The following is a 115,343-nucleotide window of genomic DNA, read 5'->3' as shown; positions in this document are numbered from 1 at the left end:
GCACTTCCTGAAGCAGTGCATCCGCAGCGCCCTTAGTGCGTTCGTCAGTGTCGATGCTTTGCAGGAACTGCGCGTAGCCGTGCAGCGCCGCCATCGCATTCTTGAATTCGTGCGCCAGACCGGCGGACATTTCACCCAGGCTCGCCAGGTTCTGCTTTAACGCGACCTGTTCACGCAATTGCGTGACTTCGGTGATGTCTGTGATCAAGCAAAGCGCGCCTTTCGAACCCGTGGCCGAAGGATCAATCGGCGCGACGGTGGCGCCCAGCCGCTTCGCTTGGGGTGAAGCGTTTGCCTCGATTTCTTCACGGCGAAAAATCTGACCGCTGCTGAGGCAGGCATCAACCAAATTCGCCAGCGCGGGCACGTCGCGGAAGATAGTTCGAAAGTGTTCGCCCTCGAGTTTCATGTTGCTGTCGAACAACACGTGCGCCGGCGAGTTTGCGACCGTCGCTTTCCCCGACAAGTCGAAGGCAATCAGACCCGTCGGCATGCTGGCGACGATCCGCTCGCTAAAAAGTTCGGCCGAATCCGCGCGCTGGCTCGCTTCCGCGGTCAGGCGCTCCAACTCCTGCTGTTGCGCCTGAAGTTGGGCGACGACGGACTGAAATGTTTCAAGCACGAACGCCGCTTCATTTTGCGTCTTGCCGGATCGCGCGACGGGCACGCGCTCGGCTTCGCTGATTAGTTGGTTGTAGGGGCGGAGAATTCCGCGCAGCAGCCACGCGATGGCTACCAGACTAATGAAGAGTGCGACGATAAAACTCGTAAGCAGGAACGGCTGGTAGACGCCCGCCACCTCAGGAGCGAAAGCGAAGACCGCGAAGATGAAGACCGCAGCCAGCAGCAACGCCGCCGCCAGGAGGGTGAGCGAAAGTTGCCGCCCGCTAATTCGCATGAGCTATCAAAACTGCGACGCGTACCATTCGATGATGCGATGACCGAAGAACAGGCAGAAGATGGCGCCAATGCCCAGGAAGATTCCGAACGGCAGCATCATCTGCATGTTGCGTCCGCGCTTGGCCATCATTGCGATGCCGGCGAAAGAGCCGGTAAAAACGCCGAAGAAGATTGTGAGCACCGCCAGGCGCCATCCAAGATAGGCGCCGACCATGAACATCATCTTGACGTCGCCGAGCCCCATCGCCTCAACCCCGCGCAGCTTCTCCCACAGAAATCCCATCAGCCAAAGCGAGCCGCCACCAACCAGCGCGCCGATACCGGCGCCAATCAGCGAGACGGCCCACACCGGAAGCTGCGGCATCCGCGCTAACAACCCCGGCAAATCATCGAACTGCTCGGGTCCGACGAGATAAGGCAGCGCAATGCGCGTCAGCACGGCGAAAATGATCCCGGGATAAGTGATCACGTTCGGCAGAATCATGTGCTCGGCGTCGATAAAGATCAGCGCGATAAGTGCTGCCACGAAAGCCAGATCGAATGGCAGCGCATACGAAATGCCGTCACGCAGGGCGACGGCAGCGAAGAGGAGCGCGGTCAACGCCTCGACGATTGGATAACGGACGGAAATGGGATTGCGGCACGAGCGGCAGCGGCCCCGCAGGATTAAGAAGCTCAGAATTGGAATGTTGTCGTACGCGCGCAGAGGCGTGCGACACGACGGGCACGCAGAATTCGGAAAGACTATCGATTGTTCAAGCGGGATCCGGTGAATGACGACGTTGAGGAAACTACCGATGATGGCGCCGAGAATGCCCGTGAACGCGGCCACGATTGGCAGCGGCACGTCCAGGACGTTCTCGATCGCCAACAGGCTCATTCGTCTGCGATTGTAACCCGACAGAGAAGCCCTGCCTACTGCTTTCTCTTTTTGCCCGTTACGAGAGCAATAAGGTAGGTGTCTGATGCACCAACTGTGATTGTTACAGATGGAAGTCAGCCCGACGGGCTGAAAGAGAGTAGCCGGGGTGAGCGCGCAGGGCGATACCCCCGGATCGAGTGCTTCTGTCACCCCTCATCGCGCCGATCCTGAAGGTCCAGGAGCAGCCGATGCTTCAGTGACGCATGACGCGCCGCAAACTTTGCGATCATCAGTCCCGCTGAGCCGTCGCGAAAACCGGATTTCAAGATGTAGCTGCGCACGAACGCTGACGGGCCGGCGACGGCGGCTTGCAGCGAAGACGTGCGCTTGCCATCGCGAAGCATCTGCTGCGCGCCAAGCGGCGCATAGCGCTCTTCAATCATCTGCTGATGATGGGCGGCGTCGCGCACTGTGTAGTGAAGCAAGTCCCCGGAAAGTGTTTCGACTCTGGACCCTGAGTTCATCGCGAAGGATTCGTGAATCAATCGGTCGCCCCAGCTTCCGTGCCGCCGATCAAAAAGGCGCAGTTGAAAATCCGGGTACCAGCCACCGCCGCGAATCCAGCGGCCCATATAAAACGTCCGCCGCGCGAGCCGATAGCCGTCTGCCCAAGCCGTCTGCGGCCGGCGGCGCAAAGCTGCAATTGATGATTCGAGTTCCGGCGAGACGCGCTCATCTGCATCGAGGCTTAGGACCCATTCGTGAGTGGCCGCATCAGTCGCGAATTGCTTCTGCTTCGCAAATCCGGGCCATTTGTTGAAGAGGACCCGCGCCCCGCAAGTGCGGGCGATTTCAGCGGTCGCATCGGTGGATTCGGAATCGACGACGACAATCTCGTCCGCCCAAGAAACCGATTCACAAGCGGCGTGAATATTTTCTTCTTCGTTGAAGGTGATGATGCAGGCGGAGATTTTCATTGCCAATTGCCGATTTACGATTGCCGATTAGTATACATTTCGCTAATCGGCAATCGACAATCTTCAATCGGCAATGTTGCTACTCCTTGGTAGGCTCAACCGTAATATTGTTGATGCGGAGCGTCGAGCCCGTCGCCCGCTGAAGATCCGCGAGCGCCTTGTTGTAATCAGTCTGCGCCTGGAGTTCGTTGGTTCGGGCGAAAGTCAGTTCGTTCTGCCGCGAGAGCAGCAGGAACGTGGTCGAGCGGCCGACTTCGTACAGTTTCTCTTCGCCGGCGAGCTGTTGCTCAGCGCTCTCTCTTGCCATTCGTGAAGTCAGGACGCGGCGACGTGCAGTGTCCACCGCCTGCGCCGCGTTGCGAACGTCCATCTCGATTGCCTGGTCCTGAGAACGGAACGAAGCCTCCAGCTGATCGCGTTGAATGCGCGCGCCGGCGAGATTTGCTTCCGCAGTTCGATTCTTGAACGGGAATGAAATCGTCACCCCAACCGTCAGGTTGCGCGTGTCGCCGCTGAACAAGTTGCGGATGTCCTTTCCGTAACCGCCGACGAGATTCGTCGGTGGCGGCGTACAGCGAGTGTTTGTGACCGGATCGCAGGGCGACCCGGCCAGACCGGTCAGCGCGAATGTGCCATTCAAATCGACTTGCGGCTTCGTCTGGTTTTTATAGAAGTCGATGTCGATCGAGTTAATTTCTTTCTGCAGGTTTAGCCGCCGAATCTCAGGCCGGTTTTTGTGCGCTTCATCGAGCGCGAGTTGCAGATTCACCGGCGACAAGTCGAGCACCGGGGTATCAGTCGGCGTAATCTGCGCGGTCCATTCGGGCGCGGCCGGGTCGCGCAGCATCAACTGCTTTAAAGAGTTCTCTGAGATAGAAACGTTTTGCGTGGCGGTGAAAAGTAGCGACTCGCGCAATGAAATGTCGGTCTGCACCTGTGCGCGATCGAGGGGAGCCTTCGCGCCGGCTTCAATCTGCGCTTCGATATTGCGCATGTTCTGCCGCGCGACGTTCAGACTCTCGAGCTGGTTCTGCTGATTGCGCAGCGCAAACACCAGGTTCCAGTAAGCGGCCTGCACCTGCGAAATAATCTGAATCGTTCGCTGCCGAAAATCAGAATCGGTTTGCTGAATGAACTTCTTCTGAATCTTGATCGAGCGGCGATTGAGATCGATGCTGCGATTTCGAAACAGCGGCTGGTTGAATTGCAGCGCCAGGTTCGACGAGTAGAAGGGACTTAGGGAGCTGAACGAATTATTTGTCGTCTGCCGCGAATTCGCGAAGCTCAGCGTGTAGTTGCCCCCGCCGCGCTCGAAATACTTAGTGACCTGCGGGCTGAAGTTGAAAATCGTCGTGGTCGTCGTACCGGCCGCGCCGCCGCCGCCGAGGCTGCTTTGCTGCGGCGTGATGTTATGAATTATCTGCGGCGTGATGCTGAACAGCGGATCGTACACACCGTACAGGCCGCGCAGTTGCGTCTCAGCAAAGCGAACGTCGTCGCGTGCGATTTCGATCTCGTTGTTGTTCTGCAGCGCCTTACGAATCGCATCGTTCAGCGAAAGGCTCAGGATGTTGCTGCTGATGATTCCCACCCGCGAGAGATCCGGCATCGGCAACAACGGCTGCGCCTGCTGCACCGGGAAATTCGGCTCGCGCGGATCAGGCAATGTCGGATCGAACGGCGTCGGAACTGGCGTCGGCTGCACGAGAACTCCCGGTGGCGACTGTGGCGAAATTGGTTGCGTTCCCGGCGGCGCATTCGGCGCGGGCGTCGGTAAAGGATCCTGCCCGGGCGGTTGCGTTGCAGGGTTAACCGGCGTCGGTCGCGGGGTCGGCGTTTGCGCAACCACGCTGCCTGCAGCCAGAACCCAAACTGTCAGCAACAGGGTTAACGTCGCGATGTTTGAAGAGACTTTCATTGGAGTGCTCCTGAACGAACTAGAACGAAACTTGAGACTTAAACCTGAAAACGCGTGACCGTACGCGATTCAAACACAGATCGGCCGCGAAAGGTCAAATTTCTACTACGTTAACAATTAACGAGCGGTTTCAAGAAGCTTAGGAACATGCGAGGAAGCTGAAAGAACCAACTGTCACAGCTGCGTGATTGGCCACGGGGTTTTGGCTGAGCCTTTCTTACATCTATAATCCCGGACTCGGCCCGCACGACGGGTCCACCTTATCTGAGGGTGAGAGAGGATAATTCGCTTGGCCATGAAAACATTTATAGCGTCGCTCCTGATTGTCGCCTGCTCCGCGCTCGCCGGGGTTACGGCCTACCAGGACAACAAACACTCGAAAGAGAAGGGGCAGGGGTCTGGGAATACTATGACGGCTGCCGAGGCGATGAGCGCCGGAGGCGGCCGCATCAAGCGCGGCGAGCCGATCGGTAAATCACCCGCAGTGGCTTTCGCCGACGTTTTGAAAGATCCGGCGAAATTCGCAGGCAAGCGCGTGATTATCGAGGGCGTCGTCGAGCGCGTTTGCAAAATGCAGGGCTGCTGGATGCAGATCGCGCCCAAGGCGGGAGCTGCGGGCGTTCGCGTCAGCTTTCTGGATCACAAATTCTTCGTCCCGAAAGATTCAGACGGTCTAAAATTCATGGCCGAGGGCGAATTCAGCGTCAAAGTCCTGAGCAAGGAGGAAGCCGACCACCTGGTCGAGGATGGCGCGAAAATAGCGCGGAACGCCGACGGCACCTCCGACGAAATCAGTTTCGTGGCCACAGGGGTTGAGCTTTGGAAGTGACCCACCAGTATATGTGAGGCTGCCCGTCTTCTTTAGGCTTCCGGCTTTGCCGGTTAAGCCCACCGCACTTCCAGTTCGAACTCCCGCCGACCTTCTCGCTACTTGCGACGCGCACGAGCGTGTCCGGAGCCATCCTCTAAGGCGTGATGAATAGTGAGTGCTGAGTGAAATCGCGCCGCGCGGCTCAGCTCAGACGCGGCGGAGATCAGATCCGGATCTATCTCATGAACTCCATCAAATGTTCGCGATGTGGAATGGTAAATTGGGCGACGACGCCCTTTTGCAAGCGGTGCGACACCATATTGCTTGATTCGGATAGTGTCGTTGAAACAAGCGAATCTTTTTCTGATACGGGTTACCCCAAGGGAGTTCTTCCCGGAGATGCCAAACCAGGCGATTCAATCAAACCTTGTCTCCACTGTGGCAATAAACTAGGGCTTAAAAAATGGGACAGTTGGAATGGGTTCCTCGTCCAGTGCCCACATTGTGGCGGATTACATGGCATGCGATGGAAGCTCGGGCGTATCGTGCTAGCAAGTCTTCTTTTCTACGGTCTCAGTTTCTTTTTTACAATGCGCCCAAAGAGAGCTGCGGTAGCGTTGTCATTGTTCGCTCTCTTGATTCTTGGCAACTATCTCCCTACTGACGATCAGATTCCAGATCTTGTGGAACTTGGAATTGGGATTCTTATCATTCTCGGTCCTTTGACCGTCAACGCAATTGCCTTTATCAGACACGAACGTGATCTAGCTGAGTCAATCCCGCCCGCTCAGGTTCGGCGCCGTTATATTAATGAGCTCGGCGACTGGGTTGATACGCTGGTGGATGATTGAAATCGCCGCCGCCGCGTCAACTCTAAACGTTCGGCGGCTCAAGATAATCATGAAGTCATTAGTCAACCTGATCCTTCTGCTTTTTCTTCCATCGCTGATGCTTTTGGGCGGGTGCAAGAACCAGAATTCGGCGAACATGCGGACCGCGGATACGCCGTATGCAAAGGTGTACGTCCAAAAATCAGGCCAGGTCACGCTTGACGGAAAAAATGTAACGCTCGAAGAACTCGATGAGGCGTTGGGAGCGTTGGCACGAAGACATGGCGTCGTCTTGTATTCGCGTGAAGCGCCTCACGAAGCCCAACCCCACCCCATCTTCAAGAACGTTATCGATATCGTTGCCAGGAACGAACTCCCTATCAGGCTTTGTGAAACCACTGATTGTTCGGATGCGCTGACGGCTGATGGGAAATTGCGCATCGAGAATTAACTTGTTATGGCCGCGTGCCCACTCTTTGAACCGGCGCCGAAAAGCAGAATGAAGGACGAGAGAGGATAAACCAATGAGATTGATTCCGCCTTCTTCCTTCACAATTTCTCCTTGCTCTAGCGCCGCCCGGTAAAACTCAAACGTTCACAATCGCTCCTCTAAGTCAGACCATGAAATGTCCTGGGCCTAAAGATCATTAGAAAGTGGCTGAGAGAATCTTAGTTCGGTGCTTTTCGAGACAAGTGAAACAGGCCAGCTTCAGAGGCTAACGCTCATATCTGTAGGAGAGGGGAATTGAATCAATGAACCTATATCTGATACGCCATGCCAAACCTGTACAAAACGGTAACGATCCCTCATTGTCGACCACCGGTCAGTCCCAGGCTGCTAAGCTCGGTAGCATGTTTGTGAGGCTTGGCATAACGCCCGACACGACCTCGATCTTGAGCAGCAACAAGAAACGGGCAGAGCGAACCGCTAATATCATCCTCAAGAGTCTGTGTCTGGCACAAAATCTACCGCCGACTGCAGCACGACCTATACGTCAATTGTCTTCTACAGTCAGTCTAACCTCAGTGTTCAATACCATGCGGACGGTTGTAGCAGATGAGCATCCCATGCACCTGTTCGTTGTTTGGCACTTTCCCATGATTGGAGAAGTATTCAAACAGCTGACGAATTCTAATCTGCCCTGGCCCGATGCTTATGGCGCAACTGCCCATCTCACAATTAGTGGTCAGTCGGTGGAGAATGGTTCGGGAACGTTTCAGTGGTTAGTCGTGCCGGAATTGCTTCCCTAGACAAGCCTTACACCTTCCGACGCAACACGCAGGGAATCGAACAACTATGGCGCGTTGGGTTGCTTGGGGTACCGACCTGAGCAAACTTTCCAAATACCTGGAGAGTATCGGCTCCCAACTTGACGACCATTACTCACACGTTCGCTATGTGCAGGATCTTGAAAATGAGTAAAGATACCGCCTAGCCATGCACAGCGTGGCAGCGACATGCGAGTGCAAGGCAAAATCACTGACTGGAACGATCTTCGCGGGTTCGGCTTTGTATCCCCGCTCGAACGCGCCGAACGCGTGTTCGTTCACATCTCGGCCTTCCCCAGCGGAAGTCGACGTCCGACGGACGGCGAGTTTGTCTCCTACACACTCGGCACCGATGAACGCGGCCGCCGCTGCGCAACATTAGTCACTTATGTCGTGAGCCGTCCGAAGCGGTTTGAAGCACAGACGCGATCGCGCGACCCGTATCTATTCGCAGGTTGTGTGGCCGCGGCGTTTCTCGGAGTTGTTGTGCTGCTGGCCGTGGTTGGACGCCTCTGGTGGCCGGTGGCGTTTGTCTACATCGTCATCAGCATCGCGACTTTCTTTACGTACAAGCACGACAAGTGGGCCGCACAGGTCGGCGCGAGGCGAACAAACGAGTGGACCCTGGTGATGTTGGGATTGATCGGGGGCTGGCCGGGCGCTCTCGTTGCGCGACACTGGTTCCGGCACAAAACTAGAAAGGTCGCCTTCCGCGTCGGATACTGGTTAAGCGTGGTGCTCAACGTCACTGGGGTGGCTTGGCTGATTGCTCAGTAGTGATGCACGATTGGCGCTTTGATAAATCATCGCGGTCGAACAAATCGTTTTGACGCGAGCGGCCGGATCGTAAAATCCAAGCGAAAAGGAGGAAGGCGAAAGGGTTGAACATATTCGCCGCGCCGGCCCCCAACTCAACCGTTATCCACCTTCTGAGTTTCTGTCATGCTCAAATTTGCTATTCCTGTCATGCATGCGAGCAGCTCGGCCGCGGCCGAAGAGTTTTACTGCGACCGTCTCGGTTTTACGCAAATTTTTGCCTATCGGCCGTTTGGTGGCGCGGATCCCTGTTACATGGGTCTGACGCGTGACAACGTTGAGGTCCATGTTTCCTCTTTTTCTGGTGATGGAGTGGCGGGCGGAGTAGTCTTTGTCGGGGTGGAAGATGTGGACGCCCTCCATGTGGAATTGAGGGCCAGGGGTGTCGTCATTGATCTCAAACCCACTGATCAAAGTTGGGGCAATCGCGAAATGTACGTCCATGATCCAGACGGCAACAGCATTCGGTTTGTGCATCGCGGTGGATGAGCAAAAATCGTTTGTCGTGCCGAGTTAATGATTTGGTTTAGACGGAGGATTCATGACGCGGAAGATATTCTTCGTGGTGCTCGTCGCAACCATCTGCGCCGCCACGGTGACCGCCCAGACGTCGAGTGGCCCTTCCAAAGGGACGTTGATCCTTACCGGCGGAGACCAGGAGACGGGCATCAAGGAATTCGTTGCTTTAGCCGGAGGACCCGACGCAAATATCGTTTACATCCCCACTGCAGCTTCGAGCCTGAGACTGCCTTCCGGCCTCATCTGGGAGTGGTTGCACACCGACACCCTGCCGGCAAACACGCCAGAGTTTAAGCAGGAACTCTGTAAGATGTTTGGCGTTAGAGACATCACGATCCTGCACACGCGCAACTCAAAGACCGCTGACTCTAAAGAATTCGTCGAGCCTCTGCGTAAAGCGCATGGCGTCTGGTTAAGCGGCGGCAATGCCGGCCGCTTGTCACAGGCTTATCTCGATACGCGGACGCAACGGGAAATTGAGGCTGTACTCGATCGCGGCGGTGTCGTCGGCGGCAACTCGGCGGGCGCAATTATCCAGGGCTCTTACACGATCAGAGGCAATCCGGACAAGCCGGTATTAATGGTCAAAGGGCGCGAGCGCGGGTTCGCCTTCTTAAAGAATGTCGCGGTCAACCCTCACCTTTCGGAAGCGATGCGCCAGAATGAGCTGGTGACCATCCTCGACCTTTACCCGAAACTTCTGGGGATCGGTATTGATGAGAAAGCGTGGATCAAAGTTACTGGCGACCGCTTTGAAGTCTTCGGTCGAGGACGTGTGGCTATCTACGACAACAAGAAATACGATCGGAACTGGTACTACTGGTTATCACCCGGAGATCAGTTTGATTTGCGAACGCGCACAGCACAGCGGCGTCCTCAGGCTCAATGATCTCAATCGGTGAACTGAAAAATGAGGGATTGACAGTCGCCGACAGATAGATTTACAAAACCAACCATGAAACAGACCGCCATGTCCCCAGGAGAACGTGAAGAACTGCTCCAGAGTTTAAAGGCCCGCTTTGAGAAGAATATGAAGCGCCATAAGGGTCTCGAATGGGCGAAAGTGCAGGCAAAGCTGGAAGCTAATTCGAAAAAACTGTGGTCACTTGGTGAAATGGAAAAAACCGGCGGTGAACCCGATGTGGTTGGCCGTGATAAAAAGACGGGCGAGTACATCTTTTTTGATTGTTCATCCGAAAGTCCTAAAGGCCGCCGAAGTATTTGTTACGACCGTGAAGCGCTCGAGGCACGGAAAGAACACAAACCAAAAGACAGCGCTATGAACATGGCCGCGGCTATGGGCATCGAGATTTTGACGGAGGACGAATATCGCGAGCTGCAGCAACTTGGAGACTTCGACACCAAGACATCGAGCTGGGTGAAGACACCTCCTGATATTAGAAAACTCGGCGGTGCGCTTTTTTGTGATAAACGCTACGACCATGTCTTCGTGTATCACAACGGCGCGGAATCTTACTATGGCGCCAGGGCGTTCCGTGGCTCAATCAGGGTCTAGGTCTTCAGCAGGGAAGGCGAGGTGACGATGGGTTCAATTCTAAACGAAAGTGACCGCGCGGAGATCGATCGCAGGATGCGGTCGCTTTCAGCATCGTCAACCAGACGATGGGGTAGCCTGGACGTGGTGGGCATGTTGAAGCATCTTCGCCTCTCGGCGAACATGGCCCTCGGCGAGCTGTCGATTCCTTCCGCAAACAAGCGCGTCTTCCAGAAGTTTCCCGTTAAGCACCTCATCCTCTACGTCGTTCCTTTTCCGAAAGGGGCACCGACCGCGCCTGAGTTGAAGCCCAGCGATGTGACGTCGTTTGAAGAGGAGCGTGCGGAACTGCTGAAGCTGTTAGAGCGAATCGGGACGGGCCCGTCGGAAGGTCTCGGGCCGGCACATCCGCTTTTTGGGCCACTGACCTGGCGCGAATGGGGCGTGGTCACCTACAAGCATGCGAGTCATCACTTGCGGCAGTTCGGGGCTTAGAGTATGAGGATTGAAAATTAGCCCTACTTCCTTACAAGTCGAGAGCACGACATGACAATTTCTAAACTGGTGATCGCTTACGCGTTACTCATTGTCCCTGTCACCGCAAATGCTCAGAGCGCTACCGGTCAATGTTGGGTTGACGCCTCGACCCGGGATAACCAGACGAGACAGGGAACTGGGATCACTCATTTGGGTAGCTTCAATCCATTAGTGTCTGACGGAACAACCTTCAAAACTTTTAGGCCCTATCAGAACCTGGTAGTGACTGCGGGCGTGGAATTTGAGGTGCACAAAGATTCGAAAGACGCCAGATTTCAGGAAGTTCGCCTCATGATCGCGGCAAGCACCAGCGAAGCTAAACCTATCTTTGGTTTGGTTGACAGTTCTGAAGCATCTACGGCCTTCAAAAAACGTTGGTATCTAACCGTGAGCAAGCGGATTGACGCTGGAAGCTTGGAATATACGTTCAGGTTAAGGTGTTGGGACAACGTTAAGTTTCCAAAGTAGCTTGATCATAAGCTTCAGGGCTTTTTCACTGGATCGATTGAGGCATCAGGCGAGTCCACCGCAAACCGAATGAATGCGCCGTAATCGAAAGTTACTCTTCCTCCCAAACCGAGTTCAGGATGTTTGTCAGCCCCGGTGCGTCCGTGGAGGTAGGTATTAATTTCTATACGCTGTGGCGTTAAGAATCCGAAGCGGCTATCAGAATAGTTAAGGTCATACCTGATAATGACGAGAGAACGGGTCAGGGAAGGATGTTCCATAAGCATTTCTCTCACTTCGCGCCTTATTTGCGCGGTCTCCGCGTCCAACCATAATCGCCCGCGGTAACGCGTCTCAGCGCCTTTTAAGTGAGATGGTAGTGATGACAGCTTCATCGCGAGGCCAGCATTGTACGAAACCTGTTTGTACTCAATCACAATCGCATCATGACCGCTAACCTGCTCACGACCGGCGAGCTTGAACTCAAAGGACCCGCGCGCGTTCTCATGCAGTGGTAGCCCCTGGTTAAGAGTGAAGCCGTAAAAACTATAGTTAAGATCGTACCTTCGGCTCTCGCGGGTAATCCGGTCGAGTTCTTTCTTAACCGAATCGGCTTTAGCTGACTTAGTCAGAAGACTTATCAATCTCTCTTCTCGCTTCTTGACAGCCACGCCGTCAACCGATTTCACGTCGCGATATTCGTACATTTTAGTCGGATCCAGTTGTGACTGATAGATGAACAGGTCAGAGGCTATCCGTCTTTGCTTTTTAAGTTTGCCTTTGTCGTCATAGTCCTCGACGTTTTGCTCCTCTTCAGCAGTGAGGTCTTTGAACCCGGTCATGTATTCCGTGATCCTTATGGCGGCCCGGCTGATGAGTTCATTCAACTCAGCCTGATCCCCACCGGGCTGTGGAGCTTGCTGAGCAAAGGATATACTTGCGCTCGTCAGCATGAGAAAGGCGAGCGAGCAGAGAACACGCTTGAGCATTGTGGGAGTGGGATAGAGTACGTGAAAAATCATAAGTACCTCGGAAATTTATAGCGCCGGCGCGCGATCTATCAACGACATTCACTCGGCCGCGGTTACGGAAATTTTCGCGCACAAGAATCCAATCACCGCGGAGACGGCAGGGAACGCGGAGGTAGCGCAGAGAGCTTTAAAACAGGGCGCCGCCAATTGAACAAAGGGCTGCATAAATAATAATGCTGCGACGGCTAATTCTTTCTCTTGTTCTTTTAACGAGTATTTCAGTTCCGCAGAGGGCGCAGCTTATTGCGCTAAGCTCTGCCGGCACTTATCAGTCCCTTCCAAGCACTTCGTTTGCTCAGAACGCGAGTCTTAATTCATCAGGCTTTGACCCCGCTTACAAATTAGAATTTCGTAACGCGGTTCAGGACAAGAACTTTTATCTGCTGAGCTTGTTTCAGAGAAACCCCGAAGTTGGAAAACTTCTGAGAAGAAACTTAGTCCTGAAAAGACTAACCATCCAGAAGATCCAGGCTTTAAGATTTGCCGCGAATTGCGACGACGTCGGTTGCTATGATCGGCAGTTTCGTTTGAATGGCCCAACAATCGAGCGGGTGGCAACCCAACTCAAAATCCTAAGCAGGCATCCTGAGTTCAGAAATCTCGTGCGGAAGGATATGCGTCCCTCAGGCGCGTTCATCAAATACAGCCAACAATCTGATTCAGACATGCTCGTTGCGGCGTGGAAAGATGCCGCGAATGGAATGAACCGTTTGCTGAGTGTCTATGGTCTGGGCAAGAACCCGTACTATAAAGACATCGATCGGGTTAGCTTTGATGTTTCGAGCGAAGAATACCGAGAACTTCTTAAGGCGAAGCTTGCCGAGATAAAGCTCGCCAGGGACTCGCTGTTCTTTGAACCCACGCTCAGTTTTGCTCTGAAACTTTTGGAAGCAAATCGGCGTGATGAAGCCGCGCGTTACGAACCACTTGAAGAAGGCGAAAACAAGGTCACGGTTCAAGATTTGAAAAACATCAGCTGGAGCAACTATCCGTATTCATTCATTTTAGTTCTGGGCTCTGGCCCGCCGGCCGGGCTCAATCTAAGTAAGATAGCGGCCAAAAGAGCGGATCAGGGTGCTCAACTGTTCCTCGAGCACAAGGCCCCGTTAATCATTTTGTCCGGTGGCCACGTCCACCCGATACAGACGCCTTATAACGAGTCGATTGAGATGAAAAAATACCTGATGGAAAAATTCAAAATACCTGAGAAGAGTATTTTGATCGACCCATATGCGCGCCATACAACAACGAATTTTCGGAACGCGGGACGCCTCGCATTTCGTTATGGAATACCGAATGAGCTAAAGGCCCTTGTCACTTCAAGCGAGGACCACATCGCAATCGTCACCAAGGACGGTTTTCGCATTCGTTGCTCGTCGGAACTAGGATATTTTCCGATGGAGTTTATTACCCGAGTTTCCCCGGTCGCCGCGGAGTTCAAGCCATCGGTTGCTTCACTGTTTTTTGATGCGAATGACCCGCTGGATCCATAGAGAAATGAAGATGGAGATCATCATGAAGTTGAAAACACGAGGATTAGTCACCCTGATTCTGACTGTGGCCATCGCCGGACAGGTCATATTTGTCCCCGCGTCAGGCGCGCGGGTCGCTGACGCCGGAGCTCAGTCATCCGATGCCGAACGGATAGCGCGATTGGAAACTCTTCTGGAGAATCTGCGACAGGAACTAAAAATACCGGCTTACTCCGCGGCGATTGTGAAAGATCAAAAGGTGCTCTGGGCGAAGGGATTCGGCTTTGCCGATCTGGAAAATAAAATTCCCGCGACCGAACATACCCCGTACCACCTCGCCTCGCTCACCAAGACGTTCGCTTCCACGATTCTGATGCAGCTAGTGCAGGACGGAAAAATCAAGCTGGACGATCCCGTTTCAAAATACGGCATTACTTTAGAGAGCGATGGAGTTATTAAAGTGCGGCACTTGCTGTCACACACTTCCGAGGGGAATCCCGGCGAGCAATATCGTTACAACGGAAATCGTTTCGCAGAATTAGACAAGGTGGTGCAGGGAGCTACGGGCAAGTCGTTTGGCGAACTTTTAATAGCCAACATTCTCGATCCCCTCGGCATGAACGAGACTGCGCCGAACGTGCCCCGGATCGTCGGCACTAAATCGCCTAACGCGGGTGCGGCAGCCGCAGAGGCTGAAGTGAAGACGGCCGTGATGGACATCATCTCAGGCTTCAATGCAGGCAACGTGGATCAAATCGAGCGTCGTCTCGCGCCTCAGAACAACCGCTTCCAGGGCGAAGGCGGATTCTTAACTTCTTTTATCGATTCGGCAGAGCTGCGAAGAGCGTTTCAAGCGGGTTTCAAAGTGAATCTTGAGATCAACAACCTCGAGACTGCCGTTTACGGCGACAGCGCGGTGGCTACGTTCTTTATGCGAGGAGTTGTTACGCCTCCAGGTGGGGCGCCACGCACGGAAGGCCCGTGGCGAAGCTCATATGTCTTGAACAAGCAAGATGGGACATGGAAGCTGATTCATTCTCACCAGTCCGCAATGAACCGCGGGATGATTACGGAAAAGCACCAGCAAAGATTCGATACGATTGTGAAGACACTGGCGCAACCGTATGCGCTCGATCGCGAATTTAAGACGACGAAGATCAGTTACCCGCAGGGGTTCAGCACTTCAGCCGGACTAATGTCCACAGTTCTGGATATGGCGAAGTATGACATCGCAATTGATCAGAATAAGTTCCTTACCAAAGAGACCCAGCAACTTGCTTTCACGCCCGCGACGTCAACTAAAGGCGAAATTCTTCCTTACGGTCTTGGGTGGTTCACGACGAACTACAAGGGGACGAAACTGCTTTGGCACTACGGATACTGGACCGGTAATTCATCGTTCATCTTGAAAGTGCCCGAGCGAAACTTAACGTTCATCATCATGGCTAACTCCGACAATCTCAGTCGACCGACAGACCTTGGTTCGGGTGACGCCCTCAGTTCCATCGTGGGCATGGCCTTCCTGAAGACTTTCGTCTTGCCTGAGAAATTCGGCGAGGCCATACCGGAAGTGAATTGGAACGCTCCCGTTTCAGAAATAAAAACTCAACTGAAATTAGTGGCGGGAAAACCATACGCTGATCTGTACAGCAAAGATCTGGTGACAAGGTTCCGGATTCATCAGAGCGTGGGACGCGCAACTGAGGCGGCGCAGTTGATGCGTATGTATGGTGAACTGTTTTCCAAGCCGATGCCTGAAGACCTGGCGAAGCTCCCGGTTATAGCGCAGATCGTACAAGTGCTGGACAACGAAGATAAGACGGTCGCGTTTAGTTTGCCGCGCAGTCAGGAGGTGCGTGTCTTCGCCATCGGGGAAGGCCAGGGTGGTCAGATGTTTGACTACGGATGGATCGAAAACACAGACAAAGGACTCCCCGTGTGGGAAATGCAAGAGCCTAAGACCTCGCACGCGGGCGGCGCCGGTAAAAATCGCAAAATGGATTTCGTAATTACTTTACCGGCCGGCAATTACAAATTGCGTTACAAAACTGATGAGTCGCACTCATTCGACCACTGGAATAGTCTGCCCCCGGATATTAACTTTTGGGGTATTGCCATCTACAAGAAATAAGCAGCGCCGGTACATCTTCCTTCGTCCGCTATCGTTCAGGGAATCTGGAACGGGGTCAGGCTTTCCCTGATCCAATCCCACATGCCTGAACCGCGGACGACTTTCCAAATTAAAGACCAGGCGTAGAAGTCTACCAATCAGAACATGAATTTAAAGGGTTCAAACCGTACTGCCGCGGCTGGAGAGATAGTATTTACGCCGGTCTTAACAATAGTCTGAGTTTCTCGCAGCCTCATGTCGTCGTTCCGTACTCGATATTGCTAGCCGCGATTGTCACTTGGAGTTCAACACTAAATCTAAATGTTGACATCCGATTACGATGGTCATATTGTGTCCCCCGCCTTCATCTCAGCCACCCTCTTGCCCCCAACAGAGGAGAGTCTTGTTTTGGCATTTCGGGTATCCAACTTCGAATTTCGTCGCGTTGGCGCTCGAACTAGACCGGGAGCATACCAAGGGACGCTTAACGCCTTTTCCTGAACAAAACCGGTACGTTCTCAATGCCTTAATCTCGCTATCCGACAGTATTGGTTGCTGTCTGATAACGGTCACAAGCCCGTATAGCTCACTTGAGCAAAGAGGGAGTGAAGGCAAAATCGCCCAAGGACACTTGAGGAAAAGGAGAGAATATGCCGATAAACGCAAGAGACCTGCAGGTAAAGCTGTCGAAGCGCCTGGCCAATTACAAAATTAAGGATGCGACCATAAAAGAAATTGCAGGCCGCGTGATGGTGGAGGGGATGACGATCACCAGATTCGATGTCTGCATCTATGGTATCTGCATCGATTACTACACCACTAAGCCGCCCAGACTGGATCCCTGGTTTGAAAAAGCGGGTCCCTCGCGCTGGGAAGTATTTCCCTACGGCATTATTGACTGGGACTACTGGCACGTTAAGGCCGATTTTAATGTCGACGAACTTGCCGATGCCCGGTTTGGTCGCTGATGCCGGCAGTCGCTACACGCTCGGAAATGCGGTCCGGCTTTTTGCCGGATCGCATTATCCATCTACATCCCACGCGGCTGTGTAACCTCGCGTGTCTCCACTGCTATTCCGAGTCGGGGCCAAAGGAAAAAGCTGCGCTGGATGTCGACTCGCTGCTCCGTGCGCTGCCCTTGCTCAAGGCCGAGGGCTATAACGTCATAAGTATCTCCGGTGGGGAGCCGCTGGTCTATGCGCCTTTGCTGCCTTTGGTTGATGAAGCCCACGCGAAAGGCTTCCGGGTCAATCTGATCACCAATGGTCTGTTCGCAGACAAGCGCATGGATGAGGTTTCGTCGCGAGTGGATGGAATAGCAATCAGTTTTGATGGACTCGCTCCGACCCACAACCGCTTACGTGGCCGCGCCGATGCTTTTGAACGTTCCTCGGCCGCGCTTGCACGTCTTGCTGATAGCGGGCGACCAGTCGCGGCTGCGATATCACTGACGCGAGACGCACTGCCCGATCTGCCCGACCTCGCCGAGCACCTGGTAGGCGTGGGTGCGAAGGCGTTACAAGTGCGACCGGTCGCACTCGCCGGACGCGCACGGACAATGCAAGACCTTTCTTCCTTCACCGCTACGGATGAATTGCGGATGTACTTGATTGTTTTAGCTTTGCAAGAGGAACTGGCAGATCAGGCGACGGTGCATTGCGATTTGGCTCCGGCGCGAGGCCTTTGGCAGCAACGCGATGCATATGCAGCGTTGCTCGCAATGTGCACTCGACCCGGAAGCGCGGAGGAAGAGCCGGAACGATTGCTGGCCGATTTGGTGAATCCTCTTGTCATCACCGAGAGCGGTACGCTCAAACCGATCGCTTACGACTTTAACCCATGCTTTGATGTGGCAGCGATCGAAACACTTTCAAGCGCACAACTGTCAGAGTACAAACGGCAGAGGTTGCCCGACTTCCGGATGCTGATCGGCGGGGCGCTCGCCCGGCTCGAAGGTGAGGAGGGACTGGTGGACTGGTTTGATTATTGCGCCCGCCTCAGCGAGAAAGTGCAAGCGACGACTGCAGCGCGACCCAATGGTAACGGCTAAGAAGCTCCGCACTCTTTGTCGTGGCGTATGGTTCGCAGAATCACGTATCAGCAACGAATGAAAAAAATCTATATTCAGCTTGCGGTGATGTGTTAGCTGTTAGCAAATTGAATTAAAAGGAGGTGATCGGGATGAGTTGTCGAACTTAGCCCTGTTCGCTGATTGTGACCCTCACACAACACTGACGGTTAATATTCAAAGAACCCCTGGAGGATAATTTAAATGAAACGGACTATCTCTCTTTATTTTGCGACCGCGCTACTTGCGCTCGTCGTAACCCCAACCGCCATCCTTGCCCAGAGTTTAGGTGATTCAAAAGTGGTCGCCCCGGTTCCATTGCCCGGCTATCCGGAGGGCATCGCCACGCGCGGTAACAGCTTCTACGTTTCCGGGCCCGCGACGTTTGGGTCGCCCCTCGGCTCAGCATATGTGTATGCCTACGATCTCAAGACGGGTGCGTTCGAAGCCAGCTATCCCATCACCATCACCAACCCATTCGCGGGAATGAGCGCTGCATCGTGCGCCGCCTTCGGACCCGACGGTAAGCTCTACGTGATCGAGCCTTTCGTCGGCGTGATCCGCATGGACCTTAATCCCGGTAACACGCAGTCTCTGTATGCGACGTTTCCTCCTCCAGCGGTTCCCGGGCAGTCCCTGCCCAACGACCTTGCGTTCGACAATGCCGGCAACCTCTACGTGACTGACTCGTTTGCGGCGGCGATTTACCGCATCCCGGCCGGAGGCGGCGCGGCAACGGTGTGGTTCACGGACTCACGTCTGGCGGGCGACCCTAACGTGCCCTTTGGCGTAAATGGCATTCGCATGGACGAGAACTATGACAATGTTTATGTGTCGGTGACTGCCGAGAACGGCACCCTGGACGGCGTGATCTACCGTCTGCCTCTGGCTGCCCCTACCGCGCTGAACCTGGACGAGTTTTATCGCTATCCGTTCTTCCCGACATTTCAACTCGCAGGCCCGGATGGGATCGCGTTCGGCAGATCAGGAAAATTGTATGTCGCCCTGGCGGGTACAAGCCAAATCTCCGTGCTACTTCCTGATGGTACAGAGGAAGCGCGTTACTCAGGGCCGGCCGACAACCCCGGCGGGACTCCGGATCCGATGCCCTGGACCAACCCGGCCAACATCGCTTTCGACAAACATACCGGTTCGTTGCTGGTGACCAACCATGCCAGCCTCGTGCCCTTCAATCCGACCCTGTTTTGCGTCTTCGACGTCTTCGTAGACGACAAGGCCCAGCCGCTGCCTTAATCGATCGAAAGAGTGATCGAAGCGCACGCCGATCGGCTCGCAAGCAATCCTCCCGCGCAGTTCCTTCATGGTTCTGCGCGGGAAGGATCTTCAGTTATTGATCGAGCGAGCGCCCGCCTTCGCGTGAGCAAAAGCGGTGAAGACTACTCGATGTGACAAGGCTAAGTCGGTATGGCATTGGCGGTGATCGAGCGTTGCTTGATTTGCAGCAAAGGTTGAATATAATCGCCGCGCCCGAGAGACCATGCTTCACTTGATCCGCAGTCGGTGCCGCCAGGTACCAAAAGGAGAATCATATGCCTGAAGACGACGAGAAACTTGGTCCACTCCCAATGCGCGTACAAGCAGCGCCGGGGTCCGAAGCAGAGTTTCGCCATTTCTGGGCTGCGCAGCGGCGCAGCGGCCACAGCCCTCGCCGAGAAGCGCTAGCGCCTGGCGTTACCGCTTCACCGAAGGATGATTTGATATTCCGCGGTGGCAAGACCCTTCCGCAGATGGGCTATCAAAACATCTATTTGGGGCGGGCCAAGGACTTCGCGTCCGGTGACATCGAGGCGATTGACGATGCGACCACGCGCGTGATGCGCGATGAACAACTCAAGGAGATCGTACAGCAATACTTCCCTGGCAAGCCAGTGTCCTATGACGTCGCTCCGTCGGTGATTCTGAATGAATCCAGGCCCAATGAGATGGGGGAGCGAGACGTTCAGAACAAGATTATCGACTTGTTTGATCGGAACCTCATTCTTGCCACCGACCATGACCGCACGATCTTCAATTTGATCCTTCCGCCCGACACAATTTTGACGCTTGACGGCTCGAGCTCTCGGGACGGGTTGGGTGGCTATCACGGCTCGGTCCATTTCAATCGCAACGGCCAGTCACGGACGCTTTACTACTCGGCGAACGTCTATTCCGCCATCCGCGCGGGCAAGCGGAATGGCATCCCGTTTTTCAGCAAGCCGTGGAAGAACGTGGTGTGCACGCTATACCACGAGTTGATCGAATCCCAGACAGATCCAGATGTCGGTGACGCCATTCGCCAGGGGGATGGACGCTTCGTTGGGTACAGCTCGAACCGGGGCATGGAAATCGGTGATCAACCCATCGCGGCTAACACTCTGGACCGGGTCTTCAAAGAAGTGCTCACGCATCCCGGCCCGAAACCAACACCGGTCCAATTCATGTATTCCAATGAAGTCCACGGCGCGGCAGGGCCGGATGAAAAACCGGCAGACGAATTGAAGATCGACGGGGCAGCGGTGCAGGGAAACATCAGCAACGGCGGCGAACGCGACCGTTATACGATCAAAGTGAATACTGCCGGCACGTACGCGATTGAAACCTCCGGCCCGACCGATACGTTCGTCAGTCTTTTCGGACCGAATAACGAGTCAATACTGATCGCGGAAGATGACGATAGCGGAGCGGGCAACCTGTCGCTGTTGACTCAGCAGCTATTACCTGGAAAATACTTCGTACGGGTTCGTCATTTTAGTCCTTCAAGTACGGGTCCCTACGGTATCGCTGTTCGAAAAGTCGCTAGCCCGTAAGCCGCGACCAACAAATCTTGGTATACGGTTCGCGGAAACAGCTAGGCCATTCGGTAAAGTCCTGACGCCAGACGTCTAAATCATCACAGTAACAGTTTGTTATAAAGTCACATGACCTTAGGGCGTATTAGTGCCATCCTTCGTTATCCGGTTAAGTCAATGGCAGGCGAAATGCTGGATGTTGCCAGTGTTGGTTGGCATGGCATTGAAGGCGATCGCCGGATGGCTTTTCGGCGACTCAATGACAAAAGTAATTTCCCCTGGCTGACCGCCAGCAAACTGCCGGAGTTGATTCTTTATAAGCCTTTCGGACTCGACGGCGACAACGCTGCACAACTTCCGACGCACGTTCGTACACCGGACGGAAAAGAGTACGAACTCGGAAGTGACGAACTACGCAAGGACATTTCTTCGCGCTATGGCAGCGATGTCGAATTAATGAATCTCAAGGCCGGCATTTTCGACGAAGCGTCGATTTCGGTAATCACGACGACCACCGTGCAATGCATCGAACGCGAATCAGGCCGGCAGCTCGACCTGCGCCGATTTCGCCCAAACGTCGTGATCGAAACCGACAGTGCTGAACCGTTTGCGGAAGACCGATGGGTGGGCCAGACACTGACTTTTGGTGAAGGTGACAACTCCGCCGCCGTCAAGATTTATATGAAGGATGAGCGATGCCGGATGGTGAACCTTGATCCGGACACAGCCGAGCGAGATGTTCAAGTGATGAGGACTGTTGTGCGGCTGAACAAGAACTACGCCGGCGGTTACGGTACGGTGGTCAGAGCGGGCGAGCTTCGTGTCGGTCAATCCGTGACCTTGGGAGAGTAAGTGTCCTCATTCGCCTTCGCTCTGTGTCTCTGTGAAAAGCTCCGTGTCTCTGTGGTAAGTCTCTGTTTAGACATTTTTACCGCGCGTCGCGGCTTTGTCCAAAAAGCCGAGTTAGCGAACAAACTCGTCGAGCTGCGTAGCAGCGGTCTTAGCTAAGCCCAAGGCGAGGCTTTGCGAGCCTTGGGAAACCATGCCCGTATAGACCAGCGGAGCCCGCGAAGGGGGCGACATCTTTGGAGTGTGGCGACTAGTCTGCGCACTCGAAAATTTGTCGCCGCTCCGCGGCTCCTACAAATTTTATTAACCATCGTAACCCAAGGCTCGCAAAACCTCGCCTTGGGCTTAAATACATCCGCTGCTTTGCAGCTTCGTTGAATATTGTCAGCCAGATCTGAAGTGATCAGCGATCAATCAAGCATTAGCGTCCTAAGACTTTTGGGCGACACTTGTTCAATCAGTAAACGAACACGCGCTTGACACTCAATGGCGCGCGCATTATCTTCCAATTTCTTTCTAAGTTCAGCCTCTTCAGTTCATCGTTAGGCAGCAAACCTGCGGCTGAAGTGTGCAAATCGCAAAGCTTCCGGAGGACAGGGAATGGCAGTTAAAGTTGGCATCAACGGGTTTGGACGCATCGGCCGCAACATCTTTCGCACGGCCCTGGGCGACAAAGACATCGACTTCGTCGCCGTCAACGACATCACCGATACAAAGACTTTGGCGCACCTGCTGAAATACGATTCAGTGCTCGGGAATCTCGAACATGACATCAAGGCGTCGGAAAAGGGAATCACCGTCGAAGGCGAAGAGTTCCAGGTGTTTTCCGAACGAGATCCTTCGTTGATTCCGTGGGAATCGGTTGGCGCTGAAATCGTCATTGAATCCACCGGACGCTTTACCAAAGCCGAAGACGCCAAGAAACACCTGCGCGGCAGCGTCAAGAAAGTGATTATCTCGGCGCCCGCGAAAAATGAAGACATCACAATCGTGCTCGGCGTGAACGAGGACAATTACGACCCGGCCGCGCACCATGTCATTTCCAACGCGTCGTGCACGACGAATTGCCTGGCGCCCGTCGCGAAGGTAATCCACGAAAAGTTCGGCATCCGCAACGCGCAGATGACCACGATTCACTCGTACACAAACGATCAGCAACTGCTCGACTTGCCGCACAGCGACTTAAGACGTGCGCGCGCTGCGGCGCTGAACATGATTCCGACTTCGACGGGGGCGGCGAAAGCGGTTGCGCTCGTATTGCCGGAACTAAAAGGCAAGTTTGATGGCATTAGTGTCCGCGTACCGACGCCGAACGTTTCGCTCGTGGACGTGGTTATCTCTGTCGAAAAGGAAACGACGACCGAAGAAGTGAACAAAGCGCTCAAGGACGCCGCGAACGAAGAGTTGGCCGGAATCTTGAGCTTCTCTGAAGAGCCGCTCGTGTCCTCAGACTTCAAACAGAATTCAAACTCCTCGATCGTCGATTCCGAATACACGAAAGTGATCGGTGGCAACATGATCAAGATCCTTTCCTGGTACGACAACGAGTGGGGTTACTCCTGCCGCGTGCGCGACCTGATCAAGTACATTGCTGGAAAAGGACTCTGAAGACCGTCCGTAGTCAGTTGCCAGTGGTTCAATGCGGTGCTTTGTACTTTGTGCTTCGTGCTTTGACCTCGTCGCGCAGCAGCCAACTTCAATCGAAAAGGTAATCTGGGAAACAAATCAAAGTACAAAGAACAAAGTAGAACACCTGACTACTGACAATGACTAAATTGTCCATCCGCGACCTCGACCTCAACGGCAAGCGCGTCTTCATCCGAGTCGATTTTAACGTCCCCATCAAAGACGGTAGGTGTGACGACGACACGCGCATTCGTGCGGCGTTACCCACCATCAACTACGCGATCGAACACGGCGCGCGCGTGATTCTCGCGTCGCACCTGGGCCGGCCCAAAGGTCAACGCGTCGATAAGTACAGCTTGCGGCCCGCGCACGAAAAACTTCAGGAACTGCTGGGAACGCCGTCAACCGAAGTCGCAATAGCCAGCCCAATCGGCTCCGAGAGTGGCAGCCGCTCAATCACTTTTGCGCCGGACTGCATCGGCGAAGAAGTCCGGAAAATGACCGAGCAAATGAAGGACGGCGACGTGCTGCTGCTCGAAAATCTTCGTTTCCATCCCGAAGAAGAAAAGAATGATGAAGCCTTCGCGAAAGAACTAGCCTCACTTTGCGATCTCTACGTCAATGATGCATTCGGCGCGGCGCATCGCGCGCACGCGTCCACGGCCGGTATCACAAAGTTCGTTGAGAAAGCGGCAGCTGGTCTGCTGATGGAAAAAGAACTTGAGTATCTAGGCCGCGTAATTGAGAATCCTGAGCATCCGTTCGCTGCGATCCTCGGTGGCGCAAAAGTCTCGGACAAAATTCCAGTAATTGACGCGCTTATCGGACGCAAAGTCGATCGGTTGTTAATTGGCGGCGCGATGGCTTACACGTTTTTAAAGGCTGAAGGCTTCACCGTCGGAAAGTCGCTCGTGGAAAATGATCAGCTTCACACTGCATCGGAGATCAAACAGCGATGCGAACAGTCTGGCGTGCAGCTGCTTCTGCCCACGGATCATCAAGTGGTCGACAGCTACGAGCCGGTGAAGGGAAGCGCGATTGTGGCGAAGACGATCCCGATTGAATTTACGAATGCGGGACACGCGGGCATGGACATCGGCGTGGAAACGGTGATGCACTTTTCGCAGGCTTTGAAAGATGCGACGACGATCATTTGGAACGGTCCGATGGGCGTCTTCGAAGAGCCGCCATTCGACCAGGGCACAATCGGAATCGCGCGCGCGGTCGCCGAAGCTGCGGATGGCGGCGCGATTGTGATTGTCGGCGGGGGTGACTCTGTCGCGGCGGTGACAAAAGCCGGCGTCGCCGATCGCATCACACACATTTCCACCGGCGGCGGAGCCACGCTGGAATTTCTTTCCGGAGACGAGCTGCCCGGCGTCAGTTCGCTGACTGATAAGTAGTGCCGTGATCGACGGCCCCGGCTCAAGCCAAAAGCCAAGTTTGTAAGTCTGCTAAAGAGCGAGGCGTAAACACATCGCCCGCATGTACTTTACTGGTAGCAGCGAATTCGAAACGTGTTCCGGTCGCGTTCGAGGCGGCTAATCTCGATTGTCGAAGTCCCGCGGGGACATATTTTCTCATCGTCCCACCAGTTTTGGCCACGTCCCGGCCTGTCGGACCAACGCACATGTGCGGCCGCGAAGTGGACCACGGTGCCATTATTCACCCTATCGAACAAGGGGTGGTTATACGGATCGGGCACTAAAATGTTAGGCCAGCCAATGTGCAACACGTCCCGTCTGTCAAAATCGAAGATCTCAGTCAACAACGTCGGTCGGATCAAAAACCGCTGATTGTTGCCATTGTGACAGGCGAATTGCTGCAGCCTTCTGCCCGCTTGTGTATCCCCCTCTTCGATATCCAGGCACAGAGTGGGGGCTAGTCTTGGGTGAATTTTGTATGACCCCGCACCAGTCGCTCTCAGCTCAAAGTGCTGATTAGTTTGCCCGTTGCAAGCGTAGAGCTGAAGACGCTCTCCTGAGGTTCGAGATCCCGAAGGCACATCAAGGCAACGCCGCCTCGCTTCGATGGTAAAAAATTGAGTATTGGAAACCGGTCGGGCGTAGAACCACATCGCTTCCTCAGACCGACACGGTTGTTGGACCACGCGCCAGATGCCGCGGCCGTGTTCTGAAACACTCATGCAAAGACCGCTGCTGACAACTCGCATGGATGAGCCGACGTTACCCGGGGTGACGTTGGCTTGCACATGGGGGACGTTGGCTTCCGCGTTTGAACCCCCAGCACAGAGAGACAGGAACATAACCAGTTTGAAGGCCCAGTGAGAATTGAATCGATTCATGGGAATCTCCTTTTTTAGTGAGGTTAAAAAGCCAGAAATGGGCCCCCTTTTGAATCAACATTAGTTCCTAAAGTTGATGACAAGAACACTGAATGTATTTCGTGAAGAGCGGTCTCTAATGGCTGGCTGCTTCGCCTGGCCCCCGGGCTTTGCTACTATCGAAACTCATTTTGACACTTAAACAATGCGTAAACCTGTCATTGCTGGAAACTGGAAGATGTACAAGACGGTCGCCGACTCAGTGGCGACGGCCGTCGCTTTGAAACCTTTGGTCGCTAACGCGAATCACTGTGAAGTGGTTATCGCGCCAGTGTTCCCGGCGTTGAAATCTGTCGCTGATCGTCTGGAGGGTTCGAACATTCGCGTCTCGGCGCAGAATTGTTCGACGGAACACAACGAAGGCGCCTTTACGGGTGAAGTAGCGGCCTTCATGGTGCGCGACGCCGGCTGCTCGCACGTGATTGTGGGCCATTCGGAACGTCGCCAATACTTTCTCGAGACGGATCAAATCGTCAGCAAGAAAGCCCAGGCCGGACTCGCCGCGGGCCTGACCGCGATCGTGTGTGTCGGCGAAACGCTCGATCAGCGCGATGCGGGCAAGGCTCTTGATGTGGTGAAAGAGCAGCTAACCGGCAGTTTGAGCGGGTTGACAGCCTCAGACCTCGACCGTATCATCGTTGCTTACGAACCTGTCTGGGCCATTGGTACTGGACGCACCGCGACGCCGGAGCAAGCGCAGGAAATGCACGCGTTTATCCGGCGCGTTTTTACGGAAGGACACTCGCCGGCCGCGGCGGAAAACCTGCGGATTTTGTACGGCGGATCAGTCAAACCGGACAACATCACGGGCTTGATGAAACAGCCTGATATTGATGGCGCCCTCGTCGGCGGTGCGAGTTTGAAGGCCGAGAGCTTCGCTGAGATTGTGAATTACCTAAAGTAGAATCGTGAATAGTTAATCGTAAATAGACGAACGCAGGGTAGGGCACTTCTATTTACCATTCACGATTTACGATTAACTAATTATGATCGCTTACGTTTTATACGGATTATTCATTCTGGCGTGCGTTGTTTTGATCCTCGTCATCTTGCTGCAACCAGGCAAGGCCGATGCGGGCGCATTGTTCACCAGCTCAGTTTCGAGCACGGCGTTCGGACCGCGCGGCACGGCAAGCTTGCTGGCAAAGATTACGATCGGCGCGGCGTCGGCCTTTATGCTGATTGCATTGATGCTTTCGCTGCCGTGGCTCACGGGCACGAGTTCGGTTTTGCAGTCCGGTGTAACGGATGCTCCCGTGACGACGCCGACGCCCGTAGCCTCGCCAACGACAGCGGCGCCGACCCCGACTCCGTTTTCAACTGTCATCACGCCTTCGCCGCAACCGAGCAAGTAGAACTCTGAACTCGATTCGGCGTTGCTGTTTGATAATCCTGCCTGAACGAGCCGAAGTGGCGGAACTGGTAGACGCGCACGTTTGAGGGGCGTGTGAGGTAACTCGTGGGGGTTCGAGTCCCCCCTTCGGCACCATCCTTTTCATGTTCCTTAGCAAAACCGCATCGTTTTAAAATTAGGGTCCTCTTAGTGCCCACTGTTGTCACCCTTTTCCTCGCAGTGATGTGCGAATAGTGTGTAAAGACCCAACGGTGCAACATGGAATGGCAGCTATGTCGCAGGCACACCTTTATCAGCTACAGTCGTCTTGTAGAGCTAATCATTAACGTTATTTCTGGTTTTGGAGTCCGGTTTGCCGCGAACGTACTCGACGCCGTTTCTTTCATAGATTCCAAAGTTCGGATGCTTACCGTCTTTAACTTCTCGGACGATAGTGCGACGAGCAATGTGGGAGCCACGTCCAGGTATTGTGTATGAGTCGTTCTCACCATTTTCACCGTCGTTGTTGCCTTTAATTGTGTCTGCCATGACTGCTCCTTTCGTTTGCAACTGAACTCTTTCACTTCTCACAGGCGATTCCATTACCGTCTCGGTCTAGCCCGTAGATGTCTGTTCCGATGACCCGGATAGGCCCTCGCACGTAAGCTGGTCCATTGCCGCCGCCGCCAGCGCAGTCAACGTCGCTGGCAATAGGAACGCAGGGAGAATAGTTGGGATCGCAATTAGAGGCCTTTTCACTTGCCTGATTCGACGATGACAACGCATCAGGACTACTTCGGGTCATGGGACTCGAAACCGTTGGCGGCCCTTTGCCTTGACGCTCGGTCTCAGACTTAGGGCCGTAGCAGCCGGCAGTTAGAAGGGAAAATAAAGCAAGAGCTAGAGGGACTGTCTTCATAACCCGCAAAAAAAGGGCTCGGAATTGTTGCTTTAATGCAAACTGCGCCAACTAACTAGCTCGTGTGGCAAGCGTTGCAGCAGTAGAAGCAACCATTACAGTGGCTGTAATACTCTTTCGCCTTCGTTACCGCGGGGCGGCAGCTAGAATACTCTCCCAAGTAGACTCGATTTTCAGACTCGGGAAAAAACGAACAGCGTGGAACGTGAACTTCATGATCCCCGTTAGTCTGAGCATTTTTGTTGACGTAGTATTTTTCCATCGCTAAACCTCCATCCCTTTCTCCCGGTCTTCAAGATATCGATGAATTTGTTCGCGCTAGAACAGAAGCACGCTAGGAAACTTGCAACTTCGCAAGTTGTAAGGTTAAACGTAACCGTGTTAAGGCGCGTCTACCCGATCGATCATAGAGGGCCTACCGGCCCGTGATAGAAGATGGCCTTCCGACTAACGGGCCCGTAGGAAATTAACTTCTATCTATCCGAGCCCAGCACACTCTTTGCAGAGCGGTCGGTCACCAGTACCCTCAACGCGGTTTTCTTTTTCGATGTTGTTTCCCGTGTTGCAGTCGGTGTCGTTGTGGTAAACATACGGGTCATTCGGAAGTTTCGAATGCCACGGACTGGTCTTAGCCATTAGAAATTTGGCCCTTCCTTAGATTTTCGAAAGTCTGACCAGTGACTATGGCGAAAAAGCCATAACGTTACAGTGGCGCCACGTTATTTCGTTTTCTTGACTTCCTGAAGACTCTTAGAAGGTGCTGGGAGTATTTGAGGCTTTTGCGCATTACGGCATCGAGTGAGTAGTCACTGAGGGTTGAAGTCACAGAGTTGAATTCGATTTATCGCCATTCCCCTTGCAAGACAAATGGGGCCCAATAATAGGGTGACGCCCATCGTTTGTCGCTCATCACGGACAATTGTGCAGCCCGAAGAGCCGCGGCGGGCGGCCGGCCTTCCTTTAACATCCCTTGATAAAATCGCACCATCAGTTCAGTCGTTGCGGAGTCGCTCACACCCCAAAGACTTACGACCACCCGTGGTGATCCGGCGTACATGAATCCGCGTGTTAGGCTCACAAGCCCCTCCCCTTTAATGTCTTTACCAATGCCGGTTTCGCACGCACTTAGAACCACCGCCTCGGCCGGAATCTTTAGATTGAAGATCTCATGCGCCAGCAAGAAGCCGTCTTGGGGTTCTCCACGTTCGTTCACCAGAGAGAAAACTAACCCGGACAATTCTGGGTGGACGCTGTTCAAAAGACCGTGGGTGGAAAGATGTACGTAGCGATACTGGGCCAGCTCGGCGCTGGTTGCCGCCTCCCGATTGGCGGTAAAGTCCAGCGCTAGTCGCCGCTCATTTTCGGGAACCATCGCCACGATCTGCTCTGCTTCTCGACGCGTACCGGGCAGACGAGGAATGTCCAATCCACTGGATAAACCTGTATCTTCCTTAGCTTTGATAAGCTGTCGGTCTTTTTTGCTTTCATTGCGCGGCGGTGGGCTCCTGTTTTTCTCTGTCTTAACGCGCTCATCGGTTTTCATAAACACTGGATCGGCCAGCACCGCGACAGTTTTAGGCGCCCGTTCACGTCCCGCGACTTCCTCTCGGATCACTGCCAGTGTTGAGGCGGAGGGCAGATTGACGATCTCGTGATCAGCTATCAAGTTTCTCGGCTCTGTGACAGTTCCTTTTTGATTCCCCCTGGTAGGGCCGTCGGTCCCCACCGGCAACGCGGCAAACGGAATAAAGTGGAGCGCGCCGTCAGCGACAACCACCAATCGCTTCTTGCCCGTGCGTCCCACTTCGGGAACGAGCACCATCCGGCTTAACGATGCGGCAGCCAGGGGGATGGCGGCGTCCGACCTACTGATTCGGACCGCCCGCTGTTCCTTCGTCTCACCTTTCACGTCTGCATTCCGTGCGTTCAAAAGATTGTAAAAGTGGGCGACAGCACTTTCAATATCAGAACGTTTGGCTAACTCGTGGCTGGTGATCGCGGCTGAAGTCACAACCCATACAAAGCTACGCTCCTCACCCAGCGCATACTCCAGCAAGACAGTCTCTTGATCCAGTACCTGCGTCTGAATCTCCCTTACAGTGAGCGGGCGCGGTTGCATCAGCGCAGCATACTGCGGGCTGTTTTGCCGGATCTCTGTTTCGACCTGCTGCAAATCCTTAATCAACGCCTGGATTTCTTCGGCGATCGCCTTGGCTTGTGCCTCTGAGTGCTTTTGCGACACCAAGCTCATTTGTGTTTGGGCTTTCGCGTTGAGCCGGCGCTGAGTCTCCTGTTCGCGCTGTAACAGTGCAGCATCAACGCCTTGGCGTATGTCGGCGTTTGCTTCGTTAAGCGTGTCAAGCAGGGAGCGCGCGCGCGCGCGTTCGGTCGCATGGAGTGCCTTTGCGTTGTAGCCGTCGTTTGGATGCTGCTTGTGCAGACGCATTAGCAGGTCGATGTAGAACTCGTAGTAATCCTGTGCGCCGGCGAAAAACGAGAGACGAAGCTCCGGATTAACTACTTTTGTTCGGATAGACTCGACATTCGCGATGGCAGACTCGATCGCTCTCAAAGAGGCGGCGAGATCTCCACGATCTCGTTCTCCGATAGCGATTTGCTTCAGTGTGAGTGATTCAGCATGGCGGTCACCAATGGCGCGATGGAGCGCAAGCGCCTGATCACAATAGATAAAACCCTTCTTATGATCACGAGCACTAATGTAGCTCATGCAAAGCCCGAAGAGCGCAACGCCCTCGCCGGGGCGATCATGCTCGGATTGAAAGAGAGGCAAAGCTTGCTCGTAATACGAAAGAGCTTTTTGAGTTTCGTGTTCAAAACTGTGGTCCAGGCCCAGCCCTAAAAGCGCAAGAGCCTGTCCGCGAGGAATGCGGAAGGCGCGCGACAATGACAAAAGTTGCTCAAGACCCTCTCGCGCCTTCTCCGGCTGATCCACTACATTCTGACCCATCAGCTTAAAGAGCGGGGCAAGTGCAGGCAGAGCAGTTGTGTCCCTCTCACGCGGCGCGGTGGAGCGGGAGATCGCGAGAACCTTGCTGTAATAAGTGATCAACTCCTCAGGTTTTCCCAGAAGCACATAAAGACTTCCGATCACAGTTAGCGCCATCGCTTCACCCTGCCGCTCGCCCGCGGTGTGAAAGAGCGCCAAAGCCTGGCCCAAATAGTCCAGCCCTTTCTCCATTTCGCCTAACTTGGTATGTATTAGCCCAAGATGAAGCAGGGTGCTGGCCTCCCCTTTCTGCTCGCCGGCAATTCGATAGAGGGGCAGCGACTCCATGTACTTTTCCATCGCCTTTTGATCTTGCCCGACCTGGCTGTAGGCGACGCCAATCATCGTCAACATAACAGCGTCGCCGACAGGCAGGTTAAGGGGGCGAAGCGCTACTCGTGCCGATTCGAACTTTTCAATGGCTTTTGTTAGAGATGCCGGCGAGCCTGCGGCGAACAGATGCAACCCCTCGTTCGCTAGTCGGATAAAAGCATTTTCAGGGGTCTCTTTCGTCGGTTGTGCTGACGGTGTGCCGAGTAACAGAAAGAAAGTTACCAATAGAAAAAGGTATCGGAAAGGAATTGAGCAGTTCGGGGTGAGTGACCTGCTGGGAGATGGTGGACTCATGGCAAATTTCCTCAGCACAAAGGATCTTTTCTTTGCGCCCGATGGTGAGTTGGATTCACATCGCCCGTATGGTTCTGCGAAAGGGGCGGACTCTTAGATCAACCTCCAGACTCGGTGCTTTTCAAGTTTTCGAGGCCGGAATTTCATTTTTCAGCCAGCTGCGTGCGAAATTCCACTCGCGCTCAACCGTGGTCTTTGAGACTCCCATGAGCTTCGCTATTTCGCCGAAGGTAAATCCTCCAAAGTAACGCTGCTCGACAACGGTTGCTTTGCGCGCGTCGAAAGTCGCGAGCTTCATCAGCGCCTCATGCAGGAGTAGCAATTCTTCCGATGCCTTGTCCGTCAACTTATCAGCCTCTGTGATCTCAACCTGGGCCACGCGAGTACCTCCCCTGGTTATTTGCTTTCTGGCGTATTCAACCAGGACTTGACGCATGCGGCGGGCGATGAGCGCGTAGAAGTGTTTTCGATTGTCCCAATTGATCTTGTCTGCCCGTATTAACCGGATAAGCGCCTCATCGACCAGTGCGGTCGTTTGCAGGATATGGCCGGGTCTCTCTTTACGCATATAGGCGTGGGCAATTTTCTTCAGCTCACGGTCTACCAGGGGTATCAGCTTGGCGAGAGCTTCCGAATCGCCCTGGCTCCATGCTTGCAGCAACTTAGTTATTTCATGAGAGTTGAGTGTTTGATCTTTCACATTAAACCGGTGGCAGATTATACATCCAGAACGTTTTAGAAAACGGTGATTTCGTGTTTGATTTATGGGGCTCAGTCTCTGACTAGTAATATCCTGCTACGCTAAAATGAATGGCCAAGCTGCTGTCCAAAACACTATTGCCATCGGAACTAGCCGTGTATAAGATGTCGCCGCGCCGAACCGCTAATAGTCCCGAACGCGAGTTCGCTCGCCGATCAACTTCCCATGACCGGAGATAGTTGAATGGACCCTCACACTTGGGATCGCATTCAAGAGATTTATTACTCAGCCTTGCCGATCCCTCCCGGCCAGCGATGCGATTTCGTTGCGCGAGAGTGTGACTTCGATCCGGTTCTCACAAAACAGGTTTGCTCGCTGCTGAAAGCTGACTCGTCTGCGCAATTTCTCGAAGCGCCGATCTTCAGACTCGGTCTCAGGATTCTGAGCACGGACGATCCCACAGAATTGGATATTTCTGACTCGAATGATGAACTAATCGGTTCGACTATTGATGATCGATACGTGGTCGAGAGACGTCTCGCTAAAGGTGGCATGGCCCGCGTGTATCTGGCGCGCGACCTTACGCTTGATCCGAAGCGCGTGGTGTTGAAAGTCCTGCTGGACGAATCACTGCGTAACGCAGAGATCGTTCGGAAATTCAAGGAGGAGAAAAGGGCTCTCGCCCATGTTGTTCATCCCGGCGTGGTAACCATTTTGGGTGCCGGTGAGTTGCCGGATAAGAAACCTTACCTGGTGATGGAGTATGTGGCCGGCGCTTCTCTGCGCAACTTGATTAACGAAAAGCCCCAGGGTCTTCCGTTCGAACGCGCGGCGTTCATCATCAGAGGCATTGGCTCCGCGCTCAATGCCGTCCACCGCAACGAGATTTATCACCGCGATCTGAAGCCGGAAAACATCATGCTCCAGGACCTCGGAGCCAACGAAGAGCAGGTGAAAGTTGTGGATTTCGGCATTGCGAAAGTCAAAGCGTCGTTGATGGGTCCCACCAATATTGAGGACTCAGTCACGATGGGGACGGTAGCCTACATGTCTCCTGAGCAATTGCACGGTGACAGGGTGTCGGCGCCGAGCGACGTTTATTCGTTTGCCGTGGTCGCTTATGAATTGTTGACCGGCCGACGGCCATTCGTGTTTGAAACGCCGGCTGATTTGTGGGAACTGCAGCGCCAGGGAATCAGGGCCAAACCGACAGCCTTGCGGCCCAAGTTGTCCGAAGAAGCGGAAGCGATCATCCTCAACGGTTTGTCATTTGACCCGGGGGCCCGTTACCACGCGGGTGAATTCGGCAACCGATTGTCCAGCGCGTTACTGGCAAATGCTCCGGCGCACCCAGTCGTCGGCAGAAAACTACGACTAAGAGAGCGGTTTATGATTGCGACCGCTGCCGTTCTGCTCCTGGCAATGGTGACCGGAGTGTACTGGCTGATTTGGCGACCCGGGTTCGGGACCGCGACGAATACTCGTTCGTCGCCGTATCGAACGTTGAGTTACTCATTCACCGTACAAAAGATGCGCGGCGGACAGCTGTACCAGGAGCCTTTTGAATCAGCAGAACCGAACGTTTTCGAAAGCGGCGATAAATTCCGTCTCAACGTTTTCAAGCGACAGGCTGGACATCTCTATGTCTTTAGTCAAGGCCCACCTGAACAAGAGGTCTTTAATATTATTTTTCCTACAAAGGCGGCGAATGATGGGACCGCCCGGTTGGAACAAAATCAGGACTTCCAAACAAATTGGAACACCTTTACCGGCGAAAAGGGAAAAGAACGTTTATGGATTGTGTGGTCGCAGGCTAAGGTCGTGCCGCTGGAAGTCGCAGCCCTCGACGCCTTTAAGAGCCCGGAAGGCGCAGTCACCGATACATCTATTGTGAAGACGCTGAGAGATTTTCTGTCTGAAAACTCGACACCTGAACCGAAAACCACTAAGGACACAGCCAAACAACGAACCAGTGTTTGGGCCAGCGGAAATTTACTGGTCAAACTTGTGGAGTTGGAACATCAATGACTTACGAGGCCAACTATGAAACCACCCTTACATGTGAAATGGTTCGTGATCTTGTTGCTCTCGCTCGCGAGCATTGCAGGCTTACGAGTCGAAGGGTATGTCAGCCCGAGCCAGGACCCGCAACGGAAAATTGTTTCTGACGACTTCATCAAGAGCCGCAGAGAAGTCGACCCGCGCCGCAAGGGAAGATCACGTGGGCAAGTCAGACGTCCCACTTACCGGCTCGTTTCGAATCCCGCCGCTGGCTCACGGCCTCCGCCCGCGAATTTCGAGGAGCTAGGAATTACGATCTGGCGGTTGCGACCGGCGAGGACGGGTGATTCTGGCCGACGCGCTCTCATCCGGGAAAAGAGTAAAGGATCGCTTTGGGCTGCCGAACGAGTCCAAAGCGACGGCACATTTCGAGAGGGCGATTACATTCGTATCAGCGTTGAGTCCCCGCGGGGCGGATACCTCTATGTAGTCGACCGAGACGTTTTGGCCGACGGCTCAACTGGCGAGGCGATGCTAATCTTTCCGTGGGCTGAGGCTGACAACAAACTGGTTCCGGGAAGTCTTATTGATATTCCTGGCCAGGAAGAAGACCCGAACCATTTCACCGCCCGGATCACGCGCCACAACCAGGTCGGCGAGTTGCTGACCTTCATAGTCACCGCCACTCCACTCGATCTCCCGCTGTCTGACAAACCGTTGCATATCGAATCGGGGGAACTTAGCCGATGGGAAAAATTGTGGGGCGGCGTGAGCGAGCGTTACGAAATGGAGGGGGGAGTTGGCCAGGCCTGGACGCAAGAGGAAAAACAAGCCGCCGCGAAGAAGACCCGACAACTAACCCGGGACGATCCCGGTCCGCAGACGATCTATCGCGTCTCGGCGACGAATACAAAGGCCATGCTGGTGAACGTACGGTTGAGCTATGGGAAGTGATTCGCTTATCGCGACTCGGTCCACGCGATTCGAAATCGACGGCTCGGCTTCACGTTGCCGGCAATTCCGCCTTTCTCGCCACCGATTACTCAAGCCTGAATTTCCGCCCGCTCTGCCATTATTCCTTGTAGTTATTGCCTTGGCACAGTCATCAGCCCAGGTGAAAAGTGCCTTCGCCCAACCACAATCGCAACAGTTGTCCGAAGCCAGACGCCTGAACCAGGAAATCGAGCTGCTGTCGAAGGAAGGGAAATATGCGGAGGCAATTCCGCGGGCTGAACGTCTTGTGTTCCTACTGGAGAGAATGTTTGGCACGGACGATATTGCAGTTGCCCGATTGCTGAACAATCTTGCGGGCTTCCATCGACAGGTAGGTAACTATCACCTAGCTGAATTGCGGTATAAGCGATCGCTTGCTATTGCCGAACGCAGACTTGGGCCTACTCACCGAATTGTAGTTTTGTGTCTTGTCAATCTTGCCGGCTTATATCGTTTGATGGGCGACTATGTTCGCACGGAGCAATTCTACAAAAGGGCGCTTAACGTAGCTGAAAGCCCTTCTGCCGATCCATCAAGCCCTGACGTCGCCAGCATCCTGAACAGCCTCGCGGGTTTCTACAGTGAGAGAGGTGACGATGAGCAAGCCGAACAGTTGCTGCGGCGCGCGATAACCATCGCCGAGAGACTCCCACGCGAAGATATGAATCTGGCTACGGCGCTCAACAGTCTGGGTTTTGTCTATGTGAAGAAAATGGATTACCGGGCTGCGAAGACGTATTTCAGACGAGCAATTTCCCTGACAGAAGGACTCGGCGGGGCGTCCAACCGGCACTTGTTGGCAGCCTCGCTAAGCGGTTTAGCCAGAGTCTATGAAGAGGAGGGTGACTTCAAACTGGCCCGACCATTTTATGAAAGTGCGCTCACCATAACGGAAAAGGCCCTGGGTAGCGACGCTATTTCGACTGCGACGTCTCTCAACAATCTTGGACTGCTTCACATGGAGCTGGGTCATAACGCGACGGCGCAACCGCTGCTGGAACGCGCCTTGGCGATTTACGAAAGGCGTTACGGAAAGAACTCGGTTTATGCCGTTTCCCCGCTAATAAATCTCTCAAAGATTTACGAAGCCAGAGGTGAGTTCAATTATGCCGTGAGCCTTCTCGTGCGCGTCTTCAACATACGCGAGAGGACGCTGCGATTAGTCGTAGCTACGGGCTCTGAGCGACAGAAGCGCCTCTATGTCGCAACGCTGTCCCAAGAAACCGACGCTATTGTGTCCCTGATGGTCCAGGCGGGGCCGGGTAATAAGGAGATCGTCGAGCTTGCTCTAACGTCAGTACTGCGGCGCAAGGGACGAGCGCTCGACGTGCTAAGCGGCCAGATTGAAAAGTTGCGCCGGCGCGCAGGCCCTCAGGACGTCGCGCTGCTGGATGAGTTGTCAGTGGCCAAGGGGCAGCTAGCGAACATCATGCTCGACCCTAACCGCGCCGGTGATGAAGACCGGCAAGCCTACGCGTCAACACTGGAAAAGCGAGTCGATGAGCTGGAAGGAAACATCGCAGCTCATAGCGATGAGTTCCGGTAGCAATTACGGCCGGTAACCCTGGAACATCTGGTAACCGCGATACCGCCGGGCGCAGCGCTGGTCGAAATCTTTAGCTATCGACCATTCGACCCGAAAGCCACGACTCAGGCTAAGAAGTTCGGCGATGCGCGATACGTTGCGTTTGTGCTTCGCCGCGAGGGGCATGCATCGTGGGTGGAACTGGGGGATGCACGTGTCATAGACAAACAGGTCAGCCAATTTCGCGCGGCCCTTCAAGATCGCACTAGCCGCAACTCAAAAGAGGTTGGCCGCGCCTTGTATGAGCAAGTCATGCAACCGATTCGCACTCTATTAGGAGACTCGGGCCACATCCTCCTATCGCCCGATGGAGGCCTTAGCCTGATTCCTTTTAGCGCGCTGGTCGATGAACAGAACCATTATTTGATCGAGAAGTATTTGATCACTTACCTGACCAGTGGCCGAGATCTGTTGCGGTCGCTGTCGCCGGGCCAGACTCTCAACCGGCCGCTTGTGATTGCAAATCCTCTCTTTGAGGGCGTTGGAAATGACGACCCTGGCCCTCAGGATTCCTCGGCACTTATGGAACGCGCAATCGATTTCACGAAAATCAAATATTCACCGTTGCCGGGTAGTGCACTTGAGGCGAAGGAAATCGCTGCTGTTCTGACTGATGCAGAAGTTTTGACTGGAGCCGAGGCGACTGAGCGTTTTGTGAAAAGGGCCATCAGGCCGCGCATTTTGCACATAGCTACGCACGGTTTTTTCCTTGAAGATCAAAAGAGTACGAAACCAGGCGAGCGTGGACTTGTTCGCGAGCGCAGCGACCTGTCTTTGGAAAACCCCCCTGTTGCGATCGGGCCTCATTCTGGCGGGGGTGGCGAGACGTAGCAGCGGCCCGGGAGAGGATGGTGTTCTCTCGGCTCTGGAGACAGCGGCACTGGATCTTAGAGGCACGCAACTAGTCGTGCTGTCCGCTTGCGAAACTGGAATCGGCGACGTAAAGATCGGCGATGGTGTCTTTGGTTTGCGGCGGGCGCTCGTGCTCGCAGGCGTGGAGAGCCAAATGATTAGTCTGTGGCAGGTGGATGATAAAGCGACCCGCGAGCTGTTGGTTGACTTTTATACGCGCCTGCAAAGAGGAGAGGGAAGAGGCGAGGCATTGCGGAATGCCGAACTTGCGTTGATGAGAACGGTGGGACGTGAGCATCCGTTCTTCTGGGCAAGTTTCATCGGAGTCGGGGATTGGCGACCTGTTAACCGAAACTAGTGGGAAACAGCCACTTAAGTCGCTAAATATCGTTCTTAGACGGCACGAAATAAAATTAGACCAGCAATTCTATCGCGTCAGAAACTCGCCAAATCTAGTTCGACCCAACTAACGTCTCCGGCCCTCTCTGAAGGTGGGGGCCAGTCTGTCACTGCGCTTTTTGGTACCAGAGGATGCACTCCAATCCGAGGAGAAAATAAAGAAGGAATCGCCATTGCGCTAATTGAATGAACAGACCGCTGTTAGGGTTGGAACGCAGGTTTTCAAATAAATGAGCTGTACCTAACAGGGCGACGCAGAATGTGCCAAGTAAGATTCCCGCCAGCCACCAGGTTTTGAGATAAACGCCGCCAGGACTGGCGTAACGATGCCCTTCCAACCCGGCCCGCCACGTTCCATTCAGCAACTCAGACTCCTTCGCCACGATGAGATGAAATGGCAGCACCACAAACAGCACAACCAGGGGCAGCACATAATAGACACTCTTTAAAAACGCTCCTTGTGCCGGATAGGTCTGAAATAATGCTTTGGTTATCGCATGGTTTGGCAGGAACAGTCCCGAAACCAGGTAGAGCGTCAAGCCCGCGCCGATGAAGACCGACAAAGAAAATAGACTCCCCGATGCTGAGCCTCTTGACGTCCGTCTTAATCCTCCAACCAAACCTATCAAAGATGTTCCCATCACCCACAAAAAGATTAGCGGCGTGATCCTCAAGGCCCGTATTCCGTAGGTCTCATACTCATATGCGACCTCCAGCATGAAAGCGACCGAGTAATAGAGTGCATACAAAACACACGCTGCCAATAAGTGCCAAACATGATTTCTTAAGGGCGACGAAAGCAGCCGGCTGGTCGGATCGAGCGTCGATGGTTGTGAATAACTGACGTTATTCTCAATCTCAATTTTCGTCGCTGCCGAGTCGGTTGGGGATTCGGTTACTTCTTTAACCGGCGAGATAAATCGGTAGCCCAGCTTCGAAACAGTTGCCACGTAGCGAGGCGCAGCGGCGTTGTCACCAAGAGCTTTCCTCACGAGCGATACGTTGTAAGGAATGTTTCCTTCCTCGACGGACACATCTTGCCAGACGACTTTGAGCAGATTGTCCTTCGTCACCAAAGATCCCTGATTCTCGACGAGTACTAAAAGCAGGTCGAAGGCTCTGGGCGGCAGGGAAATGGGAGTGCCATTGGTGACAAGCAGGTACTCATCGGGGTTTAGGACAAACGGGCCGAATTCGTACAAACGACTGACTTGGTTTTGTTTAGCTAACATCAAGCCTTCCTCATAAAACCCTAATCGGATCCAAAGGACTTATTTGAACGTTGCTGCTAAAGGTGGAACGTAGGGCCACGAGCCGCTCATTCTAGCTTAATGAGTTCTGTAGCGTAAGGCCGTCAGATGAGAGTCGGACAGTGCGGCGGAAAATAAATTGGCAATCGGTGAAGGAATCTCAGCGATTCCTACGCCATGCTAAATGAGGAGTAAAAAACTGGCCGATTGAGGCGACGCGATCAAAACACGAAACGCAAGCGAATCATGCTCGAAGCGGCATGACGAGCAGTGGACTGAACCAGAGATCAAAGTGAGGACAGCAGGATGGCGCAAAAAACTCGGATACTTTTCTTATCAGCAAATCCATGGACAACCAGTCGAATACTGGTGGATGAGGAAGCGCGGGAGATCTCTGAAAAACTTCAGCAGGGATCATATCGAGATAAGTTCGAGTTGCTAAAACACGCGGCTACAAGAGTAATCGATCTTCAGCGTCTGCTGCTGATGCACCGACCACATATTGTTCACTTCAGTGCACATGGGAGCAAGCGACACAAAATAATTCTTGGTGGTAGTCGTGGTCGAGGCAAGGAAGTCGATCCCGCTGGTCTGGTCGAATTGTTCGCACTCTACCGAAGCCACGTAAAGCTCGTCTTTCTGAACGCTTGCTTTACCAGAACCCAGGCACAGTCTCTTTGTCAGGTGATCGATTATTCTGTCGGTACCGGAAAGATGATCGGAGATAAAGGCGGCGTAGCTTTTGCCGGCGCATTCTACCGCTCTCTGGGTTTTGGCAAATCGGTTTCGGAAGCATTCCAGTCGGCAAAAGCGGAACTTGCTGTTCTCAAGATCCCAAGATCGAGTGGACTCGAGTTGTTTAAGCGCCCGGATCTGCGCAGCGGCGATTCATTTCCGAAGACAAGAGCCCGCGGGAAGCGCAGGCATTCTGAACGCCAAACTACCAGCCGGACATCGTCAGAGGACCGTTGCATTACCGGCCGTCGCGGAGAGTTGCTCCGCGATGATCCGATCTTCTTGCCATCAACCAGTCTTGTCGGTGCATTGCGCCAGACGCGCGCCAGCGACGGCTCACATTCCGGCGAGCGACGGATTGAAGTGGTGAACTCGGTGCGAACCGAAGTGATCGTAAGTCGACGATCTTCAAAAGCGTCGCTGCAAGAACGGCCACTGCCGGCTTCGAAGACGAAACGAAGACTCGGCGAAGCCAGGCGCGACGCAGCCCGGCGCAGAGGGAAAGAGCGCTCGTCAGTGAGCTTATTGCCGGCTTCCGCAACAGCTACCGTCCACTTGTTACGAGTCGTGAGGACAGAGAGCTTCGACTTAGTCGTGAATAACTTAGCGAAAGAATGATCCGCTTATGTTTGAAACTGGGACGATGCCGGGACGCAGGTGTAAGTTCGTGTGAACGAGATTACACCCGGCTGAGGGGCTATGTGAGTGACTGCGCCACTCACACTTTTTAAAGGAGACACGAAAATGTTAGTTCGACACATTGCAACACGAAGACAGTTCGGCAACTCGGGCTCGACACAGCAAGGTTCGACGAATGGTAAGACCTTCGCGACGAAAGCGCTGGGAACACGCGCCGGAATTATTGAAGATTGGCGCGCTGGAGGCGACAAACGGACCGGACGGAAGCTGAACCGTAATGGCTTTCGCGACGGCCGCTGAGACGTCTGCCTTTCCGCAAATAGCAACAGGGTAGTCCTCAAAAGAGGACTACCCTGTTGCTGGTAACGATATTGTTCAGTGGCGGCCAAATTCATTGAATCTGCCGCTTATCCATGTTAAAAGGACAACCACTTGAGGTACTTCTCTGTTGCTCCAACTCGCCTCCCGGTGACGCGAGCTGCGCACTAGCCATTCAACCAACGACACCGGTTCACTGTATGTCGTCACGCAGTAAAGCTGTTTTTGTGGTCTCACACCTGGCTGGGTTGTTATTTTTTTGTCTGCTAACGACTACCGGGAATCGCGCGGAGATCGCCAGGACAGATGCGAGATTGCTCTCGCTGACAACCGGTCAGTCCGTGACTCGCGAGATTAGTGTCGGCTCGAAAGACCTCTTCCAGATATCCCTCGTTTCCGATCAACTGTTTCGCGTGTCCGTTGAGAAGGAAGATGCTGTGCTCGAGTTGGCGGTTTACGACCCACTAAATCAGCGAGTGGCGGACAGGATCAGCACCGGCTACGAAGTTTTGGAGATTGCGCTGCCAACGTCGGCAGCTGGAGCCTACCGGCTCGAAGTGATTTCGCGAGAGCATCGCGCCAGCCGTCGATATCAACTGAAAGTTGAGTCCCTCAGGCCAGCCACGATTGAAGACAGAAAACTCAACACAGCCCAACAGATCGTTGCGACAGGGGATTTTCTTAGGCTGGAGTGGACTGAGAACTCGCTACGCCAGGCGCTCGCAAGTTACGACACGGCGACGGCCCTCCTCGTTTCTTCAAAACAGTTGCGGCAAGCGGCGTTCGCTTCGATGCGAGCAGGTGAAACGTGTTTCGTCCTGGGCGATTATCACGAGGCGCTGAAACGCTTCGAAAAGGCAGCGACGCATGCGAAGAAGACGCAGACGCCGATCGAAGAAGCTCGGGCACTCACGCAAATTGCAAGACTGCATTCAGCTTTGGGGAATAGCGATCGTGCTGAGGAGTGTTTGGCTAAGGCGCTAAATATCATCCCGCAGTCTAATGCCTCCACCCAGTTTGCCACCGTCCGTCATGTCCGTGCTGAGGCACTGATTAGCCGGGGTGAAATTAATTATGCGAAGGGTGACCTCGTCAAATCGCTGGAAGACTTTAACCATGCCTTAAATCTCTCTACCGACGTTAGCGATCGTCGAGGCCAGGCCAGATCTCATCTCTTCAAAGGTTATATTGCGAGCATAGGCGATTCGGAAAAAGCTTTCGCGGAAATTTCAGAAGCATTAAATCTATTCCAGGCGGTTGCAGACAAATCTGGTGAAGGTCTATGTCTTACTGCTCTTGGATTGTACCATTCGCAAAAACAGAGAGCGGATCAGGCGATGGGGATGCATCGTCAGGCGGGCGATATCTTCCGGGCGATTGGAGACCGGCAAAGTGAAGCTATCACGCTGAACGCAATGGGCCAGGCTTATGAGTTTTTGAAAGACTACTCGATGGCGCTCGAAAGTTATAAGAGGGCTTTGGCGATTCTTCAGAACACAGGCTTTGTTGATATTGCCGCGTCAAGCATGTTCAAGGTGGCGCGGACCTATCGCGTGATTAAAGATTTCGATCAAGCACTGGTGCACTATCGCGAATGCTTGAAGTTGAGCCGGGCGGCAAAGAAGTGGCGTACCGAAGCAAATGCACTCAATGATATGGCTACGATTTACGCGACGCAGGGCAACCAGAGAGAGACCACCGCCCTATATCAAAGGCTTCTAAAATCCTTCGCTGGCATTTCTGATCGACGAGGACAAGCGACGACGCTGAACAACCTCGGAGATGTCTTGCTACGCTTCAAACAACCGCGGCGTGCTTTACGCGCCTTTGAGCAGGCGCTTCCACTCAGCGAGGGACTCGGCGATCCGGCCATCTCGGTATCTACTCTGTATAACCTGGCCCGGGCGAACCGTGCGTTGGGAAACTTTTACGAAGCGCTTTCCTCCATTGAGAGATCGATCAGCACGATTGAGAATCTGCGGTCTAACGTGAAGAGTCCCGAGTTTCGCACGTCGTATTTTGCGGGTGTCCAAGAACAGTATGACCTGCATAGTGATCTCCTAATGCAGCTTGATCGAATTCATCCGAATTGCGACTTTGCCGCCAGAGCATTTTCGGTCAGCGATAGTGCTCGCGCTCGTTCTCTTAGAGATCGGATGGCCGACAGCGAGGCCGATATTCCCTCCGACGCCTCTCCCGCTCTACTTGAACGGAGGCGCGAATTGCTGGGGCTGATCAGGGCGCAGGGGCAGTATGCGTTGGAGCTTTCAATGAAGAAGCATGATGCCGGGGAATCCGAGGGAGTCAGCCGGCAGCTAAAAGAGCTCCGATCTGAATACCTGGATATTGAGGCGCAGATCAGGAAACCAACCCCTGGGTTTGGCGCGTTGAGCCAACAACAGCCGCTTACGGTCGCGCAAATTCAAACAGAATTGCTTGACGATGATTCGATACTGCTCGAATTCTCGCTGGGCGATGAGCGCAGTTATCTCTGGGCCGTCACTAAGAAAACGTTCCATAGCTACGAGTTACCGCGTCGCGCTGTTTTGGAAACGAAGGCCTTTGAAGTCTACAAGCTGGTCACCGAGCGACAGGTGATTGGCGCTAACAGCGCGGCAACGGATTCGTCTACCGTGTTTACCTCCGACCGGATCTACCAGGAAGAGGGACTCGAGTTGAGTCGGATGTTGCTGGGACCAGCTGCGGAACAACTTGGCGCCAAACGGATCATCGTGGTAACCGAGGGAGTCTTGCAATACATCCCGTTCGACGCGCTACCAGATCCTCGTGTAACGCGAGCAGCATCAAGTCAGGCTTTTGGCGGTTCAGGAGATCCTCCGCCGCTGCTGGCGGCACACGAAATAGTTATGCTTCCATCTATTTCAACGCTGGCCGCAATCCGTCGCCAGCACCCTCGCGTAGCGGCGTCTGACAAAGTAGTTGCGGTGCTGGCAGATCCTGTTTTTAACCGCGATGACGACCGCGTGAAGAACCCGAATTCTGGGTCAATAGATCTTACTTCCGCCGTGAACTCACCTTTGCTCCCGGTGGCTGTTGCTACTCGGTCGGGCAGCTACCGTGGGTTCATGCGTTTGCTGCATTCTGCGAAAGAAGCTGACGAAATCCTGGCGGTGACGCCCCGGGGAAAAGGGATCGCCATTCAGGGATTCGATGCCCGCCGCGAGACTGCGATCAACGTGTTGGCGGCTGACTACAAAATCGTGCATTTTGCGACGCACAGCTTCATAAACAATGAGCATCCCGAGCTTTCGGGGATTGTTCTCTCGATGGTCAACAAAGATGGGAGCAAGGCGCAAGGATTCATGCCGCTGCGCGACATTTACAGCCTGAACGGCTCGGCTGATCTCGTCGTCCTGAGTGCTTGCGACACTGCTTTAGGTAAGGACATTACAGGCGAAGGCTTAGTGGGCCTGACGTATGGCTTCATGTCGGCAGGTTCCAAAACGGTGGTAGCTAGTTTGTGGAAAGTCGACGATCGAGCCACCGCGGCACTGATGTCGCGCTTCTACAAATCGATGCTGCAGGACGGCATGAAACCGGTTGCCGCGCTGAAGTCAGCGAAAGAACATGTCAGGCGACAGAAAGGGTGGGAGGCTCCGTATTTTTGGGCCGGCTTTGTGTTACAAGGCGAATACGCCGACAATGTTGTGGACCCCTCCACCTTCCACAACTTGAACGCCGCCTTTGTTCTGGTACTAACGTTACCGCTGTTTTTGTTTGGATTGCATTTGATCCACAAGAGGAGGCGACGCGCTTCTCCCAGATGATGATGGCCATTGCCGGCATTTGATTACCGCCAACAAAGTCGCTCAATGCCACGGAAGTCGGATATACCACCTGAACGTTTCAATGATCTACTTGCCTGGCTTGATCCGAACCCTGAATCCGCGGGTCTTACCTACCTCGATTTGCAAGATTCGCTCGCGAGGATTTTCGCATGGCGCAAATGTGCGGACCCTGAGGGTATGGCCGATGAAGTCTTCGATCGAGTCTGTCGGCGACTACCACAGTTGGAACGCGAGTTCGAGGGTAATCCAAAGGTCTATTGTTATGCTGTCGCCAACAACCTGATAAAGGAGTATCAGAAGAAACTGAAACTCAACGTCCCGTTCGACGGCATCGACGTCGCAGACGAGCCACCGGACACGGAGGACACGAGCATCGAGTTTCGAGAAGAGTGTTTAAACGATTGCTTGCAGAAACTGCCCGAGCGAAAGCGGGAGTTGATACTGAGTTACTACTCAAAAGAAAAACACGCCAAGATCGTCCACCGAGCGGAAATGGCCCGACAGCTCGGAATCTCTGTCGAGACGTTGCGGGTCAGGATGTCCCGCATGCGCCGTAACCTGGAAGCGTGCATTGAACTTTGTCTCGATCGGCGCCGCAATCAAAAATGAAACGTATTGCGTCGAAATTCATTGTCAACAGACCGGACCGCTGAAAGAGCGATGACGAGCGAACCTCAAGTGAATGAAACGATTGCCAGGCAATATTTGCTGGGCAACGTTGATGACTCAGAACGGGAGAGAATCGACGAACTAATCATCGTCTACCCTGAGGTCAAGCAAACCGTCCTCCTTGCGGAAGAGGATTTAATGGAGGCTTACCTTGAAGGCAGCCTCTCGGCCACGGATACGGAGAGGTTTCTAGCGCAGTATGCGAACACCTCAGCACTGCGCCGCAAACTGGAGATTGCCGAGGTAATACAACGACGTGCTGCGACACAGTCAGTGGCTAATAAAAAACCAGCGTTAGAGGTTCAGCGGTTAGGCAGTTTTGTTTCGTCGCTATGGCGCCGAAGGCGTCCATTTTTGATTCCGGCAACGGCCTTGGCGATCGTACTTGGAATTGTTGCGATCTGGCTGATCGACTTCAACAACCGCAGAGCACAGGAACGCGGGCGACTGAATTCTATTGAACAGCAGCTTGCGCAACTCAATTCGCCGTCGGAACTTCGTAACAATCCGCCGGGGATGCCTGCCGTCGTCCTCTCGCCGGGAACTCTGCGAAGTGGGAGCGGGCCAGGCGAAGTGGCCGCTGACCCTAATTCCAAGATTGTCGAGCTTCAGCTTTCTTGGCTCCATGCGCGTGACTATGACACTTACCACGCGGTATTCCGCAGGGTTTCGACCGGCGAGACATACAAGGTTCCCAACCTTCAGCTTCACAAGACATCCGGTGGCCGCGTCATAAAGCTGAGACTGCGGAAAGAATTATTAGCTCGCGGTCAGTACCAAATTACACTGAGCAGCTTTGCAAAGGATGGTTCGGCGGGACCGGTTGATGAATACACGTTTGTCTCGATCCATTGAGGACAGCAAACTTTGGGGAGAGACGTACACCACCTCTCATTCTGTCCTGCCTGTGTGTCTGACGCGCTGCTAATGGCTTCTCCACGCCTTTTCTGAACTCCTCCAGTAACGTTTTTCAACGTTTTCCATTATCACTGAAATTCCATGACTAGCCGCTGGCCCGCCCGGGCTAATTGCTCGGAGAGAATCCGGCTTAGCTACGCAGGCACCATGGCTAGTGCGAAGTTTTCACTCGATCATGTATTCCGAGTCACTTACTAAGCAGCCGGTTAGCAAGATCACCCGGCCCACCGTTGGTCTCAAAAGCAACGGGTTTGCGCAGGACAAGCTTTTTAATCCGGCGATTCGTAAGCCCACTGATCGACGAGTTCAAACCGTCGTGATGTTGCTCGAAAGCAATTGGAACAAACAAATTGCGCTCCCTGAGATTGCGCAGGCAGTAAACCTGTCCCCCAGTCGTCTGGCTCACCTGTTTAAGAGTGAAATGAATCTCTCGATGCAGCAATACCTGACGCGACTTCGGCTGGCAAAAGCAAAGAGGCAGTTGGAGACAAGTTTCCTGTCGGTGAAAGAGATCGCGGCGGCCGTAGGCTTTTCTAGTGTCACCAGGTTCGTCGCGTGCTTCAAGAGCGTTGTCGGATTCACGCCTGGCCAATACCGAAAACAACTGTCGAACGCCGCTTATCACGACGCTGAACGATCCTGGTAGCAAGATGAGCCAAGTAATAGCAGAAACCGAAACTATTAGCAGGATCTTATAACGAAAAGTGGTTGCATGCATTCTTCTTTAACATTAAATGTCCACTTCAGTTCTCAGTTGTGTCTGCGTTGGTGATCCCCCGACCCAACTTGCAATTCGGATCATCCCGCTGAACTTGAAAAACTAAATGACGCGTCGACTGAACGTCACGCGTGTTGCTTGGCTTGCGCGGGAAACTGCGACAGCGACAGGAAATCATGAGGGGCAGCTTTGCCCTGCGAAGATTTCAATGTTTCTCACCCCGCGACCTTTGAGGGTTTCGCGTTCAGTTGGGAACTCCCACCCCAACAATCGCGAACTGGCGGGTGAAAGTTGAATTATGTCGAACAAGCGCGACAAAAATGTTGAGAACTCTGAACAGAATCGCGCCAAAGTTTTGGCGGCGAAGGGACGAGACCGAAGAGTGCAGATTGTGCGCGTGTTCTTGGAAAGCTCATTCCAGCGCAAGTTGGGATTACGAGACATGAGTGCCGAGGTAAATCTTTCTCCGTGGCGCCTGGCTCACCTTTTTAAGGCTGAGACGGGAGTGTCTCCACAGCGGTATCTGACGCTGGTGCGTTTGCAAAAGGCGAAAGATCAATTGGAAACCAGCTTTCTTTCGATTCAGCAGATTGGTGCGGCTGTAGGCATTCCGAATCCCAGCCAATTTACTAAAAGCTTCAAGGCCGCCTACGGCATGACGCCGGTGGAGTATCGGAAGGTCCATTTTGAATGCTCTCGCGTCAGCGACGGCAATCGCGCAAGTGAAAACAAGTTGTTGGTTACGCAGGAGTCCCCGAAATGAACTATAGCCGACGAAGCAAGAGCGGATTGCGGTTCAGGCAGGCATTCAACCACATGAGATTGGATTCTCTAAGCGGTCCGTCGTGCAAGGAAAGCATCGCTGCTCATGTGTTCAAGCAGGCGCGAAAACCGGCGTTGCAGCTATGTGGTTTGTTGTGTAGCACTCTGCTGCTGTTGTCGATGTGCGCATGCAGTCGCCGCCAATCGAGCGTCCTTGATCTAGTGCCGATTGATAGCTGTGCTGTTGTGATTATCGATTGGGCGACGGTGCGAAACGACAACGACTTGAAACAGCTTTTCAAAGGAGATCAGTTTGAAGGGATCCTTCAGCAGCTCGTTTTGAGTAGCGAAGAAGTCAAGACCGCCGTTGTCTTTAGTGGCATTAACACCCAGGCGACGGCCGGGCTGTTAGTGCATGGTTCGTTCAATCGAAAACAAGAGATAGCAAGTCTAAAGGGGAGAGGCTGGCAAGAGCAGCGCGTCGACGGGCATCCTGTCTATACGAACGGCAAGGACTATGTCGCCCTGCCGCAAACGGGCACCGTCTTTGCCGGAAGTCGTGAAGCCGCCGCCGCAGTTTTCCGAGCGCTTGGTGACTCGCAACAAAGATTTATTTCCTCATCTCCCTACAAACAAATTGCGGCAGGCATGACAGCGCGGAACAGCTCCGTCCGAGCTTTTCTAGTAATTCCGCAAGGCAGCCTGGACATGGCGGATGCGGCTTTGACAGCGACCTCGCTCGCTCTGTCGCTGTTTGATCTGGGCGGCGTCGGAAGTCTTTTGAAGCAAATCAACGTCGCACGAGGCTTTGGCCTGAACCTGAGCCGCGGCACAAATCAGGAGTACCCAGCGGAAATGTGCGTTTTGATGCGCGACGAACAGGCAGCAGCCGTTGTGACCGGTTCATTGAATTTGATGAAACGCTTTTCAACCCTGGCCGCAACGAACAACCGCGACGAGCAGGCGCTGCGAGCGCTGCAGAACGTGAGTGTTACTCGAGTGAAAGAAGTGTTGTCGATAAAAATGACGGTGCCCCGAGCCGTGCTCGTTCCGCCCGCTAGTCCGTAGTCCGGCATCGACGATCTTTTGTTACTCGACTAAGCGGGCGACGAGCTTAACTGAAACCCAACGTTACGGAGGACATATGGATTCCACATACGCCGCTACGACATCGGGCAACACAAACAGTGAAAGGCCAGGCAGTGCTCTGGTCCACCGGTATTTAGATCTTTACCGAGCGGCGCGCGTTATGACCGGATTGGGCATGACCGTCAAAGTCGTTGGCGTCATTCTGGGCGCAGTCATTTTCATGTTTTGGTTCATCGTTGGCGCTGCTGCCAGCTCAAGCAGCCAGTCGTCTGCACCTTTCGGACCGAGTCCGGCCAGTCAGTCCGCGGCTGGAGTCGTCTTCTTCTTTTTGCCTCATGATCGGCGTGGCGGTTGGAGTTCTTGTCGGCGGCTTGTTCTTTCTCCTGGGCGTCCTCATTTCTGCGCAGGGACAACTGTTGATGTCCCACGCGGACGCTGCTGTCCACACGTCTCCATTCCTCAGCAACGAGGAGCGGGCGGCCGCGATGTCTCTGCCATTTGCCGGACGAACCCCCCTCGCCGCTCACGCAACTGCGCAGTAGGGAGTACCGAGCATTACGACCGAAGTGGTAGCCGATGACTAGACACTACAAACACACCCAAGCTATCAATGCGCGAACCCGACTCTTGAGCGTCTCGTGGCACGTGCTGGTTCTAAGCGGTTTGGTTTTGTTTACAGGATGTGGCACTCCAGCGCCGGAATGGCCGCCTGAGGTGAAGAACAAGCCGGCGACATCTCTTCCGCCGTCGCCATCGATCGCGACTACTAACGAACTCATTGTCTATCTGGATGAAAGCGGGAGCATGGCCGGCTACGTGTCACGCGACGGCCAGACAATTTTCGGCAAGACATTGCGAGAGCTTCGTTTTGCCACTGGAACTTTCGCGGGTCCTGACGTGCGCGTCTCCGTCCGCCGAGTAGGCTCCGCAATTGGGCCGCCGCTTCCCGATATGGATCTGACTACTGCCTCGCAAGACCCTTCCGTTTATCGTGCCGGTGAAACAAACCTGTCGGGCGCCATCAGCGCATTCAAAGTCGGCTACCAGCCCAACGGCACTGGTTCAAAGCAGGCGGCAACTCCAACTCGAAGCAACGGCACCGATTCCGCGGAGCCGCCGCCGCCAGCTCGGTTCCAAATCCTGGTTACTGACGGCGTGCAATCCACCAAAAAAGGAGATACGAACCAAAACTGTAACGCCGGCTCCGATCAATTTTGCGTCAGGCAAAAGATTGCGGAGTTACTGAAGGCGGGTTGGGGTGGATGCGTGCTGGGCGTTCGCGCAGATTTTCGCGGCAAGGTGTATTCAGAAGTGAGCGGCGCCGCCATCCCGTACGAGACCAGGAACAACAATCCATCCTCCTTCCGCCCCTTCTTCCTTTACATCTTCTCGCCCGATCAGGTTGCGCTTGATTCGCTGGTGCGATCCCTCAAAGAGCGTCTACGTCCATTGATAGACAACTGCTTAGATTGCATCCGAGAGTTGAATTTATCTTTCCCATACACGGACGCTGCGGCCCAGTTCGAAATTTCCGTTCCCAAAGAATCACGAGGGGCGCTCCACAAGGCGAAAAACCAGGGCGGCCCGCCGCAGAGATTCACGATGCAAGTGGATGTTGATACCGAGCGGTCCGGACCGAAGCCGTTTACGATTCAAGTAAAAGTGCCCTGGTCTTCTCATGCTCTCGATGCGGGCAATGAACAGGAACTTGTCCGGTTGATCAAATGGGAACTCAAGCCAATCCACCCCCCAAGTGACAGTAAATCGGGCGCGAGATTTCCCGAGCTCAACATAACCGGCGCGCATCTTGAAGGTGGCAATCTCGTTTTGGAGGCGACCGCGTCGTATCCACCGGGAACAGGAGAACCTTCCTGGCGGTTCTACAGCGTAGAGGGTCGCGTCAATCTCAACCAAGGTACGCCGGAATGGATCAAGAGTTGGTCTACCGATCTCGATACAACGCCGGAAACTGCTAACCGGACATTCAATCTTGAGACAGCGCTTCTTGGGCTGTGGAACAACTCGACAGCAAAGGATCAAGTGGTCGCGAAGGCCTACTTGCGGATTGGGCCGTCGGATTAAGTGAGAAGGGAGATACGCGCGTGTTGGCAATTCTAATTCAAGGCTCAGGCTTTCTCGAATTATTCCTGGACGCTTGTGACGAGGAAGGATGCGAAGAAACTGCGATGAACTGGGTCATAGCAGCTCTGGTGATCGCGGCGATCTGCGCGCTCGTGATGTTGGGCTTCAAATGGCTCAGGAAGTACATGGCCATCAACATCGTTCAGAAGGCGTGGAGCCGAGGACAGACGATGCTGCTAATCGTGGTCGGGCTAATTCCGGTCGTGATCGTACTGCTGGTTGTTTGGTATATGACCAGGAACTTCTTCAACTTCGTGGGCGTCGGGGGGTTGATGAAAGGAATTGTAATGGCGTGGATTATCTACATTCTGTGCATGTTTACCGGTCATCTGGTGAGCCCTTGGCGGCGCGAAATTATTTAGGGGAAGGAACTCGATTATGCGCAACGTTTTTATTGCAGTTGGCGGCAGTGGCACCAAGGTGGCCGAAGCGCTGGTTCGTCTGCTGGCAATCGGTTTCCCGACGCACAGTGAGAAGGACGTACTCACGAGCGCCGGTCATTCCTTGCAGATTTGGAGATTGGATCCGGATTTGAATTCCGGTGCGGCTGTCGCTCTCGGAAATTGCCTAAAGGATTATCAGGAGCTGCAAGAGTTGCTGAATGGGCAGCAAACCGGCGGTATGGCCAGTAGTAGATGGGCGATGGACATTGATATGCGAGTTCGCCACTTGGATCCGTTGCAGCTACCCCAGGCTTCTAACTCTGACAACATTGTGAAGAACCTGGGCGGCATTCTCGATTCAAGATATGGCGCCACCAAGAGTTCGCTCCCATTTCTCTCTCCGTTTTATGAAAAGAAAGACCTTGACGTCGAAATTGACCGCGGCTTCTATCAGAAGCCATTTATTGGCGCCGCGGTTATGGCGGTTTTCGCTGAATCGCTGCGCGACGAGAATTCACCCGGTGGCAAAGCGTGCAGTCTGACGGCATTTCAAAACGTCAGCACGAACTTCTTCCTTTGCGGAAGTCTTCATGGCGGGACAGGCGCGTGCGGAGTTCCTGTCATGGGCAAATATCTCGGCACGCTCAAGAAAGAAAATCAGACGTGGGATTGGCGCGTTGGCGCCTGCCTGCTGACACCGTACTGTGTGCCGCCGCAGCCTCCGTTTGGCGCGCTTAAGGACGATTACCCGACGACCCAGCAGATTGACGATCTTGCGAAAGAACATGGCGACAAACCGGCATTCAATGGACTGCCAATCGAGGATAAGCGAAAGCTCGTCGAGCAGATCCTTCTCGGTTTTTACGCCGAACCCGAAGCGATGGAGGCGCGCGCTCGGCAAGCCCTCGCATATTACCGCGATCACAGCGCGGAATACTTTGACGAACTTTATCTTGCCGGCAAGCCTGAGCCTGACAAATTAAAGGTTTGGAGCAATGGCGGTAAGAGTCAAAGAAATCCACTCAACTCGGCGGAAATAGTTGGCGCGCTGGCGGCGCTAAACTTTTTCTCCCGCGCGGGTACCGGGAATCCGGAGTCGTATGTGATCGGCGCATCAACGCCGGATCTCGACTCGGAAAAAATGAGTCTGCGTCATCTTCCTCGTTACACGGCCGGTGAGACTGAGATCGAGCCGGAAGCGGTGTTCTTGTCTGCTGCGGTCATGCACCATCTTGTTACCCAGCAAATTCCGTGGGACCTGCCGGCGCGCACCTGGCCCAAAGAGATTAAACGCCTGCGCGAAGTGTACGCCGATAACGAAAATCGCAAGCTCGAAGATTGGAAGCGATTCAATGGCGCTGCCAATCTGCTCGCCAAGTTCCTTGATACGACGCTCGATCCCAATCCGGATCACACCGTGGGGTGGAGCGGCGAAGATGTGGCCAAACTTCGGCCGTTCCTCTCAAGCGATCCGCACAGTCTGAAGGAGATCACAGCAAAGACGGCCAAGAAATTAACGAGCAGAGAAGCAAAAGGGGAACTTGAGCTTGGCCGATCGTCGATCCGTGTATCTACTTTCGAATTCGGCGACTGGTGCCCGGAGACCGCCGAGTTTACTCGTGGAGAATATCTAAGGCTGGTATGGTCAAGGTTATTTTCCCGAACTCAGAAACGGATGCGAGCGGTCGGCGCCGCGTAGATTTAGGTTAACCGGTCGAACGGATATTGGAGATCACGATGAATAACGGTAATCGAAGGGAATTTCTGAATTCCGGAATCTTGGGTGGTGGCGCTGGGATTGCCGAAAAGCGGTCCTTTCGTGCTGTGCGAACTGAATATCTAACAAGTCCCGACTATGACCCGCAATATTTCGAGACTTTTCCAACCGCTTGGGCGGCGGGATACGCGTTTCGGAAAGTGCTCGACCTGCCGGTCAAAACAGGCGCGGAAGCGGGAGCTTTTGCGGACGAGGTTTCAACAGCGGTCGAAGAGTGGATCACGCTTTTTCTCCTTCATTACTTTGGAGTTGCGCACCTGGCGGAGTTCAAACAGAGCTACCTTCAGCAAAACTATGATCGCGATCTTTGGCAAGCTCTTAGTGGCACCTATCCCAGTGTTCGCGAACAGGCGCCAAGGTCTCTCAAGCTTCTCCAACACAACGAAACCGTGGTTGGCGCATACTATCCCGCGGTAATCTTTTTCCCGGCGCGAGATCGGACTGCCTGGCAAAAGGACAAGACGCTTGCCGATTACCTACTGGACGATCGACTGTCTTGGACCCGAAGCCGGCGCATTCTTCTCACCAGTGACAAGGAAAACCAGGACTTCCATGCCCACCTCAGGTTAATTGCGGAATACGCAGTCTCAAGCCGGACGCTTCAGGATCGTCTGTACGATTTCTGTGAAGCTAACTTCAAAGGGCGAATTGATCTAACCGGGAGTCTTGAAACGGATCCGTCGAGCTGGGAGGTTCCTGGGCTCAAACACTGGGAAAGCGACGAGTTGCTCCAGCTTTATCCGTTGCGTAAAGCCAAGCGCTCGACTGAGCAGGATGACGAGAAAAATGTTGGCCGCATCTTTTATCTGCTGGATGGTTTGCCCGAACTGCAACCGTGGATGAAAGCGGCTACCGTTCCCAGCGGACCCGCGCCCTACCAGTATCGGAAACTGAACGATAAGGAAATCGTAGTCGAGTTACCCGGCCGCCGATTTAGTTGCCGAATATCTGAAAACGATGAAATCGTTTTGTTGAAGGATCTGTTCCTCAGCGACACTCCGCACTGGTGCAAGATTCCGAAGACTTCAGATACCCAGGCCGCGCACATCCGATCGGTTCACAAAATGGAATTACGCGATCCGGTGGTCACCGAGAAGGATGCGGCGGTGTGTCTTGCGCCGATAAGAAGCGAATTTATTCGGCACTTTCCCGAGATTCTGACTAACCTGGAAAAAGTATCCGCGCTCCCAAGCCTTGAAGGCGCATCGGTGGAATGGACGATTCCGGTCATGCCGGGCAGGGAAGTGAAGTGGCAGACACGACCATCGTACGCCAAGGGTCTTGCCGCTTCGTCGCTCGCGATCTGGCCGCCCAAGGTGTCGAGTGAATGGCGTTTGTACGCGGCGTACGGGTTTGGCACTAAGGAAGACTCCGGCCGTTGGCACCTGGTGGATCAGAACGGCCGGCTCGGCAAATTGGTCGATGTCGAAGAGGAAGAGTACGTAAGCGTCCTCTCCGGTTCGGAGGTCCCGAACCAACCGCGTGCTCTCGCGTTGACCGACAATGGCGAGCGAGAGCGCGGCATACTTTTCCTTGCGGACTTCGGCGGAGACCAAACCGCTAATCGCGAGCTTGATACGAAACTGTCCGTTGACTTCGGGACCAGCAACACTTGCCTGGCCTACGCGTTCAGCGACAGTCAGCCGGAGATCTTGAGATTCACCATTGCGCCCAGGCCCGTGTGGGGGAAGCGTGGCGATCTGAGCGAGGCGTTGGAACTACCGGGCTTCTTTCCTTATAAGTGGAATGCGACTACCACAAAAGGTTTCTTCCCGACTATTCTCTTATCGCGCAGGAGTGATCCCAACCTCACCGACGCGCTGAAATCGGAGGACGTTTCAGTCGCCGAGATTTTCAAAGTAGACATCCCAGGGTTGCATAGAGATCTCGAGCAACGACTGTATCAAGGGGACCTCAACAAAACCTGGAAGCCGCATGCCAACCTAAAGTGGGATCTCGATGGCAAGACCGAGCCGTGGCGAACACTCTTTCTGCAACTCACGTTGCTGTATGCGCACGCCGAGATGTTCTTTAGCAAGCGGATGCTTATCGATCGATACGTATTTACGTTTCCGCTCGCCTTCCGAAAGGACGATCGCGACAGCTATCACAACAAGGTAAGGCAGGCCCTGAAACGGGTACGTAACATCTGTTATGGAACTGGCTTGGGTAAGGACGTGAATTATGAAGAAGGAGTAGACGAGAGCACTGCGATTGCTGAATCGATCGGATCGGTTGGCAACAAAGCGACGATGGAAGTCTTCGTCGATGTTGGTGGGGGCACGGCGGACATCGCTGTCAGTCACGACCGGCGATTTCTGGTCCTGGACAGCATCCGCGTTGCCGGCAAGACCTTCTTTCAATTTGCGAAGAAGAATTTCGGTAACGATCTGCTTGGGGCGAGTGAGTTCAAGAAACATCTGCGCCGATTACTCCAGGGTGCGAATGATGACGCGGAACTAAAACTGCTGAATCCGGATCCCAGCTTTGACCTCGACATCACGTATTCGGTCTGGATCAGCAGTCTCAATGATCAGCAGTTTCAAGAGCGTGAATCCGCAATTTTGCGGAAAGGAATGGGCACGCAGTCCTACCAGAGATACCGCACCCGCCTCTTTTTTCAACACATTCTCGCCTACGCCTTGCTGCAAGCATGCGCGGCAGCCGTCGAGCAGAAGCTGAAGCCCTCAAGTGGCATCAACCTGATTTTGGGCGGCAACGGTTGGGGATTGATGCTGTTCGGTGAGTTCAAGCGCCTTGGCGGACACCTCGAGAAGGAAGCCAAAAGAATTCTCAACTTACTGAAAGAAAAATTGGCAGCGGTGGTCACGGAAGAAGAGCGGGAATATCTAGAGGCGCTCAAGATCTACAACCTAATCCTGCTGAACGAGGAGAACCTGAGTAAGGCCAAGACTAACGTGGCCTTAGGCGCTCTGAATGCCGCGCGCACGCGCGCATCGAGAGATGGTGCATCCGCAACGCCCTACGCGGGATTCACCCTGGAAGGCCTGGAATTAAGCGGCTCGCCTCCGGCCACCATCCGCTGGTGTGAGCGATGGGGGACTGAGACGTTCGAACAAAAGTTCCCGGGCGTCGAACAAGTCGAGAATGGCAGATTTGATGCTCCCGCAGATCTCGAAGTTCCCTTGAGTCCCGTGCTTTCGGTTTTCACCTCCATTGGCAATGTTCGTGCTGGTGAAGAGGACAACATGCCAGGAGAAGCGTGGACCAATATCAACGGGCGAGTCGATGATTTCGTATCCACACTCAGTGGGCGCATCGAGCGGCTTGAGGTCTCGCCAATCAATCACTTTTTGTCCGAAGTCTTTTATTCCCGCCGCAGCAACAAGGACTTTCTGGACACGCTCGCGCAAGTGAATGGAAATTATCGCGTGCAAAGTAAAGAGAGCTGACACTGCTGAGGAGGCAAAGATGAGAGCTCCGTCATATTTGAATTACCTTCTAGTGATTTGTTTTTGCGTGGGCTGGTCCTTCACGGTTCGCGCACAGCCCACAGAAGCAGAAAGCAAATCCGCTTTGGCGCAATCTTTAAGCGATCTGGAAAAAGCCCTCAAAACCAAAGAGCCCCAGTTAGGCAGGTCACTGGAAACGGCTGCGAATAGATTTTTGTCGTCCGCGAAGAACTCGAGTGACAAACAAAGAGTGAAGAACGCTGCTACCGAACTCCGCGAGGCAATTGACGCTGAGAAACAACAGGTGGTCGCGAGGGGTAAAACTTTCTTGCGCGGCGACAAAGTGAAGGCGATGGATAGGGCGATCGCCGACGCTGAGACTTTTGCCGCAAGTGTCCCAAAGACAACTGTCAGCCCTGCGGATTCTCAGACGCAATCCTCTGGATCTGAGGTGTCTCCCGGACGTGGCGATGAAGGGGGTGGCTTGCTGAGTCTAATCTGGCCAATCGCCGGAGGAATTGCAGCAGCAGGCCTCATAGCGCTTGCCGTCTTCGGTGCTCTGAGACTGCGCAAAGGCTACTGGGCGAAATTTGATGACCACGTGAACGAACTTGTGAAAGCCCATGTAACCGGCGTTAAGCGCCGCCACGACGAGTTGAACAAACAGTTCAGCGCAGCACTGAATGAGCAGCAAAAAACATCTGGACGATTGGAATCGATTGAAGGCGAACTGCAGGCGCTGGGACGGCGAATCAGGCAAAGCCCCGACGGTGGTTATGGCGGCGGTACGGTTCGGCAGGCTTTCGACGACTACTCACGACTAACGCCACAGCCGATTGAACCTGAGTTTCCCGCCTCGGTCAATGAGTACCTGGACAAGAAAAGGCGAAATTCAACGGTCGTAAAACCCGATTTCCAAAACGGAATTCTGGTGAATGACATCGACGGCAAAGGCGAGTTGGTCCTGATTCGTGATGCAAGCGTTGCCGATGACGCTCAGCCTTTGTTTGTCGTGCCGCGCGTGGCTCAGTTCCAGACGAAGCAAGAGTTTCATTCGTACTACGAGAGATATTACGAATGCCAGAGACCCTCCGCGGGAGATGTCTGGATAATCGACCCGGCCATCGTCTCAACCGTTCCCGGAGGTTGGCAGTTGAGAGAGAAAGGTGTTCTCGAAGTGCGTTAGAGCCCGAGCTAACACGCTGACGCTGATAATCCCGAGTCGACAGGTTTCCCAAGAGGAGTACATTGCTATGGCTGCCCCAGCCGACGCGATTACCGCTCGCGTAATTCGCGCTTATTGCATCACCCATAAAGTGGGTTTCGACGCCCCGTCGAGTAAGCCAATTCTCTGTGCGTCAGGTGGCCATGCTCTCGCCAAGAATTTTCCGGACAGCTCGTCGTGGGAATATTGCTGTGACTGCCAGCATTGCTGGCTCGTTGATACGGCAAAAAAAGAAGCCGCCAGCAAAGAATGTCCAGCTTGTGAACGCAACGTAGTCCGCCGCTATGTCTGTGGGGACTGTAATGTCATTAGTGTCGAATCAGACGAACCAGGTCGTCGCAAGGTCTTTGCGATCACGAACGGCATACCGACTCCCACCTGTCCGGGCTGTCTGCAAGAGCCTTCACATTCCGTCATCGACCACGACTGTCGCGACTACGGCGCCTCTTTCGTGACGAGCTTTTCCACTTGTCCTTTCTGCGATGAAGTCCTTGAACGCCTGCCGGATTTTCCGTGCACGGTGTCAGAGTGCTTAACCAGTCTCAAGACGACAACCAAACTGAAATTGGATAGCGCTGGAAACCAACTAACAGCGTCGGCCGACGGCGACTACGTCCTTTTGCCGGGTGTGCCCGGCCTGAACTTGTCCTTCGCGATTCCTAAGGCCAGGAAACTTAAATCGAAGCGGCAGTATTACGACACCTATTACGAACTCTTTAACTGCGACAACCCATCAGCGGGCGAGATTATTGTCATTCGACCTGCGTCAGTCGATCGGACTGAGGCCGGGTGGGTCGTCAAAGAAGCAGGCGCAATCGAAATCAAGCTCGCCGGGCCGCAGCGCATTACGCAAGAACTTATCGTCTGCCCCAACTGTGGTACCGCCGGAAAACCCACCGAGCAATTTTGTGGACGCTGTGGCCTGGCCTTCGGAGCCTCTGGGGCGGCTGACTATGAAAGCGTCACTCTACCAGTTGAATTGACTGCACCGGAGAACCTACCTGTCCCCGGATCGACACCTGCTGGATCGTTTGTTGGTGACGTTGAGAACGTGACGGCTTCGCCGATCGACACTACTTCCTGGTCGGCGTCGCCTTCCACTTCGCGAATCCCATCACCTCTGTCAACCGCAGTCAAGGTTCTGATGGCAGGCATTGGATTGGTGTTCCTGCTGGTTGTGATTATTGCTGTTTCCCTTAACACCGTGGGAAGTAACAGCGTCGAGAAGCAGCTTGACGACGCAATAGCGAGAGGCAATTTATTTCCGCCTGCAAGCCAGAACGCCTATCAACTCTACAACCAACTGAAAGCCAACGGCGCCAATGACGAGACGTTGCGCAAGTACCGAGAGCGACTGGTGCCGTTACTGACGAGGCAGGCCACGCAGCTTACCCAAAACCTGCTTCAGCCTGGCTATGAAGAAGCGCCAGCCTCGGAATGGCAAATCGCCACGAGAGCGATGTCATGGGCTACTGAATTGAAGCCTGGTGACAGTCTTATTAGCGCAAAGAGTGCCTACTGCCAGGGTCGAGTGGCCTACTTGGCTAACCAGAATCAAGCTGCGATTGAGCACTGGGTAAAAGCGGCCCAACTGGATCCGTCATGGGCTCTACCTGCCAACAGCGCGGGGCTGGTCTACGCATCGCTCAAGAACTATTCAACGGCGCGGACACTCTATTCTGACGCAGTTCGCCGCAATCCCAATTGGGCAAATCCTTACAACAATTTAGGCACCTCATATTACATGGAAAGAAACTACTCTGAGGCTAAGGTTTTCTACAAGAAAGCAGTTCAGCTCGCGCCTGACTGGGCGCGCCCTCACGCGTGGTTGGGCGACATTGCAATGATCGAGAAGGATTTTGAGACCGCGATAACAGAGTACCAATGGGTGCTCAGTCCACAGGCCGTCGGAACTGCCAACATGAACCTCGAGAAGATCAAAGAGAAACTGAACGAAGCCCAACAACTTTCAGCCGGCAGCGAATACGAATAGTTTCGCGAGACAAGGTCCGATTAATAGAGTGTAGGAAGCTGACAAGATGTTTTCGGGGGCCCAGAGCACAAGCGGGGGCTCGTCCGTGATTCACATGCGACCAACCACAACCGCGACCGCGAAGCCAGATCTAATACAGGTATATTGCAGGACCGAGCGCGCAGCGGTGTCGTCCCTGCGCGCCTCTACCATCGTCTGTGCAAACGGGCATGAAGTTGCAACCGATTTTCCGTATACGGAGTTCTGGGTGTACTGCTGCGATTGCGAGAAGTTTGTCCCACGGGAGATCCTTGAAGGTGACGACGCATATACGCAATGTTCGCAATGTGAACGCCCAGTCACGCGATGGTTTCTGTGCAACGACTGTAAGCTTCTGACAATTGCGTCCGAGAATTCAGTAAGCAAGTCCTTCGCGATTCTGCAAGACGGAAGGGCGTCTCCTGTTTGCCCGGGCTGTCTGGTCGCGACTCTCACAAGTAACCTGGCTAAACATGAATGCACGATTTTGGGAATTACATACGTAACTCCCCGATTGGAATGTCCATTCTGCAACGAGTGGCTAACACAGGTTGGCGCGGCGAAAGATCCCGCTGACTCCCCGGATGAGCACGACGCGCCGGACAAGCCGCAGAGCCTGGCTTACCTCGCTGGATTCGCAAATTCAAGCACGTGGGTTGACCGCTGTAAATTGCCGCTTGAGTGGTTAAGAGTGCACCGGCCCAGAACGTTTTCACATTGGGTAACCACCATCAGCATTGCCGTTGGTGTTTTTGGAATTCTGGTAGGTCTGGGCGGGCCGGTAGCCGCGGTTTCGCAAACCTTAACGGAATGGCTGAATAGTCCGCCCCGCATTCGAGCAATTGAGTGTGAACATCTCGTTCAGCAAGGACAGGTCGTCGCGTTAAGAGCGCAGGCTGATGATCCAGATGGCGGTGAACTTCGCTACCGTTGGCTTTCATCTGCCGGCACGATTAACGGAGACGGCGCGAACGCTTTGCTAAACACGGATGGCATCATCCCAAAAGCGATCTCGACTGATCTTACAATCGAATTGGTCGTGACTGATGAACTCGGATTAACGGCGTCCCGACAAGAACGGATTTCGGTTGTGTCTCGCAACGTCCTGAACAATCCGCCGAGCCTAACAGTTCCCCCGCGCTGCAATTGCAACAATCAACAGATACGAGTCGGAGAAATAGTGTCCTTGTATGCTCTAGCTGAGGCGAGCACTACGAACGCGATGCTCTCATACGATTGGCAAAGTTCGTCACCCGCGTTGGAAATCGCAAAGACGAACTCCGATTCTGGTTCCACCGCAATCCTAAACACTGCGGGAATGGGCCACATTATTTCGCCTGTTCCCGTGAAAATTACATTACGTGTAACTGACAATCATGGAGGCGCGGTTAGCGGAGATTTGACGATTGTAGTACTGCCGCGGCAATTCTCTCCCGCGACAGCCACGCGCGCACCACCTGAGGTAAAGCCAAACCATTCTCCGAAACTTGAATTTTTCACAGCCGACAGCCTCACCGTAGAGACTGGTGGGCAGGTAAAGCTCTGGGTTTTTGCCACCGATCCTGACGGGGACTCACCTCTCTACTTTGACTGGAAAGCGTCGGCCGGCGAGATCATTCATAAAGGAGATACCGCAATATTCAATTCGACGGGTGTTGAGCCCGGACAGAAGATCATAAACGTCACAATAAACGACGGACGTGGTGGGAGCACGTCCCAGAGGCTTTTTGTTACCGTGATCTCAAGCGCAAGCGAGAAGGCATCACCTTCACCGCTTAATCCAGAGGGATGAGCATCATTGCGACGAGCGAGCCGGGATATTCAAGGTTCGTCGGGCTCCTTTTGACAAAGACGGCGCAGTTGAAACATGTCACCCGAAGCAACGCAGAGCTTTACTTTTTATTGTCCGCAGCACCAGCTCCGGTTCCGGGCCGCTGGAGATTCGTTGGTGGCATGCGAACAGGGCGGGCACGCGATCGGGAGTGGCTTTCCGGATCAGGCCTGGTGGCAGTACTGCTGTGACTGCGCGACGTTTTGGCCTTCGAAAGTGACGAATGGTTTCTTGCGCCGCTCCGAATGCTTTGTCTGCGAGCGACCGACGGCCAAACGCTACTTATGTCCCGCGTGTCAGGTGATAAGCATCGAATCAGCCGTGCCCGTCCGGCGAAAGCTTTATTCAATCACTGTTGAAAACGGAATTGCTCCCAGTTGCCCAGGATGCGCAACGCATCCCGCTGCCGCCCCTGCCGAACATCAATGTCCGGAAATTGGAGTCTTAATTCTCACTCCAAGGAGTGCATGTCCTTTTTGTGAGGCTTCAGTTGGGGCCCAATCAACCAGCGTCAGCAAGCAGGTTTCGCAGGATCTGTCAGCCCGGTTGTCCAAAGATGCCGCCTTCGAGGGGACAAACTCGAAGAACGAAACGTCGCCGCCAAACACTGGTGCAACCGATGCCCAGCGCGACGATCGTGCCGTGTACATTGCCGCTCCGTGGCAAGCAGTCTTACCGGCGGCCCCTCGGAAAAGAAATATTCCATGGTTGCCGGTGACAGTCGCAGTCGGCGTGACGGTTATCGCGGTAACTGCGTTCGCGATTGTCTTCGGTCCCAAACGAGCGGGCCCTTTGCCGGCAGTAGTCATCCCCACGCCGCCATCGGGCATGGTCTACGTTCCGGGCGGCGAATTCAGGATGGGAAATGATCTGGGCGATGAGCATGAAAGGCCGGCGCACATGGTCACAGTCCGACCCTTTTTTCTTGATCAGCACGAGGTTGCGTGCCGTGATTACGAAAAGTTCGTAAAGGCGACAAATCATCGGCTGCCGCCAGGTTGGGTCAAAGGCAATTGTCCAAATAGCTCCCACCAGAATCCCGTTACCGGCGTTGATTGGTACGACGCCAATGCGTACGCACAGTGGAGCGGTAAACGTTTGCCGACCGAAGAAGAATGGGAATTCGCGGCGCGTGGCACCGACGGCCGGTTGTATCCGTGGGGAAATCAATGGCGAAACAACGTCGCGAACGCCGGCGATGCCACCGTCCGCCACTTTGCGAATGTGGGTTCTTATCCGGACGGGAAAAGCCCTTTTGGCGTGATGGACATGATCGGAAATGCCTGGGAGTGGACGGCAACCGAATTCAGGGCGTATCCCGGAGGACAAGCGCCCGATCAAAATCAAGCCGAACTAAGAGTAATTCGCGGAGGCTATTGGGGCAGTACTCCCGGAAAGGCCACAGCAACCTTTAGAAAAGGGTGGGATGCGCGGGGCGCCTTGGTTGGTTACGCGAATACAGGGTTTCGATGCGCCAAGGATTTGTGAGGCTTCAACCATGAGTTACAAACACAACTGGCGGATTCCTTTTTGTTGCCTGATGTTCGTGTCTATTTTTAGCGGTTTGGTTTGTGACCTTCAGGCTCAAGACGAAAACGCTACCCGACCACCGCCGCCCGCAGGCACTAACCGTTCAACTAACCCACGGAAGAAGGGGAGCGGCCGTCCGTCCAGCCCTAAGCCCGCGTCGGCCAGAGTCAAACCCGGGAGGTTGTACCTTGCAGTGAGTCCGGCCGACAGCTCAGTTTGGCTGAATGGCGAATCGCAAAAACTAGATACCAGCGGAACCATTGTTCTCACACTGCCGCCGATGTCCTATACGATCACGGCGCGCCATCCAGGCTACGGGGATGCCGAGCAAACTGTCGATCTAAAGGCCGGCGACACTTCCTCGTTGACGCTGACACTTGAGCTCTTGAAGGCGACGCTGACCGTTCAGCCTACCGTGGACGGCACCGCCATCGAAGTTAGGAATATCGATCGGAACCAGCACGTGGGTTCGTATGCAAGCGCGATCGAAGATGTCGCTTTTCCACCAGGCGAGTATGAAATCACTGTCTCAAGAGCTGGCTATGCAGTTGTGACGCGTACCGTTACCTTAAAACCTGGGGGCAGTCTTGAGATCGAGCCCAGACTGGATGCTTTACCGCCGCCGCGACCGCCGCCTCGCCCGGTTCGTCCCATGACTGTGCGAGTGGAAACCGAAGGCAAATACCTGATCGTCTATTTGAGCGGTTCGTCTCCGGACGATTCGACGAGTATTGGCACGATAAACGTCACCGCAAGCAAATTGGCGCCGGCCTTTCCTGAGGTTCGCGGCAATCTGGGTTGTGCGCCGTGTGGCGTTGCGTTAATCAGGGTCGAGAATGTTACGGAAGGATCCTTTATCGAAGCTCCAGGGCCTTCAAATCAGCATTCGAGGATTATTGTCCGAATTCGCCCGAAAGACTCGAAGCGCCCGGTTCGTTTTGCGATCAATTGGAGGTCGCTGGAGGAATCTCAGTCGCCGGAAGCGAGCGCGGTCATAATTGACGCCACGCCCGAACATAAAGTGACACCAGCCAGTTCTGAGGTTGCTCGGTTCGCGCCAGCGCAACGCAGTGTTCGCGTCACCATTGCAATCGATAAACGCGTTGACGTGATCTCTGCTAAGGCGATCGACGTGCGCAATTACGCTGAGGCATTCCGCCGGGACAGAGCAACGGCAAATCAGCCTCACCCACCCAAAGCCATTCGTCTCGATTTTGAACAATGATAACTCGTCTCTTTTCATCACAGGAGGTTCCCAATGAACGCATTCCGAGGCGCCGTCTTCACAATCGGCGTTTGTGCCGTACTCTTCCTACCGGCGTTCAATGTGCACGGCCAGGATCTGCCAATTGCGCCGAACACCAAACTCTCAGTCGAGCTACTATCACCGATTAGTACGGTGACGAACAAAAAAGGTGACAAATTCAGTTGCAAGATTTTGATGCCGGCTGAATATGCCGGCGCCATTGTCGAAGGGCGCATAAGGAACCTCAAACACTCCGGCAAAGCAAACAAGGATTCGCACATCGATTTGGCATTTGACACAGTGACCTTAGTTGACGGTCGCAACGCTGACTTTACTGCGACCGTCGTAGAAGTCTTCGACGTTGTGAATGTGGCAAATGATGGACGCGCGGATAACGAGGGCACGGTTCGTAGCCGATCCACTACCGTTAAGACGAGCGTCAAAAGAGCAGCAGTAGGCGCCTTGATCGGAGGTGTGATCGGGGGTGCGCTGGCCGGTGGAAAAGGCGCGGTCATCGGCGCAGCAATAGGCGCAGGTGTTGGCGCGACAACTACGCTTGCCACTAGAGGTCCGGACTTGGCGTTCAAGCAGGGAACTCAGTTTACAATCGTCTGTAACGGCCCCACTCGAAAGAGAGTGGCGCAGGGCCCTGTCGCTGCCGAGACGAACGACGCGCCCATTCTGGCGCCGCCCGATCCACCGTCGTTGAGCTATCGCGTCTTTACCGCAGATTTATTCTCAATCAGCATTCCCGATAACTGGCGCGACCATTCAACTGAAGCGCTGGCGATCTTCGCTCCCGAACGTGGCTACCGTGCGCTTCAAGGCCGCCCGGAACTAACACATGGGGTAATGGTCGGGAGCATCCGCGTGCCGTCGGCTACACTCGACGCAGCGTCCGCCGAATACGTTGGCGCGGTCATCAAGGGCAATCCCCACCTCGCCCCTCAAGGCCCCGCCGAGCGTACAACTCTGGCCGACCGCGAGGCTGTTCGCATTCTTCTAACAGGCGCACCGAACGGATCCGTTCATAAAGAGCGCGTAATCGTCTATAACCTGTCCTTAAGCGACGGAAGACTGTTTTACGTAAACGTGGTCGCGCCGGCCACAGAAAGCGCCGCGTACCATGATTGCTTCGAGTCAATTCTAAAAAGCATCAAGTTGAATAATCAATAGAAGGCGAGGTGAGGGTGCAATGCGGCATGGTCAGCGGGAAGAATCAATTGTCCTTTGCGAACCTGCCAAGAGGGAGAATCGGAGAACAGTTTGCCGTTGAATTATGTCTACAAACGCGATTCTAAGTCCCGCTCCTTTGACCAACAAGCCAACCGACCCGACTCACATCAAAAGCCCGTAGCCGTAAGCCGCAAGCAACCAAGAGCGGATCTTGCCCCCCGTGTTGAAAAACCTTTTCTACTCTTGTTGTTCTTATGCGTCGTCGTTATTCTCGGCGCGTGTTCTACTGATCGGTTTGTAAACGATTATCGTTCAAACCGTAACTCAACGCGTGCAAACAACCCAGTTCGCACGCCGAGAATCCGGCACCTCCAACGGGCCCAGTAAGAGGCAACAGACGGACTAAGATCTAACACTGGCCCGGTTGTCCTTATTACGACGCCATCGCACGCTATAATCGCGTGCCGTTCCGCACGGCGGCAGAAGCCGAGCAATCAGGCTATCGAGCGGCCCTAAACTCCATGAACGACCGACTTCATTTATCCGTCAGTCCGCGCAAAGGCCATGCCGGTTGCAAGGCGTTTTCGCCAGAGCGTCTTCGTGGCTTGTAGTTTGCCCTTAGGAGCTTAAGTCCCCCGTCGGTGCCACAATCTCTGAAAACAAAAAAGCGAGGCACAAAAGAAGAAAGGCGAGTCCCGATGGATCGGGGCTCGCCTTTTGTTTTTGAGGGCAGTCAACTTCCGCCGACCGCCTCGAGTCAACAGCCACTAGATTGGCACATGTAAAAGTAACCAGAGGTTACGGTGCCACATTCACTACAATGTGGTTACTCGCAACTATCTGAGTTCCGTCAAGCGCCCGCAGGATGATGTCGAATTGCCCCGGTCCAGCGAACGTGGGAGGCGCATAAGCACCACCTAAGAAAGCTTGAAAGTGGGCAAACGCGTAGTTCTGAGAGTTCTGGGTGACGTTTCCATTGCCTTCGTCGTCAGCAATGGGTACGTAATTCAATACCTGATCTCTCCATTGATAACCTGACTGGCCGGCAGCCTGCGGCGTGAGCTCCTGTTCGAGCGTCAAGGTTCTGTAGTTGGTCCCCGGACCTGCGTCCGTGTCGTAGAGGAGCTGAAACGTGTAATCACCCAAATCGGTCGTTGCCCCATTGAGGCCGGTCGCCACTGAAAAGGTGAAATTCCATGCAGCTCGCCCGGGGTTGTTGACGGCAGATCCGTTGGAGATTGACTGCGGACCCGAGGCGACCGAAAAATTCAGTACACCATCCGCGTAGTTATCGGTCGAGGGAACTGTCGGACCCTGCCGGTAAAGAATCATCAGCCCGAGTTCGATGCCCAACGCCTCATTCCGCGCTAGTCCGAAGTTCTCAGCCGGTATTCCGGACCCAACAAACAAGTTTCCCGGACTGGCTGGATCCTGGGCCGCAATGTCGGGGGCGGCATTGACGTAATAGGTCCAAGTCACAGCGTTGCACTGGCTGTCAAAGACGAAGCCGGGACTGCCCGGCACTGCGCCGTTAGGTTGCTGAACGTCACCGTGGGCCATGTGATTCCCCGCGGCATTCGCGCTCACACTGATCGGCTGGTAGCCGCCGTTGCCTGTTCTGTGGCAAAGGTCGACCTTGGCGGGCGGCGCGGCGGAAGCGGTGGGTTGCGTAGCCGCGATGCCCAGGGCGAGGACGAATGCTGCGCTGGCCAGCACCGCGATTGTTAACACTTTTCTTCGATTCATTGAGTTCTCCTTTAGATTGATTGGAAGCGATTCTTCTGTTGCGTTCGTAACTGGCGTAGACAGACGTCACCGCCAGAAGATTATTAGATCAATTGCTTGCGGTGTTTGGGAGAAGCGGCAAGCGGGCAAGAGAAAAGTCTTGGGGGCTTTCGGCTTCCGACACCACACACACCGTCGGGTGTCCGCACCCAACCGATCGGTGGAAACTGCTGTAAAAGCTTGCGTACTCTACAAGTCGCTGGCGGTACTGTCAATCAAGGAAAGTGCTAAGTTGGTGGAAATTCCGCGCCTGCCTAATGAGTAGCAGACACGACGCTTTCATCACGCATTCGGCACCACACTCAAAACAGAAAAAGGCGAGCCCCGAGGTCTCGGGACTCGCCTTTTGTTTTTGCCTGGGCGGCCGACTTCCGCCGACTGCCGAGGAATAAAGCTGACTACTTGCCAGTATTCACGTACTGGATGCAGTCGCCCTGGTTCTTGAACGAACTGCCATCGGCGCGGGTCCGTGATTGCCAACCGTCATTCTTGCAGTCACCCGCGTTAGTGGGTTCGTTGACGCTCACCAGGCTCACATTGTCGAACGCCAGGACAGGGAACTCCTGAATCGTGAACCAGCCATAACGGTGGCCGCCCACCGTCGAGCCGATGACGTCAGTTGGGTTGGTCAACGTCCAACTGTGAAGCGGCGGGCCGCCCAGCGCGCTGATAGTCAAGTCTACAGCCAGTACACCGGAACCATCGTTTCGGAAGTGGTGCTCAAATGTGTACCAGCCGGTCTGTGTAATGGTGAACGGATCGCGGGCGGGGTTCTTGGGGAAGGCTCCGCCCCGAGTAGCGTTGTTACTTGCGCTGATCACAAAACGCGGGCCCGTGCCGGTAGCATCACTGTCGAGATAGAACCCCGCGTTGAACACGAAGTCACGACGATGAGTGCCGGCTGGCGTATTGATCGCAGATGACCAATCGAAGCGCGTGTCGTTCGCGTTGCCTGCCGTGACGTTCAGGTACACGTCGACGCTCGTTGTGTATCCGCCTGCAGGGAACACCGACTCATAGCCTCCGAAGCGGGTAAAGTCGAGAGTCGAACCCGGCGCCGCGACCATGACTGCTTCGGCATGAAAATTTCCTGTTGCCGAGGCTACACCGTTGGACCCCGATCCAACTCGCGTTGCGCCGGTCCAGTCATAGGTATCTGTCTCAAAACCCTGGAAGTATTGGGTCGCGGCCAGCGCCGAGACGCTCGAAAGCACCAGAGCGAGTCCCGCGACAATTAGAAATGCATTTTTCCTTAGTAATCTCACGTTGTAATCTCCTTTAAGACTGAGGTTAATGGGTCGTCCCTTGATCCGAACTCTGGCGAGACGTACTTCAACGCCAGTGGGGGGTCAACAAAAAAGTTTTCCGCGGTGTTTCGGGAGAAGGCAGCTAGCGGGCAAGAAAAACGTCTTGGGAGCTAATGGCTTCTGACACACGCACCGTCGGGTCCGCACCCAACCGTGGTGGAAAAACTAGTTAAGAGCTTGGCTACTCTACAAGCGCAAGGCGCCATTGTCAACGCCCTCTGTCGCCGCGTCGTTATTGCTTAAGTGGAAATCAGGACACAGAACCCACGTTTTGCCACGCAACGCTGCGGCTTGTAGAATCTCAGCGGCGCCGGAGCATTTAGCTATTGTGAAGTTAATCCGTTCAATTCTATTCGTAACGATCTTTACCTTTGCACCGGCAAGTGTGTGCGTGCTCCGGGCGCAGTCGACGAATCCGGAACTGCCGACACCCGTCTTAAGCAATGAAATCAACGGAACGATCGCCGTGCTTGATCTCGGCGACTCGCGCTTCACGCGCCACTACTACGCGTTCGAAGCGACGCCAGGTGATCTAAATGTGACGGTGAACAGCCGGAACCTGAACGGCGACATTGATATTTTTACCGCCGTCACGTTCCGACCGCTGACAAAGATCACAATTTACGCCGGCACCATTCCGCCGCAAGTGGAGAAGAGTCTCTATTTTCGCACGCGCCAGATGGTGATTCTGCGCGTTGAAGCGCGGTCGCCCAACGACGATGCCGGAACGTATCGCATTACCCTGGGCGGATCTTTTCAGCCGTTCAGCGGTGGCATTCCCGTGGCTGAAAATGCGCCGACGGAAACTGATCCCGAAAAACGTGATGACAATGTGCAGCGCTTATCCTCAGTCGGCGCGACCATCCCCAAACCGCCGGGGGAAGTAGCCGTGGAAGAGCCGAAGCCGGCTGAAACTCCAGCGGAAGAAAAACCGGTAACGCCGCCGTCCGCGCGCCGGAACACAACGAGAACCCCGCCGCGACGTAACCCACGTGGACGTACGCCACCGCGATCCACGCGGTCGACTCCTCCGAAAACCGAACCAGCGAAAACGGAAACTGAGCAACCGAAGACCGAAGAAGAGAAGCCGCCTGCGGGAGAAGAACGGAAGACTGAAGAGAAGCCGGCGACCGAGAAGCCCGCTCAGGAAACTCCGCCGGGCGCCCGCCTCATCATCGAGCAAACCGACGGCACGCGCATCGACCGCCCGATGTCCACCGTGCGGCGCATCATCGTCGAAACGAATGTGATTGTGATTATTCTGAAAACGGGACGCACGGAACGAATTCCGATGACGTCAGTTGCGAGAATGGCGATCGAACCGTAAGGTACACACGCTTCTGGCGTGCGCACGCCTCAGGTGTTCTTCTTAAGATTTGAAAAGAGTCAGCACACCGGAGGCGTGCGTACCGTGCTATTCGTTGATGTTGTCGAGATAAGCTAACTTCCAACCGCTGCGAACGCGCATAAAGCCGTAAATTACAACTTCATCTCCCGCTTCGTTCTTGCATCCCACCGTGAACCGATTTCGCGCGGCGGGATCAACGACCGGCTTAGCATCTTCAAAACATTTCGTGGCGTTCGCCTGAACGTTGAAAAGGTCACGCCAGCGACGCGCAAGCTGCGTGCGGGTTCTGATCTTAGGAACGCCGTAAGGCATGCCGATCGGAAATTGCGACATGGAAGCTACGGAAGTTTTGTCTGACTTTTGAACTGCGGTCTTGAATCTAACCCAGAACTGCTCGACGGATGGATTGTTCTGCTGCGCCGATGCCGATGCGCACACAGTGATCGCGAATAGGCAGAGTGCGAAAACTCCGATCGAAGCTCTAAACCTTTGCTTCACGTCTTTTCCTCCATTCGTTACGACCGATGCCGTATATCAGAACGTGATGGCCCATCACCACAGTCTCACCTTCCACTGTTTCGCCCAGACGTTCCGCGACCCTGACTGAGCCAACGTTCGCGGGAGCGATCAGGCTGATCACGTGATCGCGATTCATCTCTGTGAACACATATTCCATCACCCGCTGGGCGCCTTCAGTCGCGTAACCTTTGCCCCAACTGGTGCGGGCGAGCGTCCAACCCAATTCGAATCCCGGCCAGCCTGTCGGATACATCAAACCAATCCTGCCGACTAAGGTTCCGGTCGCTTTCTCTTCGACTGCCCAAACGCCGTAGCCGCGAAAGTACCAATGGCCCATGATCGCGGCCATGTGGCGCCACGCCTGGAGTTCCGTCATCGGTTTCCCATCACCAAGAAACCGCATCACCTCAGGATCAGCACAGATGCGCTTGTATTGATCGAAATCGTCTTCGCGAAACCAGCGCAGCACCAGCCGCTCGGTTTCCAGTCTGACTTCGTTCATTTCCATGTCGAGATTTCTACTTCGAATAATGTCGATTGACAAGAGCGATGGGTAGGCCAATCCCGAAAACATGGATAAGCAGGCCACCAATAAAAACAGACTTAGGGAGTGACCAAGGCCAGGTGGTCGCGCGAATTGCTGAGACACGCAGGACAAGGCAGTACATGACGGCATAAACGCACAGACCAAAAATCATTCCCGACCGGATCGGGTGCGTCGTCATGAAGGGCAGAGCACGACTGGCGACCACGTACACAGCGGCCGCGGTTAAAGCGATCAGAAAATGAAATGCGAGACCGAGCGCTGCGGTTTTTGCTCCGCCCTGATATGAGTCGCGGCCCAAGGCTCCACTCGCGACAGATTGCAGAACAAACGCGGGAGTCCGGCCGCTGCGGAGATAACTGAAGACAAAGGCGTAGGTGATGTCGAGCACGCCGGCAATCAGGCCGCCGATCAGAATTGGCTGAAGCAGTTTTCGCGCTGCCATTTGGCTATTTCGATTGACCGGACTTTAGCTCGTTGAGTTTGTTCTTGAAGTTTTGGAGATCCGGACTGTCAGGCGAGAGTTTTTCGAGATTTGCGATTGCGCGTTCCGCGGCTTTCACATCGCCCCTTTGCAAGCCGACAAAGGCCAGACTGGCAGCGACCGCGACGTCTTTTGAGTTTTTCACTTGCGCGGCCTTGTACCATTTTTCCGCCGCGTCCCAGTGTTGGGCGTCCATGTTGGCCTCGCCCAACATCACGAGCACGTCATAGGCGTCCGGTCTCAGCTGATTCGCCGTCAACAGGAACTTGATCGCTTCGTCGTACTGCTGAATCTGGTACTCAAGTCGCGCCGCCATAATCTGCGCGTCGAAGTCTTTCGGGTTATTGCGCGCGCGCGCGATGGTTTGTTGCACTTGTTCCATCGTTTGCTGCGGGTTACCGGAACCGGCGTTATCGATCGGCGGATGATCGGTGGGCAACTGCTGGCGCTGTTCAGTTGAAGCCGACGCGCGTTCGGCGTCGCGCTGGCTCATGACGCCATGCAGCATGAAACCGAGAATAAAACCCAGCAGCACACCGATGATTGCGAATAGGAAATTCTCTCTCGTCAAAATCTCGTCTCCGAAAAGCTATGTATGAAGCGGACGCACGCTTCAAAGCGTGCTTTGCACTCCGGAGGAGTGCGTACCGGCGGAGTCTAACGCGAAGGATGGTGACGCGGCAACGCAAGGCCACCTTCACGTTACCGAGTGCGCATCATCGGCGGGCTAACGGTGTTGGGCTCGACAGCTTTCGGATTGCCAATCGCGAAATAGAAGGCAAGCGCCGCGACCGGAATCGCGATCGCAATCGAGTATGCAAGCGCGCGACTGCGGAGTTGCCTGGAAGACGGCTTCGCTTTTCCATCACCGACGTCTTCGAGGAGACGGCGCTCTAACTCTTCCTTGTCTTGTTCGTATTGAGCTTCCGAAAGCAAACCGCTCTTGAGATCGGCTGCCATTTCGCGGAGCTGATCCTTATAGACGAGGAGGTTCGCGGCGCGCGCATCGTCAGTTTTCGCGTCCGGTTCCGTCTGCAAAAGCGCAGGCAGGACAAACCACAGCGCCAGCAAAACCATCATCGCGCAGATAAACCAAAAGATGATCATCGCGACTTTTCTCCCGCTCTCTTTGATACACCGTCCGTTTAGAGGTGGGCTACCGTCCGCCCTCTGCGCATTAAACCAGGCGGGAAGTAGCCCGCCTCTATACGTAATCTTCTAAAATCTGAAGCGCCGACAAAACTCGCCTCAGGTCTCCTTCAGAAGTTTTTCCGCCCGTGACCGTTCGTCCGCCGTCAACGGCTCCACTTTAATTAAGTCACGCCGTCGTTTCACGTAGCGATAGAGAAACGCTGTTCCGCCTACCAGCAAGACGAACGGACCGAACCAGAGCAAATACGTCGTTGCTTTGACGGGCGGGTTGTACAAAACGAAGTCACCATAACGTTGCGTCGCGTAAGCCAGAATCTCCTGATCGGTCTTACCGGCTTTGATCTGTTCGCGAATCTCGCGGCGCAGGTCTTCAGCCAGCGGCGCTTGCGAATCGGCGAGTGTTTCGTTCTGACAAACTAAACAGCGCAGTTCCTTGGTCAGATGTTTCATCCGCGCTTCAATTGCCGGATCTTCGATCGGCCGCGCGACCTGAGCATGAAGCAATGAAACCCAGGCCATTGTCAGCAGCATTGCTACAGCCAGAACTATTCCTCTGTGCCTCTGTGAGGCCTTTGTGTCTCTGTGGTGAAAGTAATTGAGCGAGTCTTTACCACAGAGGCACCGAGTTCCACTGAGACACAGAGACTTGCGATGCCTTTGAGCAGTCATTGATTAAGTTGCTTCACCATCGGTAGCACCTTGTTCTGCCAGACTTCGGGGGTCAACGGCCCAATCTGTTTAAAGCGAATGACGCCCTGCTTGTCGATCAGAAACGTTTCGGGCGCGCCATAGACTCCGAAATCAATCGATGTGCGGCCGTCAGCGTCGTAAACAGTAATGCTGTAAGGATCCCCAAGCTCGGCCAGCCAGCGCACAGCCGCGGCCCGTTCGTCGCTTGTGTCGCTCGAGTACTTGTAATCGACGCCGACAATCGGCACGGCGTTCGCTTTCGCGTACTCAACCAGCCAGGGATGTTCTTCACGACACGCGATGCACCAGGTGCCCCAAAAATTCACCAGCCAAACTTTGCCGCGCATGTCCTGAGCGGAAAACGTTTTCGTCGGATCCTGAAGTTGCGGCAACTGAAACGCCGGCGCGGCTTTGTTGACGAGCGGCGACGGTACCTCTCGTGGGTCGCGTCGCAGGCCAATCAATAGAAAGACGACCAGAACGATGAAAAGCACGAGGGGAACGAAGACAAGCTTTTTCATCGCTACTCGCTCGCTCCTGTGGTCGCCGTGGCGACTGCCGGCGCCGTTGATGGCTTCGCCGTTTCACTCTGTCTGCGCGCCTGCAGCACGTAACGGCGATCAGTCACCGCGAACGCTCCGCCGATTGCCATCAATAGTGCGCCACCCCAAATCCAGTTCACGAGAGGCTTGTGATAGACGCGTACGGTCCAACCGCCGCCTTCGGCTTGATCGCCAAGCGAGACGTAGATGTCTCGAAAGATGCTGCGGTCGATAGCGGCCTCGGAAGTAACACTCTGGGCCGTGGTAAAGGCACGTTTTTCGGGATGCAGCCTCGCGATGAACTCGCCGTTTTTCGAGACCTGCATGTCGGCGCGTACTGCCTGGTAGTTTGGTCCGCGCAGTTGGGTAACGTTCTCGAGACGAACTTCGTAGCCCCCGGCATTGACGACTTCGCCGATATTCATCCGCACATCTTTCTCAGTTTGATAGCCGGTTACGACTGTCACCCCGGCGACGAACGCCGCGACGCCGAGGTGAGCGAGATGCATTCCGTAGAAGCCGCGCGACGGCGCCTTGATGCGATCGATGAGACTTAACTCGCTTGAACCGGTGCGAACGCGGGTCCAGATGTTCTGAACGACGGTCGCCACAATCCAAGCGGCGAGCAGCATGCCGAGACTCGCGCGCCACTGCCAGCCACCCAGGAGGAAGGGAATTGCCACGGCTGAAATCAGACTAACGACGAATGCCCAACGCAGACGCACGGCCATCTCCGGGAGCTTCGCTTGTTTCCAGCGCGCAATCGGTCCGACGCCAATCAAAAACAATGCCGGCGCCATCAGCGGCACGAACACCGCGTTGAAGTACGGCGGGCCCACCGAAATTTTGCCGAGGTTGAGCGCGTCCATGAACAGCGGATACAAAGTGCCGAGCAAAACCGAGCCGCAGGCAACTATCAGCAAGACGTTGTTCGTCAGCAAAAGCGATTCACGGGAAAGCAGTTCGAACTTCGCGCCCAGTCCAACTTGCCGGGCTCGCCATGCATAAAGCGCGAGTGAACCGCCGATTACCAGCGTAAGAAATCCGAGAATGAAAACGCCGCGCTTTGGATCGTTCGCGAATGCGTGAACGGAAGTAAGCACGCCTGAGCGAACGAGAAATGTGCCGAGCAGGCTCAACGAAAAAGCAGCGATCGCCATTAGTACTGTCCAACTCTTAAAGCCCCCACGCTTTTCCGTGACCGCCAGCGAGTGGATCAGGGCAGTGCCAACTAACCACGGCATGAACGAAGCGTTCTCAACCGGATCCCAAAACCACCAGCCGCCCCAACCGAGTTCGTAGTAAGCCCAAAAACTTCCGAGCGCGATACCGCAGGTGAGAAAGCACCACGCGACGGTGGTCCATGGTCGCGACCAACGCGCCCAAGTCGCATCGAGCCGGCCTCCGATTAGCGCCGCGATCGCGAAGGCGAATACGACCGAGAAGCCTACATAACCCATGTAAAGCATCGGCGGGTGAGCGACCATCGCGGGATCCTGAAGCAGCGGATTCAAGTCGCGACCGTCGGCGGCAGCCGGAAACAAACGCTGAAACGGATTCGAGGTCAGCAACATGAACAGCAGAAAGCCCACGCTGATCGTGGCCATGATTGCCAGCACGCGAGCGACAACTTTCTCCGGCAGGTGCTTGCTGAACAGCGTGACTGCGGCCATCCACAAGGTGAGCATGAATGTCCAAAGCAGCAGTGAGCCTTCGTGCGAACCCCAGGTAGCTGCGAGACGATAGTGCAGCGGCAGTCGTGAGTTTGAATTAGTGGCTACGTTGAGAACCGAGAAGTCATTATTGATGAATGAATATCCAAGACACGTGAAGGCGATCAGCACAAACAGGAACTGCACCTGCGCCGCCGGTTTCGCAACCGCGATCATTTGCGGAATGCTGCGCGCCGCGCCGATCTGCGGGAGGATCGCGAGGACAATCGAAACCGCGAGCGCCAGGATTAAGGCGAACTGACCTATTTCAGGGATCATTACGACTTACTTTGAGAGAGTCTTCGCGGCGTCCTTCGTGTGTTGCTGAATCTTTTCGTTTTGTTTCGCCTTGTCGAGCGCTTCGGCCGCCTCGGGCGGCATGTAGTTCTCGTCGTGCTTTGCCATGATTTGATCGGCGTAGAACACACCGTCCGTGTTCATCCGGCCCTGGGCCACGCAACCCTTACCTTCTTTGAAAAGGTCGGGGAGGATTCCTTTGTAGACGACCGGAATGCTGTGCGTCATATCGGTAACCGTGAAGCGAATCGTCAAACCGTCCGGATCCTTCTTGAGAGTTCCTTCACCAACCAGTCCACCAATGCGAAATGTCTTGTTGACCGGAACTTCTTTGGCGGCGACCTGCGTCGGGCTGAAGAAGAAGACCAGGTTCTCTCGGAACGCGCCCAGCACCAGGAATGTGGCCAGACCGATGGCGGCCAAAGCTGCACAGATGAAAATGATTCGTTTATGACGTGTCTTCATGAACTTATAAAGCCGTTTCGAGTTCTGAGTTTCGCGTTTCGAGTTTACGACGCAGCGCCGCTTTTTCCGAAAGTCGCTTTTTCCGTGCGCGCAGCATGATGAGTTCAGCGGCCAGCAGAATGAAAGTCACGCCATACGAGCCCCAAACGAAGAACCCGTAACCACCCATGTTGATAAATTCAGAAAGGCTATTCCACTGCATAGTTACCTGGTAGCGTCGATGACGCCTCGGCCAGCCAGGGCGCCTCGCTCTCTCTTTCCAAAATGATTGTGCGCACGCGCGCCAGCACAACGGCGATCGAATACATCCAGCAGGCTGCAGTCATTATTAACATTGCCGCCAGCATGATTGGCGCCATCGAGGGCCGGCTGCCGAGACGGATCGTGGCGCCCTGGTGCAGAGTGTTCCACCACTGCACCGAAAAATAAATGATCGGCACGTTGATGACGCCGACGATTGCCAGTACCGCCCCGGCGCGATCGGCTCGCCGCGTGTCATCTATTGATGACTGCAGCGAAATGAAACCAATGTACAGGAACATCAGGATGAGCGTTGAAGTCATGCGCGCGTCCCAAACCCAGTAGACGCCCCACGCGGGTCTGCCCCACAGCGCTCCGGTCACTAGCGCGATGAACGTGAAGATTGCTCCCGTGGGCGCAATCGCTGTCGCCATCATCGACGCTAGCCGCGCATTGAAGGCCCAACCGATGGCCGCGTAAATCGCCAGCAGGACGTAGAGCAGCATTCCCATCCATGCGGCCGGCACGTGAATAAAGATGATTCGATACGAGTTGCCTTGCTGAAAATCAGGCGGCGCAACAAAGAAACCAATGTACAGACCGACTGCAAACAGAATGATCGCGAGGCCCATAAACCACGGCAACGCCATGCCGGCCAGCGGATAAAAGTTCGCGGGAGCCGCATACCTGTACCAATTGATTCGTGATTTGCTCATTTAGTCTGTGCCACTATTCCACAGATATGCGAAGCGCCGCCGCGGTTGCCCAGGGTGCCAACGTCAAAGCCAGAACCAGCGTTGCTCCTAATAATAATAGGTATGGTTGCGCCTCTGCTCCGCTCACCGTAGCTTCGATCGCGCCGGCGCCGAATATGAGCACCGGAATATAAAGCGGCAGTACGAGTAGAGCCACCAGCACGTTTGCCGAGCGTAACCCTAAAGTCAGGGCGGCCCCGATTGAGCCGACGAGACTTAGCACCGGCGTTCCCAACAACAGGGACACAGTCATGACCGCGAGCGTATTCTGCGACAGACCGAACTGAAGTCCAAGCACCGGCGCAACTAAAACCAAAGGCACTTCGGAAACCAGCCACTGCGCCAGCACCTTCGCCAGCACTATCAGGTAAAGCGGCTGCGGAGTCAGCATGAGCTGCTCAAGCGTGCCGTCCTGATAATCATTCCCGAATGTTCGACCCAGCGCGAGCATCGAAGCGAGCAGTGCGGCCACCCAAACGACTCCGGGCGCGATGGTGCGCAGCAGCTGCTGTTCGGGTCCAATGCCGAGCGGAAAAAGACTCACTACGATGATGAAAAAGAACAGGGTGGCCAGCACATCGCTTCGCCGTCGCCAAGCCAGTAGCAGGTCGCGCCAGACGACCCAACGAAACATTGAAAGGATGGAAGGCGCGGTCATCCTGAGAGCGCTGGGAGCGCGGCCATCCTTGATGCATTAATGTTCGGAGGGTTCGCAAGATTAATCGTCTGCGAACCCGGCGGCGATAGGCCCAGCTCTTGATGGGTGGCAACGAGGGCGAGTCCGCCGCCGTCGAGGTGTTCTGTGATCAGTTTGCGAACAAGCTCAACGCCCGAGTCATCGAGTGACGTCAGCACCTCGTCGAGCAGCCAAAGCTTCGCGCCCGATGTAAGCAACCGGGCTAATGCCAGTCGCCGTCGCTGGCCCGCCGATAAAACGCGCGTCGCCAGATGGCGTTGATTGATCAAACCCGCGCGTTCCAACGTGGCTTCGCCTTCTTCCCGGGTTAATTCGTGACCCGCGACACGTCGTGCTGCAAGCAGGTTCTCAAGCGCGGTCAGCTCATCCTTGACGCCGTTCAGATGTGCGACGTACGCCAGCGACCCAAAATATTCCTCGCGCAGTCTCCGAATATTCGTGCCGTTCCAGCGCACTTCGCCGTCGGCCGGCGTCGCCAGGCCGCAGAGAATCCGCAGCAGACTCGTCTTTCCGCCTCCATTGGGACCGCGAAGTTCCAACAGACCACCCGGCGCGAGCGTGAAATTCACATCTCGAAATAGAGGCCGCTCGCCACGGACACAGGTCAGGTTGATCGCTTCCAGCATTGTCGGCAGATAGATTCAGTACCCGGAGCAGTAGCGACGGGGTTCAAGTCCGCATTGACGCATTGGACCCGGTCGCCTACCGCTCCCGGTACTGACACGCTTTGCGGCGGCCATATTACCACGCGCCTGAGACCTCATCGGGCGCGGTTCTTTAGGTATGCACGAAAAGAATCAGCCGTCAGACGATGCCGAAAGGCTTCAACCCCGTCGATCAAAAGAACAGGGATCTCATCGCGGTAACGGGCAAACAGTTCGGCGTCGCTCTCAATATTGATCTCCGCGAGTTTATACAGCTCGGCGCAGTCGGCTTTCGCCATCTCTTGCTTCATCAATTCACAAAGGTGACAGCCGGGTTTGCTGTACAGGATGACTTGAACACTCACGTTAACTGTTATCGCTTCCGATAGTTTGCGAATGCGGACGGGGCGTCCGCGCTCAAGCACATCAATATTCTCTTGCCAATTCTGTCAAAATCGATGTATAACTTTGCGCTGTCGCAGCCAGTTTATACTTTTATTTTGGCGCGGTGCTCTTCTAGTGAACACACTGCAATTGTTTCGCAGAGATTCCTGGTCCCTGTGTCGTGGGGGATTGTATACGTTGTCTGCAATCCTCGACGGCCTTGGTGTGTAACTGTTAATTTTTCGAATCCGTGACTCTCAAGGGTAGATCGTCGGAGTGGATACTAATCCAAACACCGAATCTATAGCGGTACCTGAGAAGCCCGCCGGACCCCCAATGCCGCCGCCGGCGCGTGGGGCCGCGACACCTGTCGCTAAGGCCGCAGCCAAACCGGCGGTTGTCGATTCCACGTCGGAACCTCCCGTCAACAAAACTCGTCGCCGGATAGTCTGGTACAGCGTTGCCGGATTTTTAACGACCTGTTTCCTGATGTTCGTGCGCTTTTTCCTGCCGCGCTCGATCACTGAACCGGCCAGCACTTTCAAAATTGGTTTTCCCGGCGACTACGCGTTAGGCGTCGATACGAAATGGCAGCAACAGTACCGCATCTGGGTGACCAAGACATCGGATCGACTATTCGTGATTAATGCGGTTTGCACGCATTTGGGTTGTACACCGGACTGGAAAGCCAGCGAGAACAAATTCAAGTGCCCCTGCCACGGCAGTGGTTACGACATCGAGGCGATCAACTTCGAAGGTCCTGCGCCGCGGCCAATGGATCGCGCGCACGTAGAACTGGATGCGGAAGGGCAGATCGTGGTGAATAAGAGTCGCCTTTACCTGTGGGAGAAGGGCGGCGTGAACCATTTTAACGATGAGGGAGCTTACATCCCGCTCTAAATCGTTTGCGCTAACCAAATATGGACGAGCCGAAAGACGCAGAGGAACCGAAACAGCTAACCGGCGAGAAGCCCAACGCCGGGCTGGTGACGCGCGCGAAAGATTCGGCCGTCGCTTTGAAGGACCGCGCGCTGGAAGAGGCGAAAGAATACAAAGACCCGCAGCAGACCCAGGTATGGAAATCGATCTTTCGTGTTTCGCACGAACGATCCGATCCGCGCAATCGTTCGCTGGCAATCCTTTCAAACGTCTTTCTCCACCTGCATCCGGCAAAGATCAACCGCGACGCAGTGCGATACGGATACACGTGGGGGATGGGCGGCATCACGTTCTACCTCTTCATCGTCCTGACGTTCACCGGCGTGCTGCTCATGTTCTATTACCACCCAACCAAGGGTGATGCCTTTAAAGACATTCTGTACCTTGCGCACGACGTCCCATTCGGAAAGCTCCTGCGCAACATGCATCGTTGGGCGGCGCACCTGATGGTGATCACGACGTGGCTGCACATGTTCCGCGTGGTGCTGACCGGATCGTACAAAAAGCCGCGCGAGTTCAACTGGTGCGTGGGCGTAGTTCTGTTGGTGCTGACACTCTTGCTCTCGTTTACTGGGTATCTGCTGCCAGACGATCAACTCGGATTCTGGGCGGTGACGGTGGGAACGAACATGGCGCGCGCGACACCCATGCTGGGAAGTGAGGGGCCATTCGGCCCGCAACTCGGTCTGACGCCATACAACGACGTGCGGTTCGGATTGCTGGGCGGATCGATCGTCGATTCGAACGCGTTGCTGCGCGCGTACATCTGGCATTGCATCGGAATTCCGCTGGTCGCATCGATATTCATGGCCGTTCATTTCTGGCGGATACGTAAAGACGGCGGCATCAGCGGCCCGGCGCCGATGATGCTCGAGTCGGAAATGAAAGCAGTGAAGAAAAAATAGTCTCTGTGTGCCTCTGGTCCTCTGTGTCTCTGCGGTGAATGGTCATTAACGGCACTTCACCACTGAGACACTGAGAACCACAGAGCGACACAAAGAATGATCGGGATGGAAGAAACTCCAAAGCCAAACTCGCGCCGCAACAAGATCATCGGCCTGGCCGTGATCCTTTTGCTGCTGGGCTTGTACATCTGGTGGGTCGAAGACTGGTACCAGCTTTGGAAGATCACGTCGGCGCCGGACAACATCCCCATCGTCGCGATGCTTTTTCTGGTGCCGTTCTTCACCTGGCTCGGCGTCAAACAGGCGGTCGCGAACGATCAGTTAATCAATCAGCTCGAAGCCGATCCGAAACTCGCTAAATCTCATCATCGCAAAGCCGAACCGTGGCGCCCGGGTTGGGCGAAAGAGCTGCACGTCTGGCCTTATCTCGTGCGCATCGAGTTTCTCGCCGCCGTCATCGTCACCGTCATTCTTTATGTCTGGTCGATCACGCTGGACGCGCCATTAGAAGAACCGGCCAATCCGAACCTGACGATGAATCCGTCGAAGGCGCCGTGGTACTTCCTCGGGTTGCAGGAGATGCTGGTCTACTTCGACCCGTGGATCGCCGGGGTGGTAATGCCGTCGCTCATCATGATCGGCCTGATGGTGTTTCCTTACGTGGATTCGAATCCGCTGGGCAACGGCTACTACACATTCAAACAGAGACGATTTGCGATCTGGATGTTCGGCGTGGGCTTCTTAACGTGGATTGTCCTGATTTTCATCGGCACGTTCATTCGCGGACCGGGCTGGATTTGGTTCTGGCCGGGGCAGACCTGGGACCACAACACGGTCGTGTTCGATCGCAATCGTGATTTGCATGAAATCATCGCCGGCTGGGGATTGCCGTTTCTGAATTCATATCCGTGGAAAGGGATCTTCGGCGCGATTGTTGTCGGCGGATTCTTCATCGTGGGCGGACTGTTCTTCCATTGGTGGATGATGCGCGCACCGTTAAAGCTTCGCTATTTCAAGTCCTGGACGGCGCTAAAAAATTGGGCCACCGTGCCCGGCGAGTTCGAGCGCAAGTTGCTCGCCCAGACCACGCTGCTTCAGTACATGACGTTTCAGTTTTTTGCGGTGACCGTGCTCCTGGCGATGCCGGTGAAACTGATACTAAGGTTGGTATTTACGATCAAGTACGTTTGGGTAACTCCCTGGTTCAACGTCTGAACCATTATTGAGAACCATGGCAGAGCCGACTGAACCGACCGAATCACTAGTTACGCGAGAGACCGAGCCTGAACGCGATCCGATCGTCAGCCGCTCGACGAGCTCGATCCTTCTCATCTGCACGCTGCTGCTGGTGGTCTCGGGCGTTTGGGCTTTGTGGGACGAGGCGTTCGCCACGCGACCCTGGCGCGGCATTCAGCGCGAATACGTCAAGCGTTACACCGCCTACCTCAAGAGCATTAAGCGCGACGCCGGCAAATCCGAAACCGAGGTCAAAGAGACGCCGGAGTACCAACAGCTTAATGATGCCGCGACGGCTGCGGAGGAGAACACCAAAGAGCGCCGTAAAGAGATCGACAAGGAAGTAGAGCGGATTCAGGCGAAGCTCGATGCCGTTACCGATCCGTTTCAGAACCAGCGTGGCCGCATCGTCGTCATCACGTTCACGGCCCAGACGGCGAAAAGCAAATCTTCGAAAGACAAATACGACCGACAGCTAAAGGCCAAGAAAGAAGAACAGGTGACGGTGGATATGCCCGATGATCAGGGCAAGATTGTGCGCCACCACATGAACTATGCGCAGTTGGAAAAGACGTTCAATGACCTGCGCGAAGAGAAGGCGAAATTCCTGGGCGAGAAAGCTGAGCTATTGAAAGAGCCCTTGGAGCTGGCGAAGAAGCGCGACGATTATGTGAAGAACCAGGTCAGCTCGTTACCGCCAAAAGCGATTGAAGATCTGATCAAGAAGAACGAGACCTCATTTGACTATTCGATCCTTGGCCATCAAATCAACTCAAATGAATACGGGATCGTGGATCGATGCGAAGTCTGTCACCTCGGCACGCGCGAACCTCTGAATATTAAAGCTTCAGACATGGCGCCCGACGGGCCCGGCAAGAAGCCTGACGAACTCGCGCGCGCCTTCGTCAGTCATCCGCGCAAAGAACTGTTCCAGACTCATAATCCGCAAAAGTTTGGTTGCTCGTCCTGCCACGGGGGTAACGGCCGCGCGACGACGAGCGTCGTGAAGGGCCACGGCCGGCACAAATACTGGCTGCATCCGATGTACGAGAAAGAAAATACCGAGGCAGGTTGCCAGATGTGCCACGCGAATGACCGGGTAACGCAAGGCGCCGATCAGCTTAACCTGGCGAAGGACCTTTTCTATCAGCGTGGATGCGTCGGTTGTCACCGGATGGAAGCGTTTGATCGCGAGGCTGACTCGCTCACGAACACGCGGCAGCAAGTCTCGCAACTCCAGGAGCAGATCGCCGCCAATGATCGCGAAGCGAAGCGCGAAACTGACGCGAGCGCAAACGCTGGAGACGAAGCTGAAATTCGACGTCTGCTTGCCCGCGCGGAATCGTTACGAGTCATCAACAGCCAGCTCGCCGCGCGCATAGATGAACTTAACCTTCAGACGCGTTACCTCCTGCAGGATCAAAAGAAGGTTGGCCCAAACCTCAAAGACCTCAAGCTGAAGCTGCGGAAGGAATGGGTTCCGCTGTGGCTGAAAGACCCGGAAGGGTTCCGCCCCGGCACGAAGATGCCGAAGTTCTGGCGCTTCGAGCATGACAAGGACGAAGGTGAGAAGGACCTGAGGGCCGTTGCGGCCTACCTGTGGCAGAACAGCTTTGACGGCAAAGTTCCCGCGCAGGCACAGGGTGATAAGACGAAGGGTAAAGAATTATTTGAATCGCGAGGTTGTCTCGGTTGTCATTCGATCGGCCAGGGCGACAACACGATGGGCGGAGTGTTTGCGGCCAATCTTTCGCGCGTCGGCGAAAAGGCGAACTACGACTATATCGTGCGCTGGATTTATAACCCGCGCGAACGCTGGGCGCCGTATTGTCCGACAGAGAAGCGCGACCTGACCCCGGACGACTTTGCGAAGCACGGCAAACCCTTCACGTTCGATACTGAGTTGCATTCGACTTGTCCAAACGACGGCGCCGAGCTGCAGGTCCAGAACATGACGGTGATGCCGAACCTGCGCCTGTCGGAACAAGATTCGCGCGACATTACGTCGTATCTGTTCTCGCTTTCGGCGCCGCCTTCTTACGCCGATGCGTCATTCATGGACGACCCGCAACTGGTGGAACGTGGACGGTTGCAGATTAAACAATACGGCTGCGCGGGCTGTCATGAAATTAAAGGTTTCGAAGAAGAACAACGAATCGGTAAAGAGCTGACGACGGAAGGCGCGACGCCGCTTGAGCGTCTCGACTTTGCTTTGCTCACGCATGATGCCGAGTACGGAAAGAAAGTCCTCAAGGACAAGGACGGAAAACTGGTCGATCTTCATCCTGATAAGAAGGATAAGAACTGGTACAACCACCGCGGGTTCTTTGAGCACAAGCTCGCCGAGCCGGGCATCTACGATCATGGCAAGTCTGATTATCTCGCTCCCAACGAGCGTCTGCGCATGCCCGATCCGCATCTGCCGGCGCCGTGGCGCACCAGCCTGACGACTCTGTTGCTTGGCAGTCGTGGTATCGAGGGCGCGAACGTTCCGAAGTCGCTTTTCTATGTGCCGACCGACCAACGCCGACAAGACATTCAGAACGGCTGGTGGGTAATCAAGAAGTACAACTGCATGGGCTGTCACGTGATTCAGCCGGGGCAGACAATTCAGATTTACAACAACTCGGCTGAGCCAACGACTGTTCAGGGCACGTCGCTGACGTCGCTGCCTTTCTATGCGACAAACAAGGACCTGCTGCCGCCGATGCTCACCAGTGAAGGCGCGCGTGTCGATCCGGAATGGCTGATGAGATTCCTGAAGGATCCCTCGATGCTGCGCGAAGGCGAACGACCGGCGCAGCCGGCGAGTGGGCCAACCGCGCCGCCCGCCAGGCCGTCCGCGTCGCCGGCAGCCACTGGGTCGCCGAGCCCCAGTGCGGCCACGAACGCTAACGATCAAAGGAATGGGCGTCTGCTTCCGCAGCCCGGCGCGAATCGCAACGGTGTGCGGCCCTACATTCAGGTGCACATGCCGACGTTCAATTTCTCGCCGAACGAGTTGCGGACCCTGGTGCGCTTCTTCATCGCCGTGTCGTCGCAGAACGATCCATATATTAAGGAGCCGATGCTGCCGCTGACTGAGGCTGAACGCACCATCGCGCGCGACATGTTCGTGTCAGGCACGCCTTGCCTTAAGTGTCACATCACCGGCGATCCCGGGCATGACGCAACGGCAATTGCGCCGAACTTCCTGCTGGCGTCTGAGCGCTTGAAGCCGGATTGGACGTTCCGTTGGTTGCTCGACCCGGCGCAAATTTCGCCCGGGACCGCGATGCCGACCGGTCTGTTTAAGAAAGAAGGGGAGCGGTGGGTGCTGAACGTTCCCAATCCGCCTGCGGGCGTGACGAATTATCACGGCGATCACGCGAAACTGCTCGTGCGGTACATGTTCCTGATGACACCTGACGAGCAGCGCCGCTTGTTGTCAGCGTCACCATCGACTCCGGCGCCGGCGGGTCAACCACAGCCGGCGGCCACGAGCGGTCATCATGCGAATCGGAGTCGGCGGCCCCGGCATCATCGGTTAAGGAGTCAGAGCCGCCTGCGGTAGCGGGAGGTTGATCTTTGCATGAGATTCCTCTTGTCAGGAATGTTCAACCACCCGCTACCGCAGGTGGTTCTGAAAACTTCTTTACGGTATGCTTTACGCAAATTTACAGACAGTTTCAAATTTTTTGGAGGACTTAAAAATTATGTTCACTAAACGCGCACGTTTGTGGCTTGGGTTGATGGCCGCGCTGGCGGTGTTGTCGCTCGGCTCATCATGCAGTAAGGCGCCCGAGGGCGGCGGCGATGATACGGGTAGCACTACCGGCACCGAATACAAATCAACGGGTACCGAAGGCACTATCTCAGGCACGGTGGCTTATGCCGGCGCTGCGCCCGAAGCGAAGAAGATCGACACGTCGGCGGATCCGCAGTGCTCCGCGAAAGCGTCGAATTTGCTATCCGAAGAGTGGGCCGTCAAGGACGGCAAGCTCGCCAACACGTTCGTCTATATCAAAGAAGGAACACTCGCGGACGGCAAGAAGGTCGGTGATTACTCTTATGCGGCGCCGTCTGGTGCAGCCACCCTCGATCAGAATGGATGCAGCTATAAGCCGCACGTCATGGGTGTCGTCGCCAGGCAGTCGATTACCATCACCAACAGCGACCCGACGACGCACAACGTTCACTTCACCCCGAAGTTGAACCCCGACTGGAACCAGTCGCAGGCCAATGGCGCGGGACCGCTCACTCATAAGTTGAACACGGCTGAAGCCATGGTCCCGGTAAAGTGCAACCAGCACCCGTGGATGAAGGCCTACGTCGGCGTTCTGAAGCACCCATTCTTTGCGGTGAGTGCTGAAGACGGCAGCTTTACGATCAAGGGCGTGCCGCCGGGAACATATACAGTCGTAGCCTGGCATGAAGGCCCGGGCGCGGGCACGGAAAAGACGATGCAGGTCACGGTTCCCGCAAGCGGTAAGGGAGCGGCTGACTTCAGCTTTGGCGCCAGCGCGCATCTGCGTGGACAGCCGAGTTCATTGCCGATGCTGCCGGCTCTCGAAGTTCCGTTCATGCGGCACTAGAGAACAGTGATGGGTGATAAGACGCGTTCTTATCACCCATTACGATTTATTAATCACCATGTCCAAAGGGGTTCATCGGTTCGCGCTGTTTTTGGCGGGAGCCACGTTCTTTCTCATCATCGCGGGCGCGAATGTCACCAGCCGTGATGCCGGGCTAGCGACCTCAGACTGGCCGCTGTCGAACGGGCAATTCTTTCCCAAGATGGTTGGTAATCTGTATTGGGAACACGGCCATCGGATGATTGCCGCGAGCGTCGGCTTCCTGACAATCATTCTCGCGATCTATCTGCAGGTGCGCGAGCGGCGTTCATGGGTCAAGCGTCTGGGGTGGGCGGCTCTCGGCTTGGTGATTGTGCAGGGACTGCTTGGCGGACTAACCGTCAAGATGAATCTGCCGCTCGCCGTTTCGTCCGCTCACGGGACATTGGCTCAATTGTTCTTTCTCACCACGGTAAGTTTAGCGGTGTTCACATCGCGAAGCTGGATCGATGCGCCGGCGAGGGTGCACGAACCAAGCGGCGGCATTTCGCTGCGCTCGTTGTGTGTCGCGTCGCTCATTTTGATTCTGGCGCAACTGGTGCTGGGCGCAACGCTGCGGCATTCGGCTAGTTGGGACCAGTGGTTGCCGACCAGTCTGCTTATTGCGCACATCACGGGAGCGATCATCGTTACGCTTTCACTAAGCGTTACGGTAATGACAGTGCTCCTGCGGCATCGCGAAGAGAAGTTTCTGACGCGGCCGGCGGCAATCGCTGTGGGGCTGCTGTTTGTGCAGTTAATGTTGGGGGTAGCTGCGTATTTGACGCGCGCCGCGTCGCCTTACGATCCGCAGCCCCTGAATCCGATGATTACCGTAACGGTTTCGCACGTCGCCTGCGGCGCTCTGGTATTCGCGACGACCATCGTCCTGACGTTGCGGGTGTTCCGGGTCTTGCGGGCTGAGCAGGCGAGAGATGTTGGGGTTCTGGCTACTGCGTAAGACGCGTTCCGACTCTGTGTCTCAGTGAATTCTCCGTGTCTCTGTGGTGAGCTAATCGGCGAGTACAGACACCACAGAGACACAAAGATCCCACAGAGACACTGAGGGATTCCGAACAATCGAGCTTTCATGAAAACTACTGCAATCGAAGTCCATCCAGTTTCGCCTGCGGCGCCCATCACCAAATCGGGACTGCGCGCCAAACTCTCTGCGTACGTTGAGCTAACAAAGCCGCGCATCACATCGCTCATCATGCTCACCGCCGCGGCCGGATTTGCACTCGGCTCGCAAGGCAACACAAATTATTTGGTGCTGACGCACGCGATGATTGGCATCGGGTTGCTGGCGTCCGGACTCGGCACCCTGAATCAGTTCATGGAGCGCGATCTCGATCTGCTGATGCGCCGCACCGCTGATCGGCCGCTACCAACCGGACGAGTGCAGCCGTACGAGGCGCTTTGGCTCGGTCTCACGCTCACGATTGTCGCGGAACTCTATCTGGCGGTGTTCACAAATTCGCTCACCTCGATTCTTGGCTTGACGGTCGTGGCGGGGTATCTGTTCGCTTACACGCCGCTAAAGACCCGCACGACATTTTCAACTTTCGTTGGCGCGTTTCCGGGTGCGATGCCGCCGGTGCTTGGTTGGACCGCCGCGCGTGGAGAGCTCGACACCACCGCGCTGGTGCTGTTCGCGATTCTTTTCCTTTGGCAGTTTCCGCACTTCCTCGCGATCGCGTGGATGTATCGTGAAGATTACGGGCGGGCCGGCATCTGCATGCTGCCGGTTGTCGAGCCCGACGGCCGCGTCACTGGCCAGCAAATCATTGCTTACACGGTCATGTTAGTGCCGGTGAGTCTGTTGCCTACGGTGCTGGGCGTTTCCGGAAAGATCTATTTTGTGGCCGCTCTGTTGCTTGGCCTGCTGTTTCTGGCGAGCGGCATTCGGGCCGCGTTTTCGAAATCAAATCAGCACGCGCGGCAACTTTTGATGGCTTCAGTTTTTTATCTGCCGCTGTTATTTGGCGTGATGGTGTTAAACCGGTGAATAGTAAATCGTAAATAGTAAATAGTTCGATCGCGTGACACAGCTTCTATTTACGATTCACGATTGACGATTTACGAAGGAGAGCTAGCTGATGGGACGTCTTCTGGCAGTAGCTATCTGGGTGATCACGATCGCCTCTGTCTTGATGTTTTTTAATAAGCGTTGGTGGTTTCCTGAGGCCATCACCGACCACGGGCCGAGCGTTGATCGCCAGTTCCTGATCACGATTATCGTGTGCGGCATCGCCTTCGCGGCCGCGCAGATCGGCCTTGGCTGGGTTGTTTGGAAGTATCGCGACTCAGCCGACAAGACGCGCGCAACCTATTCGCACGGCAACAATCGGCTCGAGGTCGTGTGGACCATCGTGACCGCGATTGTTTTCATCAGCCTGGGCGTGATGGGCCAGAGAGTTTGGGCGGCGCTGCACCTGAATCCGGCTCCCGCGGGCGCTACTCAAATCGAAGTCACGGCGCAGCAGTTTGCCTGGAACATTCGCTATGCGGGTGGCGACAAGACCTTCGGTCGCACGGACGTTCAGTACATCGATGACGCGACTAATCCCGTCGGCGTTGTGGACACGGATGCGGGGGGCAAGGACGACATCTCAACCCCGACGCTGGTCATTCCGGCGAACCGCCCGGTCGAACTCATCCTGAAATCAAAAGACGTGACGCACAATTTCTGGGTGCCGCAACTCAGGTTCAAACAGGATCTGGTTCCCGGCATGGCGATTCGCGTTCACTTCACCGCCAACAAAGTCGGCAAGTACGAAATGGCGTGCGCCGAGCTTTGCGGCATGAACCACTTCAAGATGAAGACGTTCATGCTGGTCCTGCCGCCGGCGGACTTTGACGCGCTGGTGCAAATGGCTCCGGCCCAGTTCCAGGATAAGAAGAACGAGTTACTCAACAGTTATCAGCTTCCACAGTACTGAGTTTTCAGCTGGCCCCGTAGAGGAGAACCGAGATGGCAGAAGCAGCTCATGCAGAAGTCCACAGGCACCCGGCGCCGACTGGCTTCATTCGCAAGTACATCTTCAGTATCGATCACAAAGTCATCGGGATTCAGTACATCCTGCTTGCGTTGGCCGCCGTAATCGTCGGCATGCTGATGTCCGTGCTGATGCGCGTGAAACTGACGTGGCCGGGAACCAGCGTTTCGATTCTCGAGACGCTGTTTCCGCAGGGCGCGCCGGGCGGCATCATGTCGGCCGAGTTTTACCTCAGCCTGGTCACTATGCACGGCACCATAATGGTGTTCTTCGTTTTGACGACGGCGCCCCAGGGCGGCTTCGGCAATTACTTTTTGCCCATTCAAATCGGCGCCGACGACATGGCGTTTCCCACGTTGAACATGCTGTCGTTCTGGGTGACGTTTGTCGGCTTCATCGTAATTCTCCTTGCGATTCTGGCGGAAGGTAACGCGACCGTCGGCGCGTGGTTTACCGGACTGGGCGCGTCCTGGTCGGCAGGAAGCGGTACTGTCGGGCCGATAGGAGGCTGGACAGGTTACGCGCCGTTAAGCGCGCTGGGCAAAGCAGCCGGGCCGGGGCAGGGAGCCGGAGTCAATCTCTGGATTATCAGCATCGCGATCTTCTGTGTGGGTTCGCTGCTTGGGGCCCTGAACTTCATCACCACGTTGATCAACATGCGCACGCGCGGCATGTCCCTGATGCGAATGCCGCTCACGTGTTGGGCGTGGTTCACGACCGCCGTGCTGGCGTTGCTCTCGTTTCCCGTGCTGCTTGGCGGCGGCATTCTGCTGCTGTTGGATCGTATGGCGGGCACGAGCTTTTTCATTCCCGGCGGTTTGTACGTGAGCGGTGCGCCCGTCCCGCTGCACAGTGGCGGGTCACCGCTTCTTTGGCAACACTTGTTCTGGTTCTTCGGCCATCCCGAGGTTTACATCGCGATTCTGCCGGGCATGGGTGCAACGTCGCACATCCTTTCGACGTTTGCGCGTAAACCAATTTTCGGTTATCGCGCGATGGTGTTCGCCATTTTTGCGATCGGCATGCTCGGCTTCTTCGTCTGGGGCCATCACATGTTCATAAGCGGCATGAGTCCTTACTCAGCCGTGGCCTTCTCAGTCCTGACATTGTCGATTGGCGTGCCATCAGCCATTAAGACGTTCAATTGGATCGGTACGTTGTGGGGCGCGAGGATCCGTTTCACCACGCCGATGCTGTTTGCGATCGGATTCGTGTCGTTGTTCGTCGCCGGCGGCATCACCGGCCTGGTGCTGGGCCAGACGTCGCTCGACTTTTTCTTCCACGACACGTATTTCGTGACGGCGCACTTCCACCTCGTGATGGGGGTCGCGTCGATCTTCGGCATGTTCGCGGCGACCTACTTCTGGTTTCCGAAAATGTTCGGCCGGATGATGAGCGAAAGCATGGGCAAGTTTCACTTCTGGGTGACCTTTATCGGGGTGTACGCGATCTTCGTCCCGTTCCACGCGATGGGCATGTTGGGCATGCCACGGCGCTATTCGCAGTTCGACGAATACACCTTCCTGAATAACTCGGGCGGGCTGGTGAAGTTTGTTACGGTCGCAGCGCTGATCACGGTGACGGTCCAGCTTTTGTTCTACTTCAATTTCTTCTGGAGCATGTTCAAGGGCAAGAAGGTGACGAGCGACAACCCTTGGGAGGCGACGACGCTGGAATGGGATATCCCTTCACCGCCGCCGCATGACAACTTCGCGGGCATTGCGCCCACGGTGTATCGCGGACCATACGAGTTTTCGGTGCCTGACGCGCCGAAAGATTATGTGATGCAGAGTGAGCCGGATGCCGGCGAGATTCATCCAGGTTTGGGAGAAAGAAGCGGTAATGGCGGCAACGGTCACAAACACTAGTCCGGTTGTCGATGTTGGCGTCGGCGGCGGACCGAAGTCGAAGGGCGGCAATGGCTTTCGCAAGAACGGCGGCGGCCACGATGGCACCGACTTTCGGTTTTCGCCGGCGCGTTATCGCGTCGGGATTTGGGTGGCGATTGCCAGCATCGTGATGCTGTTTACCGGGCTCGCCAGCGCTTACATTGTGCGCTCGGCTTCGGCAGACGATTGGGTGCGCATCGCGATGCCGAAGATGCTCTGGCTAAGCACCTCGGCGATTTTGATCAGCAGCGTCACGATCGAAATCTCGCGACGGTCTTTGAAACGAAAAGGCGAAGCGCAGTACGGGATGTGGCTCACCATTACGGCCGCGCTGGGCGTCGTTTTCGTGGCGTCACAATTCTTTGCCTGGCGGCAACTGGCTCGACAAGGTGTCTTCGTGGCCAGCAATCCGCACAGCGCGTTCTTCTATTTGTTCACCGGCGCGCACGCTATTCACGTGCTTGGTGGTCTGTGCGCCCTGGCTTATCTGTTGCTGCGCACGCGAAAGAAACGCGACTCGGTTGAAGGTGAACTCAAGCGTGTGGGCGTAGTTGATGCAGCGACGACCTATTGGCATTTTCTCGACGGACTTTGGATTTGCTTGTTCTTGCTTTTGTTCTTTTGGAAGTGAGTCGCCATCTCCCTCTGGGAGAGGGTAGGGGTGAGGGACGAAGTTAGCGCGCGACAAGTCCCTCTAAGTTTCCGTAGTCCAGCGCTTCAGCGCTGGGAAAGTGAATTTCCTGTTTTGATTCGCCCGCTTTAGCGGGCAACGACACCCACTTCGGAGGTAACTCGTGGCAACTGAAGCAGAAGCTCTGACAAACGATTGGGGCGGCGGAGTTCACCCTTATCGCGTCGGCCATCGCAAGCTCGGCATGTGGCTCTTCATCATGTCCGACTCGCTAACTTTTTCGGCCTTGTTGATGGGTTACGCATACCTGCGCGCTTCGAACGTCTGGCCGACGCCGTTCAAGTTTTATCCGAGCATAGTCTTTTCATCAATCATGACCCTGGTGCTGCTATCGTCCAGCTTGACGATGGTGTTCGCGGTGTCGGCGTCGGCCAAACGACAGCTGTCGGCCGCGCGCAAATGGATCATCGCCACGGCTGTCCTCGGCGCGACGTTTATCGTCCTGCACGCGATCGAGTGGAAGCACCTGATTGATGAAGGTCTGACGCCGTTTGCGCTCCCGCACGAATGGGCTGAGAAGTGGCCGGGCGCGTCGCCTCTGTTCGGCGCTACGTTTTTCGGCATCACCGGCATGCACATGTTCCACGTCTTTACCGGATGCATTTATCTGCTGGTGGTGGCGGCGCGGGTTAAGAAAGCCAGTCACGAAGACGTTGAGATCAGCGGCCTGTATTGGCACTTTGTCGATCTGGTCTGGATGTTCGTCTTCCCGCTGATCTATTTGCTTTCGATTCAAGCATAGCGGCTGTTAGCCCTCCCCTTTGGGAGAGGGTTGGGTGAGGGACGAAGTTAGAGCAACTCGTTGATTTTTCAGTAGCCCAGCGCTTTAGCGCTGGGAAGTTTGAAAGAAGATTTTCGGAGCCCGCTTTAGCGGGCGACAGGGCAACAGGCTGGAAACCGGAGAATCAAACATGAGCGCACACGCAGAATCGCACGACGAACACTTTGCCGGTTCAAACAAGCTCTTCATCTCAGTTTGGATTGGCTTGCTAATCTTGACGGGCATCGAGGTGTTGTTCGGCTATATCAACTTGCCCCTTGTTTACATGCTCGTGATTCTGCTGGGCGCTTCGATCATCAAGGCCGCTCTGATCGTCGCCTATTTCATGCACCTGCGTTTCGAGCGTTTGCCGCTTGTGCTGACCATCGTGCCGGCCGTCGTCATTTGTATTTGTCTGCTGCTGGTGTTTTTCCCTGACAGCTTCCGCTCGCGCGACCTGCGGGCCACGCCGCCAGCAACCGCGCCGCCGGCCGGACAGCCGAGTCATTAGCGTCAGTGGGCAGTGAGCAGTGAGCGGTGCGCAGTGAGCAGATGGGGGGCAGTAGCCCGAACCGTAACGAGGGCACGGCGATTTTTCCGTAGCCCAGCCTTTTGAGGCTGGGTAAGCGGGCTTGAAGAACTGAGAATGGCTTTACGCGTAATTCGCATGATGATCGTCGGCGCGATTGTCGCCCTGTGCGCTCTCGCAATGTCCGACTCTGCACTCGCGCAGTGCGCCATGTGCCGCGCGTCCGTCAGCCAGGCGTTCGCCAGGAACCTTAACCTGGCGATTCTGGTTCTGTTTGTACCGCCGGTGACGATGTTTGCGGCAATTTTCTATATCGCGTTTCGCAATCGAAAGGGATAATGTTGGGCGTGAGCATCTTGCCCGCATGTTATGCCTGAAGACGTAGCCGACCTCTTGCAGATTGATATTGAGCGCCGCACGACGCGCGGACGTGTCTGCCCGCAATGCGGAGGCAAGATCGTTCCGTCACAAAGGGCGGTCTATGAAAACAAGACTGATCCAAACCTGGTGTTTCCGGTATGGCAGTGCGAACGTTGCGGTTATGAAGAGCTTTCGGAAAAACCGTTGAAGCCGGCAAAGAAACACTAGCCCAAAGGCAGTACAGAACGACTTTGTCGGCAGCAGAGTTTTAAAGTAGCCCAGCGCTTTAGCGCTGGGTTAGATGGACAAAAGATTGCCGAGCCCGCTTTAGCGGGCGACAGAAAAATTCTCCTTACCCGTTCCGATGCATCGGCGCTAGCGGGTAAGGTAAGATTATCCAGCGCGCTTCAGCGAGCGACAGGGGAACCCAATAGGACGATAATCAATTGACTGCAACCGCCCAACGATTTTCCATGAAGAACGAACAAAGGCTGCTAACTCTGATTTGTTTCATTGCGGCGCTCGGCCTGTTCGCGTTCGTCGCCTACAACTTCATCGCGGCCGGCTCGGTCATCAGCACTGACGGTCTTTTCTTTACCGTTGTTCCCATTGTGATCGCGCTCGGGTTTTTGGCCGTGCCTGCTCAGGAGTTCCTGACGCGACGACTTGAACAGAGGCGCATCGCTCGGGGCGAGGAAGTGAAGCCCAGCCCTGCCGCCGCGAAACAAGCGGCGCGAGCGGCCGGCACAGTACCCGCTGCTCTAAAGTTGCCGCCTGCTCTGAAGGACGTGCGCGGCCGCGCCATGCCGCCCGACGTGAACCGGATGGTCGCCGAAATGAACCGGGGGACACAGCAGTGAGCCGTGGGCAGTGCGCGGTGAGCAGTATTCACGCTGAAGGCGTGCTAGAAGGTAGCCAGGGGTAAAGCGAGTGTAGCGAGCGACACCCCTGGATCGGGTTCAAAAAACAGGCGTCCGTCCTGAAGGGGCGGACAGAGGAAGTTAAACTCCAACTCCACCCTATCGCCATTTCAACTGCTCTAACACCTGACCTCTGATCTCTGATTTCGTCATGCTGCTCACAGCCCACTGCTCACTGCTCACTGCTTTGGGCCTGCTCGCTGCCGACTGGGTTTCTGCTCTCCCGCACTTCAACGCCGCTCTTAACTTCACCAGCTTCGTATTACTGATGGCCGGCTACTTCTTTATTCGCCGCAAAAGCATCATTGCCCATCGCAACTGCCAAATCGCGGCGGTGTCTGTTTCCGTTCTGTTCTTAATTTCGTACGTGACGTATCACTCGCAGCACGGATCGACACCTTTTCCGGGGCAGGGAATTGCGCGGCCAATCTACTTTACGATTCTGATCACGCACGCAATCCTGGCGGCGGTCATCGTGCCGTTCGTGATTGTCACCGTCCTGCGCGCTAAGCGCGGAGATTTCCTGCGCCACCGGGCCATCGCGCGCTGGACCCTCCCGATGTGGCTGTATGTTTCGATCACCGGCGTGGTGGTTTACGCGATGCTGTATCACCTCTACCCATCGGGCTGATTTAGCAGCGCACGTATTTGGAGTGCGGTACGCAGGCATCTGCCTGCATTTGGAGTGCGCCGGCAGAGCGTCGCGACGACGGCGCTTTGGATTCTCGCCATCCCCAACCATAATCGCGCCAGATGAGAGCGAATTAACGCCGATCAGGTCATCGGATTACTGCTCTGATTTTTATTCCGCGTAAATCTGCTTTCATCCGCGGCCACTCTTAACATGTCCTTCTTCGACTATTTCCAAATCGCCATCATCGTGATTTTTATCGCGATTGTTGTCACCAAGGCCGTGTACCTGCGCATAAGTCGAAACATCACCGCGATTGTGGCCGGTCGCGACAGTCGCGGGCTCGCGCGGGTGTTTGAAATAGCCGCCTTCGCCGGCTTGGTCTTTTGGATGGTTGAGATCGTTTTATACGCACTGCATTCCCACGCGCGCGTTCTACCTGCAGTCTTGCACGATCAATTTTTTGAATCGTTCGCGCTGAGGGTGGCCGGAGTGATCCTGATAAGCGGCGGGTTGGTAGTCTTCATTCTCGCTTTCTTCAACTTCGGCGACTCGTGGCGCGTCGGCGTTGACTACGAGACGCCCGGAGCCCTCGTGACGCGGGGCATTTTCTCGCTTACGCGGAATCCGATCTACGTCTTTATCAACGCCTGGTTCATCGGCACATTTCTGATTAATGGCACGTGGATATTCCTGGTTCTTGCGGTGCTGGCTATCGCCGCGCAGCACTGGCAAATTCTGCGCGAGGAAGAATTCCTGAAGAAGAGCTACGGCGAAGCGTACGAGCGTTATCGAAACAAAGTGCCGCGGTATCTCATCTGGTGATTTGGAGTGCGCCGGCCTCGACGGCGCTTTGGATTTCATCACGCCGAAGGCGTGAGAGAAGGTAGCCAGGGGTAAGCGAGCGCAGCGAGCGACACCCCTGGATCGCGATAGATAGAAGTTCCTCGCCCTGAAGGGGCGAGATGAAAAATTGATTCCCAGAATTACCTGACTCGCGCGTACTAGAACTGTCTACAAGTTCATCCTTTCTTTAATCTGTGTAATCTGCGTAATCTGTGGATGATTCGATTCTTCCTCTGTGGTTAAATGACGGGCCGTATTCAAATGACAAATGTCAGATGATTTCATACAAACCAACGGCCGCGATGCGCAAGTTGTCGTTGCCCCAAAGCCGCGTCGGCCGAGCAATATCTGGCTCATCATCGTCGCCTCGCTCTTCATCATCGTTCCATTTCTGTCGTGGTACTTCACCTGGTTCGGCCGTTCACTATCCGATGAAAAGATCGTCGAGTACCTTAACGACGAAAAGAAGCCGCGCAACATCCAGCACGCGCTTACCCAAATCGAATCGCGGATGGAGAAGAACGATCCGGCCGTCAAGAAGTTTTATCCACGCATTCTGGAGTTAGCGAAGAGCCCGACCGGCGAAGTCCGTAAGACAGTTGCGTGGGTCATGGGCCAGGACAACACTTCCGAAGATTTTCATCGCGCGCTGCTCGAGTTGTTGAAAGACGCCGAGCCGCTCGTGCGTCGCAACGCGGCCTTGCAGTTAGTGCGTTTCGGCGACGCTTCCGGCCGCCCCGAGCTGCGCGCCATGCTGCAACCTTTCGAAGCGAAGTCGCCCATCAACGGAACCATCGTGAGCATATTGCCAGTTGGTTCCGAACTACGCGCGGGCGCCCTTTTCGCCCGCATCCGCGTCGTCAGTTCGCCATCTTCACTCATCACTCATGACTCATCACCCATCACTGGTTCGGCATCTCCCAACACCCAACACCCGTCACCCGTCACCGTTCTTGGTGACGTCCAGGAATTCCGCGCCCCAGTCGACGGCGAAATAGCATCGCTTGCTGTGAAGGAAGGCGACGCCGTGACTGTTGGTCAAACAGTCGCCTCGCTGAAACCCGACAAAGCTTCCGTCAGCGCCGCACTCCGCGGCTTGGCTTACGTTGGCACAGCCGAGGATTTGCCCTCCATCGAATCTTTAGCCCAAACAGTAGGCGATGATGAAATTGCCAGCCAAGCATCTACCACCGCCAAAGCCATCCGCTCGCGCGTGAGTTCATCCCAGCAGTAAGATTACATCTGTCGTTTGGTCCGGCTAGGCGAGGGTCCGGTAGGTTTTCCGACTCAGTACCAGTTCATGTCTCGCTGCTGCGCGAAAAGCGCTTGCGTCCAGACCGTAGTTAGTAACCTTTTTCACGCTGAAGCATCTCTGGCAGCTTGACCTCCGCAATTAGTTTCACTTAACTAGTGCGCCTATGCGCACTCGTATCGCGGTTTTTCTGATCACTCTTTCGGGTTTGATTCTGGAAGTTGGGCTGACCCGGATTTATTCAGCCAGCATCTGGTATCACTTTGCCTTTGTTGCTATCTCAGTCGCTCTGCTTGGTTGGGGTCTCGGTGGGTTTACCGTTCATCTGCTGAAACAGCGGAAGCCTCTGTCGATCCACGCGGCAGCGTTGACGACGCTGCTGTATGCGGGCGCGATTCCGCTGTGTCTCTGGCTCCTTGTGCGATATCCGTTCGAGATGGATCGGCTGCCGCTGTATTTCCTCGCGCCGCTGCTGCCGTTCTTTCTCGCCGGCATGGCGCTGTCGATCGTTTTCGATATCCATCGTGCGGTCGCAGGGAGTCTGTATTTCTGGGACTTGATCGGCGCCGCGTTGGGCGCAGTATTGGTGACGGTTCTGCTGCATTTGTTTGGAGGGGAAGCGGCGCTATTGGTGGCAACGATTGCGCCGGCGATTGCGGCGGGTCTCTTAAGTCTGTCGCCCGCTTCGCGGGCTCAAACGGCAGAGGTCAGAAATCAGAAGTCAGAAGTCAGCACGAACGACGAACTAAGCGGGCAGGATGCCCGCGCTCCCAGCCTACTGCCACGAATCGTTCAGGTGGCGGCGGCGCTTGGCGTGGTGCTCGCAATCATCGCGGCAGTTTCAGCCGTGAAGTATGAAACGTTTCGCGTGAAGCCCGGCCGAACGAAGGCGATGCGCAATCAGATGGATGAGAATCCAAACGCGCGCATCGCGTACACCGGTTGGAATGCTTATTCGCGCATCGATGCTGTAGAAGGCGTCGCGCCCGGTCACGTAGCGCGGCTCTACATCGATTCGGACGCATGGACCAGCATCAACGAATGGGACGGCAAGCTGGAAAGCGCGAAGGGTCTCCGCGACTCTTACCGCGCCCTCCCGTTTCGACTCACACCAAACGCCGAAACACTGGTCATCGGTCCCGGTGGTGGCGCTGACGTCGTGTCGGCTTTGGCATCGGGCAGCCGCAAAGTCACCGCAGTCGAACTGAATCCGTTGATGCTGAAGTTTGTGCGCAGCTATGGCGCGCGCGCCGGCAATCTTTACGACCGGCCGGATGTGGAAACCATTCAGAGTGAAGGCCGCAACTTCATTTCGCGCACAGACAAGAAGTTCGACATCATCTTCATGGGGTTTGTCGATTCGTGGGCGTCGGTAGCGTCGGGCGGCTTGTCGCTTTCGGAGAATTATCTCTACACGGCTGAAGCGATGCGCGCCTTCTACGATCATCTTTCGGATAACGGAATCATGGTGGTGCTGCGTTGGGAGATGGACATCCCGCGGCTGACTTCCAATGCTGTGGCGACTTTAGGCGCCGACGAAGCGGCCAAGCGCGTGGTGGTGCTGATGGAGAAGCAGGCCGCGCCGAATGATTTTCCGCAGATGCTTTTCATGTTGCGCAAGCGGCCTTTTACCGAAGCAGAGTTGAAAGAGATCCGCGAGAACTGGACTCAAGCAAATGCCATAGTGGCGCCGGGCGGAATCGCGCCGCCAGGTCTCAAAGAAGTGCTGGCGGGCTCGAAGACTCTGGATCAGTACGACGCTGAGGCGCCGCGGTACGTTGGGCCGGTGTGGGATGACAGTCCATTTTATTTCGCGATCGATCGGCCGTGGCGGATGCCGGGAGCAATTGCTGAGCGCATTTTGAAATGGCTGCTGGCCCCGAGCGTGCTCCTGCTCGTGGTGTTTGCCGTGTTTGGGAGGCCGCGGCGCGAGAGGATAGAAGGGGAAGCAGGCCAGAAGCCTGCGTACCGTTACGTCGCCTCACTGGTTTATTTTGCGATGCTCGGTTTCGGATTCATTTCAGTTGAGCTAGCGCTGCTCCAAAATCTGACGCTGCTCGTAGGCCATCCGATTTACACGCTCTCAGTCTTGCTGTTCACCCTGTTGGCGTTTGGCGGCATTGGCGCAGCTCTGAGCCCGCGCTGGTCGATGTCGAAAGCGTGCGCAGCGGTGGCGATCATCGGAACGGTCGAGGCGCTGGCGTTACCGAAGCTGGTGCCCGCGCTTCTTTGGCTGCCGCTATGGGGAAGGATTGGAGTGGCGATCGCTCTGATGGCGCCGCTTGGATTAGCGATGGGCATGCCTTTCCCGCGCGGGTTAAAACACACGGGCGAAGGATCTCTGCCGGCGCCACCGTTCTACTGGGGACTGAACGGCATTATGTCGGTAATCGGATCGGTGACGACGGTGTTCGTGGCGCTAAATTGGGGATTCCAGGCAGCGATGCTGATGGGCAGTGCGTGTTATGTGCTGGCGGCGCTCGCGTCGATGAAGGCGTTTCCTAATCAGTTGGCAGTGAGCAGTGAGCGGTGAGCAGATAGGCCTTGAGTTCCGAGTTTCGGTTTCCAGTTAGGGCACGGAATCCAAACAGCGCCGTCAGGCGCGGAATGTTTATAGAATCACCGGAAAAAAACCACTACCTACGAAAAGAGGGAATCTCGATGAATCGAGATTCCCTCTTTTCAATTCAACCCCGGGCGACGTGGTCTATAAATATTTAGCCGCTTTGCGGCTGAAGACTATCGTGCTTCTGCCGGCGCTGTGACCTCGGATGACGCTGGCAATGCCGTCGTCGGTGGCGGTGGTGGTAAGTCCGGTAGACTAATTCCGTGCATTGACTCCCAATCGTCGGTCGGAATCATTTCAATCGCATCCCACGGACAGCCGTCAAGAAAAGCTCCATCCGGACCTTTGCTGGTGCACTTCTGACAACCGATGCAGAGATAGGGATCGACTTCGATGCGGCCGAAGGGCGGATGATCTTCATCCGTCACCCAGAACATGCAGGCTTCGATCGGACAGTACTCGATACAGGCAGGCGAGCCGGCGCAACCAGTGCAGCAGTCAGTCGTGATGGCGAGAATGCGCGGCCGCTTCTTGCGCTGGGCCTTCCCATCACCAACCGACATCGGCCATTCCTTTTCGACGACGTCGAAAGTTTGTTCCTCGAGGGCTGTCATGTTGCCCGAGAGATTAACATAGCGAGTTGGCGGCCTCAATCGGAAACTTCTGAAATCGTTTTCGGGGTTGAAGCAATCGATCCGCCTCGCTGTTCCGCCCCTTCAGGGCGGAGATCATTGTTTTATCGTAATCCAGGGGTGTCGCTCGCTTCGCTCGCTTACCCCTGGCTACCTTCTGTCACGCCTTCGGCGTGAATGGCACTTGTTAACGCAGCCATATTCTCTGCCGCCCGCTAAAGCGGGCTTTGATTCCTTAATTGATCGTTGACCCAGCCTTAAAAGGCTGGGCTACATTCAAATCGTCAGCTACGCGGACGCGTGCGACTGCTCACAGCTCACAGCTCACTGTTCTTTACATCCCCACGTAATCAGGCCCACCGCCGCCTTCTGGCGTCACCCAGTTGATGATCTGATACGGGTCCATGACGTCGCACGTCTTGCAATGGACGCAGTTCGAGAAGTTGATTTGGAGTTGGCGACGAGGTGACCCACCCGCTACCGCAGGTGGTACTGACCCGGGCCCGCCAGTTACCGCATGCGGTTCTGACTGCTGCCCGCCGGAGGCGTGCGTACCCACTTCAACCATCTCGTAAACCGCCGCGGGACAGAAACGTTGGCACGGGTTGCCGTATTCCTCGGTGCAGCGCGTGGCGCAGATGTTTGTGTCGAGCACGTGCAAGTGCGCCGGTTGATCCTCATCATGACCAACAGCGGCGTGGTACACGTCAGTCACTTTGTCGAAGGTCAGTTTCTTGTCAAAGCGAAGATCCTGGTAACGCGGCGCGGTCGATCCGTTTCCGTTGTAGCCGTACGCGGACAGCTTCTGCATCGCCTCGTGGCCGGGCTCCTGATGATCTCGATCAAGGATGCCCCAGGCGCGACCGCCGGTGATGTATTGCAGACCGGCGTTTGCCATTCCGAGCCAGCGGCCGTGACGAAACCCTGCATGAAAGTTCCGATAGCGGCGCAACTCGGACGCAATCCAGCTTTCCTTCACACGAGCTTCAAATGATTGCAGGGTTGCGGATGAATAGTCTTCCGCCACCAAAGCTTCAAAGATCGTTTGTGCCGCGAGCATCCCGCTCTTGATCGCCGAGTGAATACCTTTCAAGCGCGCCGCGTTCAGAAAGCCGGCGCTGTCTCCGACGATGAGCACGCCGTCGGAATACATTCGAGGCATCGCGTTCCAGCCGCCGGCGGCGATCGCTTTCGCCCCATAGCGGATCATCTTGCCGCCTTCGAGCAGCTTTGCGATGAACGGGTGCGTCTTGAACTTTTGGAATTCGGCGTGCGGGTCAATCAAAGGGTCGCGATAATCGAGTCCGGTCACGTAACCAATGTTCAGCACGCGGTTCTGCATCCCGTAAATCCAGCCGCCGCCATACGTCCATTGATCAGAAGGGAAGCCGAGCGTGTGCGTCACGCGCCCTGCGGGATAACGATCGTCGGGAAGCTCCCAGAGCTCTTTCACGCCAAGGCTGTAAACCTGTGGCTCGCGACCTTCATCCAGACCCAGCCTGCGAACCAACTTCTTAGTAAGCGATCCGCGCACGCCTTCACCCAGCACAGTGACTTTCGCGAGGAGGTCGACGCCTGGTTCGAAGTTCGGCTTCGGCTTGCCTTCTTTGTCGATGCCTTTGTCGCCGGTACGCACGCCGAGGACGCGATCGTTGTCATCGAACAGCAAGTCAGCGCCGGGAAACTCGGGGAAGATGTTGACTCCCGCTTCTTCGCATTTCTCGCCCAGCCACGCCGTTAAACGATTCAGCGAGACGATGAAATAGCCGTGATTGTTTAGTGGCGGTGGATTGATCGGCGAACGGATCGAGCGTTTCTCCGTAAGGTAAAGAAACTGATCTTCTTTGACAGGGGATTCGAGAGGCGCGCCCTGTGCGACGAAGTCAGGAATCAGCTCGGCAAGTCCTTTCGGATCCATGACCGCGCCGGAGAGAATGTGCGCTCCAACCGCCGCACCTTTCTCGATTACGCCGATTTGAACTTCGCCGAGCGTTTTTCCTTTGCTTGCGCCGCTTTCCACCGCGGCGTTGTGTTCTGCGATCAGGCGCGAAAGGTGTAAAGCGCCGCTCAAATTCGCCGGACCGGCGCCGACGAAGACCACGTCCATTTCTAAGCTTTCACGTACCATTAGTTAGTTGAGGGAGCAGGCTAAAAGCCTGCGCATCGAAGAAAATGAATGACCATTCAGTGGCGAGTATAACAGAGCCCAAGGGGAGTCTTCGAACTACCGGCGCCCTCGACAGTGTTTTCGCTTCGCGCTGCTTTTGCGGCTGGGCCTTGCGTGAAGCGATCGTCTAAGTCGAAAGGCGTCGCACGTTCAACCACCCGCTACCGCAGGTGGTTCTGACAGATTCGCGTGGTGTAGACTGAGCATGAATTCGGAAGTATCGGAAACGTAGGAGTCTTTTGAATGGTCCCCTTTGCCTGGAAGAGAAGTGTCGTTGTCCTGTTACTACTTTGTTTCTTCATGACGCTCGCGCCGCAACCGGCGCAAGCCTGCGGCCCATTTTTTACCGACGCAATTTTCGTCTTCCAAAAGCACCCTGACCATCCGCTGGAGAAGTTCGCGCGCGGAAACGTCGGCGTGCTACAGCCTACTTATGCGCGTTCATATCTCGTGGCCGCTTATCGAAACCTAATCGGCGAAACATTGAGTGACGCCGAAGTTAAGGGGCTTACGGGTCTGTGGGATGACCGGCTGAACAACTCGTGGGACGAGACTTCTGAAGATTGGTTAAAGAAGTGGAAAGACGCGCGCGCGAAGGTTCCCGGCGTGGGCGCACCACCGGACATCGACGTCTACCGGTATCGCGAGAAGCCGCAGGACTATGAGGCTTTTCTTAACTGTCAGGCGGATGCATTTCAAAACGCGGTGGCGACGCTCGACGAAAGAACCAAGTCCTGGGGCGCTGACAGCGCGGCCATGCGTGATTGGATAACGGCGCAGGACATCGTTTTCAAGAACTGCAAGATGGGTCAGGAAGTTCCGCCAGCGGCGTCTGAACAGAACGCCCTGCTTCGCGCCGATCGCGCTTACCAAATCGCTGCTGCGAATTTCTACGCGACAAAGTTTGATGATGCAGTAAAGAGTTTTGACGCTATCGCGGATGACGGTTCATCGCCCTGGCGTACGATCGCGCCGTATCTTGCCGCGCGCTCGCTCCTGCGAAAGGGAAGTTTGGCCGCCGAAGCGGAGCAGGGGAAGCCTGCGCTGGCCCAGGCTGAGAAGCGTCTGAAAACAATCGTTGATGACAGGAAGCTTGAAAAGTCTCATCACGCCGCGAATCGACTCCTTAATCTTACGCGGCTGCGTTTGCGTCCTGAGGAGACGGTTCGCAACCTGGCCCAAACGATTTCGAAGAAGGGCGCGGCCACTGATTTCAAGCAGAGTGTTTGGGATTACACGGTGCTCCTCGACAAGTGGATCCTCGACAACGAAGACGGTGTCGTGAAGAGCACGTCCGTGCCGGCGACGGTGCGAACGGACGAACTTACGGATTGGATCGTGACTTTTCAGGACGAGTCGGACGCGGCGACAACACATGCTAACGAGCAATGGGGGAAGAAACAGAATCTGCCATGGCTCGTGGCCGCGATTGCAAAAGCCGACGGACCATCGGCGAAAGCAAACGACTTGATTAGTGCGGCCGCACGCGTTGAATTCACCTCCCCAGCGGCTCCTACGCTCATCTTTAACCGGGCGCGGCTGCTGGCGGAGATGAATCGCGGGGACGAAGCTCGAACGCTTCTCGACGAGACGCTCGCCGGTGATCGAACGAAGTTAACGCGTTCGGGGGCCAACCTGCTTCTTAGTGAACGGATGATGCTGGCGCGGAACCTGAACGAATTTCTCCGCGCAGCTCAGCGTGAGGCGGCGGGCTTCAGCGACAATAGCGATGAACGTGAAAGGCCGATGGAGGAAAAGGAAGCGGCGGAGTATACGCGCGGCTCGAAAGTGTTTTTTGATGCCGACGCGGCCACGGTTTTCAATAAATTGATGCCGGTGGCGCTTTGGGCTGATGCCGCGCGCAGTGATCTACTGCCCGCGAATCTCCAACGAAATGTCGCTCAAGCGTCCTTTATGCGGGCCGCGTTGACGGATCGCGCAGCGGTCGCCAATCAGACAGCCACCACGATGGCGGCGGCATATCCGGAGGCGAAAGAGCTTTTGACGGCTTATCAACGAGCAACGACGCCCGATGCGCGGCGGTTTGCGGCGGCTTATCTTGCGCTCAAGTTTCCGGGCTTGCGGCCGTACGTTACGTTCGGTGTCGGCCGCGGAACGGACATCGCTGAGATGGATAGCTATCGCGACAATTGGTGGTGTGCCGAGCCGCCAACGAGTTTCGGCGGATATTTTTCTGAGGGCGGCGATGCCACGAAAAAGCAAATGCCCTCACCCGAGTTTCTGAAACCGTCGCGAGCGGCTGCAGAGAGAGAGGCCGCTTTAATCCAGTCGCTCGGGCCAGGCCCTAATTACCTGGCGCAGACGGCGGTCAACTGGGCCACGACGAACCCGACTGATCGAAGAGTGCCTGAGGCTTTGCACCTCGCCGTGAAATCGACGCGCTACGGTTGCACCGACAAAGAGACAGGTCGCTGGTCAAAGGCGGCTTTCGATCTGCTCCGTCGCAAATATCCGAATAGCACCTGGGCGAAACAGACACCGTATTGGTTCAAGGGATAAGTGGGTACGCATGCCTCTGGCATGCTTCACACCAGGCGTGCGCGCCAAAGGAACGCAAAGTTAACTACCAGTGACTGAACATAAACACACCAACGGCCTCATCAACGAAACCAGTCCGTACTTACTCCAGCACGCGCACAATCCCGTCAATTGGTACCCGTGGGGTGACGAGGCCCTCGCCAAAGCGCGTGATGAAGAGAAACCGATCCTGTTGAGCATCGGTTACTCCGCATGTCATTGGTGTCACGTGATGGAGCGCGAGTCGTTCGAAAACGAAGAGATCGCGAAGTTGATGAACGAGAACTTCATTAACATCAAAGTTGATCGTGAAGAGCGGCCGGACCTCGATCAGATTTACATGAATGCCGTGCAAATGATGACCGGGCACGGCGGCTGGCCCATGACGATGTTCCTCACGCCTGAGGGTGTGCCCTTCTACGGCGGCACATATTTTCCGCCCGCCGATCGCTACAACATGCCGGGATTTCCGCGCGTGCTGCTCAGTGTGGCAGAAGCCTACCGCTCGCAACCCGATCAAGTCGGACATACATCGACGGCGATCCTGGGGGAGTTGCGACGGGTCGGCCTGGCGACGCCTTCGCGGGAGATGCTGTCGGTAGAGTTGCTTGACGCGTCGCACCGGCGAATCGCGAAGAACTACGACCCGACGAACGGTGGGTTTGGCAGCGCGCCGAAGTTTCCGCCAGCGATGACGATCGAGTTCCTGATGCACATCCATTATCGCCACGGCTGGCCCGACGCCCTCGAGATGGTCGAGCACACGTGCCGCAAGATGGCCGAAGGCGGAATGTACGATCAGCTCGGCGGCGGCTTTCATCGATACTCCGTCGATGCGCGTTGGCTGGTTCCGCACTTTGAAAAGATGCTTTACGACAACGCGCTGCTCGCGCGTGTTTACCTGCATGTCTATCAGCTAACGAAAAGTGAATTCGCGCGACGTATTGCTGAAGAAACCCTCGACTACGTAGTGCGCGAGATGACGGATAACCGGGGCGGCTTCTATTCATCGCAGGATGCGGATTCGGAAGGTGAGGAAGGGAAGTTCTTTGTCTGGTCGAAGCAGGAAGTTGTCGCCGCTCTCGGAGCGACTGATGCGGAAGTCTTTTGCGATTACTTTGATGTAACTGAAGAAGGGAACTTTGAGGGACAAAATATTCTGCATGTGAGTGCGCCTATCGAAGAGGTCGCAAAGCGTCACAGTGTGTCGGTTGACGCAGCGCGCGCGATTCTCGACCGCGGACGAAAGACGCTGTTCGACATTCGCGAACGAAGAATTAAACCGGGGCGGGACGAGAAGACCCTCACCGGATGGAATGGACTAATGCTCGCGAGCTTCGCGGAAGGCGGCGCCATCCTCAACCGTGCCGACTACATACAAGTAGCGGCCGCGAACGCAGAGTTCATTCTCGCGAACATGCTGCGTGAGGGTTTGGTGCTGCGGACCTATAAGGATGGCGAGGCGAAGCTCAACGGCTACCTCGAAGACTATGCTTCGCTAATCGAAGGGCTGATCTCGCTCTACGAAGCAACCGGTGCGTTGAAGTGGATCGAAAATGCAATTCGCTTATCGGACAAGATGATCGAAGAGTTTTGGGATGAGCAGGATGGCGGTTTCTTCTTCACGGGAAAGAGCCACGAGCAATTGATCGTGCGTGCGAAGGATTTCATGGACAACGCTACGCCCTCGGGAAATTCCGTGGCCGCATTCGCCCTTCAGAAACTCGCTCTACTGACCGGAAACGAAACGTACCAGCGTCACGCGACCACGATCCTGCGCCTCCTGGCTGATCAGATTCGTCGCTATCCTTCGGCCTACAGTTGGGCGCTGTGCGCGACAGATTTCTACTTGTCGAGCCCTAAGGAAGTCGCGATTGTCGGCGTGCCGGGTGATCCGAGCTTCGCAGAATTCAATCGCCCCTTTTGGGAAACATATCTCCCGAACCGCGTTCTCGCGCTCGGCGTCGGGGATTACGACGCCGCCGAAAGTCTGATTCCCCTGCTCGCCAATCGTCGAACCGACAGCGGGTCGCGTGCCTATGTCTGTGAAGCGTACACCTGCCAAAAACCCGCCGAAACGCCTGCGGAATTTGAGGATCAGCTGGCAATCCGCTAAAGCCCCCTCATCCGAAAGAAATCGTTGACGCCATCGCGGCCGACCCGCTATTCTCTAATGGCCAACACTGTTGGCCCCTGTCAGCCAGTGTAAGTTGCCAGGTCTCGCAATTCCCTCCACAGATCCTTCAAGTCGGGTGAACCGAATGCCGAAAATCGATTTCAAGAAAACTATCGTCACCGGGATTGTGGCGTCCATAGGCGCTGCCCTACTGCTCTATGGCGCGTACTCCACCTTTAGATTGCCCTTCCTTAGCTGGAGCGGACTGGCAGCCTTCTTTCTGTTGCTTGCCGTAACGTTAGTGACCAGTCGCTTCACAGTGCCCGTCACTCACGTGGATGGCGCGAGTCAAACTCAGAAGTCTGTTGCTGACACGCTCATCTTCCTTGCGGTGATGATGTACACGCTCGCGCCGGCGAACAACTTTGGCCCGCCGATCATTCTAGCGGCGGTGGTGGTTTGCGTGTCGTCTTTGGACAAGAGCAAGCGTCTGGAATCCATCTTTTCAGTTTGCAGCTCAGTGATCGCGACATTCTTGGCTGCATTGGTTTACAAAGGTTTGGTTTGGGTTTTGGTGGGCGACGGAATTGCCGGGGACCAGAGTTTGGTTCTCAATTCTGTGCTGCTTCCGCTGTGCGTTTTCGGCTTAGTACATTATGGTCTCACTACCGCCGGCGTCCTTGCGTCGCGTGTCTTCAGTTCTGGTATTAGCGTCAGTCTCACACAAGAGAGTCTGATTTGGACTCTGATCACGCAAGTCGCAAATGTCACCTCGGCCGCCATGTTTTATGCCGCGCTCCACGGTGCGGGCATTCCATTCCTCTTTGTGGGACTTCTGATCACGGCCCTTGTCCATCTGCTTTATCGCTTTAATGAGAAACGCGTTGGAGAAGTCACGCGCGCGCAGGGCGAAAAGCTCAAGTACATTGAAGAGATTGCCGACCTTCACATGAACACGATCGAGTCTCTGGCGATTGCGATCGACGCCAAGGACCAGACGACGCATGGCCACGTTCGCCGTACGCAGATTTACGCGACCGAGATGGGCAAGCTTCTAAAGGTGAAGGACCAGGAGTTGCGCGCACTATTCGCCGGCGCGCTTTTACACGACATCGGCAAGCTGGCGGTCCCGGAATACATTCTCAACAAACCCGGCAAGCTGACTGAATCGGAATTCGCAAAGATGAAGATTCACCCGACCGTCGGTGGCGACATTCTCAAACGCGTAAACTTCCCGTACCCGGTGGAAGACATTGTGCGTTATCACCACGAAAAATGGGACGGCAGTGGCTACCCCAAGGGCTTGCGCGCCAAAGAGATTCCCCTCGTCGCCCGCATTATTTCCGTCGTGGATTTCTATGACGCGACCCGTTGCGATCGCCCCTATCGCAAAGGAATGAAGCGTGAGGATTCGCTCGCGCTATTGCAAAAGATGTCCGGCAGCTCGTTCGATCCCCGAGTCGTGGATCTATTCACGAAACACGTCACGGAATTTGACCAGTTGATTGACGCTACAGACATTCAGGAGCAAGTCCAGCCGATCACCGTCGATAACTCCAAGGCCCGCCCGGATGCCGGTCTGGCGTCGGACGTCATGGGATCGCCTGATGAAAGTCTGGGCTTCCGTTCGATTACTGAAGCGCAACGCGAAGTCTTTGCCCTGCACGAAATTGCCCAGACAATTGGATCGTCACTGAACATGAACGACACGGTAACGCTGATCGCTAACAAGCTGCATGCGATCGTGCCGTTCGATACCTGCGCGATTTTCATCGTCGACGATCGCGTCGGTAAAGCTGTCGCGGTTCATGTCGTCGGAGATCACGTAGATCTCTTCCAGGGTCGCCGCATGAGTATCGGCGATGGTATTACCGGCTGGGTGATTGCGAATGCGCGCTCGATGTGCAATTCGTCGCCTGAGTTGGATCTGGTCGGAATCTCCGATGATGTCGTGAAAAATTACCGCGGCGTGCTGGTATCGCCCCTAATCCGGGAAGACGGAGCGTTCGGCGCGATCACGCTGTACTCGAAAGGCCGGACGTCGTACACCACCGAACATGTTCGTTTGTTGGAGTCCGTTGCTCAGCACGCGGCATCGGCGTTGAACAACGCGCTAACGTTTGAACGCACGAAAGAGAGCGCGCTGACAGATCCACTGACGGAACTGCCGAACGCGCGGGGCTTCTACATGATGCTCGAACAGCGTCTGGCGGAATGCCAGCGGCTTGGTCGGGAGTCACTTTCGCTCATCAGCATGGACGTGGACGACTTCAAGCTGATCAACGATCAGTGGGGACATGCGATCGGTGATCGCTTGTTAGCGAACGTCGGCAAAATCATTCGCAAAGAGTTGCGGCAAATGGACATTCTGTCGCGCTATGCGGGCGATGAATTCGTCGCGATCATGCCCATGGCTTCGCTGGCTATGGCTGAAGCCGCCGCCGATCGCATCCGCAACGCCGTCGAACAACAGAAGTTTTCGGTGCGCACGGGCAAGTACGTTGAAGTCAGGCTCAGCTCGGGCATTGCTTGTTTCCCCGCGGATGGTGAAACGAGCGAAGAATTGCTCACCACGGCCGCGCGCAACATGCAGAAAGACAAGCATGCGCGCAAGAATCTGCTTAGCCTGACCACGATGCCGACGCACGCCGGAATCGATCAATACACTTAATCTCGCCCTCGCTTTAGCATTCCGACATTCGCGCACTTGCCTCGATGCAGGTGTTGCGTATAATCGTGTCGAACTTCGCAAGTATGTGCACGGCCAGCTCATAGCTGGCCGATTCGCACTAAGCGAGCAGCGAAACATGAGCAGCCAGACAACTGACCGGCGACAGGACGCAAGCGCAAGCGCAAGCGTCATCGATCAACCGCCCACCACGCCCGCCGATGCGGGCGCGCTGGAAGAAGATCGCGACACGCTGGTCAAGATATTCCAGCAGATGCTCTTGATTCGGCGCTTTGAAGAGAAGTGCGCTGAGTCTTACAGCCTCGGAAAAATTGGCGGCTTTTGCCATCTGTACATCGGCCAGGAAGCGGTTGGTGTGGGCGCCATCTCGGCACTGCGCCAGGACGATTATGTGATCACGAGTTATCGCGAGCACGGTCAGGCCCTGGCGAAAGGCATGTCGGCTGATGCGATCATGGCTGAACTGTACGGCAAAGCCACAGGCTGCTCGAAAGGCAAGGGCGGCTCGATGCATCTGTTCGACGCCAGCGTGAACTTCCTCGGCGGTCACGCGATTGTCGGCGGGCAGATCGCTCTGGCCACGGGCGCGGCTTTCGCTTCTAAGTACAAAGAAACTGATCAAGTGACGGTTTGCTTCTTTGGCGAAGCGGCCGTCAATCAGGGTGCGTTCCACGAGTCGCTGAACATGGCGCAGCTCTGGCGGCTGCCATGCATCTATCTTTGTGAAAACAACATGTACGGCATGGGCACTTCGGCTCAGCGGGCGATGTCATTCCAGGACATTGCCGCAAAGGCATGTGCTTACGAGATGGCCTCGGAGGTTGTTGATGGCATGGACGTGATGGCCATGCGCCAGGCGACCCAGCGCGCGGTGGAGCGAGCACGCAAGGAGTCTTTGCCGACACTGCTTGAGGCGAGAACGTATCGTTACATGGGCCACTCGATGTCCGATCCCGGTAAGTACCGGACGCGCGCTGAAATTGAAAAGTATCAGGAGCGAGATCCGATCAAGCTTTTCAAAGTACGGCTGGAAGAGAATGGGATGTTGACTGACGATGACGTGGCCGCAATGGAAGCCGAGGTGCGCGAGCAGGTCGACCGGGCAGCTCAATTTGCTGACGAGAGTCCTGAGCCCGCGCCGGAAGAATTGATGACGAACGTTTACGCGAACCCGCTGCGCTGAAGAATCCAATGGCTGTTATCACCATGCGCGACGCCTTGAATGACGCTCTCCGCGAGGAGCTGGCGCGCGATCCGAATGTGTTTCTGATGGGTGAAGAGGTCGCCGAGTATCAGGGCGCCTACAAAGTTACGCGCGGATTGCTCCAGGAGTTCGGCGCCAAGCGAGTTATCGATACGCCGATCACTGAACTTGGTTTCGCCGGTCTGGGCGTGGGCGCAGCGATGGTCGGCCTGCGACCCATCATCGAGTTCATGACTTTCAACTTTTCGATTCTCGCGGCGGATCAAATGGTGAACTCGGCCGCCAAGATGCTTTACATGTCGGGCGGCCAATACAAGATTCCGATAGTATTTCGCGGTCCGGGCGGGTCGGCTTACCAGGTTTCCTCGCAGCACTCGCAGGCGCTGGAATCGTGGTACGCGTTCTTTCCCGGTTTGAAAGTCGTAATGCCGTCAACCCCGGCTGATGCTAAAGGGCTTTTGAAAAGCGCGATTCGCGACGACGATCCGGTGATCTTCATCGAGCAGGAGCGCATGTACGGAATGAAGGGCGAGGTTCCGGAAGACGAGGACTTCACGATTCCGCTCGGCGTCGCCGACGTAAAGCGGGAAGGAACCGATGCTACGATCGTCGCGCGCTCGTTAATGGTGCCGACGGCTTTGAAGGCCGCAGAAGAGTTGGAGAAGGAAGGCATCAGCTGCGAAGTGATAGATCCGCGAACGATCCGGCCGCTCGACATCGATACCATCATCACTTCCGTGCAGAAGACGAATCGCGTGGTGGTGGCCGAAGAGTCGCATCCGTTCTGCGGCGTTTCTGCTGAGATCACCGCGGAGATTCAAGAGCGGGCGTTCGATTATCTTGATGCGCCCGTCAAACGAGTTTCCGGCGTGGATGTGCCGATGCCGTATGCGAAGAACCTCGAACGGCTGGCGATCCCGGATGTGCCGCAGATCGTCGCCGCGGTTAGAGAAGTTGCTTACGTCTAGTAAATGGTCAATCGTAAATCGTAAATAGAGAGCGCCAACCCTGCTTTCTATTTACCATTCACGATTCACTGTTCACCCGTTATGGCTACCCAAGTCGTCATGCCGAAACTGTCGCCCACGATGGAAGAGGGGCAGGTTGCGCGCTGGCTGAAAAAAGAAGGCGACAAGGTCTCGATGGGCGAGCCGATCGCCGAAATCGATACTGACAAAGCCACCATGGAAATGCAGGCGCTGTCAGCCGGCGTTCTGCGTAAGGTGCTTGTGCAGGAAGGCGAGAGCGCGCCACTGGGCCAGCCCATCGCGATCATCGGCGAGCCTGACGAAGACATTTCCGCTCTGCTGAAGAGTGAACCGGCCCCGGCCAAAGAAGCTCCAGCAAATGAAGAGGCTCCGGCCAAAGAAGAGGCTCCGGCCAAAGAAGACGCCCCGGCTAAAGAAGAGGCTGCGGCACAGCCAGAGACGACTCCTGAATCAGAGGCCGCTCCTGCCGGCGAGCAGAAAAAAGCTGCCCCGCAACCCGAAATAGCTCGCGAAGTGCAGACGGACGGGAAACGTCCGAACGGTGGTCGCATGCTGGTTTCGCCCATTGCTGCGCGCATGGCCGCGGAATCGGGTGTGGATCTCAATTCGGTTAAGGGCAGTGGACCGAGCGGTCGAATCGTGAAGCGCGACATCGAAGAAGCGATGAAGGCGCCGCAGGCCGCATCCCCGGGCGCGACTCCAAAACTCTCATTGGTTCGACCGATGGCGGTGCCCGCGGGTCAACCGGGCGCCACGTACGGCCCGTCGGCTTATCGCGACGAACCGATGAGCGAAATGCGCCGGACGATTGCGAAGCGTCTGGTGACTTCACTCGGGCCGGTCCCGCACTTCTTCCTGACAACTGAGATTGAAATGGATCGCGCCGCGGACATGCGGCAGCAAATCAACACTCTCTATCCTGATGCAAAGGTCAGCATCAACGACGTCATCATCAAAGTTGCCGCCGTCGCCTTGATTCAACACCCACAGGTGAACGCCTCCTTTCAGGACAAGACCGTGCGGCACTACGAGCACGCGGACATCGGCGTCGCGGTCGCGACTGAGAATGGATTGATCACGCCGATCGTGCGTGCGGCCGATGTGAAATCGTTGCTGGATATCGCCACTGAAGTCAGGGAGTTGGCCGGCCGGGCGCGCTCGCGCAAGCTAAAGCCTGAAGAGTACATGGGAGCGACTTTTTCCATCAGCAACCTTGGCATGTTCGGCATCGACGAATTCACGGCGGTAATCAATCCGCCCGAAGCCGCGATTCTCGCGGTGGGGGCGATGAAACCGAAGCCTATTGTTCGCGAGGACCAAATCGAGATTCACCAGATGATGCGCGTGACGATGTCCTGCGATCATCGCGTGGTCGATGGGGCGGTCGGCGCGCAGTTCCTGCAGACCTTCAAACAGATTCTTGAGAATCCCCTGTATTTGTTTCTCGGTTGAAAAACCGATCCAGTCTTAGAAGCTGTCGAGATCGGGAACACGCGGCCCGATCTTTTTTTATGTGGCACAGACTTCAGTCTGTGATTGCCACCAGGAACGCACAGACTGAAGTCTGTGCCACGAAGGACGCTTTTGTGAACAAACCCAGCTCAAGTGCCTCTCCGCACATCGCTTTGATCGCTGTCCAGGTGATGTTTGCTACCTGGCCAGTGTTCGGGAAGATCGTGTTGCGAACGATCCCGAGCCTCGGGCTGGTTGGGATCCGAGTGCTGGGGGCAGCCGTGGCTCTCACGGCTATCGGACTTGCGACGCGCAGACTTGAGCGAATTGCCAAATCAGATTGGCTGCTGCTCGTGGTATCGAGTTTACTGGGCGTCGTTCTGAATCAGTGGCTGTTTGTGAAGGGTCTGTCGCTGACCACCGCGGTTAACGCAACGCTGCTCGGGACTACGATTCCCGTGTTTACGCTTCTGGTTAGCATCTTTGTCGGGAACGATCGCATATCCGCGCGGCGCATCATCGGAATTCTCCTTGCGGGCGCCGGCGTCGTTTATTTGATTGGCCCCGACCGCGCGTCGTTCTCCCAAAGCTCCGTCGTCGGAGACTTGCTGCTCGTTCTTAATTCGCTCTGCTATGGAGCGTACATCGCGATTTCAAAGCGCCTGTTGAGCCGCTACAACGCGCTCACTGTGATTACCTGGGTCTTTATAGTCGGATGTGTTCCCGCCGTTCCCGTCGCCGCGTTTAGCCTTTCGTCTGTGTCGTTCGGCGAGGTTCCCGGCTCAGTCTGGCTGGCAGTCGGTTACATCGTTCTGTTTGCGACGGTCGTTTGTTACTACCTGAATTCGTGGGCCCTGGCGCGCGTGCCGCCGAGCACGGTGGCGGCCTACATCTATTTGCAGCCGCTAATTACGTTTGTGCTGGCGCCGATTGTGCTGGGTGAAAGAGTGAGCTCCCGCGTCATCATCGCATCGCTGTTAGTGTTTGCGGGTGTGGCAGTCGTGACGAGTCGCGGTCGCGCTAAAGCAATCGAGGAAGTGTCGGAACATCCCGAGGCGTTCGGACACTAGGTAAAGGGCGACTCGCACGCTCGACATTTCGAGCGACGACGGGCGTTGAGGGTGTGGCACGACGGGCAACGCACGTACA

General features: G+C 55.2%; 99 protein-coding genes and 1 tRNA gene (1 of these 100 only partly in view). 72 read left to right on the top strand and 28 right to left on the bottom strand.

Annotated elements, in window-relative coordinates; genetic code table 11:
- From VFX97_03730 to VFX97_03715, 4 genes are all read right to left on the bottom strand, one after another.
- A protein-coding gene (locus VFX97_03730; protein ID HEX5702310.1) for an ATP-binding protein crosses the window boundary here: on the bottom strand, positions 1–898 show its 5' portion. It extends 521 nt beyond the left edge of the window; only the first 898 of its 1,419 coding nucleotides appear in the window; it begins with the start codon at positions 896–898; its stop codon lies beyond the left edge, outside the window.
- Between the two features lie 6 nt (positions 899–904).
- Positions 905–1,780, bottom strand: a complete 876-nt coding sequence (locus tag VFX97_03725) for a prepilin peptidase (protein HEX5702309.1) — start codon at positions 1,778–1,780, stop codon at positions 905–907.
- Positions 1,781–1,968: 188 nt separating this feature from the next.
- A complete protein-coding gene (locus VFX97_03720; GenBank protein HEX5702308.1) occupies positions 1,969–2,739 on the bottom strand; it encodes a glycosyltransferase family 2 protein in 771 nt (256 codons plus the stop codon).
- A 79-nt stretch (positions 2,740–2,818) separates the two neighbouring features.
- Positions 2,819–4,657, bottom strand: coding sequence for a TolC family protein (locus VFX97_03715; protein HEX5702307.1), 1,839 nt, complete (start codon positions 4,655–4,657; stop codon positions 2,819–2,821).
- Positions 4,658–4,952: 295 nt separating this feature from the next.
- On the opposite strand from VFX97_03715, the gene VFX97_03710 reads away from it, so the two are divergent.
- From VFX97_03710 to VFX97_03665, 10 genes are all read left to right on the top strand, one after another.
- Positions 4,953–5,486, top strand: coding sequence for a DUF4920 domain-containing protein (locus VFX97_03710; GenBank protein HEX5702306.1), 534 nt, complete (start codon positions 4,953–4,955; stop codon positions 5,484–5,486).
- Between the two features lie 224 nt (positions 5,487–5,710).
- Positions 5,711–6,319 carry a hypothetical protein gene (locus VFX97_03705; GenBank protein HEX5702305.1) on the top strand — a complete coding sequence of 203 codons (609 nt, stop codon included), beginning with the start codon at positions 5,711–5,713 and terminating at the stop codon, positions 6,317–6,319.
- Between the two features lie 49 nt (positions 6,320–6,368).
- Positions 6,369–6,749, top strand: coding sequence for a hypothetical protein (locus VFX97_03700; GenBank protein HEX5702304.1), 381 nt, complete (start codon positions 6,369–6,371; stop codon positions 6,747–6,749).
- A gap of 302 nt (positions 6,750–7,051) precedes the next feature.
- Entirely contained in the window at positions 7,052–7,549 is a 498-nt protein-coding gene (locus VFX97_03695) for a histidine phosphatase family protein (GenBank protein ID HEX5702303.1), read from the top strand.
- A 207-nt stretch (positions 7,550–7,756) separates the two neighbouring features.
- Positions 7,757–8,344 (top strand): cold shock and DUF1294 domain-containing protein, encoded by a 588-nt coding sequence (locus VFX97_03690; protein ID HEX5702302.1) that lies wholly within the window; start codon positions 7,757–7,759, stop codon positions 8,342–8,344.
- 165 nt (positions 8,345–8,509) lie between these two features.
- A complete protein-coding gene (locus tag VFX97_03685) occupies positions 8,510–8,872 on the top strand; it encodes a glyoxalase superfamily protein (protein HEX5702301.1) in 363 nt (120 codons plus the stop codon).
- Between the two features lie 52 nt (positions 8,873–8,924).
- Complete coding sequence (locus VFX97_03680) at positions 8,925–9,791, top strand: cyanophycinase (GenBank protein HEX5702300.1); 867 nt, start codon at positions 8,925–8,927, stop codon at positions 9,789–9,791.
- Between the two features lie 66 nt (positions 9,792–9,857).
- Positions 9,858–10,418, top strand: coding sequence for a DUF4256 domain-containing protein (locus VFX97_03675; protein HEX5702299.1), 561 nt, complete (start codon positions 9,858–9,860; stop codon positions 10,416–10,418).
- 27 nt (positions 10,419–10,445) lie between these two features.
- Positions 10,446–10,892, top strand: a complete 447-nt coding sequence (locus VFX97_03670; protein HEX5702298.1) for a DUF1569 domain-containing protein — start codon at positions 10,446–10,448, stop codon at positions 10,890–10,892.
- Between the two features lie 51 nt (positions 10,893–10,943).
- Positions 10,944–11,402 carry a hypothetical protein gene (locus tag VFX97_03665; protein HEX5702297.1) on the top strand — a complete coding sequence of 153 codons (459 nt, stop codon included), beginning with the start codon at positions 10,944–10,946 and terminating at the stop codon, positions 11,400–11,402.
- Between the two features lie 14 nt (positions 11,403–11,416).
- Here the strand turns inward: VFX97_03665 and VFX97_03660 are convergent, their stop codons facing one another.
- Positions 11,417–12,370: a hypothetical protein gene (locus tag VFX97_03660; GenBank protein HEX5702296.1), complete on the bottom strand. Its 954-nt coding sequence runs from the start codon at positions 12,368–12,370 to the stop codon at positions 11,417–11,419.
- A gap of 656 nt (positions 12,371–13,026) precedes the next feature.
- Here VFX97_03660 and VFX97_03655 point away from each other — a divergent pair.
- From VFX97_03655 to VFX97_03600, 12 genes are all read left to right on the top strand, one after another.
- Positions 13,027–13,905: a YdcF family protein gene (locus VFX97_03655; GenBank protein HEX5702295.1), complete on the top strand. Its 879-nt coding sequence runs from the start codon at positions 13,027–13,029 to the stop codon at positions 13,903–13,905.
- 22 nt (positions 13,906–13,927) lie between these two features.
- Positions 13,928–16,015 (top strand): serine hydrolase, encoded by a 2,088-nt coding sequence (locus VFX97_03650; GenBank protein HEX5702294.1) that lies wholly within the window; start codon positions 13,928–13,930, stop codon positions 16,013–16,015.
- Positions 16,016–16,644: 629 nt separating this feature from the next.
- The gene (locus VFX97_03645; protein ID HEX5702293.1) at positions 16,645–16,962 is read left to right on the top strand and encodes a hypothetical protein; all 318 of its coding nucleotides are present in this window, start codon (positions 16,645–16,647) and stop codon (positions 16,960–16,962) included.
- Between the two features lie 41 nt (positions 16,963–17,003).
- Positions 17,004–18,044, top strand: coding sequence for a radical SAM protein (locus tag VFX97_03640; GenBank protein ID HEX5702292.1), 1,041 nt, complete (start codon positions 17,004–17,006; stop codon positions 18,042–18,044).
- A gap of 222 nt (positions 18,045–18,266) precedes the next feature.
- Complete coding sequence (locus tag VFX97_03635) at positions 18,267–19,316, top strand: SMP-30/gluconolactonase/LRE family protein (protein ID HEX5702291.1); 1,050 nt, start codon at positions 18,267–18,269, stop codon at positions 19,314–19,316.
- 296 nt (positions 19,317–19,612) lie between these two features.
- On the top strand, positions 19,613–20,869 hold the full coding sequence (locus VFX97_03630) for a PPC domain-containing protein (protein HEX5702290.1): 1,257 nt from the start codon (positions 19,613–19,615) through the stop codon (positions 20,867–20,869).
- Positions 20,870–21,028: 159 nt separating this feature from the next.
- Positions 21,029–21,703, top strand: a complete 675-nt coding sequence (locus VFX97_03625; protein ID HEX5702289.1) for an MOSC domain-containing protein — start codon at positions 21,029–21,031, stop codon at positions 21,701–21,703.
- Positions 21,704–22,300: 597 nt separating this feature from the next.
- Positions 22,301–23,308 carry a type I glyceraldehyde-3-phosphate dehydrogenase gene (gene gap / locus VFX97_03620; protein HEX5702288.1) on the top strand — a complete coding sequence of 336 codons (1,008 nt, stop codon included), beginning with the start codon at positions 22,301–22,303 and terminating at the stop codon, positions 23,306–23,308.
- 158 nt (positions 23,309–23,466) lie between these two features.
- Positions 23,467–24,729, top strand: coding sequence for a phosphoglycerate kinase (locus VFX97_03615; protein ID HEX5702287.1), 1,263 nt, complete (start codon positions 23,467–23,469; stop codon positions 24,727–24,729).
- A gap of 1,086 nt (positions 24,730–25,815) precedes the next feature.
- Complete coding sequence (tpiA, locus tag VFX97_03610) at positions 25,816–26,574, top strand: triose-phosphate isomerase (protein ID HEX5702286.1); 759 nt, start codon at positions 25,816–25,818, stop codon at positions 26,572–26,574.
- A gap of 82 nt (positions 26,575–26,656) precedes the next feature.
- Positions 26,657–27,025, top strand: coding sequence for a preprotein translocase subunit SecG (gene secG / locus VFX97_03605; GenBank protein HEX5702285.1), 369 nt, complete (start codon positions 26,657–26,659; stop codon positions 27,023–27,025).
- A gap of 49 nt (positions 27,026–27,074) precedes the next feature.
- Positions 27,075–27,159: transfer RNA gene (locus tag VFX97_03600), tRNA-Leu, on the top strand.
- 180 nt (positions 27,160–27,339) lie between these two features.
- Here VFX97_03600 and VFX97_03595 read toward each other — a convergent pair.
- The 4 genes from VFX97_03595 to VFX97_03580 all read right to left on the bottom strand — a co-directional run bounded on the left by VFX97_03595 (position 27,340) and on the right by VFX97_03580 (position 32,256).
- Positions 27,340–27,552: a DUF3892 domain-containing protein gene (locus tag VFX97_03595; protein ID HEX5702284.1), complete on the bottom strand. Its 213-nt coding sequence runs from the start codon at positions 27,550–27,552 to the stop codon at positions 27,340–27,342.
- 847 nt (positions 27,553–28,399) lie between these two features.
- Complete coding sequence (locus tag VFX97_03590) at positions 28,400–28,558, bottom strand: hypothetical protein (protein ID HEX5702283.1); 159 nt, start codon at positions 28,556–28,558, stop codon at positions 28,400–28,402.
- Between the two features lie 205 nt (positions 28,559–28,763).
- Positions 28,764–31,487: a CHAT domain-containing protein gene (locus tag VFX97_03585; protein ID HEX5702282.1), complete on the bottom strand. Its 2,724-nt coding sequence runs from the start codon at positions 31,485–31,487 to the stop codon at positions 28,764–28,766.
- A 190-nt stretch (positions 31,488–31,677) separates the two neighbouring features.
- Positions 31,678–32,256 (bottom strand): ECF-type sigma factor, encoded by a 579-nt coding sequence (locus VFX97_03580; protein ID HEX5702281.1) that lies wholly within the window; start codon positions 32,254–32,256, stop codon positions 31,678–31,680.
- A 243-nt stretch (positions 32,257–32,499) separates the two neighbouring features.
- Between VFX97_03580 and VFX97_03575 the strand changes: the two genes are divergently transcribed.
- From VFX97_03575 to VFX97_03555, 5 genes are all read left to right on the top strand, one after another.
- On the top strand, positions 32,500–34,284 hold the full coding sequence (locus VFX97_03575) for a serine/threonine-protein kinase (GenBank protein ID HEX5702280.1): 1,785 nt from the start codon (positions 32,500–32,502) through the stop codon (positions 34,282–34,284).
- A 15-nt stretch (positions 34,285–34,299) separates the two neighbouring features.
- Positions 34,300–35,211: a hypothetical protein gene (locus VFX97_03570; protein HEX5702279.1), complete on the top strand. Its 912-nt coding sequence runs from the start codon at positions 34,300–34,302 to the stop codon at positions 35,209–35,211.
- Positions 35,212–35,350: 139 nt separating this feature from the next.
- Positions 35,351–36,796 carry a tetratricopeptide repeat protein gene (locus VFX97_03565; protein ID HEX5702278.1) on the top strand — a complete coding sequence of 482 codons (1,446 nt, stop codon included), beginning with the start codon at positions 35,351–35,353 and terminating at the stop codon, positions 36,794–36,796.
- A gap of 144 nt (positions 36,797–36,940) precedes the next feature.
- Entirely contained in the window at positions 36,941–37,666 is a 726-nt protein-coding gene (locus VFX97_03560) for a CHAT domain-containing protein (GenBank protein HEX5702277.1), read from the top strand.
- Positions 37,578–38,045, top strand: a complete 468-nt coding sequence (locus VFX97_03555; GenBank protein ID HEX5702276.1) for a CHAT domain-containing protein — start codon at positions 37,578–37,580, stop codon at positions 38,043–38,045. Before VFX97_03560 ends, VFX97_03555 begins: the two co-directional genes overlap by 89 nt.
- A gap of 148 nt (positions 38,046–38,193) precedes the next feature.
- On the opposite strand, the gene VFX97_03550 is transcribed toward VFX97_03555, so the two are convergent.
- On the bottom strand, positions 38,194–39,318 hold the full coding sequence (locus tag VFX97_03550; GenBank protein HEX5702275.1) for a transcriptional regulator: 1,125 nt from the start codon (positions 39,316–39,318) through the stop codon (positions 38,194–38,196).
- Between the two features lie 324 nt (positions 39,319–39,642).
- Between VFX97_03550 and VFX97_03545 the strand changes: the two genes are divergently transcribed.
- The 18 genes from VFX97_03545 (at position 39,643) to VFX97_03460 (ending at position 65,727) form a co-directional block, all read left to right on the top strand.
- Entirely contained in the window at positions 39,643–40,689 is a 1,047-nt protein-coding gene (locus tag VFX97_03545) for a CHAT domain-containing protein (GenBank protein ID HEX5702274.1), read from the top strand.
- 126 nt (positions 40,690–40,815) lie between these two features.
- The gene (locus VFX97_03540; protein HEX5702273.1) at positions 40,816–41,010 is read left to right on the top strand and encodes a hypothetical protein; all 195 of its coding nucleotides are present in this window, start codon (positions 40,816–40,818) and stop codon (positions 41,008–41,010) included.
- A gap of 464 nt (positions 41,011–41,474) precedes the next feature.
- Positions 41,475–44,816: a CHAT domain-containing protein gene (locus VFX97_03535; GenBank protein HEX5702272.1), complete on the top strand. Its 3,342-nt coding sequence runs from the start codon at positions 41,475–41,477 to the stop codon at positions 44,814–44,816.
- Positions 44,817–44,861: 45 nt separating this feature from the next.
- Positions 44,862–45,446, top strand: a complete 585-nt coding sequence (locus VFX97_03530; protein ID HEX5702271.1) for a sigma-70 family RNA polymerase sigma factor — start codon at positions 44,862–44,864, stop codon at positions 45,444–45,446.
- 51 nt (positions 45,447–45,497) lie between these two features.
- Positions 45,498–46,361, top strand: a complete 864-nt coding sequence (locus VFX97_03525) for a hypothetical protein (GenBank protein ID HEX5702270.1) — start codon at positions 45,498–45,500, stop codon at positions 46,359–46,361.
- Between the two features lie 238 nt (positions 46,362–46,599).
- Positions 46,600–47,070 (top strand): AraC family transcriptional regulator, encoded by a 471-nt coding sequence (locus tag VFX97_03520; GenBank protein ID HEX5702269.1) that lies wholly within the window; start codon positions 46,600–46,602, stop codon positions 47,068–47,070.
- Positions 47,071–47,440: 370 nt separating this feature from the next.
- Positions 47,441–47,905, top strand: a complete 465-nt coding sequence (locus VFX97_03515) for an AraC family transcriptional regulator (protein ID HEX5702268.1) — start codon at positions 47,441–47,443, stop codon at positions 47,903–47,905.
- The gene (locus VFX97_03510) at positions 47,902–48,972 is read left to right on the top strand and encodes a hypothetical protein (protein ID HEX5702267.1); all 1,071 of its coding nucleotides are present in this window, start codon (positions 47,902–47,904) and stop codon (positions 48,970–48,972) included. Before VFX97_03515 ends, VFX97_03510 begins: the two co-directional genes overlap by 4 nt.
- A 597-nt stretch (positions 48,973–49,569) precedes the next feature.
- Positions 49,570–51,075 carry a hypothetical protein gene (locus VFX97_03505; protein ID HEX5702266.1) on the top strand — a complete coding sequence of 502 codons (1,506 nt, stop codon included), beginning with the start codon at positions 49,570–49,572 and terminating at the stop codon, positions 51,073–51,075.
- Positions 51,076–51,095: 20 nt separating this feature from the next.
- Positions 51,096–51,497 carry a hypothetical protein gene (locus VFX97_03500; GenBank protein HEX5702265.1) on the top strand — a complete coding sequence of 134 codons (402 nt, stop codon included), beginning with the start codon at positions 51,096–51,098 and terminating at the stop codon, positions 51,495–51,497.
- 16 nt (positions 51,498–51,513) lie between these two features.
- Positions 51,514–53,217 (top strand): hypothetical protein, encoded by a 1,704-nt coding sequence (locus tag VFX97_03495; protein HEX5702264.1) that lies wholly within the window; start codon positions 51,514–51,516, stop codon positions 53,215–53,217.
- A 38-nt stretch (positions 53,218–53,255) separates the two neighbouring features.
- A complete protein-coding gene (locus tag VFX97_03490) occupies positions 53,256–56,708 on the top strand; it encodes a hypothetical protein (protein ID HEX5702263.1) in 3,453 nt (1,150 codons plus the stop codon).
- Positions 56,709–56,727: 19 nt separating this feature from the next.
- Positions 56,728–57,894 carry a hypothetical protein gene (locus tag VFX97_03485; GenBank protein ID HEX5702262.1) on the top strand — a complete coding sequence of 389 codons (1,167 nt, stop codon included), beginning with the start codon at positions 56,728–56,730 and terminating at the stop codon, positions 57,892–57,894.
- A gap of 67 nt (positions 57,895–57,961) precedes the next feature.
- A complete protein-coding gene (locus VFX97_03480; GenBank protein HEX5702261.1) occupies positions 57,962–59,926 on the top strand; it encodes a tetratricopeptide repeat protein in 1,965 nt (654 codons plus the stop codon).
- A gap of 532 nt (positions 59,927–60,458) precedes the next feature.
- A complete protein-coding gene (locus VFX97_03475) occupies positions 60,459–61,736 on the top strand; it encodes a hypothetical protein (GenBank protein HEX5702260.1) in 1,278 nt (425 codons plus the stop codon).
- A gap of 585 nt (positions 61,737–62,321) precedes the next feature.
- Positions 62,322–63,263, top strand: a complete 942-nt coding sequence (locus tag VFX97_03470) for an SUMF1/EgtB/PvdO family nonheme iron enzyme (GenBank protein HEX5702259.1) — start codon at positions 62,322–62,324, stop codon at positions 63,261–63,263.
- A 235-nt stretch (positions 63,264–63,498) separates the two neighbouring features.
- A complete protein-coding gene (locus VFX97_03465; GenBank protein HEX5702258.1) occupies positions 63,499–64,530 on the top strand; it encodes a carboxypeptidase-like regulatory domain-containing protein in 1,032 nt (343 codons plus the stop codon).
- A 33-nt stretch (positions 64,531–64,563) separates the two neighbouring features.
- The gene (locus tag VFX97_03460) at positions 64,564–65,727 is read left to right on the top strand and encodes a hypothetical protein (protein ID HEX5702257.1); all 1,164 of its coding nucleotides are present in this window, start codon (positions 64,564–64,566) and stop codon (positions 65,725–65,727) included.
- Between the two features lie 798 nt (positions 65,728–66,525).
- Here the strand turns inward: VFX97_03460 and VFX97_03455 are convergent.
- Positions 66,526–67,473 carry a hypothetical protein gene (locus VFX97_03455; GenBank protein ID HEX5702256.1) on the bottom strand — a complete coding sequence of 316 codons (948 nt, stop codon included), beginning with the start codon at positions 67,471–67,473 and terminating at the stop codon, positions 66,526–66,528.
- Between the two features lie 437 nt (positions 67,474–67,910).
- The gene (locus VFX97_03450; GenBank protein ID HEX5702255.1) at positions 67,911–68,777 is read right to left on the bottom strand and encodes a hypothetical protein; all 867 of its coding nucleotides are present in this window, start codon (positions 68,775–68,777) and stop codon (positions 67,911–67,913) included.
- Positions 68,778–69,147: 370 nt separating this feature from the next.
- Between VFX97_03450 and VFX97_03445 the strand changes: the two genes are divergently transcribed.
- Complete coding sequence (locus VFX97_03445) at positions 69,148–70,146, top strand: hypothetical protein (GenBank protein ID HEX5702254.1); 999 nt, start codon at positions 69,148–69,150, stop codon at positions 70,144–70,146.
- An 87-nt stretch (positions 70,147–70,233) separates the two neighbouring features.
- Here VFX97_03445 and VFX97_03440 read toward each other — a convergent pair whose 3' ends face one another.
- The 14 genes from VFX97_03440 to VFX97_03375 form a co-directional block, all read right to left on the bottom strand.
- On the bottom strand, positions 70,234–70,665 hold the full coding sequence (locus VFX97_03440) for a hypothetical protein (protein HEX5702253.1): 432 nt from the start codon (positions 70,663–70,665) through the stop codon (positions 70,234–70,236).
- Positions 70,649–71,194, bottom strand: a complete 546-nt coding sequence (locus VFX97_03435; protein ID HEX5702252.1) for a GNAT family N-acetyltransferase — start codon at positions 71,192–71,194, stop codon at positions 70,649–70,651. Before VFX97_03435 ends, VFX97_03440 begins: the two co-directional genes overlap by 17 nt.
- A 10-nt stretch (positions 71,195–71,204) precedes the next feature.
- Complete coding sequence (locus VFX97_03430) at positions 71,205–71,675, bottom strand: hypothetical protein (protein HEX5702251.1); 471 nt, start codon at positions 71,673–71,675, stop codon at positions 71,205–71,207.
- A gap of 4 nt (positions 71,676–71,679) precedes the next feature.
- On the bottom strand, positions 71,680–72,285 hold the full coding sequence (locus VFX97_03425) for a tetratricopeptide repeat protein (GenBank protein ID HEX5702250.1): 606 nt from the start codon (positions 72,283–72,285) through the stop codon (positions 71,680–71,682).
- A gap of 131 nt (positions 72,286–72,416) precedes the next feature.
- Positions 72,417–72,821: a c-type cytochrome biogenesis protein CcmI gene (ccmI, locus tag VFX97_03420; protein ID HEX5702249.1), complete on the bottom strand. Its 405-nt coding sequence runs from the start codon at positions 72,819–72,821 to the stop codon at positions 72,417–72,419.
- A gap of 141 nt (positions 72,822–72,962) precedes the next feature.
- Complete coding sequence (locus VFX97_03415) at positions 72,963–73,397, bottom strand: cytochrome c-type biogenesis protein (protein HEX5702248.1); 435 nt, start codon at positions 73,395–73,397, stop codon at positions 72,963–72,965.
- 134 nt (positions 73,398–73,531) lie between these two features.
- Positions 73,532–74,077 carry a DsbE family thiol:disulfide interchange protein gene (locus tag VFX97_03410; protein HEX5702247.1) on the bottom strand — a complete coding sequence of 182 codons (546 nt, stop codon included), beginning with the start codon at positions 74,075–74,077 and terminating at the stop codon, positions 73,532–73,534.
- Between the two features lie 2 nt (positions 74,078–74,079).
- Positions 74,080–76,089, bottom strand: coding sequence for a heme lyase CcmF/NrfE family subunit (locus VFX97_03405; GenBank protein ID HEX5702246.1), 2,010 nt, complete (start codon positions 76,087–76,089; stop codon positions 74,080–74,082).
- A gap of 6 nt (positions 76,090–76,095) precedes the next feature.
- The gene (ccmE, locus tag VFX97_03400) at positions 76,096–76,572 is read right to left on the bottom strand and encodes a cytochrome c maturation protein CcmE (GenBank protein ID HEX5702245.1); all 477 of its coding nucleotides are present in this window, start codon (positions 76,570–76,572) and stop codon (positions 76,096–76,098) included.
- 4 nt (positions 76,573–76,576) lie between these two features.
- A complete protein-coding gene (gene ccmD, locus VFX97_03395; GenBank protein ID HEX5702244.1) occupies positions 76,577–76,774 on the bottom strand; it encodes a heme exporter protein CcmD in 198 nt (65 codons plus the stop codon).
- A complete protein-coding gene (ccmC, locus tag VFX97_03390; GenBank protein ID HEX5702243.1) occupies positions 76,761–77,528 on the bottom strand; it encodes a heme ABC transporter permease CcmC in 768 nt (255 codons plus the stop codon). The genes ccmD and ccmC overlap by 14 nt, the downstream gene beginning before the upstream one ends.
- A 13-nt stretch (positions 77,529–77,541) precedes the next feature.
- Positions 77,542–78,201, bottom strand: a complete 660-nt coding sequence (gene ccmB / locus VFX97_03385) for a heme exporter protein CcmB (protein ID HEX5702242.1) — start codon at positions 78,199–78,201, stop codon at positions 77,542–77,544.
- A 20-nt stretch (positions 78,202–78,221) separates the two neighbouring features.
- Positions 78,222–78,890, bottom strand: a complete 669-nt coding sequence (ccmA, locus tag VFX97_03380; GenBank protein HEX5702241.1) for a cytochrome c biogenesis heme-transporting ATPase CcmA — start codon at positions 78,888–78,890, stop codon at positions 78,222–78,224.
- A 134-nt stretch (positions 78,891–79,024) separates the two neighbouring features.
- On the bottom strand, positions 79,025–79,273 hold the full coding sequence (locus VFX97_03375) for a glutaredoxin family protein (protein HEX5702240.1): 249 nt from the start codon (positions 79,271–79,273) through the stop codon (positions 79,025–79,027).
- A 295-nt stretch (positions 79,274–79,568) separates the two neighbouring features.
- Between VFX97_03375 and VFX97_03370 the strand changes: the two genes are divergently transcribed.
- From VFX97_03370 to VFX97_03280, 19 genes are all read left to right on the top strand, one after another.
- Positions 79,569–80,192: a Rieske 2Fe-2S domain-containing protein gene (locus tag VFX97_03370; GenBank protein HEX5702239.1), complete on the top strand. Its 624-nt coding sequence runs from the start codon at positions 79,569–79,571 to the stop codon at positions 80,190–80,192.
- 20 nt (positions 80,193–80,212) lie between these two features.
- The gene (locus VFX97_03365) at positions 80,213–81,136 is read left to right on the top strand and encodes a cytochrome b N-terminal domain-containing protein (protein HEX5702238.1); all 924 of its coding nucleotides are present in this window, start codon (positions 80,213–80,215) and stop codon (positions 81,134–81,136) included.
- A 105-nt stretch (positions 81,137–81,241) separates the two neighbouring features.
- On the top strand, positions 81,242–82,351 hold the full coding sequence (locus VFX97_03360; protein HEX5702237.1) for a hypothetical protein: 1,110 nt from the start codon (positions 81,242–81,244) through the stop codon (positions 82,349–82,351).
- A 16-nt stretch (positions 82,352–82,367) separates the two neighbouring features.
- Positions 82,368–85,925, top strand: a complete 3,558-nt coding sequence (locus VFX97_03355; protein ID HEX5702236.1) for a hypothetical protein — start codon at positions 82,368–82,370, stop codon at positions 85,923–85,925.
- A gap of 142 nt (positions 85,926–86,067) precedes the next feature.
- A complete protein-coding gene (locus VFX97_03350) occupies positions 86,068–86,946 on the top strand; it encodes a hypothetical protein (GenBank protein ID HEX5702235.1) in 879 nt (292 codons plus the stop codon).
- A 58-nt stretch (positions 86,947–87,004) separates the two neighbouring features.
- Positions 87,005–87,925, top strand: coding sequence for a COX15/CtaA family protein (locus VFX97_03345; protein HEX5702234.1), 921 nt, complete (start codon positions 87,005–87,007; stop codon positions 87,923–87,925).
- A gap of 129 nt (positions 87,926–88,054) precedes the next feature.
- The gene (gene cyoE / locus VFX97_03340; GenBank protein ID HEX5702233.1) at positions 88,055–88,972 is read left to right on the top strand and encodes a heme o synthase; all 918 of its coding nucleotides are present in this window, start codon (positions 88,055–88,057) and stop codon (positions 88,970–88,972) included.
- Positions 88,973–89,063: 91 nt separating this feature from the next.
- A complete protein-coding gene (gene coxB, locus VFX97_03335; protein ID HEX5702232.1) occupies positions 89,064–89,906 on the top strand; it encodes a cytochrome c oxidase subunit II in 843 nt (280 codons plus the stop codon).
- Between the two features lie 32 nt (positions 89,907–89,938).
- Positions 89,939–91,831, top strand: coding sequence for a cbb3-type cytochrome c oxidase subunit I (locus VFX97_03330; protein HEX5702231.1), 1,893 nt, complete (start codon positions 89,939–89,941; stop codon positions 91,829–91,831).
- Positions 91,806–92,483, top strand: a complete 678-nt coding sequence (locus VFX97_03325) for a cytochrome c oxidase subunit 3 (GenBank protein HEX5702230.1) — start codon at positions 91,806–91,808, stop codon at positions 92,481–92,483. Before VFX97_03330 ends, VFX97_03325 begins: the two co-directional genes overlap by 26 nt.
- Positions 92,484–92,646: 163 nt before the next feature.
- Positions 92,647–93,285: a cytochrome c oxidase subunit 3 gene (locus tag VFX97_03320; protein ID HEX5702229.1), complete on the top strand. Its 639-nt coding sequence runs from the start codon at positions 92,647–92,649 to the stop codon at positions 93,283–93,285.
- A gap of 169 nt (positions 93,286–93,454) precedes the next feature.
- Positions 93,455–93,814 (top strand): cytochrome C oxidase subunit IV family protein, encoded by a 360-nt coding sequence (locus VFX97_03315; protein HEX5702228.1) that lies wholly within the window; start codon positions 93,455–93,457, stop codon positions 93,812–93,814.
- 135 nt (positions 93,815–93,949) lie between these two features.
- Positions 93,950–94,171, top strand: coding sequence for a hypothetical protein (locus VFX97_03310; protein HEX5702227.1), 222 nt, complete (start codon positions 93,950–93,952; stop codon positions 94,169–94,171).
- 30 nt (positions 94,172–94,201) lie between these two features.
- Positions 94,202–94,420, top strand: coding sequence for a hypothetical protein (locus tag VFX97_03305; protein ID HEX5702226.1), 219 nt, complete (start codon positions 94,202–94,204; stop codon positions 94,418–94,420).
- 245 nt (positions 94,421–94,665) lie between these two features.
- On the top strand, positions 94,666–95,052 hold the full coding sequence (locus tag VFX97_03300) for a hypothetical protein (protein HEX5702225.1): 387 nt from the start codon (positions 94,666–94,668) through the stop codon (positions 95,050–95,052).
- A 211-nt stretch (positions 95,053–95,263) separates the two neighbouring features.
- Positions 95,264–95,743, top strand: a complete 480-nt coding sequence (locus VFX97_03295) for a DUF420 domain-containing protein (GenBank protein HEX5702224.1) — start codon at positions 95,264–95,266, stop codon at positions 95,741–95,743.
- Positions 95,744–95,956: 213 nt separating this feature from the next.
- Positions 95,957–96,568: an isoprenylcysteine carboxylmethyltransferase family protein gene (locus VFX97_03290; protein HEX5702223.1), complete on the top strand. Its 612-nt coding sequence runs from the start codon at positions 95,957–95,959 to the stop codon at positions 96,566–96,568.
- Between the two features lie 289 nt (positions 96,569–96,857).
- Positions 96,858–97,823: a HEAT repeat domain-containing protein gene (locus VFX97_03285; protein ID HEX5702222.1), complete on the top strand. Its 966-nt coding sequence runs from the start codon at positions 96,858–96,860 to the stop codon at positions 97,821–97,823.
- A 184-nt stretch (positions 97,824–98,007) separates the two neighbouring features.
- Entirely contained in the window at positions 98,008–100,374 is a 2,367-nt protein-coding gene (locus VFX97_03280; GenBank protein ID HEX5702221.1) for a hypothetical protein, read from the top strand.
- Between the two features lie 206 nt (positions 100,375–100,580).
- Here the strand turns inward: VFX97_03280 and VFX97_03275 are convergent, their stop codons facing one another.
- Together VFX97_03275 and VFX97_03270 are read right to left on the bottom strand one after the other, a co-directional pair.
- On the bottom strand, positions 100,581–101,021 hold the full coding sequence (locus VFX97_03275; protein HEX5702220.1) for a hypothetical protein: 441 nt from the start codon (positions 101,019–101,021) through the stop codon (positions 100,581–100,583).
- Positions 101,022–101,373: 352 nt separating this feature from the next.
- The gene (locus VFX97_03270; GenBank protein ID HEX5702219.1) at positions 101,374–103,167 is read right to left on the bottom strand and encodes an electron transfer flavoprotein-ubiquinone oxidoreductase; all 1,794 of its coding nucleotides are present in this window, start codon (positions 103,165–103,167) and stop codon (positions 101,374–101,376) included.
- 282 nt (positions 103,168–103,449) lie between these two features.
- Here VFX97_03270 and VFX97_03265 point away from each other — a divergent pair, with 282 nt between their 5' ends.
- From VFX97_03265 to VFX97_03235, 7 genes are all read left to right on the top strand, one after another.
- A complete protein-coding gene (locus tag VFX97_03265) occupies positions 103,450–105,726 on the top strand; it encodes a hypothetical protein (protein ID HEX5702218.1) in 2,277 nt (758 codons plus the stop codon).
- A 70-nt stretch (positions 105,727–105,796) separates the two neighbouring features.
- Positions 105,797–107,860 (top strand): thioredoxin domain-containing protein, encoded by a 2,064-nt coding sequence (locus VFX97_03260; protein ID HEX5702217.1) that lies wholly within the window; start codon positions 105,797–105,799, stop codon positions 107,858–107,860.
- Between the two features lie 145 nt (positions 107,861–108,005).
- A complete protein-coding gene (locus VFX97_03255) occupies positions 108,006–110,531 on the top strand; it encodes a diguanylate cyclase (protein ID HEX5702216.1) in 2,526 nt (841 codons plus the stop codon).
- Between the two features lie 136 nt (positions 110,532–110,667).
- Complete coding sequence (pdhA, locus tag VFX97_03250) at positions 110,668–111,732, top strand: pyruvate dehydrogenase (acetyl-transferring) E1 component subunit alpha (protein HEX5702215.1); 1,065 nt, start codon at positions 110,668–110,670, stop codon at positions 111,730–111,732.
- 8 nt (positions 111,733–111,740) lie between these two features.
- Positions 111,741–112,721, top strand: a complete 981-nt coding sequence (locus VFX97_03245) for a pyruvate dehydrogenase complex E1 component subunit beta (GenBank protein HEX5702214.1) — start codon at positions 111,741–111,743, stop codon at positions 112,719–112,721.
- Between the two features lie 81 nt (positions 112,722–112,802).
- Positions 112,803–114,194: a pyruvate dehydrogenase complex dihydrolipoamide acetyltransferase gene (locus VFX97_03240; protein HEX5702213.1), complete on the top strand. Its 1,392-nt coding sequence runs from the start codon at positions 112,803–112,805 to the stop codon at positions 114,192–114,194.
- Between the two features lie 134 nt (positions 114,195–114,328).
- Positions 114,329–115,264 carry a DMT family transporter gene (locus VFX97_03235; GenBank protein ID HEX5702212.1) on the top strand — a complete coding sequence of 312 codons (936 nt, stop codon included), beginning with the start codon at positions 114,329–114,331 and terminating at the stop codon, positions 115,262–115,264.
- Positions 115,265–115,343: the final 79 nt, after the last annotated feature.

This window comes from Pyrinomonadaceae bacterium (assembly GCA_036277115.1).
Classification (GTDB): Bacteria; Acidobacteriota; Blastocatellia; order Pyrinomonadales; family Pyrinomonadaceae; genus UBA11740.
The sequence above is the reverse complement of the archived record's forward strand: the minus strand, read 5'-3'. Positions and strand labels throughout refer to the sequence as shown.

What these genes read in the sequence shown, in the direction of transcription:
- VFX97_03725 (HEX5702309.1), bottom strand. Translation starts at nt 1,780, where the DNA reads ATGAGCCTGTTGGCGATCGAGAACGTCCTGGACGTGCCGCTGCCAATC.
- VFX97_03720 (HEX5702308.1), bottom strand. Translation starts at nt 2,739, where the DNA reads ATGAAAATCTCCGCCTGCATCATCACCTTCAACGAAGAAGAAAATATT.
- VFX97_03715 (HEX5702307.1), bottom strand. Translation starts at nt 4,657, where the DNA reads ATGAAAGTCTCTTCAAACATCGCGACGTTAACCCTGTTGCTGACAGTT.
- VFX97_03710 (HEX5702306.1), top strand. Translation starts at nt 4,953, where the DNA reads ATGAAAACATTTATAGCGTCGCTCCTGATTGTCGCCTGCTCCGCGCTC.
- VFX97_03705 (HEX5702305.1), top strand. Translation starts at nt 5,711, where the DNA reads ATGAACTCCATCAAATGTTCGCGATGTGGAATGGTAAATTGGGCGACG.
- VFX97_03700 (HEX5702304.1), top strand. Translation starts at nt 6,369, where the DNA reads ATGAAGTCATTAGTCAACCTGATCCTTCTGCTTTTTCTTCCATCGCTG.
- VFX97_03695 (HEX5702303.1), top strand. Translation starts at nt 7,052, where the DNA reads ATGAACCTATATCTGATACGCCATGCCAAACCTGTACAAAACGGTAAC.
- VFX97_03690 (HEX5702302.1), top strand. Translation starts at nt 7,757, where the DNA reads ATGCGAGTGCAAGGCAAAATCACTGACTGGAACGATCTTCGCGGGTTC.
- VFX97_03685 (HEX5702301.1), top strand. Translation starts at nt 8,510, where the DNA reads ATGCTCAAATTTGCTATTCCTGTCATGCATGCGAGCAGCTCGGCCGCG.
- VFX97_03680 (HEX5702300.1), top strand. Translation starts at nt 8,925, where the DNA reads ATGACGCGGAAGATATTCTTCGTGGTGCTCGTCGCAACCATCTGCGCC.
- VFX97_03675 (HEX5702299.1), top strand. Translation starts at nt 9,858, where the DNA reads ATGAAACAGACCGCCATGTCCCCAGGAGAACGTGAAGAACTGCTCCAG.
- VFX97_03670 (HEX5702298.1), top strand. Translation starts at nt 10,446, where the DNA reads ATGGGTTCAATTCTAAACGAAAGTGACCGCGCGGAGATCGATCGCAGG.
- VFX97_03665 (HEX5702297.1), top strand. Translation starts at nt 10,944, where the DNA reads ATGACAATTTCTAAACTGGTGATCGCTTACGCGTTACTCATTGTCCCT.
- VFX97_03660 (HEX5702296.1), bottom strand. Translation starts at nt 12,370, where the DNA reads ATGCTCAAGCGTGTTCTCTGCTCGCTCGCCTTTCTCATGCTGACGAGC.
- VFX97_03655 (HEX5702295.1), top strand. Translation starts at nt 13,027, where the DNA reads ATGCGTCCCTCAGGCGCGTTCATCAAATACAGCCAACAATCTGATTCA.
- VFX97_03650 (HEX5702294.1), top strand. Translation starts at nt 13,928, where the DNA reads ATGAAGTTGAAAACACGAGGATTAGTCACCCTGATTCTGACTGTGGCC.
- VFX97_03645 (HEX5702293.1), top strand. Translation starts at nt 16,645, where the DNA reads ATGCCGATAAACGCAAGAGACCTGCAGGTAAAGCTGTCGAAGCGCCTG.
- VFX97_03635 (HEX5702291.1), top strand. Translation starts at nt 18,267, where the DNA reads ATGAAACGGACTATCTCTCTTTATTTTGCGACCGCGCTACTTGCGCTC.
- VFX97_03630 (HEX5702290.1), top strand. Translation starts at nt 19,613, where the DNA reads ATGCCTGAAGACGACGAGAAACTTGGTCCACTCCCAATGCGCGTACAA.
- VFX97_03625 (HEX5702289.1), top strand. Translation starts at nt 21,029, where the DNA reads ATGGCAGGCGAAATGCTGGATGTTGCCAGTGTTGGTTGGCATGGCATT.
- gap (HEX5702288.1), top strand. Translation starts at nt 22,301, where the DNA reads ATGGCAGTTAAAGTTGGCATCAACGGGTTTGGACGCATCGGCCGCAAC.
- VFX97_03615 (HEX5702287.1), top strand. Translation starts at nt 23,467, where the DNA reads ATGACTAAATTGTCCATCCGCGACCTCGACCTCAACGGCAAGCGCGTC.
- tpiA (HEX5702286.1), top strand. Translation starts at nt 25,816, where the DNA reads ATGCGTAAACCTGTCATTGCTGGAAACTGGAAGATGTACAAGACGGTC.
- secG (HEX5702285.1), top strand. Translation starts at nt 26,657, where the DNA reads ATGATCGCTTACGTTTTATACGGATTATTCATTCTGGCGTGCGTTGTT.
- VFX97_03595 (HEX5702284.1), bottom strand. Translation starts at nt 27,552, where the DNA reads ATGGCAGACACAATTAAAGGCAACAACGACGGTGAAAATGGTGAGAAC.
- VFX97_03590 (HEX5702283.1), bottom strand. Translation starts at nt 28,558, where the DNA reads ATGGCTAAGACCAGTCCGTGGCATTCGAAACTTCCGAATGACCCGTAT.
- VFX97_03575 (HEX5702280.1), top strand. Translation starts at nt 32,500, where the DNA reads ATGGACCCTCACACTTGGGATCGCATTCAAGAGATTTATTACTCAGCC.
- VFX97_03570 (HEX5702279.1), top strand. Translation starts at nt 34,300, where the DNA reads ATGAAACCACCCTTACATGTGAAATGGTTCGTGATCTTGTTGCTCTCG.
- VFX97_03550 (HEX5702275.1), bottom strand. Translation starts at nt 39,318, where the DNA reads ATGTTAGCTAAACAAAACCAAGTCAGTCGTTTGTACGAATTCGGCCCG.
- VFX97_03545 (HEX5702274.1), top strand. Translation starts at nt 39,643, where the DNA reads ATGGCGCAAAAAACTCGGATACTTTTCTTATCAGCAAATCCATGGACA.
- VFX97_03540 (HEX5702273.1), top strand. Translation starts at nt 40,816, where the DNA reads ATGTTAGTTCGACACATTGCAACACGAAGACAGTTCGGCAACTCGGGC.
- VFX97_03530 (HEX5702271.1), top strand. Translation starts at nt 44,862, where the DNA reads ATGCCACGGAAGTCGGATATACCACCTGAACGTTTCAATGATCTACTT.
- VFX97_03525 (HEX5702270.1), top strand. Translation starts at nt 45,498, where the DNA reads ATGACGAGCGAACCTCAAGTGAATGAAACGATTGCCAGGCAATATTTG.
- VFX97_03520 (HEX5702269.1), top strand. Translation starts at nt 46,600, where the DNA reads ATGTATTCCGAGTCACTTACTAAGCAGCCGGTTAGCAAGATCACCCGG.
- VFX97_03515 (HEX5702268.1), top strand. Translation starts at nt 47,441, where the DNA reads ATGTCGAACAAGCGCGACAAAAATGTTGAGAACTCTGAACAGAATCGC.
- VFX97_03510 (HEX5702267.1), top strand. Translation starts at nt 47,902, where the DNA reads ATGAACTATAGCCGACGAAGCAAGAGCGGATTGCGGTTCAGGCAGGCA.
- VFX97_03505 (HEX5702266.1), top strand. Translation starts at nt 49,570, where the DNA reads ATGACTAGACACTACAAACACACCCAAGCTATCAATGCGCGAACCCGA.
- VFX97_03495 (HEX5702264.1), top strand. Translation starts at nt 51,514, where the DNA reads ATGCGCAACGTTTTTATTGCAGTTGGCGGCAGTGGCACCAAGGTGGCC.
- VFX97_03490 (HEX5702263.1), top strand. Translation starts at nt 53,256, where the DNA reads ATGAATAACGGTAATCGAAGGGAATTTCTGAATTCCGGAATCTTGGGT.
- VFX97_03485 (HEX5702262.1), top strand. Translation starts at nt 56,728, where the DNA reads ATGAGAGCTCCGTCATATTTGAATTACCTTCTAGTGATTTGTTTTTGC.
- VFX97_03480 (HEX5702261.1), top strand. Translation starts at nt 57,962, where the DNA reads ATGGCTGCCCCAGCCGACGCGATTACCGCTCGCGTAATTCGCGCTTAT.
- VFX97_03460 (HEX5702257.1), top strand. Translation starts at nt 64,564, where the DNA reads ATGAACGCATTCCGAGGCGCCGTCTTCACAATCGGCGTTTGTGCCGTA.
- VFX97_03455 (HEX5702256.1), bottom strand. Translation starts at nt 67,473, where the DNA reads ATGAATCGAAGAAAAGTGTTAACAATCGCGGTGCTGGCCAGCGCAGCA.
- VFX97_03435 (HEX5702252.1), bottom strand. Translation starts at nt 71,194, where the DNA reads ATGGAAATGAACGAAGTCAGACTGGAAACCGAGCGGCTGGTGCTGCGC.
- VFX97_03430 (HEX5702251.1), bottom strand. Translation starts at nt 71,675, where the DNA reads ATGGCAGCGCGAAAACTGCTTCAGCCAATTCTGATCGGCGGCCTGATT.
- ccmI (HEX5702249.1), bottom strand. Translation starts at nt 72,821, where the DNA reads ATGATCATCTTTTGGTTTATCTGCGCGATGATGGTTTTGCTGGCGCTG.
- VFX97_03415 (HEX5702248.1), bottom strand. Translation starts at nt 73,397, where the DNA reads ATGCTGCTGACAATGGCCTGGGTTTCATTGCTTCATGCTCAGGTCGCG.
- VFX97_03410 (HEX5702247.1), bottom strand. Translation starts at nt 74,077, where the DNA reads ATGAAAAAGCTTGTCTTCGTTCCCCTCGTGCTTTTCATCGTTCTGGTC.
- VFX97_03405 (HEX5702246.1), bottom strand. Translation starts at nt 76,089, where the DNA reads ATGATCCCTGAAATAGGTCAGTTCGCCTTAATCCTGGCGCTCGCGGTT.
- ccmE (HEX5702245.1), bottom strand. Translation starts at nt 76,572, where the DNA reads ATGAAGACACGTCATAAACGAATCATTTTCATCTGTGCAGCTTTGGCC.
- ccmD (HEX5702244.1), bottom strand. Translation starts at nt 76,774, where the DNA reads ATGCAGTGGAATAGCCTTTCTGAATTTATCAACATGGGTGGTTACGGG.
- ccmC (HEX5702243.1), bottom strand. Translation starts at nt 77,528, where the DNA reads ATGAGCAAATCACGAATCAATTGGTACAGGTATGCGGCTCCCGCGAAC.
- ccmB (HEX5702242.1), bottom strand. Translation starts at nt 78,201, where the DNA reads ATGTTTCGTTGGGTCGTCTGGCGCGACCTGCTACTGGCTTGGCGACGG.
- ccmA (HEX5702241.1), bottom strand. Translation starts at nt 78,890, where the DNA reads ATGCTGGAAGCGATCAACCTGACCTGTGTCCGTGGCGAGCGGCCTCTA.
- VFX97_03365 (HEX5702238.1), top strand. Translation starts at nt 80,213, where the DNA reads ATGGACGAGCCGAAAGACGCAGAGGAACCGAAACAGCTAACCGGCGAG.
- VFX97_03360 (HEX5702237.1), top strand. Translation starts at nt 81,242, where the DNA reads ATGGAAGAAACTCCAAAGCCAAACTCGCGCCGCAACAAGATCATCGGC.
- VFX97_03355 (HEX5702236.1), top strand. Translation starts at nt 82,368, where the DNA reads ATGGCAGAGCCGACTGAACCGACCGAATCACTAGTTACGCGAGAGACC.
- VFX97_03350 (HEX5702235.1), top strand. Translation starts at nt 86,068, where the DNA reads ATGTTCACTAAACGCGCACGTTTGTGGCTTGGGTTGATGGCCGCGCTG.
- VFX97_03345 (HEX5702234.1), top strand. Translation starts at nt 87,005, where the DNA reads ATGTCCAAAGGGGTTCATCGGTTCGCGCTGTTTTTGGCGGGAGCCACG.
- cyoE (HEX5702233.1), top strand. Translation starts at nt 88,055, where the DNA reads ATGAAAACTACTGCAATCGAAGTCCATCCAGTTTCGCCTGCGGCGCCC.
- coxB (HEX5702232.1), top strand. Translation starts at nt 89,064, where the DNA reads ATGGGACGTCTTCTGGCAGTAGCTATCTGGGTGATCACGATCGCCTCT.
- VFX97_03330 (HEX5702231.1), top strand. Translation starts at nt 89,939, where the DNA reads ATGGCAGAAGCAGCTCATGCAGAAGTCCACAGGCACCCGGCGCCGACT.
- VFX97_03325 (HEX5702230.1), top strand. Translation starts at nt 91,806, where the DNA reads ATGGCGGCAACGGTCACAAACACTAGTCCGGTTGTCGATGTTGGCGTC.
- VFX97_03315 (HEX5702228.1), top strand. Translation starts at nt 93,455, where the DNA reads ATGAGCGCACACGCAGAATCGCACGACGAACACTTTGCCGGTTCAAAC.
- VFX97_03310 (HEX5702227.1), top strand. Translation starts at nt 93,950, where the DNA reads ATGGCTTTACGCGTAATTCGCATGATGATCGTCGGCGCGATTGTCGCC.
- VFX97_03305 (HEX5702226.1), top strand. Translation starts at nt 94,202, where the DNA reads ATGCCTGAAGACGTAGCCGACCTCTTGCAGATTGATATTGAGCGCCGC.
- VFX97_03300 (HEX5702225.1), top strand. Translation starts at nt 94,666, where the DNA reads ATGAAGAACGAACAAAGGCTGCTAACTCTGATTTGTTTCATTGCGGCG.
- VFX97_03295 (HEX5702224.1), top strand. Translation starts at nt 95,264, where the DNA reads ATGCTGCTCACAGCCCACTGCTCACTGCTCACTGCTTTGGGCCTGCTC.
- VFX97_03290 (HEX5702223.1), top strand. Translation starts at nt 95,957, where the DNA reads ATGTCCTTCTTCGACTATTTCCAAATCGCCATCATCGTGATTTTTATC.
- VFX97_03285 (HEX5702222.1), top strand. Translation starts at nt 96,858, where the DNA reads ATGTCAGATGATTTCATACAAACCAACGGCCGCGATGCGCAAGTTGTC.
- VFX97_03280 (HEX5702221.1), top strand. Translation starts at nt 98,008, where the DNA reads ATGCGCACTCGTATCGCGGTTTTTCTGATCACTCTTTCGGGTTTGATT.
- VFX97_03275 (HEX5702220.1), bottom strand. Translation starts at nt 101,021, where the DNA reads ATGACAGCCCTCGAGGAACAAACTTTCGACGTCGTCGAAAAGGAATGG.
- VFX97_03270 (HEX5702219.1), bottom strand. Translation starts at nt 103,167, where the DNA reads ATGGTACGTGAAAGCTTAGAAATGGACGTGGTCTTCGTCGGCGCCGGT.
- VFX97_03265 (HEX5702218.1), top strand. Translation starts at nt 103,450, where the DNA reads ATGGTCCCCTTTGCCTGGAAGAGAAGTGTCGTTGTCCTGTTACTACTT.
- VFX97_03255 (HEX5702216.1), top strand. Translation starts at nt 108,006, where the DNA reads ATGCCGAAAATCGATTTCAAGAAAACTATCGTCACCGGGATTGTGGCG.
- pdhA (HEX5702215.1), top strand. Translation starts at nt 110,668, where the DNA reads ATGAGCAGCCAGACAACTGACCGGCGACAGGACGCAAGCGCAAGCGCA.
- VFX97_03245 (HEX5702214.1), top strand. Translation starts at nt 111,741, where the DNA reads ATGGCTGTTATCACCATGCGCGACGCCTTGAATGACGCTCTCCGCGAG.
- VFX97_03240 (HEX5702213.1), top strand. Translation starts at nt 112,803, where the DNA reads ATGGCTACCCAAGTCGTCATGCCGAAACTGTCGCCCACGATGGAAGAG.